118 protein-coding genes, 1 pseudogene, 2 riboswitches and 1 other annotated feature (1 of these 122 running past the window's edge) are annotated in these 115,343 nt (G+C 39.1%); of the genes and pseudogenes, 19 read left to right on the top strand and 100 right to left on the bottom strand.

What is annotated here, in order from left to right; all coding sequences use genetic code 11:
* The 8 genes from MMB68_RS20475 to MMB68_RS20440 form a co-directional block, all read right to left on the bottom strand.
* Positions 1-609: the 5' portion of a precorrin-8X methylmutase gene (locus MMB68_RS20475; RefSeq protein ID WP_013083415.1), read on the bottom strand. Its footprint begins 39 nt before the window's first position; 609 of the gene's 648 nt are visible here — the first part of the coding sequence; it begins with the start codon at positions 607-609; its stop codon lies beyond the left edge, outside the window.
* 5 nt (positions 610-614) lie between these two features.
* Positions 615-1,382: a precorrin-6A reductase gene (cobK, locus tag MMB68_RS20470; protein WP_269870790.1), complete on the bottom strand. Its 768-nt coding sequence runs from the start codon at positions 1,380-1,382 to the stop codon at positions 615-617.
* Complete coding sequence (locus tag MMB68_RS20465; protein ID WP_277549288.1) at positions 1,379-2,296, bottom strand: sirohydrochlorin chelatase; 918 nt, start codon at positions 2,294-2,296, stop codon at positions 1,379-1,381. The genes cobK and MMB68_RS20465 overlap by 4 nt, the downstream gene beginning before the upstream one ends.
* Before the next feature lie 17 nt (positions 2,297-2,313).
* A complete protein-coding gene (gene cobJ, locus MMB68_RS20460) occupies positions 2,314-3,936 on the bottom strand; it encodes a precorrin-3B C(17)-methyltransferase (protein ID WP_221785017.1) in 1,623 nt (540 codons plus the stop codon).
* Between the two features lie 13 nt (positions 3,937-3,949).
* Positions 3,950-4,330: a (2Fe-2S) ferredoxin domain-containing protein gene (locus MMB68_RS20455; RefSeq protein WP_264407612.1), complete on the bottom strand. Its 381-nt coding sequence runs from the start codon at positions 4,328-4,330 to the stop codon at positions 3,950-3,952.
* A gap of 102 nt (positions 4,331-4,432) precedes the next feature.
* A riboswitch (cobalamin riboswitch) is annotated at positions 4,433-4,612 on the bottom strand.
* Positions 4,613-4,730: 118 nt separating this feature from the next.
* Positions 4,731-4,909, bottom strand: a riboswitch (cobalamin riboswitch).
* Between the two features lie 145 nt (positions 4,910-5,054).
* The gene (locus MMB68_RS20450; RefSeq protein ID WP_013057318.1) at positions 5,055-5,213 is read right to left on the bottom strand and encodes a hypothetical protein; all 159 of its coding nucleotides are present in this window, start codon (positions 5,211-5,213) and stop codon (positions 5,055-5,057) included.
* Positions 5,214-5,564: 351 nt separating this feature from the next.
* The gene (locus MMB68_RS20445; RefSeq protein WP_264407613.1) at positions 5,565-6,602 is read right to left on the bottom strand and encodes a M42 family metallopeptidase; all 1,038 of its coding nucleotides are present in this window, start codon (positions 6,600-6,602) and stop codon (positions 5,565-5,567) included.
* Positions 6,603-6,709: 107 nt separating this feature from the next.
* A complete protein-coding gene (locus tag MMB68_RS20440) occupies positions 6,710-7,981 on the bottom strand; it encodes a cation:dicarboxylate symporter family transporter (RefSeq protein ID WP_014459829.1) in 1,272 nt (423 codons plus the stop codon).
* A gap of 386 nt (positions 7,982-8,367) precedes the next feature.
* On the opposite strand from MMB68_RS20440, the gene brnQ reads away from it, so the two are divergent.
* Positions 8,368-9,723, top strand: a complete 1,356-nt coding sequence (gene brnQ, locus MMB68_RS20435; protein ID WP_034651532.1) for a branched-chain amino acid transport system II carrier protein — start codon at positions 8,368-8,370, stop codon at positions 9,721-9,723.
* Between the two features lie 136 nt (positions 9,724-9,859).
* Here brnQ and MMB68_RS20430 read toward each other — a convergent pair whose 3' ends face one another.
* The 4 genes from MMB68_RS20430 to MMB68_RS20415 form a co-directional block, all read right to left on the bottom strand.
* Positions 9,860-10,138 (bottom strand): hypothetical protein, encoded by a 279-nt coding sequence (locus tag MMB68_RS20430; RefSeq protein ID WP_277549287.1) that lies wholly within the window; start codon positions 10,136-10,138, stop codon positions 9,860-9,862.
* Positions 10,139-10,435: 297 nt separating this feature from the next.
* Complete coding sequence (locus tag MMB68_RS20425) at positions 10,436-10,633, bottom strand: IDEAL domain-containing protein (protein ID WP_013057324.1); 198 nt, start codon at positions 10,631-10,633, stop codon at positions 10,436-10,438.
* Positions 10,634-10,767: 134 nt separating this feature from the next.
* The gene (locus tag MMB68_RS20420) at positions 10,768-12,051 is read right to left on the bottom strand and encodes an ammonium transporter (RefSeq protein ID WP_098999400.1); all 1,284 of its coding nucleotides are present in this window, start codon (positions 12,049-12,051) and stop codon (positions 10,768-10,770) included.
* Positions 12,048-12,464, bottom strand: coding sequence for a hypothetical protein (locus tag MMB68_RS20415; RefSeq protein WP_013057326.1), 417 nt, complete (start codon positions 12,462-12,464; stop codon positions 12,048-12,050). The genes MMB68_RS20420 and MMB68_RS20415 overlap by 4 nt, the downstream gene beginning before the upstream one ends.
* A 429-nt stretch (positions 12,465-12,893) precedes the next feature.
* Between MMB68_RS20415 and MMB68_RS20410 the strand changes: the two genes are divergently transcribed.
* Positions 12,894-13,346: a DUF1641 domain-containing protein gene (locus MMB68_RS20410; RefSeq protein WP_013057327.1), complete on the top strand. Its 453-nt coding sequence runs from the start codon at positions 12,894-12,896 to the stop codon at positions 13,344-13,346.
* A 33-nt stretch (positions 13,347-13,379) separates the two neighbouring features.
* Entirely contained in the window at positions 13,380-14,558 is a 1,179-nt protein-coding gene (locus tag MMB68_RS20405; RefSeq protein ID WP_013057328.1) for an NAD(P)/FAD-dependent oxidoreductase, read from the top strand.
* Between the two features lie 45 nt (positions 14,559-14,603).
* On the opposite strand, the gene MMB68_RS20400 is transcribed toward MMB68_RS20405, so the two are convergent.
* From MMB68_RS20400 to MMB68_RS20385, 4 genes are all read right to left on the bottom strand, one after another.
* Positions 14,604-15,560, bottom strand: a complete 957-nt coding sequence (locus MMB68_RS20400; protein ID WP_063247862.1) for an AEC family transporter — start codon at positions 15,558-15,560, stop codon at positions 14,604-14,606.
* 12 nt (positions 15,561-15,572) lie between these two features.
* On the bottom strand, positions 15,573-17,276 hold the full coding sequence (locus MMB68_RS20395) for an NAD-dependent malic enzyme (RefSeq protein WP_277447748.1): 1,704 nt from the start codon (positions 17,274-17,276) through the stop codon (positions 15,573-15,575).
* Positions 17,277-17,516: 240 nt separating this feature from the next.
* Positions 17,517-18,968 (bottom strand): M20 family metallopeptidase, encoded by a 1,452-nt coding sequence (locus MMB68_RS20390; protein WP_277549286.1) that lies wholly within the window; start codon positions 18,966-18,968, stop codon positions 17,517-17,519.
* Between the two features lie 22 nt (positions 18,969-18,990).
* Positions 18,991-20,214 carry an MFS transporter gene (locus MMB68_RS20385; RefSeq protein WP_221785012.1) on the bottom strand — a complete coding sequence of 408 codons (1,224 nt, stop codon included), beginning with the start codon at positions 20,212-20,214 and terminating at the stop codon, positions 18,991-18,993.
* 169 nt (positions 20,215-20,383) lie between these two features.
* Here MMB68_RS20385 and MMB68_RS20380 point away from each other — a divergent pair, with 169 nt between their 5' ends.
* The gene (locus MMB68_RS20380; protein WP_277549285.1) at positions 20,384-22,462 is read left to right on the top strand and encodes a helix-turn-helix domain-containing protein; all 2,079 of its coding nucleotides are present in this window, start codon (positions 20,384-20,386) and stop codon (positions 22,460-22,462) included.
* Between the two features lie 18 nt (positions 22,463-22,480).
* Here the strand turns inward: MMB68_RS20380 and MMB68_RS20375 are convergent, their stop codons facing one another.
* From MMB68_RS20375 to MMB68_RS20360, 4 genes are read right to left on the bottom strand one after another with little or no spacing between them, the layout of a single operon-like run.
* Positions 22,481-22,951, bottom strand: coding sequence for a hypothetical protein (locus tag MMB68_RS20375; protein WP_221785010.1), 471 nt, complete (start codon positions 22,949-22,951; stop codon positions 22,481-22,483).
* A 21-nt stretch (positions 22,952-22,972) separates the two neighbouring features.
* Positions 22,973-23,197, bottom strand: a complete 225-nt coding sequence (locus MMB68_RS20370; RefSeq protein ID WP_269870796.1) for a non-oxidative hydroxyarylic acid decarboxylases subunit D — start codon at positions 23,195-23,197, stop codon at positions 22,973-22,975.
* 16 nt (positions 23,198-23,213) lie between these two features.
* On the bottom strand, positions 23,214-24,635 hold the full coding sequence (locus MMB68_RS20365) for a non-oxidative hydroxyarylic acid decarboxylases subunit C (RefSeq protein ID WP_221785009.1): 1,422 nt from the start codon (positions 24,633-24,635) through the stop codon (positions 23,214-23,216).
* A 2-nt stretch (positions 24,636-24,637) separates the two neighbouring features.
* Positions 24,638-25,219, bottom strand: coding sequence for a non-oxidative hydroxyarylic acid decarboxylases subunit B (locus tag MMB68_RS20360; RefSeq protein WP_074896569.1), 582 nt, complete (start codon positions 25,217-25,219; stop codon positions 24,638-24,640).
* A 113-nt stretch (positions 25,220-25,332) separates the two neighbouring features.
* On the opposite strand from MMB68_RS20360, the gene MMB68_RS20355 reads away from it, so the two are divergent.
* Entirely contained in the window at positions 25,333-26,202 is an 870-nt protein-coding gene (locus MMB68_RS20355; protein ID WP_264407618.1) for a LysR family transcriptional regulator, read from the top strand.
* A gap of 69 nt (positions 26,203-26,271) precedes the next feature.
* On the opposite strand, the gene MMB68_RS20350 is transcribed toward MMB68_RS20355, so the two are convergent.
* From MMB68_RS20350 to MMB68_RS20335, 4 genes are all read right to left on the bottom strand, one after another.
* Entirely contained in the window at positions 26,272-27,228 is a 957-nt protein-coding gene (locus MMB68_RS20350; protein ID WP_257041942.1) for an AEC family transporter, read from the bottom strand.
* Positions 27,229-27,935: 707 nt separating this feature from the next.
* Positions 27,936-28,340, bottom strand: coding sequence for a YkvA family protein (locus MMB68_RS20345; protein ID WP_013057340.1), 405 nt, complete (start codon positions 28,338-28,340; stop codon positions 27,936-27,938).
* A gap of 99 nt (positions 28,341-28,439) precedes the next feature.
* Positions 28,440-28,721 (bottom strand): hypothetical protein, encoded by a 282-nt coding sequence (locus tag MMB68_RS20340; protein ID WP_013057341.1) that lies wholly within the window; start codon positions 28,719-28,721, stop codon positions 28,440-28,442.
* Between the two features lie 88 nt (positions 28,722-28,809).
* Complete coding sequence (locus tag MMB68_RS20335; protein ID WP_264407620.1) at positions 28,810-29,445, bottom strand: DUF1796 family putative cysteine peptidase; 636 nt, start codon at positions 29,443-29,445, stop codon at positions 28,810-28,812.
* Positions 29,446-29,679: 234 nt separating this feature from the next.
* Between MMB68_RS20335 and MMB68_RS20330 the strand changes: the two genes are divergently transcribed.
* Positions 29,680-30,684 carry an LLM class flavin-dependent oxidoreductase gene (locus MMB68_RS20330; protein WP_277549284.1) on the top strand — a complete coding sequence of 335 codons (1,005 nt, stop codon included), beginning with the start codon at positions 29,680-29,682 and terminating at the stop codon, positions 30,682-30,684.
* 27 nt (positions 30,685-30,711) lie between these two features.
* Here the strand turns inward: MMB68_RS20330 and MMB68_RS20325 are convergent, their stop codons facing one another.
* From MMB68_RS20325 to MMB68_RS20265, 13 genes are all read right to left on the bottom strand, one after another.
* Positions 30,712-32,031 carry a (Fe-S)-binding protein gene (locus MMB68_RS20325; protein WP_277549283.1) on the bottom strand — a complete coding sequence of 440 codons (1,320 nt, stop codon included), beginning with the start codon at positions 32,029-32,031 and terminating at the stop codon, positions 30,712-30,714.
* On the bottom strand, positions 32,028-33,440 hold the full coding sequence (gene glcD / locus MMB68_RS20320) for a glycolate oxidase subunit GlcD (RefSeq protein ID WP_277549282.1): 1,413 nt from the start codon (positions 33,438-33,440) through the stop codon (positions 32,028-32,030). Before glcD ends, MMB68_RS20325 begins: the two co-directional genes overlap by 4 nt.
* Positions 33,441-33,569: 129 nt before the next feature.
* On the bottom strand, positions 33,570-34,682 hold the full coding sequence (locus MMB68_RS20315) for a CdaR family transcriptional regulator (protein WP_277549281.1): 1,113 nt from the start codon (positions 34,680-34,682) through the stop codon (positions 33,570-33,572).
* Positions 34,683-34,753: 71 nt separating this feature from the next.
* Positions 34,754-35,326: a DJ-1/PfpI family protein gene (locus tag MMB68_RS20310; protein WP_013083443.1), complete on the bottom strand. Its 573-nt coding sequence runs from the start codon at positions 35,324-35,326 to the stop codon at positions 34,754-34,756.
* A gap of 122 nt (positions 35,327-35,448) precedes the next feature.
* Positions 35,449-35,781, bottom strand: a complete 333-nt coding sequence (locus tag MMB68_RS20305) for an IDEAL domain-containing protein (RefSeq protein WP_277549280.1) — start codon at positions 35,779-35,781, stop codon at positions 35,449-35,451.
* A gap of 220 nt (positions 35,782-36,001) precedes the next feature.
* Complete coding sequence (locus MMB68_RS20300; RefSeq protein WP_013083445.1) at positions 36,002-37,435, bottom strand: GntP family permease; 1,434 nt, start codon at positions 37,433-37,435, stop codon at positions 36,002-36,004.
* Positions 37,436-37,480: 45 nt separating this feature from the next.
* A complete protein-coding gene (locus tag MMB68_RS20295) occupies positions 37,481-38,671 on the bottom strand; it encodes an iron-containing alcohol dehydrogenase (protein ID WP_264407630.1) in 1,191 nt (396 codons plus the stop codon).
* Positions 38,672-38,916: 245 nt separating this feature from the next.
* Positions 38,917-40,065, bottom strand: coding sequence for an ABC transporter permease (locus MMB68_RS20290; protein WP_050690183.1), 1,149 nt, complete (start codon positions 40,063-40,065; stop codon positions 38,917-38,919).
* Position 40,066: 1 nt separating this feature from the next.
* Complete coding sequence (locus MMB68_RS20285) at positions 40,067-41,173, bottom strand: ABC transporter permease (protein WP_277549279.1); 1,107 nt, start codon at positions 41,171-41,173, stop codon at positions 40,067-40,069.
* A gap of 19 nt (positions 41,174-41,192) precedes the next feature.
* On the bottom strand, positions 41,193-42,131 hold the full coding sequence (locus tag MMB68_RS20280; RefSeq protein WP_221785128.1) for an ABC transporter ATP-binding protein: 939 nt from the start codon (positions 42,129-42,131) through the stop codon (positions 41,193-41,195).
* A gap of 101 nt (positions 42,132-42,232) precedes the next feature.
* The gene (locus MMB68_RS20275) at positions 42,233-43,354 is read right to left on the bottom strand and encodes a sensor histidine kinase (protein ID WP_269870806.1); all 1,122 of its coding nucleotides are present in this window, start codon (positions 43,352-43,354) and stop codon (positions 42,233-42,235) included.
* Between the two features lie 4 nt (positions 43,355-43,358).
* Positions 43,359-43,997, bottom strand: a complete 639-nt coding sequence (locus MMB68_RS20270; RefSeq protein WP_221815404.1) for a response regulator — start codon at positions 43,995-43,997, stop codon at positions 43,359-43,361.
* Between the two features lie 166 nt (positions 43,998-44,163).
* Entirely contained in the window at positions 44,164-45,399 is a 1,236-nt protein-coding gene (locus tag MMB68_RS20265) for a Zn-dependent hydrolase (RefSeq protein ID WP_277549278.1), read from the bottom strand.
* Between the two features lie 714 nt (positions 45,400-46,113).
* Between MMB68_RS20265 and MMB68_RS20260 the strand changes: the two genes are divergently transcribed.
* Both MMB68_RS20260 and MMB68_RS20255 read left to right on the top strand, forming a co-directional pair.
* Entirely contained in the window at positions 46,114-46,650 is a 537-nt protein-coding gene (locus MMB68_RS20260; RefSeq protein ID WP_014459798.1) for an IseA DL-endopeptidase inhibitor family protein, read from the top strand.
* A 152-nt stretch (positions 46,651-46,802) separates the two neighbouring features.
* Complete coding sequence (locus MMB68_RS20255; protein WP_277549277.1) at positions 46,803-48,389, top strand: glycosyltransferase family 39 protein; 1,587 nt, start codon at positions 46,803-46,805, stop codon at positions 48,387-48,389.
* A 40-nt stretch (positions 48,390-48,429) separates the two neighbouring features.
* Here the strand turns inward: MMB68_RS20255 and MMB68_RS20250 are convergent, their stop codons facing one another.
* Positions 48,430-48,849, bottom strand: coding sequence for a GNAT family N-acetyltransferase (locus MMB68_RS20250; protein ID WP_217916018.1), 420 nt, complete (start codon positions 48,847-48,849; stop codon positions 48,430-48,432).
* Positions 48,850-48,974: 125 nt separating this feature from the next.
* Entirely contained in the window at positions 48,975-49,172 is a 198-nt protein-coding gene (locus MMB68_RS20245; RefSeq protein ID WP_074680778.1) for a hypothetical protein, read from the bottom strand.
* Between the two features lie 44 nt (positions 49,173-49,216).
* On the opposite strand from MMB68_RS20245, the gene MMB68_RS20240 reads away from it, so the two are divergent.
* Positions 49,217-50,182: an aminoglycoside phosphotransferase family protein gene (locus MMB68_RS20240; protein ID WP_277447734.1), complete on the top strand. Its 966-nt coding sequence runs from the start codon at positions 49,217-49,219 to the stop codon at positions 50,180-50,182.
* A 17-nt stretch (positions 50,183-50,199) separates the two neighbouring features.
* Here the strand turns inward: MMB68_RS20240 and MMB68_RS20235 are convergent, their stop codons facing one another.
* The 4 genes from MMB68_RS20235 to MMB68_RS20220 form a co-directional block, all read right to left on the bottom strand.
* Positions 50,200-51,195, bottom strand: coding sequence for an LLM class flavin-dependent oxidoreductase (locus tag MMB68_RS20235; protein ID WP_264407639.1), 996 nt, complete (start codon positions 51,193-51,195; stop codon positions 50,200-50,202).
* Positions 51,196-51,209: 14 nt separating this feature from the next.
* On the bottom strand, positions 51,210-51,494 hold the full coding sequence (locus tag MMB68_RS20230; protein ID WP_063247850.1) for a DUF3219 family protein: 285 nt from the start codon (positions 51,492-51,494) through the stop codon (positions 51,210-51,212).
* A gap of 134 nt (positions 51,495-51,628) precedes the next feature.
* Entirely contained in the window at positions 51,629-52,222 is a 594-nt protein-coding gene (gene uptA / locus MMB68_RS20225; RefSeq protein ID WP_013057365.1) for an undecaprenyl phosphate transporter UptA, read from the bottom strand.
* A 94-nt stretch (positions 52,223-52,316) separates the two neighbouring features.
* The gene (locus MMB68_RS20220; protein ID WP_264407641.1) at positions 52,317-53,036 is read right to left on the bottom strand and encodes an endonuclease V; all 720 of its coding nucleotides are present in this window, start codon (positions 53,034-53,036) and stop codon (positions 52,317-52,319) included.
* 268 nt (positions 53,037-53,304) lie between these two features.
* On the opposite strand from MMB68_RS20220, the gene MMB68_RS20215 reads away from it, so the two are divergent.
* Complete coding sequence (locus tag MMB68_RS20215) at positions 53,305-54,147, top strand: glycerophosphodiester phosphodiesterase (protein ID WP_269870810.1); 843 nt, start codon at positions 53,305-53,307, stop codon at positions 54,145-54,147.
* Between the two features lie 67 nt (positions 54,148-54,214).
* Here MMB68_RS20215 and MMB68_RS20210 read toward each other — a convergent pair whose 3' ends face one another.
* The 25 genes and pseudogenes from MMB68_RS20210 to MMB68_RS20090 form a co-directional block, all read right to left on the bottom strand.
* Complete coding sequence (locus MMB68_RS20210) at positions 54,215-54,727, bottom strand: hypothetical protein (protein WP_277549276.1); 513 nt, start codon at positions 54,725-54,727, stop codon at positions 54,215-54,217.
* Between the two features lie 411 nt (positions 54,728-55,138).
* Complete coding sequence (locus MMB68_RS20200; protein WP_277549310.1) at positions 55,139-55,564, bottom strand: DUF600 domain-containing protein; 426 nt, start codon at positions 55,562-55,564, stop codon at positions 55,139-55,141.
* A 562-nt stretch (positions 55,565-56,126) separates the two neighbouring features.
* Positions 56,127-56,672 (bottom strand): T6SS immunity protein Tdi1 domain-containing protein, encoded by a 546-nt coding sequence (locus tag MMB68_RS20195; protein WP_277549275.1) that lies wholly within the window; start codon positions 56,670-56,672, stop codon positions 56,127-56,129.
* A gap of 13 nt (positions 56,673-56,685) precedes the next feature.
* Positions 56,686-56,805, bottom strand: a complete 120-nt coding sequence (locus MMB68_RS20190; protein ID WP_346780485.1) for a polymorphic toxin type 15 domain-containing protein — start codon at positions 56,803-56,805, stop codon at positions 56,686-56,688.
* Positions 56,806-57,018: 213 nt separating this feature from the next.
* A complete protein-coding gene (locus tag MMB68_RS20185) occupies positions 57,019-57,225 on the bottom strand; it encodes a polymorphic toxin type 15 domain-containing protein (RefSeq protein ID WP_277549274.1) in 207 nt (68 codons plus the stop codon).
* 144 nt (positions 57,226-57,369) lie between these two features.
* Positions 57,370-57,825, bottom strand: coding sequence for an immunity protein YezG family protein (locus tag MMB68_RS20180; protein WP_095380291.1), 456 nt, complete (start codon positions 57,823-57,825; stop codon positions 57,370-57,372).
* Positions 57,826-58,224: 399 nt separating this feature from the next.
* Positions 58,225-58,377 carry a hypothetical protein gene (locus MMB68_RS27560; RefSeq protein WP_481861943.1) on the bottom strand — a complete coding sequence of 51 codons (153 nt, stop codon included), beginning with the start codon at positions 58,375-58,377 and terminating at the stop codon, positions 58,225-58,227.
* A gap of 46 nt (positions 58,378-58,423) precedes the next feature.
* Positions 58,424-58,672, bottom strand: coding sequence for an SMI1/KNR4 family protein (locus MMB68_RS20175; RefSeq protein WP_277549273.1), 249 nt, complete (start codon positions 58,670-58,672; stop codon positions 58,424-58,426).
* A gap of 183 nt (positions 58,673-58,855) precedes the next feature.
* Complete coding sequence (locus tag MMB68_RS20170; RefSeq protein ID WP_277549272.1) at positions 58,856-59,569, bottom strand: pentapeptide repeat-containing protein; 714 nt, start codon at positions 59,567-59,569, stop codon at positions 58,856-58,858.
* Positions 59,570-59,588: 19 nt separating this feature from the next.
* Complete coding sequence (locus MMB68_RS20165) at positions 59,589-60,368, bottom strand: hypothetical protein (RefSeq protein WP_277549271.1); 780 nt, start codon at positions 60,366-60,368, stop codon at positions 59,589-59,591.
* A gap of 348 nt (positions 60,369-60,716) precedes the next feature.
* Positions 60,717-61,259, bottom strand: coding sequence for a T6SS immunity protein Tdi1 domain-containing protein (locus MMB68_RS20160; RefSeq protein ID WP_098589913.1), 543 nt, complete (start codon positions 61,257-61,259; stop codon positions 60,717-60,719).
* Between the two features lie 13 nt (positions 61,260-61,272).
* Positions 61,273-61,419, bottom strand: a pseudogene (locus MMB68_RS20155) (polymorphic toxin type 15 domain-containing protein); the annotation flags it as partial.
* A gap of 503 nt (positions 61,420-61,922) precedes the next feature.
* The gene (locus MMB68_RS20145; RefSeq protein ID WP_277549270.1) at positions 61,923-62,411 is read right to left on the bottom strand and encodes an SMI1/KNR4 family protein; all 489 of its coding nucleotides are present in this window, start codon (positions 62,409-62,411) and stop codon (positions 61,923-61,925) included.
* Positions 62,408-63,217: an HNH endonuclease gene (locus tag MMB68_RS20140; protein ID WP_277549269.1), complete on the bottom strand. Its 810-nt coding sequence runs from the start codon at positions 63,215-63,217 to the stop codon at positions 62,408-62,410. Before MMB68_RS20140 ends, MMB68_RS20145 begins: the two co-directional genes overlap by 4 nt.
* A gap of 27 nt (positions 63,218-63,244) precedes the next feature.
* Positions 63,245-63,586, bottom strand: coding sequence for a hypothetical protein (locus MMB68_RS27555; protein WP_481861942.1), 342 nt, complete (start codon positions 63,584-63,586; stop codon positions 63,245-63,247).
* Positions 63,587-63,892: 306 nt separating this feature from the next.
* On the bottom strand, positions 63,893-64,045 hold the full coding sequence (locus MMB68_RS27550; protein ID WP_137738957.1) for an immunity protein YezG family protein: 153 nt from the start codon (positions 64,043-64,045) through the stop codon (positions 63,893-63,895).
* A 70-nt stretch (positions 64,046-64,115) separates the two neighbouring features.
* Positions 64,116-64,829, bottom strand: coding sequence for an SMI1/KNR4 family protein (locus tag MMB68_RS20130; protein ID WP_277549268.1), 714 nt, complete (start codon positions 64,827-64,829; stop codon positions 64,116-64,118).
* A gap of 16 nt (positions 64,830-64,845) precedes the next feature.
* Positions 64,846-66,840, bottom strand: coding sequence for a ribonuclease YeeF family protein (locus MMB68_RS20125; protein WP_277549267.1), 1,995 nt, complete (start codon positions 66,838-66,840; stop codon positions 64,846-64,848).
* A gap of 18 nt (positions 66,841-66,858) precedes the next feature.
* A complete protein-coding gene (locus tag MMB68_RS20120) occupies positions 66,859-67,116 on the bottom strand; it encodes a YwqI/YxiC family protein (RefSeq protein ID WP_013083474.1) in 258 nt (85 codons plus the stop codon).
* Positions 67,113-67,544: a YwqH-like family protein gene (locus MMB68_RS20115; RefSeq protein WP_013057382.1), complete on the bottom strand. Its 432-nt coding sequence runs from the start codon at positions 67,542-67,544 to the stop codon at positions 67,113-67,115. The genes MMB68_RS20120 and MMB68_RS20115 overlap by 4 nt, the downstream gene beginning before the upstream one ends.
* Before the next feature lie 336 nt (positions 67,545-67,880).
* Complete coding sequence (locus MMB68_RS20110; protein WP_034651412.1) at positions 67,881-69,275, bottom strand: MATE family efflux transporter; 1,395 nt, start codon at positions 69,273-69,275, stop codon at positions 67,881-67,883.
* A 154-nt stretch (positions 69,276-69,429) separates the two neighbouring features.
* The gene (locus tag MMB68_RS20105) at positions 69,430-70,062 is read right to left on the bottom strand and encodes an HlyD family secretion protein (RefSeq protein WP_025751627.1); all 633 of its coding nucleotides are present in this window, start codon (positions 70,060-70,062) and stop codon (positions 69,430-69,432) included.
* 29 nt (positions 70,063-70,091) lie between these two features.
* Positions 70,092-71,747 (bottom strand): MFS transporter, encoded by a 1,656-nt coding sequence (locus tag MMB68_RS20100; RefSeq protein ID WP_277549266.1) that lies wholly within the window; start codon positions 71,745-71,747, stop codon positions 70,092-70,094.
* A 193-nt stretch (positions 71,748-71,940) separates the two neighbouring features.
* A complete protein-coding gene (locus MMB68_RS20095; protein WP_221784968.1) occupies positions 71,941-72,378 on the bottom strand; it encodes a MarR family winged helix-turn-helix transcriptional regulator in 438 nt (145 codons plus the stop codon).
* Between the two features lie 117 nt (positions 72,379-72,495).
* The gene (locus MMB68_RS20090; RefSeq protein ID WP_221784967.1) at positions 72,496-73,257 is read right to left on the bottom strand and encodes an exodeoxyribonuclease III; all 762 of its coding nucleotides are present in this window, start codon (positions 73,255-73,257) and stop codon (positions 72,496-72,498) included.
* Between the two features lie 171 nt (positions 73,258-73,428).
* On the opposite strand from MMB68_RS20090, the gene MMB68_RS20085 reads away from it, so the two are divergent.
* Both MMB68_RS20085 and MMB68_RS20080 read left to right on the top strand, forming a co-directional pair.
* Positions 73,429-73,587 carry a hypothetical protein gene (locus MMB68_RS20085; RefSeq protein ID WP_193345426.1) on the top strand — a complete coding sequence of 53 codons (159 nt, stop codon included), beginning with the start codon at positions 73,429-73,431 and terminating at the stop codon, positions 73,585-73,587.
* Positions 73,588-73,673: 86 nt separating this feature from the next.
* Positions 73,674-74,933, top strand: coding sequence for an erythromycin esterase family protein (locus MMB68_RS20080; RefSeq protein WP_277549265.1), 1,260 nt, complete (start codon positions 73,674-73,676; stop codon positions 74,931-74,933).
* Between the two features lie 36 nt (positions 74,934-74,969).
* Here the strand turns inward: MMB68_RS20080 and MMB68_RS20075 are convergent, their stop codons facing one another.
* The 14 genes from MMB68_RS20075 to MMB68_RS20010 all read right to left on the bottom strand — a co-directional run bounded on the left by MMB68_RS20075 (position 74,970) and on the right by MMB68_RS20010 (position 91,153).
* The gene (locus MMB68_RS20075) at positions 74,970-75,443 is read right to left on the bottom strand and encodes a heme-degrading domain-containing protein (protein WP_221784965.1); all 474 of its coding nucleotides are present in this window, start codon (positions 75,441-75,443) and stop codon (positions 74,970-74,972) included.
* 13 nt (positions 75,444-75,456) lie between these two features.
* On the bottom strand, positions 75,457-76,491 hold the full coding sequence (locus MMB68_RS20070; protein WP_277549264.1) for an oxidoreductase: 1,035 nt from the start codon (positions 76,489-76,491) through the stop codon (positions 75,457-75,459).
* Positions 76,488-77,258, bottom strand: a complete 771-nt coding sequence (locus tag MMB68_RS20065) for a DeoR/GlpR family DNA-binding transcription regulator (RefSeq protein ID WP_264407672.1) — start codon at positions 77,256-77,258, stop codon at positions 76,488-76,490. The genes MMB68_RS20070 and MMB68_RS20065 overlap by 4 nt, the downstream gene beginning before the upstream one ends.
* Before the next feature lie 275 nt (positions 77,259-77,533).
* Positions 77,534-78,625 carry a toxic anion resistance protein gene (locus tag MMB68_RS20060; RefSeq protein ID WP_221784962.1) on the bottom strand — a complete coding sequence of 364 codons (1,092 nt, stop codon included), beginning with the start codon at positions 78,623-78,625 and terminating at the stop codon, positions 77,534-77,536.
* Between the two features lie 18 nt (positions 78,626-78,643).
* Positions 78,644-80,260: a YceG family protein gene (locus tag MMB68_RS20055; RefSeq protein WP_221784961.1), complete on the bottom strand. Its 1,617-nt coding sequence runs from the start codon at positions 80,258-80,260 to the stop codon at positions 78,644-78,646.
* A 94-nt stretch (positions 80,261-80,354) separates the two neighbouring features.
* Positions 80,355-80,933, bottom strand: coding sequence for a TerD family protein (locus tag MMB68_RS20050; protein WP_221784960.1), 579 nt, complete (start codon positions 80,931-80,933; stop codon positions 80,355-80,357).
* Positions 80,934-80,968: 35 nt separating this feature from the next.
* A complete protein-coding gene (locus MMB68_RS20045) occupies positions 80,969-81,547 on the bottom strand; it encodes a TerD family protein (protein WP_013057396.1) in 579 nt (192 codons plus the stop codon).
* Positions 81,548-81,570: 23 nt separating this feature from the next.
* Positions 81,571-82,167: a TerD family protein gene (locus tag MMB68_RS20040; RefSeq protein WP_028408239.1), complete on the bottom strand. Its 597-nt coding sequence runs from the start codon at positions 82,165-82,167 to the stop codon at positions 81,571-81,573.
* A gap of 284 nt (positions 82,168-82,451) precedes the next feature.
* Complete coding sequence (locus tag MMB68_RS20035; RefSeq protein ID WP_221784959.1) at positions 82,452-86,090, bottom strand: multifunctional 2',3'-cyclic-nucleotide 2'-phosphodiesterase/3'-nucleotidase/5'-nucleotidase; 3,639 nt, start codon at positions 86,088-86,090, stop codon at positions 82,452-82,454.
* 624 nt (positions 86,091-86,714) lie between these two features.
* Entirely contained in the window at positions 86,715-87,161 is a 447-nt protein-coding gene (locus MMB68_RS20030) for a DUF6376 family protein (RefSeq protein ID WP_028408237.1), read from the bottom strand.
* A 397-nt stretch (positions 87,162-87,558) separates the two neighbouring features.
* Positions 87,559-88,539 carry an ABC transporter permease gene (locus MMB68_RS20025; protein ID WP_221784958.1) on the bottom strand — a complete coding sequence of 327 codons (981 nt, stop codon included), beginning with the start codon at positions 88,537-88,539 and terminating at the stop codon, positions 87,559-87,561.
* Positions 88,532-89,443 carry an ABC transporter ATP-binding protein gene (locus tag MMB68_RS20020; RefSeq protein WP_098333044.1) on the bottom strand — a complete coding sequence of 304 codons (912 nt, stop codon included), beginning with the start codon at positions 89,441-89,443 and terminating at the stop codon, positions 88,532-88,534. Before MMB68_RS20020 ends, MMB68_RS20025 begins: the two co-directional genes overlap by 8 nt.
* 13 nt (positions 89,444-89,456) lie before the next feature.
* Positions 89,457-90,251 carry an SGNH/GDSL hydrolase family protein gene (locus tag MMB68_RS20015; RefSeq protein ID WP_221784957.1) on the bottom strand — a complete coding sequence of 265 codons (795 nt, stop codon included), beginning with the start codon at positions 90,249-90,251 and terminating at the stop codon, positions 89,457-89,459.
* A gap of 23 nt (positions 90,252-90,274) precedes the next feature.
* Positions 90,275-91,153 carry an NAD(P)-dependent oxidoreductase gene (locus MMB68_RS20010; RefSeq protein WP_221784956.1) on the bottom strand — a complete coding sequence of 293 codons (879 nt, stop codon included), beginning with the start codon at positions 91,151-91,153 and terminating at the stop codon, positions 90,275-90,277.
* A 348-nt stretch (positions 91,154-91,501) separates the two neighbouring features.
* On the opposite strand from MMB68_RS20010, the gene MMB68_RS20005 reads away from it, so the two are divergent.
* Positions 91,502-91,702 (top strand): cold-shock protein, encoded by a 201-nt coding sequence (locus tag MMB68_RS20005; protein ID WP_013057405.1) that lies wholly within the window; start codon positions 91,502-91,504, stop codon positions 91,700-91,702.
* Positions 91,703-91,906: 204 nt separating this feature from the next.
* Here MMB68_RS20005 and pdxR read toward each other — a convergent pair whose 3' ends face one another.
* Both pdxR and MMB68_RS19995 read right to left on the bottom strand, forming a co-directional pair.
* Positions 91,907-93,340, bottom strand: a complete 1,434-nt coding sequence (pdxR, locus tag MMB68_RS20000; RefSeq protein ID WP_221784955.1) for a MocR-like pyridoxine biosynthesis transcription factor PdxR — start codon at positions 93,338-93,340, stop codon at positions 91,907-91,909.
* Between the two features lie 300 nt (positions 93,341-93,640).
* Entirely contained in the window at positions 93,641-95,341 is a 1,701-nt protein-coding gene (locus MMB68_RS19995) for a pyruvate oxidase (RefSeq protein WP_164795301.1), read from the bottom strand.
* Positions 95,342-95,623: 282 nt separating this feature from the next.
* Here MMB68_RS19995 and MMB68_RS19990 point away from each other — a divergent pair, with 282 nt between their 5' ends.
* A complete protein-coding gene (locus MMB68_RS19990; RefSeq protein ID WP_013057408.1) occupies positions 95,624-95,824 on the top strand; it encodes a cold-shock protein in 201 nt (66 codons plus the stop codon).
* A gap of 192 nt (positions 95,825-96,016) precedes the next feature.
* Here MMB68_RS19990 and yjcZ read toward each other — a convergent pair whose 3' ends face one another.
* Entirely contained in the window at positions 96,017-96,154 is a 138-nt protein-coding gene (yjcZ, locus tag MMB68_RS19985; RefSeq protein ID WP_013057409.1) for a sporulation protein YjcZ, read from the bottom strand.
* A gap of 266 nt (positions 96,155-96,420) precedes the next feature.
* On the opposite strand from yjcZ, the gene MMB68_RS19980 reads away from it, so the two are divergent.
* Positions 96,421-96,657, top strand: a complete 237-nt coding sequence (locus tag MMB68_RS19980; protein ID WP_014459745.1) for a hypothetical protein — start codon at positions 96,421-96,423, stop codon at positions 96,655-96,657.
* Positions 96,658-96,686: 29 nt separating this feature from the next.
* On the opposite strand, the gene MMB68_RS19975 is transcribed toward MMB68_RS19980, so the two are convergent.
* Complete coding sequence (locus tag MMB68_RS19975) at positions 96,687-96,959, bottom strand: hypothetical protein (protein WP_043983023.1); 273 nt, start codon at positions 96,957-96,959, stop codon at positions 96,687-96,689.
* A 142-nt stretch (positions 96,960-97,101) separates the two neighbouring features.
* Positions 97,102-97,299, bottom strand: coding sequence for a hypothetical protein (locus tag MMB68_RS19970; RefSeq protein ID WP_013057412.1), 198 nt, complete (start codon positions 97,297-97,299; stop codon positions 97,102-97,104).
* Positions 97,300-97,606: 307 nt separating this feature from the next.
* Here MMB68_RS19970 and MMB68_RS19965 point away from each other — a divergent pair, with 307 nt between their 5' ends.
* Complete coding sequence (locus MMB68_RS19965; RefSeq protein ID WP_025751605.1) at positions 97,607-98,389, top strand: SDR family oxidoreductase; 783 nt, start codon at positions 97,607-97,609, stop codon at positions 98,387-98,389.
* A gap of 22 nt (positions 98,390-98,411) precedes the next feature.
* On the opposite strand, the gene MMB68_RS19960 is transcribed toward MMB68_RS19965, so the two are convergent.
* The 4 genes from MMB68_RS19960 to MMB68_RS19945 form a co-directional block, all read right to left on the bottom strand.
* Positions 98,412-99,182 (bottom strand): SDR family oxidoreductase, encoded by a 771-nt coding sequence (locus MMB68_RS19960; protein WP_221784954.1) that lies wholly within the window; start codon positions 99,180-99,182, stop codon positions 98,412-98,414.
* 104 nt (positions 99,183-99,286) lie between these two features.
* The gene (locus MMB68_RS19955; RefSeq protein ID WP_264407695.1) at positions 99,287-100,249 is read right to left on the bottom strand and encodes a quinone oxidoreductase family protein; all 963 of its coding nucleotides are present in this window, start codon (positions 100,247-100,249) and stop codon (positions 99,287-99,289) included.
* A 119-nt stretch (positions 100,250-100,368) separates the two neighbouring features.
* Complete coding sequence (locus MMB68_RS19950) at positions 100,369-101,883, bottom strand: acetyl-CoA hydrolase/transferase family protein (RefSeq protein ID WP_277447722.1); 1,515 nt, start codon at positions 101,881-101,883, stop codon at positions 100,369-100,371.
* A 132-nt stretch (positions 101,884-102,015) separates the two neighbouring features.
* Entirely contained in the window at positions 102,016-102,660 is a 645-nt protein-coding gene (locus MMB68_RS19945) for a LytTR family DNA-binding domain-containing protein (protein WP_221784951.1), read from the bottom strand.
* Between the two features lie 158 nt (positions 102,661-102,818).
* On the opposite strand from MMB68_RS19945, the gene MMB68_RS19940 reads away from it, so the two are divergent.
* A complete protein-coding gene (locus MMB68_RS19940) occupies positions 102,819-103,499 on the top strand; it encodes a DUF421 domain-containing protein (protein WP_028408225.1) in 681 nt (226 codons plus the stop codon).
* A gap of 35 nt (positions 103,500-103,534) precedes the next feature.
* Here the strand turns inward: MMB68_RS19940 and MMB68_RS19935 are convergent, their stop codons facing one another.
* The 5 genes from MMB68_RS19935 to MMB68_RS19915 all read right to left on the bottom strand — a co-directional run bounded on the left by MMB68_RS19935 (position 103,535) and on the right by MMB68_RS19915 (position 108,357).
* Positions 103,535-105,022 (bottom strand): DHA2 family efflux MFS transporter permease subunit, encoded by a 1,488-nt coding sequence (locus tag MMB68_RS19935; RefSeq protein WP_221784950.1) that lies wholly within the window; start codon positions 105,020-105,022, stop codon positions 103,535-103,537.
* A gap of 279 nt (positions 105,023-105,301) precedes the next feature.
* A complete protein-coding gene (locus MMB68_RS19930; RefSeq protein WP_013057420.1) occupies positions 105,302-105,859 on the bottom strand; it encodes a 3D domain-containing protein in 558 nt (185 codons plus the stop codon).
* A gap of 340 nt (positions 105,860-106,199) precedes the next feature.
* Positions 106,200-106,334, bottom strand: coding sequence for a hypothetical protein (locus MMB68_RS19925; protein ID WP_260507837.1), 135 nt, complete (start codon positions 106,332-106,334; stop codon positions 106,200-106,202).
* A gap of 168 nt (positions 106,335-106,502) precedes the next feature.
* Positions 106,503-107,387 carry a superoxide dismutase gene (locus tag MMB68_RS19920; RefSeq protein ID WP_016764472.1) on the bottom strand — a complete coding sequence of 295 codons (885 nt, stop codon included), beginning with the start codon at positions 107,385-107,387 and terminating at the stop codon, positions 106,503-106,505.
* Positions 107,388-107,526: 139 nt separating this feature from the next.
* Positions 107,527-108,357 (bottom strand): glycosyl transferase family 2, encoded by an 831-nt coding sequence (locus MMB68_RS19915; protein WP_221813273.1) that lies wholly within the window; start codon positions 108,355-108,357, stop codon positions 107,527-107,529.
* A 230-nt stretch (positions 108,358-108,587) separates the two neighbouring features.
* On the opposite strand from MMB68_RS19915, the gene MMB68_RS19910 reads away from it, so the two are divergent.
* Complete coding sequence (locus MMB68_RS19910) at positions 108,588-109,253, top strand: cupin domain-containing protein (RefSeq protein ID WP_221813272.1); 666 nt, start codon at positions 108,588-108,590, stop codon at positions 109,251-109,253.
* 54 nt (positions 109,254-109,307) lie between these two features.
* Here MMB68_RS19910 and MMB68_RS19905 read toward each other — a convergent pair whose 3' ends face one another.
* The 3 genes from MMB68_RS19905 to MMB68_RS19895 form a co-directional block, all read right to left on the bottom strand.
* Entirely contained in the window at positions 109,308-109,544 is a 237-nt protein-coding gene (locus tag MMB68_RS19905) for a hypothetical protein (protein WP_264407703.1), read from the bottom strand.
* 55 nt (positions 109,545-109,599) lie between these two features.
* Positions 109,600-110,184: a hypothetical protein gene (locus MMB68_RS19900; RefSeq protein ID WP_221813270.1), complete on the bottom strand. Its 585-nt coding sequence runs from the start codon at positions 110,182-110,184 to the stop codon at positions 109,600-109,602.
* A gap of 84 nt (positions 110,185-110,268) precedes the next feature.
* Positions 110,269-110,976: a Type 1 glutamine amidotransferase-like domain-containing protein gene (locus MMB68_RS19895; RefSeq protein ID WP_221813268.1), complete on the bottom strand. Its 708-nt coding sequence runs from the start codon at positions 110,974-110,976 to the stop codon at positions 110,269-110,271.
* A 106-nt stretch (positions 110,977-111,082) separates the two neighbouring features.
* Between MMB68_RS19895 and MMB68_RS19890 the strand changes: the two genes are divergently transcribed.
* On the top strand, positions 111,083-111,586 hold the full coding sequence (locus MMB68_RS19890) for an immunoglobulin-like domain-containing protein (protein WP_221813266.1): 504 nt from the start codon (positions 111,083-111,085) through the stop codon (positions 111,584-111,586).
* 43 nt (positions 111,587-111,629) lie between these two features.
* Here the strand turns inward: MMB68_RS19890 and ileS are convergent, their stop codons facing one another.
* Complete coding sequence (ileS, locus tag MMB68_RS19885) at positions 111,630-114,728, bottom strand: isoleucine--tRNA ligase (RefSeq protein ID WP_221813264.1); 3,099 nt, start codon at positions 114,726-114,728, stop codon at positions 111,630-111,632.
* A 52-nt stretch (positions 114,729-114,780) separates the two neighbouring features.
* Positions 114,781-115,022: a binding site (T-box leader), on the bottom strand.
* Positions 115,023-115,343: the final 321 nt, after the last annotated feature.

Genomic DNA, 115,343 nt, shown 5'->3' with positions numbered 1-115,343 from the left:
AGCGACCGTTACCGTACTGCCGCCTTTTCGCCCGATGTTTGTAATAAACGGCACGTCAAGTTTTGCAAGTTCTTCTTTCGATTCAGCTGCTGAGACAAATCCTACCGGCAGACCAATAACAAGCCCAGGCTTCGCTTCTCCTTCTTTAATCAAACGAATTAATTCAAGTAAAGCTGTCGGTGCGTTCCCAATTGCAAAAATTCCGCCGTCTGCTTCTTTAATTGCTTTTCGCATTGAAATAATTGCACGCGTTGTATTTAAGCGCTTTGCCTCTTCCATTACGTCCGGATCTGAAATATAAACTTTGATTTCACCGCCGTGTTTTTCAATTCGCTGCTTGTTTGTTCCTACTTGCACCATTTGTACATCCGCAACCACTTGCTTGCCGCTGCGAATGGCTTTAATTCCTGCTTGAATCGCATCCGGATGAAACAGCATGCTGCGTCCAAGTTCAAAGTCTGCAGACGCATGAATCACGCGCTGAACAATTGGGTACTGTTCATCTGTAAACGGGTGAGGCCCAAGCTCTTCTGTAATCATTTCAAAACTTTTTCCTTCAATTTGCTGAGGCTGAACAGTTAACGGTTTAAATTCTGTACGAAAATCCATCTCAATCAACTCCTAGTTTGGTTTGCTAAAGCATGAACCACTTCTTCAAACGTGGAATACACGGTCCCATACTCGATTTTTGGTCGCCCAATCATAATAATATCTAAGCCTAACTCTTTGGCTGCTTCTACTTTTTCATCCACAGATCCAACTTTTCCGCTTTCTTTTGTGACCATAACCGTCACTCCGTATTGCTTATACAGCGCTCGATCAAACTCTTTTGTAAACGGCCCTTGAATAGCAATAATATTTTTTTGCGGAAATCCTAATTGCTGGCACTTTTCCATATTATCCAGCCTTGGAAGCATACGAGCAACAAGCCGTACATCTGAAAGAGGAAGCAGCTTTTCTGTAAAAACCTGCAGCGTCTTGCTGCCTGTTGTCAGCATAATAACTCCTTTTTTCTCAGCTGCTACTTCAGCTGCTTCTTCATACGTAGAAACCATCGTCATATTATCATAGGCAAAAGCCTGTGAAGCCCGCTCATAGCGTATGTAAGGGATCGCTGTTTCAGCAGCAGCGCCGATGGCATTTTTAGACGCTTCTTCGGCAAAGGGATGACTTGCATCAACAATAGCTTTTACACCATGTCCGTTTATAAAGGTCATCATATCTTCTTTTGTAAGACGTCCAATTTTCACGTTCACTTCTGCTCGCTGTAATTCGATTGCTGCGTTTTCGGTTACAACCGTTGCTGTAACCTCATGACCTGCTTTTTTTACTTGCACGGCTAATGCACGTGCATCGCTAGTTCCAGCTAACAATAAAATCATTTTAGCCCGCCGACCTTATCTTCATGGTGGTCATGGTCATGATGGTGATCGTGGTGATGGTGTCCGTGATCATGGTCATGATCATGATCATGATGATGATGGTGATCAATATGCTCCATAATGCCGAGGCGATATTGACACGTATCGCAGTTCATTTTCACTTCACCTTCTAATCCTTCTTCAGCACGTTCTTTTAAAATTGTCTGCAGTTTTGGGTGAAAGCCGAAATAGCCGGCTAGCTTAAACTCGATGTTTTCATGCTGCATTTTATACTGCTTCACCATTTCTTCCAAACGCTTAATTAGTACTCCTGTAAATAAAAAATACGGGAGAATAACCACTTTTTTAGCGCCCAGTTTTAAACATCGTTCCACTCCTTCATCAATCAATGGAGCGGTCACGCCCATAAAAGAAGTTTCGACGATTTTGTAGTTTGTTTTTTCCCAAAGAAGGCGCGTAATTTTATATAAATCACTGTTTGCATCAGGATCGCTTCCTCCTCGCCCTAAGACAATAACAGCCGTGCCTTCAGCTGGAGTTTCTAAATTTTCTCCTGATTCTTGTAATCTCGTTTTTAAAATTTCAAGGGCTTCTTCATGAACGCCAATGGGACGTCCGTACACGAAGTTTACGTGTGGATATTTTTCCTTAGCTTCATCTATAGCCGCCGGAATATGTATTTTTGAGTGGCCAGCTGGCAAGAGCATAATTGGAATTACAACTACATCTGTCGCTCCTTTTGCCACACATGTATCAATGCCTTGACTTACATTTGGGCGTTCAAATTCTAGAAAACACGTTTCTACTAAAATAGATGCGTCCCAATCATGCTTCATAGTCGAGATAAACTCGCGAATTTGATCGTTCCCTTCAGGATCCCTACTTCCATGACCGACAAATAAAACTGATTTCATATAATGCCCTCCCATTTTTAATCTCCACACGGAGCTGGTTCTACTTTTATTTTTGGTGTTATATCTTGATAGTCGAATCCATAAACATTCTTCACACGCTTAAAGAATTTATGAAACCGCTCATTTGGATGACCTTTTTCTTTATATTCATGGACAATGTTCTCCACTATTTCAACAATGTCATCGGGCGCTATGCCTTCCGCCACAATTTGACCTGAATGGGCGTTTCGTCCAACCGTTTTAGCCCCTAAAAATAAGTCAAACGCACCTTTTCTGTAGACAATGCCGATATCTTCTTGAACAGCACCATAACAGGCCATACCGCATCCATTAATACCAAGCTTCAATTCTTTTGGCATGTCCATTCCGCCGAGGCGCTTTTGTAATTCTTCCGTATGCGGGATGGCGTCGCTTTTTTCTCCATCACAAAAATCACACGCTTTAATTGCAAACACGTCTCCGACCGGAGATAGTAAAAAGGAAGCTGATTGGAGCTTTTTAATAATCACATCTGGCTGAGCCGTTGGAATTTGCAGTTTGATTTGATGGTCAGGCGTATACTCCATCGTACCTTTTTCACCAACAACTTCTGCTAGTGTTGTCATTTGAACGGGCGTAAACTTCTTATTTGCAAGCCCTGGACTAACTGCCACTTCGAAAATAGACTGTATTGGCTGATGTACGACCGCAGAAGTAGGTTCACCTAAAATTGCTTGAAGCGCTTCTTCTGCAAGGGCTCGTGAAGTTGCTGTTTCTTCTGGTTTGGTCTGAACTGCTTCAATAGCTGAAGCCGTTTGCTTTACAGTCTCTTCTTGATCAAGAGCCCATGGTTCCGCTTCTTTTCGAAGTCGCTGATGCGGTCTTAGCGGCTGCTCCGTTTGGTTGAGGGTATATTTTCGCTGATATCCGCGCGGTGTAATCATTAAATCGTCGTAAAAAAACGTAGATGAATTCCCGACAACAACGGTAGTCAGCATGCCAATTTCATGATTTAACATGTCTTTTAAGTTGGTCATTACGACTTCTTCACGGTCACGATAAGCGCTTTTCACAAGACCAACAGGCGTATCAGGAGAACGGTACTTTAATAGAATCCTTTGCGCTTCAACAATTTGTCTTGTTCGTCTTCCGCTTTTTGGGTTGTAAAAAGCCACTACGAAATCTGCTTGTGCAGCTGCTTCAATTCTTTTTTCGATTAGCTCCCAAGGCGTAAGGTGGTCACTTAAACTAATCGTACAAGCATCATGCATCACGGGCGCTCCAAGGAGAGATGCACATGAATTAATAGCCGAAATGCCAGGAATTACTTCCATCTCTACGCCCGTTTCTTTTTTCCAGCCTTTTTCAATCAACACTTCATACACAAGGCCTGCCATTCCATATACTCCTGCATCTCCGCTTGAAATGACAGCTACGGTTTTGCCCGCTTCAGCTTGCTTTACAGCTTCTTGTGCACGGCTTACTTCTTCGGTCATTCCCGTACTAATAATTTGCTGATTCGTTAACAGTCCTTGAATTAATTCCACATAGGTTTTGTAACCGATGATCATATCACTTTCTTGAATGGCTTCTCTTGCTCGCTGTGTAATATGTTCAAAGCTTCCCGGCCCAAATCCAATAACTAACAGTTTACCTTTCATGCTAGCTCCTCCTTTATGCGTTACTTTTTACTTTGTCAATTCCTTTTATGGAGTCACTCTTTTCCGGAGAAACAAAACCGTTTTGATCATATTCATAAATAAGCGATTCCTTTATACTGCAGCCTCCTGCTAAATGTTCTTCGACAATCCGGTGAGCCACGGTTTCAGTGACCTGCTTGTACCAATCTCCTGAAGGATACACAATAGCTACAGGAGCATCTTTGCATCGTCCGTTACAGCGTGTACGCGTTGTATGAACCGTTTCATCCAAATCCAGTTCCGTCACTTTATTTCGAATAGCTTGGGTGGCTTCTTCTCCACCTTTTCTCATACAGCTGCTTCCATTACAAATCAATACGTGATGTTTTGTTCCATTTAAGTTCCACGTCGTCACACTCATTCGCTCCTTTACTAAAAAAAGCGCCTCTATCAATGATAGAGGCGCAGAAAAATTCAAACTAAGTTTTTGCACTTCCACCTATATCCCGTAGGGTAAGCTTCGCATTAGAAAAAGGCTGGTTTCCTGACTTCGATTCATCACTTGATTGCGCCTTCCCGAATACAGTGGCATATGCAATCAGCTCATCTTCACAGTGGCGGGTACCGCGCTGGCTTCACACCAGACTTCCCATTTAACGCAATGTAAACATTGCGCACCTTTTTTGCACGATATGTAGTTTTGCGACATGAGAAAAACCCGCTTCGCTAATATGCGAGCGGGTAAAACGTCAGAATAAGAGTGTACACGAATGCCACTTTAAGCCAACGTTTCCCTTCCCGCTCCCCGGAGAAATAGAAACTTCACAATAAAGACAGGTCTCCTGACTTGTGTATCATTCTACTTGAGAACCTTCCCGTGATTTTTCCACAGTGGTTATACTCGTTCGTCCACACTTACAGTTGCGGGGACAGTACTGGTCTTTCACCAGTTTCCCTATTAAGCCTTCTTGGCATCTTTACTGTTGCTGTTTGATATATATGAACCTTTTAAACTATCAGAATAATAGAAGTAACTACCATATCATAGCGTACATTTTTTTTTATTTCAACTCTATTCTTTTCGGAAGATACAAGCATCTATAAAAAAACAAGAGCATAAGTCAGCTCTTGTTTTTTCATTATATAGCTACTAATGTTAAATGAGGATCATTATAATACACGACTTCTGAAAGAACTTTACAGCCATTTGTTTTGGCAAAAGCTTCTCTCGCCTGCTTTTCAGTTTCAAATTCAAACATTTTCATTTCTTTTCCAGCATATACCGTCAGTACCCACATGAAAAGATTCGCCTCCGATTATTGTAGTGATCGCTATATCCACATTATGCCGAAACCATTTCCTTTTGAAAACCCATTCTACAAAACTTGTCACAAGAAACTTTTAAAAATTTAAAAACATTTTAACTTTTGTAAATGAACAAAATGTACAAAAGGTTTAAGCAATATTATACCTCTTTAAAAAGGTGCTTTTTTAACCCACTGTTGCTTCACCAGTAAAAAAATATATAGTATTTATTAAAAAAAGAAGCCGGACAGCCGGCTTCTTTTTTAAGAAAGGAAAGTACAGACATCACAATCCCGTCCTGCTCTTTATTTCGCATAAAAATACACTAATTAAATATTCCTTTCTTAAAGCAGAACCATGTTCGACTGCACATAGTGATAAAGAAGCATATACGTATGGTTCAATGAATCTTGATGCGTTCTCTCAAACGCATGAGAAGAATCAATTCCTGGACCAATTAAGCCGTGTACGATGTCATGCCCGGCACGAATAGCAGCGGAAGCATCTGATCCGTAAAACGGATAAATATCTAATTTGTACTGAATATCATGCTGCTTACCTAGTTCCACCAAATGCTTTCTCAAACCGTAATGATATGGGCCGCTTGAATCTTTTACACAAATAGACACGGTGTATTCATCAGTAGATTGTCCATCTCCCATGGCACCCATATCAACCGCTAAGTATTCTACCGTTTGAGGCGTAATGTTCGAATTTCCTCCGTATCCAATTTCTTCATTATTTGAAATAAGAAAATGCGTAGTGTATGGCAGTTCGATCTGTTCTTCTTGAATTGTTTTCATGAGCTGAAGCAATAAAGCTACGCTTGCTTTATCATCGAGATGACGAGATTTAATAAAACCACTTTTTGTTATTTCTACACGAGGATCAAACGAAACAAAGTCGCCGACTTCAATTCCAAGGCTGCGAACATCTTCTGCGCTATGTACTTTTTCATCCAATCGAATTTCTATATTATCTTGATTTCGCTCAGCTTTCCCTGCATCTTTATACACATGAACAGATGTTTGATGCATAAGGATGGTTCCTGTAAATACTTCTCCTGCTGACGTTTCGATTTCACAATATTCTCCTTCAATGGAATTGTATCGGAACCCTCCAATCAGGTCGATTTTCAGACGTCCACTCGGTTTGATTTCTTTTACCATAGCACCTAATGTATCGACATGAGCCGTCAGCATGCGGTGATGATCCGTATCTTTACCAGGAATAGTAGCGACTAAGCCTCCTTTTCGATTGCGATACGTTTGAATATTTAGCTCTTTTACATAGTCTTCGACAAATGAAATCACCTTTTCTGTATTTCCAGAAGGACTGGGAATCGAAACAAGCTTTTTAATTAACTGAACAGTTTCCGTCATTATGACACTTCCTTTGTCTCTCATTTCTTTTATTTTACCATATGTTTCAAAAAAGATAACAGGCAGCTCCAAACAAAAAAGCCGGGCAGCTGCCCGGCTTTTTTGTTTTAAGCTATGTTTGATTTCTTTAATTCATTTGTATAATTTAATGATTTTTGCTTATCAAATTCGCCTTCAGACTTCGACATCACAATTGCAGCTAAAGCATTTCCTACTACGTTAACTGTGGTACGCATCATATCAAGGATGCGGTCAATTCCTGCAATAAATGCCATGCCTTCAAGAGGGAAGCCCATAGATTCAAGTGTAGCAAGTACAACTACAAACGATGCCCCTGGTACACCAGCCATTCCTTTTGAGGTTAACATTAGCACAAGAAGGAGCTGAATCTGATCCATAATGGAAAGGTCGATGCCGTACATTTGAGCAATAAACAGCGATGCCAGCGCCTGATAAATGGTTGAACCGTCTAAGTTAAACGTGTAGCCTGTTGGAATAACAAACGATGTAACCGATTTAGAACAACCGAAGTCTTCCATCTTTTTGATAAGAGATGGTAAAACGGCTTCTGAACTTGCCGTTGTAAAAGCAAGAAGCAGCTCGTCTTTTAACACTTTTATCAGCGTAAACATGCTTGTTCCAGCCATTTTAGCGATAATTCCAAGAACCACAAGCACAAAGAAAATCATGGTGAAGTAAACGGCGAACACTAATTTTCCTAATGGAATAAGTGATCCGACACCAAACTTTATAATATTAACACCAATAAGTGCAAATACACCTACTGGAGCAAATTTCATCACCAAATTAGTTACCCAAAACATTGCATCCAAGACGCCTTCAAAAAAGGCTAAAACAGGTTTTCCTCTCTCTCCAATCGAAGCTACGCCTACACCAAACAGTACGGAAAATAAAATGATTGGTAAAAGATCGCCTTCTGCTACCGATTGAAAGACGTTTGTCGGAACAATATGAAGAAGCTCTTGAGCAATCCCTGTACTTTCAGACGTTTTTGCCGTTGCCTCATATTGAGAAATATCGCTTTTTTCAATATGCCCCATATCAACCCCTGCACCAGGGTGGAATAAGTTCGCGGCAATAATCCCCACTACAATAGCAATGGTTGTAACAATTTCAAAATAAAGAATTGTTTTTCCGCCAAGCTTACCTAATTTTTTGATATCGCCTACTCCTGCGACCGCTACGATTAATGCTGAAATCACAATCGGTACGACAATCATCTTAATTAAATGAATAAATATGTCTCCAACCGGCTGTAAAATAGAAATGGCTGTATCGCTTCCATAAAAAATAGCACCTACAGCTACGCCTAAAATCAGTCCAATTAGAATCTGAGTTGCTAGACCTAACCTTTTCACTTTCTTGCTCCTTTCGCACAGTTGACTTTCATCCATCGAGCATATGCGGTTCCGCGAACCGTGTATAAATATACATCCTTACAGCACCTTATGTAAACAGTTCTTTACTAAAAGGATATAAGGCCGCACATGCGAATTTTTAAAAGCCACGGTTCTGTTTTATCATATCAAATAATTGTTGTATATTGAGATTTTTTTGCTAAGTATTTTTCTATTTTTGCTATTTCAGCGAATAAATTAAAAAAATAAAATTTTATATTGAAATATGCATTTTAGGTTAGTATAATACGATACATGTTTATTTTTATTATTCGAATATAAAATTCTGAAAATTTTAATTATTCAACACGATAATAAAAAGCATTTATAATTTTGGAGGTTTTAACGTGTCAAACAAAGTTCCTTTTTCATTTATAGTGGTTATTGGCTTTATGCTTTTTGCCCTATTCTTCGGCGCAGGTAATTTAATCTTCCCTGCAATGTTAGGTCAGTCTGCTGGAAGCAATATTTGGTCAGCAAACGCTGGATTTTTAGTAACGGGTGTAGGTCTGCCTCTTCTAGGCGTTCTCGCATTTGGTTTTTCCGGAAAAGAGGATCTGCAGTCTTTAGCTAGTCGCGTACACCCAGCTTTCGGTATTATCTTTACTACGATTTTATACTTGGCAATCGGACCGCTTTTTGCGATGCCAAGAACGGGAAGCGTTTCGTTCGAAATTGGCGTTAAGCCTTTTTTATCAGAAAATCCAGGACACCTTCCCCTTATCATTTTCACGGTAATTTTCTTTACTATTACCTGCTTTTTTTCGCTAAACCCTGCGAAAATTGTCGATTTAGTAGGAAAAGTTTTAACACCTATTAAATTAACGTTTATTGGAATATTAGTAGTTGTAGCCGTTGTGAACCCAATTGGAAAATTTGAAGCACCAAGCGAAGCTTATACAACACACTCATTTTTTAAAGGCTTCCAAGAAGGCTACTTAACAATGGATACACTAGCATCATTTGTTTTTGGAATTATTATTATTAATGCAATTAAAGAAAAAGGAGCAAAAACCAACCGACAAATCATCACAATTTGTGCAAAAGCTACGGCTATCGCTGCCGTTATTTTAGCTCTTATTTATAGTGCATTGTCCTATATGGGTGCTTCAAGCGTATCAGAGCTTGGACGTCTTGATAACGGAGGTACGGTTTTGGCTGAAGTATCAAATTACTACTTTGGCTCTTACGGAGGAATTCTTTTAGGTCTGATGATTACCGTTGCTTGTTTAACAACAAGTGTAGGCCTTGTAACGTCTTGTTCATCTTTCTTCCATAAGCTGTTTCCAAGGGTTTCTTATAAGTTGATTGCTGTCATTTTATCAGCATTCAGCGCCGTTGTAGCAAACTTTGGTTTAACGGAATTAATCGCTATTTCGGTTCCAGTCTTAACAGCTATTTATCCGTTAGCTATTGTGTTAATTGCTTTAACATTCTTACATCCTTTATTTAAAGGACGTTCTGAAGTTTACCAAGTAAGCCTTCTGTTCACGTTTATCGTTAGTTTATTTGATGGCTTAAATGCTGCTGGATTCAAAATTGCGGCAGTAAACGATCTGTTTACATCGATTCTACCTATGTATGGAGTGGGTCTCGGCTGGGTAGTTCCTGCTATTGTAGGAGGATTAATCGGTCTTGGCATTACCTTCCTTCGCACAAATGATAATACAAACAGAAACACTTCAAGAAAATTGATTAAATAAAAAGAGGATGCGAGTGCATCCTCTTTTTATTATGGAGTCTTATGAGTAAGGAGTTTTTTTCTCCATTAACTTCACTTCTTCTTTTAACACATGTTTTTCGTATAGATATTTATCCGTTCGTTGAAAATGATATTTATCAGCTTTTTCTTTCAGATGTGGTCAAAAGCACTCGACGATCAGAAGCATCTGACACACCAAACGTTTCATTTTGATAAGTAGCATACGGAGCTATAAAAAACACTTCTTCAACAGCATCACGAGGAACTTCTTTTGTAAAAGTCGTGTCATTGTATGGAATGAATCCATTTGCTACATCGCCTTCATCATAGCTAATTAGCTTTACACACCCGTTTTCCGTTTCATAACATTCGTAATCTCGTTCATTATATGCTGCATACAAACCTTTTCGAATCACAAAAAACCAGTCCTTTACATTGGGTTAGCAACCGCTGGTACAAATCGTTTTTCTTCTGCCACATAGGTAGCTACAAGTACTTCTTCCCCATTTACCACTTGATATAGTTCCGCTCCGTTTGATAGTGGATAATAGTTATCAAATTTGAACTCTGGAACGGTTTCCCCGTTTCGAGATCCCGTAAACCCATTAAGCGTACATGGAGGTCCGTAATTATTACTAATTAATCCCTTTTAGTAGGTCTCAAAAATAAAACACGCCATCCAAAATAGATGGCGTGTGAAGTATAGTAAGTAATTAAGAAATTTGTTTAAGTTCTGATGAGAGTTTTAAAAACTCTTCTTTATTTTTCATCAATAGCGTGCGGTCGATTTCTTCTTTTAGCTGTGCTTTACGAAATTCTGCAATCGCCTTATCTAAAATCATCTCAGCGAATAATGCATCAAGCACCTTTCCGTTGGATTTTTGCGGTGAATTAAGTAAATTCTTTTTCATAAGAAATCAACTCCTTGGCTTTTTTATAATATAACACAAATATTCTGACTTTTCAATCATTTAAACCAAGTATTTTACATCTATTTTTTTCCACATAAAAAGGCCGCCCTTTTGTTATAAAGCGCGGCCTTTTATTACGAATCTGCGGCTTTTTCTTTTACTTCCGCATAGTAGTTTTCATATTCAATAAATTCAGGAGCTTGATGAGCTGCCATGATACCGTGGTAGCTGATATCTAAGCCTACTTCTTCTTCTTCTTCCGTAGATCGAAGCGGAACCACCAAAGAAATAACCTTTAACCCTATCCACGTCGTAACAAATCCCCAAGCGCATAGAGCGATTAACCCAAGAAGTTGAACGCCAAGTAACGTCCAGCCTCCTCCTGTAAACACACCGCCGTCTGTAGAAAACAAGCCCACAGCCAACGTGCCCCATATTCCCGAAGCAGCGTGTACAGGAAAAGCTCCTACAGGATCGTCGATTTGACGTGCTTCGAGCCAGTTTGTAGCTGCCATCATTAATAAGCCAGATACAGCTCCAATAAAAATAGCAGATGGTGTGTTAACAAAAGCGCACCCCGCCGTAATGCCAACCAGTCCGGCAAGCGATCCATTTATTACAGAAGGTGCATCTGAACGGTTGTAGCGAAATAAAGTATAAAATAAAGTAGCTGCTCCGCCTGCTGCTGCTGATAACATTGTGACAATAGCAATGTGACCAATTCTAACGTCAGTGGCACTTAGCGTACTTCCTGCATTAAACCCGAACCATCCAAACCATAATAAAAAAGCACCCACTGATGCAAGCGGCAAATTGCTTGGAAGAGAAACAGAACTAATTCCATTTTTCGTGAACTTCCCTTTTCTCGGTCCAATCATGATTGCAGCTGCTAAAGCTGAAAAACCGCCAAGAGCATGGATCACTGCCGAACCGGCAAAATCAAGCATCCCTAGCTTACTAATCCATCCGCCTCCCCAAATCCAGTGTCCGGCTATAGGATAAATAAATGTAGTCATTAAAATCGCATATAAAAGATATGCGCGGAAATTAATTCGTTCTGCCACCGCTCCAGAAACGATAGAAATGACCGCAATAACAAACGCACATTGAAACAGCCAAAACGTTTCAAGCCCAATTGGAATGTCAAGGTGCGATAAATTACCTGAGAGCGCAAAACCGCTTTTACCGACGATTCCACCTAAATCATCGCCGTACATTAATCCAAACCCAATTAAATAGAAACAAAGCGTTCCTATTGTAATATCAGCGAATACTTTCATAATAATATTCACGCTATTCTTATAGCGGACAAAACCTGCCTCTAGCAAGGCAAAGCCGCCTTCCATTAACAAAATCATCGCTGCTGTTAATACAACCCACGTTGTATTTATACCTAAACTTAGTTCATTAACACTCATATCCCAACGCCTCCACTGCTTTTTAATCGTTTTATTTCTTGTACAATAGCAGGCGAAAGCGTAATTTCACTTGTTTCTTCATTTTCTGCTTTTATTAATTCAAGAACTTCATGAAGTTCTCGCATTTGTGCTTTAAGGTGATCAATTTTTTTAAAGCGTTCCTTTACGTATACCATATACTCGACCGCTTGATGCTGACTTAAAGGACGTCCGGTAAAAAATTTACGAAACGGTGATAGTGATTGATACCAAGCTTCTTCAGCACGTTTCTTCTCTTCGTATTTACTAATTTTCGTTTTTATATCTTCTATTTCTTGTGCTTTAGCTTCTTTTAACTTCATTATAAATTCAATTAATTTTAATTGAGGCAATGTAATGACCACATTATGATAAAGTTCATCCACTATAACCATGTTATATCTCCTTACATAAGATGTTATATTCTGATTATATGTAGAACAACATAGTAAGTCAATGTAATTTTTTGAAAACTCTTTAAATAGTAAATGCGCCCTATCTTTTTAATACTTATAGAATATTAAGTTCGTATGTGTTGAAATATGACGTTATTTGTTTTATCGTAGGAAGAGGAATCATGTTAGTTCCCTATTTTAATTTTATTTACCTAGGCAATTATTCGCTTTATTTTTTATAAACTTTTATTAAACAAAGGGTTACGAGGTTCTTCACTTATTTTTTCAACGAAATGAGTTGATTTTATCTCGTATTAAAATTAAAATAGAATTATGTGCAAGATTTCACAACTTCACAATGTAGTTTGAAAGTCTAGCAGATAACTAGGAACTACATATGCAACAGTATCCAGCAAAGGAGGACTTTTCATGTCTCAATCAACTATTCAAAAATCAGCTGCAGAGGAAAATGCTGCTGTACAAACAGAAGCGGCAGTTAACAAAGGTCAAGCGGATGTGTTAGATCAATTGTTAAAGCCTGAAGTACAAGAAGCTCTTACTGTTCTTGTAGATAATTTACCAAAATTATCTGAAATGGTAACGGTGCTTACAAAAACTTACGACGTTGCGCAATCATTATTAACTGACGACGTATTAAAAGAAGATCTACTTGGTGGAGTAAAAGAATTTATCGAGCCAGTAGAAGGAACAGTAAAAGGTCTTGCAGCTACTGCAATCGAAGCAAACGATCGTGCAGAAGCAAATGCTTCTAATTCAATCGGTTTATTCGGTTTATTACGCATGCTTAAAGATCCACAAGCTCAAAAACTATTCCGCTTTGCACAAGCGTATTTAGACATTACAAACGAAAAACAAAAATAATTTTCATTAAAAAGTGTGGACGGAGGATCGACTATGTCAAAACATATTTTAATTTTAGGCGGCGGTTACGGTGGTTTATTAACTGCAATGACAGCTCGCCAACACCTAAGTGCGGATGAAGCAAAAATTACAGTAGTGAACCGTTTTGCTACTCACCAAATCATTACAGAATTACACCGTCTAGCTGTAGGCGGCGTTTCTGAACAAGCGGTAGCTTTACCACTTGATAAATTACTTAAAAACTACAACGTTGATTTAAAAATTGCAACGGTAAAAGAAATCTCACCAGATCAACGTGAAGTATCTCTTGAAGATGGTACAAAATTAAGCTACGACTACCTTGTTACAGCTTTAGGTAGTGAAACTGCTTACTTCGGTATCCCTGGTTTAGAAGAGCACAGCTTCGTTCTTAAATCAGTAAATGATGCAAACCGTTTACGTGCGCACGTAGAAGCTTGTATCGCTGAATACAGCAAAACAAAAAATAAAGCTGACGGTACAATCGTAGTTGGCGGTGGCGGATTAACAGGTATCGAACTTGTTGGTGAATACGCTGACTTAATGCCAAGCCTATGTCTAAAACACGGTGTTGATCCAAAAGAAATTTCTCTATACTGTGTAGAAGCAGCTCCTACAGTTCTTCCAGGCTTCCCTGCTGAATTAGTAGAGCGCGCTCAATCAAGCTTAACAAAACGTGGCGTTACATTTGTTACTGGTACACCTGTAACAAAAATGGATGCTACAACTGTTGAACTTAAAGACGGCAGCAAAATTGAAACAAAAACAATGGTATGGACTGGCGGAGTTCAAGGTAACTCTGTAGTTGCTAACTCAGGTATCGAAGTAAACCGCGGTCGTGCACTTGTAAATGAATTCTTACAATCTACATCTCATAAAGATGTATTCCTTGCTGGTGACTCAGCGGTTGTAATGGGTCCAGAAGGTCGCCCTTACCCACCTACTGCTCAATTAGCTTGGCAAATGGGTGAAGTTGTAGGCGTGAACTTAGCAGTAGCTATTCGCGGCGGAGCAATGGAATCATTCGTTCCTGTCTTCTCTGGTACACTAGGAAGTCTTGGACGCAAAGATGCAATTGGTACAATCGGCGGAAACAAAACGCAATTAAAAGGTTTACCAGCATCACTTATGAAAGAAGCAAGTAACGTTCGTTACTTATCTCATATTAAAGGATTATTTGCATTAGCTTATTAATCCGTCTTAAAACGAAAGAGGAATTCTCCTCTTTCGTTTTTTTATTTACATAAGCCAAGAAATAAGAAGCGGCAGCGTAATCAACGACAAAATAGCACTAATGACAAAAGCAGATGCGGTTTCGTTTTCCAAACTTTCAAACCGCAAAGCAATCATCGCAGCTACAGCAGACCCAGGAAAAGCTACCAGTAAAATAGCTTTTGTCACTTCATCTGAAGACAATCCTATCCATACTGCAATTCCGAGCATAACGATGGGTTGAACCGCTACTTTTAAGACAGCGATCCCAAGCGCGCCTTTACTGAAGTTAATTTTTCCAATTCCAATCGTTACTCCTACCGCAAACAAAGCTGCTCCCGATGTGATACTTCCGATTTGATCAAGCATATCCTGTAAAAGTTTAGGTGACTGAAAGCCGCAAAGCGTTAAAATCACTCCAATTAACGGTACACATGCCAAAGGCTCAGATAGACCATGCAAAATAGAATGAACTGTTACTTTGAATAAACTTGTTTTCTCTTCCCCTTCTTTTCGCCCCCGTTGTCCAACGGTTCCTAAAATCGTTGCCAGCGGATCTAAAATCGCGTTTACCACTATTCCTGTTATAGCAATTGGAATCGCTACGGCGCCTGCACCAAACAATCCTCCGAGTACTGGAATGCCCATAAAAGCAAACGTTGGCTGAGCTGAGTTTAGGGCAAACATAGAAGAAGAAGTTAACGTATGCTTCCCTGCATACTTCACGACGAGCAATATAATGAGGTAAAACCCGACGATTCCTAAAATCAGCGCTACTAAAAACGGCCATTCGTCTATGAGTGTTTTTCTTGGCGTTGTCGTTACACCTACAAATAGGTGTGCAGGAAGCGCAAACTTCGTTACTAATGTGTTGAGCCCCTTAGACGTTTGCTTATCAAATTTTTTAAAGTGCCCTGCTAAATAACCAAGCAAAATGACAAAAAAGATAGGCGCGAGAATGAGAAAAATTTGACCTATGCTCATTTATCATTCACCTCATTCATTTTTTGCCTTAACCGGTCTATAAACAGGCTGCCATACCGCTGCTTCTACAAGTTTAGTTACATTTTGTTCGATAACAGTTGCTACGTTATCTTTTACAGCAGCATCGGCAACTGCTACAGCAACCGCCTTTGATACTTTTTGAAGATCTTTAATGTTGGGAAGAAGCGTATCTCCTTTTGTATCTGTTTCTGCTATACGCGCTACTGCATTGGCTGCTTCTGCAAACATAGATTCAGTAAACTTTTGAGCGCAAACCACAATTGTACCTAAACCAAGACCCGGAAACACAAACGCATTATTAGCCTGTCCAATTTCATAAGTGTGCCCGTTATATTCAACGGGTTCAAATGGACTCCCCGTTGCAATAAGGGCTTTTCCTTCCGTCCATTTTATAATATTTTCCGGAACAGCTTCAGCAAGTTTAGTTGGGTTTGAAAGAGGCATAATCACCGGGCGCTCTACATGTTTTGCCATTTCTTTAATAATTTCTTCGGTAAAAGCATCCGTGACGCCTGACGTTCCAATTAAAATCGTTGGCTTCACTTGCTTGACAAGCTCTAACAGTGAAATTTTATTTTCATCGTCTTTTTCCCATTCTTTAATCTCTTCATTTTGGCGAACATACGGCTGTTGAAAAGGAGCTAAATCTTCCATATCTTCGGTTAACAGACCTCTGTAATCATATGCCCAAAAACGATCATACGCTTCTTCTTCAGATAGCCCTTCAAGCATCATCGCACTATGAATACGATCAGCATTCCCAATTCCAGCAGATCCCGGTCCAAATACAACAACCCTCTGATCTTTTAGGGGCGTTCCTGTAATACGCACCGCTGTTAAAACGGCTGCAAGAGTAATTACTCCCGTTCCTTGAATATCATCATTAAACGTTAAAATTTTATCGCCGTATTCTTTCATAATGTGACGCGCGTTAATATTCCCAAGATCCTCCCAATGAAGAAGCGCTTTAGGAAACTTGGCCGTTATTTCTTTTACAAATTGAGCGATAAAACGATTATAGTCTTCTCCTTTTACTCGTTCATGACGATTTCCTAAATACAAAGGATCTTCAAGAAGCTTTTTGTTATTGGTCCCCATGTCAAGAACAACAGGCAGTACGCGGCTTGGGTCAATTCCTGCTGCAGCTGTGTAGACCGCTAACTTTCCAACTGCAATATTTATCCCTCCTACACCCCAGTCCCCGATGCCGAGAATACTTTCTGAATCCGTTACAACAAGCAAATCAATATCTTCGCCGTCGAGTCCTAAGTTTTCAATCGCATCACTTAATCGATCCGCTTCATTTACGGATAAATATAGTCCGTCAGGTCGATGGTATTCATGGCTGTATTCTTGGATGGATTGACCTACAGTAGGCGTGTAAATAATGGGAAGCATTTCACTTAAATGATCGGTTAATAAACGATAAAATAAGACAACGTTCCGGTTATGCAGATCATTCAACGAATTATTTTTTTGAAGATCATTCGGTGCTTTTTTGAACTGCTCATATGCTCTTTTTGCCTGTTCTTCTAACGTTAAAACCGTTGGAGGAAGAAGTCCCTGCAGATGAAGGTTTTCTCTTTCTTCTTCAGTAAAAGCGGAACCTTTATTTAAATAAGAAGTGGATAAAACTGATTTTCCTTTTAATGAAGTTGAAATTGACCCATCTTTTTCTACTTTATATGCTCTCATGTTTTTTTACCTCTTTTCCTAAACAATTAGATAGGGTTAGGTTCAGCAAAGAGATATATTTTTAACCATTTATTTTTAATGAAAACAAAAAAGAGATTGAGCCATAACTACATCAATCCAGTCTAAAGACGAACAAGCCGGATAAATGAAACCTGTGTTCAACCTAACAATAAAAAAATCCGAACGATTCATCGTTCGGATCTTCCTTACACGAAAATACGTTTTTCCCCGCCTCGTTTTTTATACCATGCTATAGTCTTCCTGCTCACTTTCTGAGTAATTAGGTGGCTGTATATGTGAAGGCACAAGACATTCATAGCTTTCCCCTTCTAGCCTATCCTCCAGCTCTTGTTTGGCTTGATTAATCAGCTCTTGATTTTCTATCATTTCAATCGCCGTAGCCGCGATGGCTTTTCCAGCCAATAACATCGCATCGTGGGCATACTCCGTTTTCCCTTGAGCAACAGCTTGCCATGTATGAAACGGCGTAGCATAAGCCCACGTTGCGGTCACGCACTGTGCAGTTGGAACATTCCAGCTAACGTCTGCGACATCAGTTGATCCTGTCATGAAGGAAACATTTTTAGACATAGGAGCAATTTGGTTGAAGACTGGATGATCCGCTAAAGCTCTGTCTAGCAGTGAACCCACTTGTTTTTTTGCTGCTTCTTTATCTTCAGCGGATGTAGACTCGTAAATAGCTTTGGCAAAAGCTATTTCTTCATGTTTCACTTCAGCCAAATTTATCTGCATCATTTGCTTATGCATCAGTTGCTCCATTGTTTGATTTGGAATTAGATTAGCGCAGGCTCCTTGAATTTCCTGTTCCATTTGTGTTTCAGTCATTAAAGCCGCTCCCTTTGCAATTTTCACAACCCGTTCATAAAGTTCTTTTACTTGAGATGGCTTCGGAGCACGAATTAAGTACATCACTTCCGATTCTGCTTGAACAACATTAGGAGAGATGCCTCCGCTGTTTGTAATGGCATAGTGTACGCGTGCTTCATCTATCATATGTTCACGCATATAATTTACACCAATATTCATCAACTCTACAGCGTCTAAAGCGCTTCTGCCAAGATGAGGACTAGCAGCTGCATGACTGCTTCTTCCTTTAAATTTAAAAGTTGCTTGCATAACCGCATTCGATGACGTATGCATGACACCATTAACGGTAGCGGGATGCCATGAAAACGCGAAGTCTACATCTTGAAAAAATCCTTCTCGTACCATATATGTCTTTCCGTAACCACTTTCTTCGGCTGGACATCCATAGTATCGAACGGTCCCCGGGACATTTTTTTCTTTTAAATATTCTTTGACAGCAAGCGCAGCTGCTAGTGAGCCTGCGCCAAGTAAATTATGTCCACATCCATGGCCATTTCCATTTTTTTTGACTGGATCTGCTACTGCGCACTTATCTTTTTGACTCAGCCCGGTAAGCGCATCGTATTCACCGAGAATAGCGATGATCGGATAACCGTTCCCGTAACTTCCAATAAAACCTGTTTCAAGGTTAGCAATATGTGTACGAAGCGTAAACTCTTCTTTTTCTAACATGTCGCAAATCAGCTGTGCCGACTTATACTCTTCAAACCTCGTTTCTGCATATTCCCATATTTGATCACTGATTTGAGTTAGCTCGTTTCGCTTTTTTTCAATAAGTTGTTCGACTTCTTTAATAATATCCATGAGACACTCTCCTTTTTCTTCATTATTTAACAGCATTTTGTGCGTCCACTACCACTTTTGCAGGTCGAATCGAAAACAACGAAATAGCACAGACAAGAGCGCAAATAATTAATAAAGCAAATGCTGCATTATACGAACCGCCAAACGATTGTACTAAAAAGCCAATGAGCATCGGTGTTAATACGCCGGCTGCTTGAGCTCCTGTATTGATAAAACCATTTGCTGAACCGACCACTGATTCAGGCAGCATTTTTAAAGGAGCTGAAGCGATTAAAATCACATTAAACGAAAACAGCAAGGTGACTGCACTTTGAAAAACGATAAACATGCCTACGCTAGGTGAAATGGCCATGAAGCAAAGAAAAATACCCATCAGTAAACCAAACACCGCCGCTATCGTCTTGTCTTTTCCATCTGGAAGCTTGTCTAAAACAAAGCCGCTAACAAACATTCCTATAATGCCTACAAATGCTGGGATAGCGGAAAGAAAACCGATGTTCGTTAAATTCAAATGTCTTACTTCGGCTAAATATGTAGGCATCCACGACATGAGCCCCCAGTTAATGGCGTAGATACTGAAGTATGCAATAAATAAATTCCAAATCATCGGAGTTTTGATAATTTCTTTTAATGTCATCTGCTTAGCAGGAATAGCAGAAGCCTCTCTTTCTTCCCCCTGCTGCTTTTCTTTTAGTAAAAAAACAAACAGAACCGTAATAGCAAGCCCTATGGCCCCTATGATATAAAAAATGCTTCTCCAGCTTATCGTTTGCATCAGCTGAGTCGCTAGAATCGGGGTAATCACGCCCATGATGGTACCTGACGATAACAAAAAGGACATGGCTCTACTGCGTTCTTGCTGAGGAAACCACCCTGCGATTCCTTTTGATGCAGATGGAAAATAACTCCCTTCCCCTAAACCAAATAAAAAGCGAATGATAATAATAGAAGCAAAAGACCAGGCCATTCCGGTAAAAACCGTAAACAAAGACCATAAAAGCACGGCGATTGTAATGACTTTTTTAAATCCAAAGCGGTCTGCTAGCCACCCCCCAGGTATTTGCATCAGTGCGTATCCTGCAAAAAAGCTGCTTAAGATGATGCCTGTAGAAGAAGCATTCAGATGTAGATCTTTCGAAATATCTAAAATAGCGTAATTAATAATAAAACGATCTAAGTTTCCAAGCGACCAGCCTAAAAATAATAAAAATAAAATGACGTATTTCCAGTTCGACCTTGCTAGCATAAATGCACTCATCTCCTTTTTATTCCATTTAATGTAATGTTTTGTAACAAATCAATTTGTTATATAAATATTAAAAAATTCTGACTATTTTTTCAATGTGTATTTCTATATAATAAGAACTATAACTATGTATTTTTTTACATTAAGTAGTCTATAAGGGGTTGTTAACATGAGTGATTTATTAGCTAATATGAAAGGTTATCTTACATCTATTATCAAAAATAGTCCTTATCAGATTTGGACAAGTATTGATTCTGCAAATTTTAACGTGATTTTTTCCAGTTCTTCATGTTCATCCCTGACTTACACTCCTCCCACTAGCCTACATAACGGCAGTGATTCCTTTCAAAAGCATATGGCATATGAAGAGTTCGAGGAAATTTACTTATCCTTTCCAAATCGCTATGCGTTTGTTGTTCGCATATTTGCTAAGCATGACTGGACACCCCCACAAATAAAACAGCTATCAGCTAACTTTTCTCCTTATGTGCTGCAAAAAAAGCTAGAGCGGCATGAGCACATTTTAAACGTGCTTATGAAAAGCATTAAGGAAATCTCACTTTTACAAGACTCAGATTATCTATTAACAAGAATTCTGGAAAATGCTCTTTCTGTTATTTCTGTTGCGGATATGGGCGTGCTGTGGATGTTTGATTCTTCCACTCAATTTCTTTTGCCTCGCGCCTGGTCAGGGGGTCCAAACAGTGAAATTCAAAACATGAAAATGAAAGTTGGGGAAGGAATTATCGGAAAGACATTTAAGCATAATAAAAGCTATATGTATACGAACTTAGAGGATATATTACGCGATTCTTCTACTATGACTGACGATAATATTCATTATCTTAATCAGTCCTATACGTTTACAAACATTCAATCTATCATTTCTGTCCCAATTTGTATGGAAGAACAAACGGTATGCGTACTCATTATTTATCAAAACGGCACAACCCCTCTTTTAAATGAAGAGGATAAAGAATTGTTAGAAAGCTTTTCCGATCAAGTATCGATTGCTCTCTTAAACTCAGCGCTTTTTGAAGATGTAAAAAAACAAAATGAACTTTTAATACGCCGCGATCAAATTCATCGCACCTTCATGAATGTTTCACTTCAAAGTAAAGGAATTGAACCAATACTTACCGAATTGCGCCGAATGGTTACATCTCCTGTCACCATTGTAGATTTTGTTGATAATAAGACCTATGGCTTCTTGAAATTCTTTGATATAGACACAAAAACAGCTGAATTTCACACACATTTTCTTTCACATACAAAGCCTTGTTTTTATACTATTGAGGCAAACAATGAGGCAAACAGTGTTTATATTCACCCCATACACGGCATTGACACGCTCTTAGGGTTACTTATTATGCAGGCAAATCAAGGAGATCTTTCCTCTCTAGATCAAGTGGCACTCGAACAAAGCAGCTCTGTTATTGCATTAGAAATGCTGAAAAAACAAACGTTAGTTGATTTATTTTACAAGCGAACACATGAATTATTTAGTGAATACTTATCGTGTTATGACACCACTTTGCTGTATCAAAAAGCAGCTGAGCTAAACATTGATACAAAAAAGCATATTCTAGTCGCTCTCATTACCATTCGTTCACAAGCGGACCTGCAGCTCTTAAACTTACACCTTCATCGCCTTGTATCTGACATCAAATCGGTTTTCAGCTCAAAAGCACCGGTCGTATACGGATTCGACACCAAAGTAACCATTGTATTTACGCTTGACCCTTATGAAAAACATCATGCTATTATCAAACAATTAGAAGATTTACTCTCAAAATGGCGTTACTACAATGAATGTCATGTAAAAACAGGGATTGGAAGTCGGTATTCTCATTTTACTCAAATAGGAAAAAGTTATAGTGAAGCTGAAAAAGCTATCTCTTACCTTCTGTCTCAGCAGCAAGATGGATGCATGTTGTATGAGGAAATAGGAATTAACCGGCTATTTATTAATCAATCGAAAGAAGAAGTAAAAACCTTTATTGATGAAGTATTTCTCCCTCTTAAGAACAATCATTTAAACGACGAACCTTTAGAGCAAACGCTAGAAGCGTATTTCGATAATAACCGCTCTGCTTCACTTACAGCTAAGCAGCTTCATATTCATGTTAATACACTCTATCAGCGCTTAAAGAAAATAGAAGACAAAATGAACATATCATTTACAAATAGTGAGCACCTATTAAAAGTTCAGCTAGCGTGCTATTTGAAAAAATTTCACTACAGCTAAAAAAACCGATTCTTATTTTTAAGAATCGGTTTTTTCAGTAGAAAGAACAGCTTCAATTGATTGCTTCCAGCGGCTTAGTACCTGTTTGGAATCATGAAGCTGAAATTGAATTCCTGATGTTAGAACGGCATATTTTGCGTAATCTTCTTTAACAGCGGCTACTTCTCCCGTAAATAGCTCATAGCCTGATGACACAGGAGCTTCTTTTTTCAGCGAAAATTTAATGTAATAAGCTTTTCCTTCAACAACTAATGTAACGGTTGCCTTATGATTCTGTATCATGTTTGTTGAAGATGTTGTATCTTTCCATACTAACAGCTTGACGCGTGAAGAGCTAATAGCTACCAGCTCTCCTGCGCTAATCATTGCTACATGAGGAAAGCCCTCGGATGTCACTGTAGATAGCAACATCGCATCATGCTGCTTCCTTTCTAGATCTTTTCCATTTAAAAATACGCGCACGGCTTTTGGCAGCTCTGCTTTATTCATTTTACTTACCACCTTTGCTGATTAAGATCGCGGTGGCACAGGAGGCACGTGCGTTGCCAGCGGTACGTCTTTTGGATTGACTTTAAATGGTCGAGGGTATTTTTCAGGATTGGTGATGGTCTCAGGTTCAGAAGAACGCCAGGTAAACAAACACACGTTGCATAAATAAATTTCCCAGGCTCCTTCAACTGGTGATTTAGATACTACGTTTGCTTGTTTGGTTTCACATCTTGGACAAGTATGCATGTCGATTCCTCCTTGTTTATTTTTGCATCATATTCGTTAAGATTTTTTCCCATTTTTCAGTTTCAAGTGGTGTATCTAAAGGCTGAGAATAGTGGCCTCTTGTTTCCGGTGCAACTGGTGTTGTAGCATCCAAAATCATTTTATCTGTAATACCAGCCGGCTCAGATCCTGGATCAAGTGGCAGAACTGAAAGATTAGGCACTGTTATGACATCATGTTTTGGGTGCATTTTTGTCGATAGCGCCCACATGACTTGCGGTAAATTAAACGGATCCACATCTTCGTCTACTAAAATAACTAGCTTGCAATATCCTAATCCATGCGGCGTAGTCAATGCCCTCATACCAACCGCCTTAGCAAATCCTCCGTATCGGCTTTTCGTTGAAATGATAGCAACGAGACCATGAGTATACATCGCATTCACCGCTTCAATCTCTTCAGGATATGCTTCTTTTAGCTGCTGATATAAAGGAACGCTTGTATTGATTCCAATTAAATAATCTGTTTCTGTCCAAGGCATACCGATATATAGACTTTCAAAAATAGGATCTTTGCGATGGTATACGCGATTGATTTTGATAACAGGCATGCTTCTGCCACCGGAGTAATGACCTGTAAATTCACCAAAAGGACCCTCATACTCACGTTCACCAGCTAAGATTTCTCCCTCTAAAATTACTTCTGCTCCCCAAGGTACATCTAAATCAGAAAGCTGAGACTTCACAATTCTGTATGGCTCACCTTGAATAGCTCCTGCCATTTCATACTCTGATTGATCGTAATGAAGCGGCGTAGCGGCTGCTGTGACAATCGCAGGTTCACATCCTAAAGCAATTGATACAGGGAGGTTTTCACCTTTTTCTTCGGCTTGTTTTAAGTGAATGGCAATATCATGCTGTGGCACAGGTTGAATGCCTAGACGGTCTTTCCCTTTAACCTGCATACGATATATACCTACGTTTTGCTTGCCAAAGTTCTCCTTATCATGCTGATCACGAGAAATGACGCACGCTTTATCTAGATAATAGCCGCCGTCTCCTTGATTTAAGCGAAACAATGGCAAAAGGTCGAATAAGTTGATATCATCTTTAATTTCACACTCATGAAATGGCGCTGTTTCTTCTCTTTTTACTTTGACAGGAAATTTTTCATATCTCCGAGCAAATTCAAAGAACTGTTCTTTTACAGGAGTTGATTTAGGCAGTCCCATCATTAACGCGTGATTTGACCAGGAACCCATTACGTTTAGGGCTACCTTTGCATTGTTGTACCCATAAATATTGGTAAATAATAATCCCGGCGTTTGGTCTCCTAAATTACTGATAGCTTGACCTGCTGAACCTAAATCTGGATCAGGCTGCACTTCATCTGTAATCGTCAGTAGCTGCCCTTCTTTATGTAGCGTATTAAGGAAATCTCTAAAGTCTTTATAAGCCATGTTTATTTTCCTCCTTGTGATAAATGTTTAATTCCATTCCATCTTTTTGCCTCAGGAAGCTCAATTCCTAATTGATCTAACGTTCGAACAGCAATATGAGTGACAATATCATCAATTGTCTCAGGTTTGTTATAAAATGCCGGCATAGGAGGCACAAGGATAGCGCCCATTTTTGAAAGATCCAGCATGTTTTCTAAATGAATCGTATTCAAAGGCGTTTCTCGAGGAAGTAGCACCAGTGGCTTTCTTTCTTTTAACATCACATCTGCTGTTCTCGCTATTAAGTTATCTGCTAGTCCCATTCGAATAGATGCTAATGTTTTCATGCTGCAAGGACTTACAATCATTCCGTCTATACGGAATGAACCGCTCGAAATTTTTGCTGCTTGGTCTTGATATGAATAACAATAATCTGCTAGCGCTTCTACTTGCTGAACGCTATAAGGTGTTTCCAGCTTAATTGTGGCATGAGCCCAAGGCGACATGACTAAATGCGTTTCAACAGAAGCCTTCTTCAAAAGCTCTAAAATTCGAATACCTAAAATAGCTCCCGTGGCTCCTGTGATTCCTACAGCTATTTTCATTTCTCTTCCTCCTCTCTGCTTTGGTTACACATTTAACTTTACACTCATTTTCTATACAATTAAAATATTGATAAAGTATATAATAATACCTTTAAAGTATGGAGTTGAATACAGTGGAATTAAGACAGCTTCATTATTTTATTGTCATAGCTGAAGAATTAAATGTAACTAAAGCAGCAAAGCGCCTGCATATGGCTCAGCCTCCTTTAAGCAGACAGCTAAAACAGCTCGAAAATGAGCTCGGCCTTTTGCTTTTTGAACGAAACAATAATAAGCGCTTATTGTTAACGGCAGAAGGAGAGCTTTTTTTAAACCGAGCGAAAGAAATTGTGCAAAGGGTCGAAAAATCAGTATTGGAAGTACAGGAATGTAAAAGTATAACAAATGAAAAGCTTGAAGTCGGCTGTACGATCTACTGTGCATCAACGGTTCTCGATAAGCTAACTCTTATCCAAAAACAGTATCCAAACAGTACTTTTAATATCTATGAAAACGAACCAGCTCATTTAAACGAGTTGTTGACGGATGGAAAGATTGATGTAGCAGTCACTACTACTGACTTACCTTATAAACATGTCAAAACAAAAACACTTGCACCAGATGTTTTTGTTGTAGCCGTTCCCAAAGAAAGTGGTTATGCAAAAGAAAAGATTTCAGTCGCTGAAATTGCTTCTCTCCCTCTTATTCTTCTTCGCTCAAACCGGGAAATAAGCATATACAATCGCATTATAAAGGAATTTGAAAAGATGGGTATAACACCTAACATTTTATGCGAATGCCATGATTCAGCGATGCTTCTTAATTTAGTATGTCGTGGCCTCGGTGCTGCTATTGTTCCTTATTCGATGCTATCTTCTTTTTCACTAGAACATATTAAAATTTTAAACATAGAAGATAATCCATTTGTAATAGAACCTTTAGTTACGTGGCGTACCGACAGTTATCTTCCTAAAATCGCCCAAGAATTTTTAAAGCTTTTTTAAATATAAATGCACAAAAAAAGACTTTGCTAAAATAGCAAAGCCTTTTTTGTTCTATATCCATATATGTGATTACATTAACCAAGAAATTAACAGCGGTAATGTAACAAGTGACATAATGGCACTAAGTACGAATGCTGAAGCTGTTTCACCAGCTAAGCTGTCAAAGCGAACTGAAATCATCGCTGCTACAGCTGAACCTGGGAACGCTACTAATAATACTAATTTTACGATGTCAGCTGATGATAGACCCATTGCTGTTGCAATTCCTAACATTACAAGCGGCTGAATAGCCACTTTTAAAATCGCAATACCAAATGCCGCTGGGCTAAATTGAATTTTACGGATACCAATTGTTACCCCAACTGCGAATAGTGCCGCACCAGACGTAATTGAACCGATTTGGTCTAAGCTGCTTGAAAGTAAATCTGGAGCTTGGAATCCAAATAATACTAATACTACTGCGATTAACGGAACACAGGCTAACGGCTCAGAAAGACCATGTAAAATTGATTTAATCGTTACTTTAAATAAGCTTTCTCCTGCATCATTTTCGCTTTTTTCACGTTGTCCAACCGTACCAATAATAGTTGCTAAAGGATCAAGCATCGCGTTTACTACAATACCCGTAATGGCGATTGGAATCGCTACTACATCCGCACCAAACAAGCTACCTAATACGGGAATACCCATAAACGCAAACGTTGGCTGCGTAGAGTTTAAAGAGAACATAGACGCGCCTGTTAGTGAGTATTTGAATACATATTTTGCAACAAGTAAGAAAAGAACATAAAATCCAATAATACCAAGAACTAATGCTAATAAAAACGGCCATTTTTCAATAAGCGTTTGTTTTGATGTTGTTGTAATACCAACGAATAGATGTGCAGGTAACGCAAATTTTGTTACAAGCGTATTTAACCCTTTAGATGTTGTTGCATCAAACTTTTTAAAATACCCTGCTAAATAACCTAGCAAAATAACAAAAAAGATTGGGGTTAAAATAATAAAGATTTGACTAATTTCCATTTTTGAACACTCCATTGTTTAGATTAGAATCAATCATATAAATTTGCTTTTTTAGAAAGATAATTATTTTCTAAGGCTTGTCTATGGATATTGTTTACGTCAGGCCATTCATCTCCCCTTTTGCTAAACATCTCTACAAATATGAAGTAACGTATAATGGTTCATGAAAACGCATGGACTTTGTTTTTCTGCAATCATTTATTTACTTCGAAGCTGTTCATTTATTTAACATCAAATCACACAAAACTTGTCATACAATACAGTAACTATACAACCTTAGTAAAAACTTGTCATACAATCATGTTGTTGGCTTACTTAGGCTGAAAAAAAACACCTTCAAATGAAAGATGCTTAATCTTGTGATGAAAGAAAGCTACTTCTGATTGATGAGGAAGAATCTCTAAGAGTTTGAAACTCTCAGTTAAAAAGTTCCATAATTTCACAAAGTTTTTACAAACCGTCTTACTTATTTGTATACTGCTTTCTGTGACGAATTTATGAACATGTTTTAACTTAACATTTGTAGGGCAATTATTCAATTACATTGCTTAAAATTTTAATGAAAAAAATATTTTAATCCTGCTTTTTTTACATAAAAAGGATTAATATAGTCACAAAGACCTACATATTGACGGTTAAAAAGAAGATGATTCATCTATCACCTTCTTTTGCTCACTTAATTTAATAATTACATTTCGATCATAACGTTACTTTATTTTAGCATCAATAATGGAAAAATTGTGTTCTTCTGAAAACCACGTTTTAATTTTTTCTTTTGCTTTCAGTTTAACACCTTCATCAATGTACATGGCAACTTGAATCAATGCAAGCCCTAGAGCTCCTAAATCATCTGTAAATCCAACTCCTGCTGCGAAGTCTGGAATTAAATCTAGAGGAAGAATAAAGTAACCTAACGCTCCTATAATAACTGCTTTTGCTTTTGGCGGAATATCAGGCTTTTGCAGCGTATAGTATAAAAGCAATACGGCATAAACAACGTTTGCTCCCGCTTTTTTACCAAACTTTTTAAGCTTGTCCCAAAATTTTTCTTCCGAGTAATATTTGGCTGTTTCCTCTGTACGAACGGGTACAATTTCTTGTTTCTCTTCCATATCGATCACCCTTTCATCACCATATGTACTTATTATAAACGATTATCTCTACCGAATTCCATTGAGAGCTTAAACTCCATAAACCTGCACAAAGCAGGCTTATGAACTTTTTAATGAGTAATGCTTCATAACGATGGTAACTAAGTCATTCAGCGCTGTTTCACTTTTAGAATGATTTTCAAACTGCTGAATGAGATCCATATGTTCAAGCAGCACTTCGTAATTACCCGTCATCTTTCTCAGAACTTCATATGCGGAACTATTCAAATCCACTTGTATTTTCAAATCCTCCAGCTGTACTAGATACTCATTCCAGCGCTGGTCTTGTTCTAGCAGCAGCCATACAATTTCTTTTATCGCCTTCCGCACATTGGACTCCATCTTTTCATCTCCTTTGATACACAGATATAACAAAGTCTATGAAAAAAACGAGCTTTTTCATTCCCGTATTAAACAAAAAGAGTTTCTTTTATTTTATAACAACCCCGCTTAAGAGCTCTTCCCATACTTTATCATCGCGCAGCACGTCCATTGAAAAAATAGGTGCATGTAAGACACATGTATAAGGCAAGTCCCAGTTAGCTTCGGACAACAGTTCTTTTTCACTGTTTGTCAGCAGCAGTATATAGAAATCGTTTTTGACCATTCCCTTTAAAATATGCTCTAATTCTTTCGCTTCTTCATACGTTCCGCCCATACGAATAAACAATATACAAGAACTGGTCTCCATCGACGTTAAAAATCGCTCCGTTCTCCGTTCATATTTTTCTTTGACTTCATTATATGAAAGCCAGTTAGTCTCTGTATTAATAGACGACGGAAAATCATGAGCAGAATCAATTTGATACACCTTATCACGCAGTCTAAGCGTGGAACCATCTCCGAAAGAACTGATATAGGTTAAGTGTTCATATACAAATAAGTCTTTACAGCGATTTTTCAACAGCTGATTGACATGAGAAAGAGAAATGCTAATACACCAATCAATCACGCCGGCTTGTTTTCGCAAAGAATATTTTTTCATGTATATCCCTGGAAAACAGTTATAGCCTAAACTGTATATCATATCGTACTGCTTGCTTTTTAGTTCATTTAAAGTAACCATGTTCATCCTCCTTTCTACTATAAAATATGACAGCTTTTTATAGAAAGAGGCGGCTTCTGCCTTATACCGTACAAGCTTTTTGCTTCTTAAAAACTTGTGTAAATAAAGAGCAATAACTGAAAGGAAAATAACCGAAGCAAAATATTTTGGAACTCGAAAGATTATTGTTAAAATACTTGTATTCCATTGAAATAACAAGGCCTATGAAGTCTTTAAAGAAAGAAGATGAAATTGATGAGTAAAGCATTAAAAGATATTCCGATTTCCGTATTGGATCTTTCCCCTGTAGTTGAAGGAGGAACTGTATCTGACTCACTTAGAAATACATTAGATTTAGCTCAGCACGCTGAAAAATGGGGGTATAACCGCTACTGGCTAGCTGAACATCATAATATGACAGGTATCGCAAGCTCCGCTACATCTGTTGTAATTGGTCATGTAGCTGCAGGCACGTCACGTATTCGCGTAGGCTCTGGCGGTATTATGCTTCCTAACCATTCTCCGCTTGTTATTGCTGAGCATTTTGGCACGCTTGAATCACTATTTCCAGGACGTATTGATTTAGGCTTAGGGAGAGCGCCAGGGACAGATCAGCTGACAGCACAGGCGCTGCGACGCGACCGCAGAAGCGACGGCAGTGACTTCCCAGAACAGCTAGCTGAACTGCAGGAATACTTTAAACCGGCTTCAGAAAGTCAGATGCGCGTTAAAGCTGTTCCAGGTCAAGGTTTAAATATTCCGATTTGGCTGCTTGGCTCAAGCGGTTTTAGCGCACAGCTTTCTGCACAGCTAGGTTTGCCATTTTCATTTGCAAGTCACTTCTCACCTAATAATACAATGACAGCTCTTAACATGTATCGCCGTTATTTTAAGCCGTCCCACGTGTTAGAGAAACCATATGCAATGTTAGGTGTAAACGTAATCGCTGCTGATACAGATAGAGAAGCTGAACGCTTGGCTACTTCTATGCAGCAGCAGTTTCTAAATTTAATTCGAAACACACCGGGTAAACTAAAAGCTCCTGTGGATAATATGGATGAACTATGGACTGACTTTGAAAAAGCTTCTCTTCAACAGCAGCTGGGCTCTTCTATTGTCGGAAGCCCTGAGACGATTAAAGTCAAGCTTGAACAGTTTATTGAAGAAACAGAAGCAGATGAACTGATGATTAACGCTCAAATTTACGATCACAAAGCTCGCCTTCGTTCGTACGAAATTGTTTCTCAGCTGTTCAAATAATAAAAAGGCCGGACGTGTCCGGCCTTTTTATTTGCTTTCTACGGCTTCAAGAAGTAAATCTGCAAGATGAACGGCCCTTACACTTTCTTCTACTCCTTCTCTGACTACGCCTAGCTTCATTTGAATGAGACAGCCCGGGTTTGCTGTTACAATCGTATGTGCATGGGCTTCTTTTACTTTTTCCATTTTATAATCTAAAATTTGCATAGACATCTCTTGTTCCGTTAAGTTATAAATACCCGCTGAGCCGCAGCAATGATCCGCATTTTCCATTTCATTAAACACCGTTCCGTTAATCGCTTGGATCAGTTTTCTCGGTGCGCTGGACGTTTTCATCACGTTTCTTAAATGACACGAGTCTTGATACGTAATAATTTGACTTGGCAGCGATAACTTTTGTTTTTCCACAAACTGCTGCTGCACTAGAATCTCTGAAAAATCTTTCACTTTTGCAGAAAAGGCCTCTGCTCTTTCTTTCCATTCCGGCTCCTCTTTTAATAAATGATCGTATTCTACCAACAGCGCACCGCAGCCTCCTGCATTAAGAACAATATCATCCGCTTGAATGGATTCAAACGCCATAATATTTTGCTTCGCTAACTTCTTTGCCTGATCTTTCTCTCCTCCATGCGCATGCAGTGCGCCGCAGCAAGTCTGCACTTCTGGTATGACGACCTTACACCCCGCTGTTTGTAAAAGTGCAATCGTCGCGTTGTTTGTTTCCATAAACATCGTATCCATTAGACACCCTGTAAAAAAAGCAACCGTACGCTCTCTTGTTCCTTCTGCTTCAAATAAAAAAGGACGTTTCTTCATTTCTTTTTTGGTTGGCACAGGCGGAAGCGTTTTTTCCATTTGTGCTAAATTACCAGGCAGAACGTTTAGTATGTTTGTTTTTTGAACAGCTTTTTGCAAGCCGCTTCTTTGATAGAAAGCAAGCAGAGAATGTACATTTTTTAATCGTTCTTTATGCGGAAAAAGCTGTTCAAACACCATATGCCTGAGCGCTTTCACCGGCCATTTATGTCGTTTTTTCTGCTGAATAATATCACGCGCTTCTTCTAATAAGTGTCCGTACTTCACACCAGAAGGACAAACAGGCTCACACGCTCGGCAGCCAAGGCAAAGATTTAATTGCTTTTCAACAGATTCATCCGGTTCAATAAGTCCGTCTACCACTCCTTTCATCAAAGCAATTCTTCCGCGCGGTGACGCTGCTTCATATTGATTCGTTTGGCCATACGTCGGACAGCTTGGCAAACAAAAACCGCATCTCATACAATTCATTAACTCGTCATAATCTAACCGTTCTTTGAACGCTTGCTGAATGTCTTTTGTTGCCGTCATGAACGAACCACCACTCTTTTTCTCGTGTCTTTAGCAAAAATTTTCCCTGGATTCATAATTCCTTGCGGGTCCAAAGCATACTTGATTGCTTTCATCGCTGCTACTCCTTCTCCGCCCATCTTCAATGCTAAATACGGTGCTTTCATTTCTCCGACTCCGTGTTCACCTGTAATCGTTCCTCCAAGCTCAATGGCTTTATGAAAAATCGCTTCAAAAGCTTGTTCGACGCGGTGAAGCTCTTCTTTGTCACGCGCATCTGTTAAACAAGTCGGATGCAGATTTCCGTCTCCTGCATGACCAAACGTACAGATCTTAACGTTATATGTTACGGCAATTTCATTAATCGCTTTGACCATTTCACTAATTTTAGACCGGGGGACGGTTGCATCTTCTAAAATCGTCGTTGGCTTCATTCGCGCTAAAGCAGAAAGGGCTGATCTTCTTGCTGTACTTAACGCTTCTGCTTCTGCTTGCGAAGCCGCTACTTTTACCGATACAGCGTTTCCTTCGCTGCAGATGCGTGAAATCATTTCAATATCGCGCTTCACCACTTCTGGCGGTCCGTCTTGTTCAATCAATAAGACAGCGTTTACATCTGTTGGCAGCCCAACTTGCGCAAAATCTTCTACTACCTCGCACGTCGGCTGATCTAAAAATTCAAGCGTGGCTGGAATAATTTTATGTGCAATAATAGCTGAAACCGTTTTAGCGGCTGCGTCCATGTCTTCAAACAGCGCGAGCAGAGTTTGTTTTGTTTCAGGTATGGGAATGAGCTTTAAAATGGCTTCTGTCACGACGCCCAGCGTTCCTTCAGAACCAACAAACAAGTTCGTTAAATCGTAGCCAGCTACATCTTTAGCTAACTTGCCGCCCGTCTTAATACAGTCGCCGTTTGCAAGAACTACTTCAAGACCAAGAACGTAATCTTTTGTCACGCCATATTTTAAGCCTCGTAATCCTCCTGAACATTCATTGATGTTTCCTCCAATAGTTGATATTTTCATGGAGCTTGGATCAGGGGGATAAAATAAACCTTTTGCCTCTACAGCGTTAATTAAATCTAACGTAATAACACCCGGCTGAACGGTAACCGTTAAATTTTCTTCATCAACTTCTAAAATTTTATTCATCCGGTTAAAGGTAAGAACAATTCCGCCTTGCGTGGGACACGTTCCTGCGCTTAAATTTGTACCTGAACCTCTTGGAACAATGGGCACGTGATCTTCGTTGCATATCGTTAAAATTCTTTTCACTTGTTCTTTGTTTTCAGGCATAATAACCGCATCAGGAAGCGACTGAAAGTTAGGTGTTGCGTCATAGGAATACACGAGTCTTGCTTCACTGCTATCTTGAAAGTTGGCTGATCCTACAACTTCAATGAGCTTTGCTTTTGTTCGTTCATTAAGCATAACGTTCCTCCTTATATATCTCTTACTCTTATTATAGTTTCAGAAGCCACGAGGGACTATAGATAAAGAACTAAAAAAAAGCGCTTTAAAAACTCTTTTTTTGTATGTTTATCTAACGAAGGGCGCACTTTACTCTAATAGAGACAGCGCAAGGTAAAAAAGCGTGATACCCTTTACACTTTTTGGATCAATGTCTGTTAGTTCTTTCATTTGCTTCAAGCGGTAATGAAGCGTATTGATATGAATATGTAAATCAACTGCCGTTTTTTTTAACGATTGATCGTTGGCTAAATAGCACTTCAGCGTTTCAAGCAGCTCTTTTTCTTTTAAGAGAGTGGAAAGCACTCGACTCAAGAATTCCTTTTTTACAGGTTTAGAAACGTCTTCTAAAATCATGTCCATCAGCAGCTCCTCATAAAAAACAACGGTTTGACGTTTTGAAGCCACTTTAAGCGCTTTTTTCGCTTCTTCATATGAAGCATGCAAATTAAATTGCTCCGCCGGCTTTCCTACACCAATAGTGATCATAACTTGGTTGTTTGCTTGAATGTACTGCTGACATTTTTTTAATTCTTCTTTAAATCCATGCCTTGCCTTTTCACCTACCGCTTCTTTCAGTAAAAGCAAACGATCATATCCCCAGTTTGCGATATAATCTCCGTCAGCTTTATGACTTTCAAACCAGTAGCGAATTGTTTCTTGTACCTGCTGCTGCTTATTTTTCGAAAGAGATGAATCAATTTGAAACAGCGTGCAGCAATAAGCACTGTCTGCTTGTACTCCTAAAATATGGCCTCGTTCAATAAATTCTTCATCTACCTGCTGGCTGTAAATCCATTCACGAAAAAAAGCTTCCACTCCTTTATTTTCCCATTCCTTTGTTTCTATATAATATGCTTCGCGAATAATTAGCTCTGTTAATCTTCGAATAATGTCTGCAAAAGGCTCAACAGCTTCTGGAATACCTGTAATGCCAATAACGCCAATAATGTCTCCTTGATAACTGATAGGCAAATTAATTCCTGGCTTAACTCCTTTTAAATCTGCTGCTTCTTTTTTGGAGATATATAGTTTTTGCTTTTTTTGCATCACGTTCCACGCGCCTTCGTGAAAAAAACCAACCCGCTTTTCTTCTGTAGACGCAATAATAATTCCGCGTGGATCCGTTACAATTACATGTTCTTTCATCACAAGCTGTACTTCTTTTATAATTTTCTTCGACAGTTCAGACACTAGCTGCACGCTGTTTACACCTCACCTATCATCAATTAAAAGAGCTGAAAGAATTCTTTTCTCTCAGCCCGCTTTTTTTATTATGCGTTCACTTTTTCAGCTTTTTTTAGCACGTTAAAAAACTCTTTCATAAATTTAGGTAAATCCGGCCAAGCTTGTCCGGTTACTAGGTTTCTGTCTACATGAAGCGTCTGTTCCACAAATACAGCACCCGCCGCTTCTACTTCCGGTCGGCAAGCAGGATACGCTGTCACTTCTCTGTCCTGCAGATACTCTCTAACCGTCGTTAACACGAGCTGACCATGACAAATAACGCCTAAAGGTTTATTTTCTTTTAAAAAATGCGCAGCAATTTCCTGAACTTTTGTGTTCATTCGAATGTATTCAGGCGCCCGTCCTCCAGGAATAATAAGACCATCATAATCGGCAGGATCCACTTCATCGACAGAAGCGTGAGAATCAATTTTATATCCCGTTTTCTCTGTGAATGTTTCCATTTCTGGAAGAAAATCATGAACAACCGTTTGGAGCTTCTTTTTCACGGGAGAAGCAATGGTACACTGAATATCTTCTTCTAAACAGCGATAATACGGATAAAAAACTTCTAATGCCTCCACGGCATCTCCTGTTAAAATCAAGACACGTTTACTCATCTTTTATCACCTTTTCTTTCTTAATGTCGTCATTTACTTCTTCTCGCAAGCTGCTTTCCATTCCTGCTTTTCTCTCTACGAATAATAAAAAAAGCAGGGCCTTCATTCCTTTACTAGGAATGTCAGCCTTGCTTTTTATCTTGTACTCTTTTTAATTCAGCTGTTAATTCGATAAACCAAGATTCGTCTTTTGTTAGCAGCGCAAGATCAATCAATGAAAGAATCTGCTCTTCGTGCGCCGTTTTTTGAAGGGGCAGCTTCTCTATTTTTTCATCCATCATGCCAATGGTTGTACCGACCATTTTTTCATCATCACTTTTTACAACGTTGATTAGTGCTGCTTTTTTAGATGGATTAATCGTTTTAATATATCCGTATATAAGTTCACCGTCGCGAGACTTTCCTTTGACCCAGTCGCCTACTTTTAAATTTCCTTCAAATAGCTTCACAGTCATTCTCCTTTCTTCATAAACATGCTAAGAATTAATGTAACGGCATATAGTACTGCAGAAAGTAGTGTAATCATAATACTTACAGTTTAGAAAGTCAAAGAATCTGTTTTAGAGCAAAAATCTTGATATACAACTAAATCACTGCAACAATAAAAAGATCCGAACAATTCATCGTTCGGATCTTTCTTCAACGAAACTACTTTTTTCTCAACCTCTTTACTGGTTATACGAGTCCAGTTAAGCTGTAGATTCCAATAATTAAGAAACATGCGAGCGTTTTTATAACAGTGATGGCAAAAATATCTCGGTAAGACTGTTTGTGTGTCAACCCTGTAATGGCAAGCAGTGTAATAACGGCTCCGTTATGAGGAAGCGTATCCATACCGCCTGATGCCATCGCTACAACTCTGTGCATAACTTCAGGAGGAATGTTGTACTGATTAATAGCTTCTACATACTTATCTCCCATCGCACTAAGCGCAATTCCCATACCTCCAGAAGCAGAGCCTGTAATACCGGCTAAAATGTTTGTCGTAACGGCTCCATTGACAAGCGGATTTGTAAAGGTATGTGAAATACCATCGCGAACGGTTGCAAAGCCAGGAAGAGATGAAATAACGCCTCCAAATCCATACTCAGCTCCCGTGTTCATCGCAGCGAGAAGCGCTCCGCCAATACTTGCGTTAAGACCCGCTTGGAAACCGGTGGTCACTCTCTTCCAGTCATACGCAATCGTTGTAATAATTCCAATAACAAGTGCCAATTCCACTGACCAAATCCCAACAACTGCGGTTAAATCTACTTTTCCGAACGCTTCAAGGCCAATTTTGGCAAAATCAAAACCGTCTGGGTACCATTTTGGAATAGACACAGTAAAAAATTTGTTTGCCACCCCTACAAGCACAAGCGGAACAAATGCAAGAATCTGTCTTGCTACGCTAGGTTCATATTTAGGTTCTGTAGAAGGTACAGACTCTTTTTCTAGCTCTGCAGCAGCAGCTAGTTCATTATTGAACCCGTAGTAGCCTTCTCCAGCTTTTCTTGCTTTTTTGCTTCGGCTTTCTAAATACCAAAGACCTAAGCTAAAGACAATAACCGATCCGATAATCCCCAGTGTCGGAGCAGCATAGATGTCTGTTTTAAAAAAAGTCGTTGGGATAACATTTTGAATTTGCGGTGTACCCGGAAGTGCATCCATGGTAAACGAAATAGCTCCTAATGCAATCGTTCCCGGTACTAATCGTTTTGGAATATTCGCTTCGCGGAATAAGTTAGCCGCAAACGGATAAACTGCAAACGCAACAACAAATAAACTTACGCCGCTGTAGGTTAAGATTGCTCCCATTAAAACAATAGCCAAGATGGCTCGTTTAGCTCCTACTACTTTAACAATTGTTTTCGCAATCGATTCAGCGACTCCAGACATTTCTACCATCTTCCCGAAGACTGCTCCTAATAGAAAGACCGGGAAGTAGTTTTTTATAAACCCAACCATTTTCTCCATAAAAACGTTTGAGAAAAACGGGAGTGCATAGCTTGGTTCCGTTAAAATAACGGCTAACAGCGCACAAAGTGGAGCAAACAAAATAACTGAAAATCCGCGGTAAGCAACCAGCATTAAAAGCCCCAGAGACAGCAAAATAATCAGCAAATCCATAACGTTTCCCCTTTCATCCCTCATTCAATTTGTTTTGAATTTATCTTATTTTTTATAAAGTGCAGACTTAAACTCATATTCATAGCACGTGTAATACAGCTGGATAATTTCTTCTGCCGTCGGTACAACAGGATGGTTAGCAGGACTTCCGCTTTGAATCGCATCCGCTGCCATTTTCTCAACAGCCGCGTAAAATAGCTGGCGATCAATGCCCCACGATTGAAGATTAGGAATCTCTAAGTCGATACAAAGCTGCTTGATGGCTTCAATTAACACATCTGCTCCTTCTTTTTTTGTATATGATACGTTCGGAAAAAGAGCTTGTCCTATTTCACCTAAACGATCGATTGAAGCCTCTTTTGTATAGTCCAAAACCGCAGGCAGGAGCATCGCGTTAGAAATACCGTGCGGCACATGGAATAACGCGCCAATAGGTCTTGACATACCGTGCACTAGAGCAACGGATGAATTTGAAAACGCCATCCCCGCAAGCATAGAAGCATAGGCCATTTCGTTTCTTGCTTGAAGATTTTCTCCATTTCTGTACACTAGACGAATATTTTTCATAATTAACTCAATTGCTTGAAGCGCAAGTGAATCCGTAAAAGGATGTGCTTTTTTAGACAAATACGCTTCGACCGCATGACTGAGTGCATCAATTCCTGTAGCTGCCGTTACGTGTTTTGGACATGATAGAGTTAATAACGGATCAACAATGGCTGTATCAGGCAATAATTGCGGCCTTGCGAGCATCATTTTTACATCGTACGCCGTGTCTGTAATAACCGTCGCTTTCGTCACTTCTGAGCCTGTTCCAGCAGTCGTAGGCACGGCAACCAAAGGAAGAGGACTACCTTGAAAATCTTGTTGATTTTGAAAATACGTTCGTAGATGCCCTTCATTTGTCATCATAACGGCAACCGCTTTTCCAGTATCGATACAGCTGCCTCCCCCTAAGGCAATAACCACATCGCACTGCTCCGTTTTACATATGGCAAGCGCTTCATCTAGATGAATATCTGTCGGCTCTGAATTTACGCCTGTATACACGGCACAGTCCATGCCAGCCTCTGCTAAGTAACGACGACAAGTTTCTACATTGCCTGCTTTCGCCATAACGTCATCACTTATAAGCAATGCCTTTGTCCCAAGCAGTGCAGCTTGTTCTCCAATTTTAGAAAATGATCCTTCTCCATATAAAACCGTGCGTGGTACAAGTAGTTCATAAATTCCCACTGTTTTTCCCCCTTTGTTATCTCGCTGACAATCTCTCCTTCCGTCTTTTCATGCTGACTTATGTAAGCGATTTCATTTATTTGTGCAAAAAACCAACATGAACTTCGTTTTTCTCCCCTATTTATTCTCTTTTTGTATACCCCTTTCCTCTTTCATTCTAAAATTTCATCTTATATTTTTCAATCTTTTTTTGTAACTTTTTAAAAATTACAAAAAAAGCCAGAGGTATTCTCTGACTTTACCATTTAAATAAACTTTTGAACAGTATTATTTCGATTTAATTTATAAATAGACAGCAGGAAAAAAACAAGTGCAAAAGCTAGTAAAATGCTGATATTTAACCATAGGCTGCTTAAATCAGCTCCTTGTTGAACACTTTTTAACGTACTTAATACCCACGTTTGAGGAAGAAAGTCGGCTATTTTCTGCATCACATCCGGCATAAACTCAGGCGGGAAAAAGCAGCCGGACAGTAAACAAGTTGGCGTGATGATAAGCGTCTGAAGACCATTCGCTGCTTTTGAACTTTCTGTAAAAGCGATAATTACAAGAGACAAGCCGATGGCTACTAGACCAAACAAAACTAAAATGAAAAACAGCTGCCACACGGGAATGTTCATATCTACGTGAAAAAAAGTCGTAATACACACAAGTGTAATCATTACTTGCAGAGTTAATAAAATCATATTTGTAATAACATTGGATATCACATATTGCCTTGCACTAACTGGCGAAGCTAACAGTCTAAAATACGTTCGCTGCTCTTTTTCTTTTGTGATAAGAGCCGATAAATTTACCGCAGAAAAAAGCATAAACATAATTAAATACCCAATTGTCTGCTTGACAATATTTTGATCGGTTCCTTTGTCTTCAAGGGCGTGCGTAGAGACGTGGAATGGCGCTTTTTGATAATTCTCATACATTTGTTTAAACGCAGCATCGTCGCCTTCAGCAGCTTGATTCAGCGCAGAAATATTATCAATATATTGATACAGATAAGACTTAATAAAGCTCGTTACTTCTGCTCCTTTTATTGAAGTGATTGTAATATGATCTGGTTTGTTCGCTTTGACGCTGTCAGAAAACCCTTTTTCAAAGGTAATAACCGCATCAACTTTCTTTGACGTAATCTCATGATCCACTTCTTTGTCCGTAAGCATTTTAACATTTGTTTTGTGCAGTCCTTTTAAAAACTGAACGGTATCTTTTGTAATATCCGTTGAATCGTGATTGACAACTCCGATATTCACCGAAGTCCCTCCTGCATTTCCATAAATAAGAACGGACATTAAAACCCCTGCAATAGGCAAACCAATAACAAGCACAAGCGTCCTTTTGTTTCTAAGCAGCATATTTCTTAGCATATTTGTGACAAGCCACATGATATTTTTCATGTTATAACCCCTCTCTTTTTCTCAAAAGCACAATTGCTATGCCCAGGAATAAAATAGAGAAGCCTACATTCAACCCGATCACTGAAAGAGAAGCGCCGATATCATTTGTATAGATCAATTTAATAAGTCCATTATTCATCCAGGTTAAAGGTGATACATTGACGAAGCCCTCTCCAGATCCATTTTGAAAATAGGTTCCTCCCACAATACACGACACTTGAATAACGACCATAATAATTGCTCTTGACGCCGCTTCCGTCTTCGTAAGGTAGCTAACTCCTAATCCAAAGCTAATGGCAAAAAGAATCTGAGATACTAACATTACGAGTACTAAGAGTAAATGATCTCCCCAGTTGGCATCAAAAAAATATTTAGTCGACATAATGACCACTAATACACAAATGGTGTGAACCAAAACAGTGCCCAAAATTTTTCCTACAAAAATTTCAGCGGTTTTAATCGGTGCGGCTACTAATCGATTGGCCGTATTTCGCATACGCTCTCCTCTAATTAAATAACTCGCTGAGATAGATCCGTACAAAACAATCATAGTTGTCATTGAAATGGCGTAGTAGTCTATTGAATTTGGCTGTTTTTGAGAATGAAGAGATGTTTCTTGAATATAGTCATGCTTAGACGCACGGAGCAGATTATCCACTTGCTGAGGGTTTACTTTGGCCACTTCCATCGCCACATTGTACTTATCCACAAAAGTGCTTAACATACCTTGGACCATGTTGAATTCAATGCTGTTTTCTTCATTTCCGTAGAGATGAATGTCTCCGTCTTTCACTTCTACATAAGCTGTATAGCGCTGCTCTTTTACTTCTTTTTTTCCATCCTGATCTTTTTTCAGCGCTTTAAAGTGAATGCCCGATTTTTCTGCATAGGCAGCAAACTGCTTAAAAGCAGCAGATTCTTCATTACTTGTGTCGATTTTATAGAGAACATAGCTGTCGTCTATCTTCATATCGTTATTAAAGGCTTGAGACAAAGCTGTACCTAAAATAAGGACAAGAGCTAGCGGAAAAAGAATCATAAAGATAAATGCACGCTTATCTCGCAGATCACTTTTCATTTCTTTCAAAGCAATTGCAATAATATTCATTCGTTATTCCTCCTTTCTTTTATAAATCTCTTAGACTGCGTCCTGTGAGCGTCAGAAAGACCGTCTCTAAATTTGGTGCTTGCTCCTTGACTGCTTTAATTTCGATATGATGCGTCATTAAATAATGAATGACTTTGTTCAAGTTATTCACTTCGGCGCTTGAATTAATTTTAATGATTCCATCTTCGTACGTAACGGCTGTTACTCCCGGAATGTCTTTTAGACCGCTGCAATCTATATCGTCCGCTTCTTTTACTTCAATCCAAATATCTTTTGTATCGGTGATAATCGATTTCAGCTGCTCTTTTGTTCCTTCTGCAATAATTTTGCCATGATCAATAATTGCAATCTTTGTACATACCTCTTCTACTTCTTCCATATAGTGACTCGTATAAATGATTGTGCTTCCCATTTCATTTAGCTTTTTTACAGACGTTAAAATATAATTTCGCGACTGAGGATCAATGCCAACCGTCGGTTCATCCATAATGATCAGCTTAGGACGATGAGCAATTGCGCATGCGATATTTAACCTTCTTTTCATTCCTCCTGAAAAACTTTTCGGATAAGCCTTTTGTTTATCTAAAAGCCCTACAAACGCTAAAGCTTCTTCCACTCGTTCGTTAAGAAGTGATCCTCTTAATCCGTAGAGACCTGCAAAAAACTTCACATTTTCATAGGCTGTCAAATCTTCATAAATCGCCAAGTCCTGCGGAACAATTCCAATGTTCATCTTTGCGAAATTTCGGTGTTTCTTTATATTTTTCCCAAGCACTTCAATATCGCCGCTGTTGCTTTGAAGCAGACTAGCCACCATATGAATCGTTGTGCTTTTTCCTGCTCCGTTTGTTCCTAAAAAGCCGAATATATCTCCTTCTTCTACTTGCAAAGACAAATTATCTACCGCAATAAAATCTCCAAATTTCTTTGTTAATTTTTGAATGGATAATACGTTCATCATTTCACCTCTAGTGTGTTGGTATATCCTTATTTTATGAAAAAAAGGCAAACTTACGTCAGTGCATAAGTTCACCTTTTCCCCATGAGAAATCTCATTATTTATGTATGAAGTTTCTCACCTATCGGCAGCAGTGTGGTAACAGAAAATCCGTTTGCTCCGTCAACAATCACCGTTCCGTTAATGGAAGCGGCTCGCTCTTCCATCCCTGCTATGCCAAGTCCTTTTTGAAACAAGTGAGCGCCTTTTCCATTGTCTTTGACTTCTACTTTAACCATTTTATTTAGTACGTGAAGCTCAATGGCAATCATCGTTGCTTCTGCATATTTTAAAGCGTTTGTAATAGCTTCCGTTATATTTTCATGGATAATTTTCCACTGAAGAGGCGTGATAAGATCTAAATTCCCTTTGTATACAAGAGGCATTGCGATACTATGCTTAGCCTCAAACTCACCAATAAATAATTTAAGCCGGCTGATTCCTATTTGCTCAGCCGGAGGCTTTATACTTTTTAGCGTTAACCTAATTTCTTCAATACCTTCTTTCGAAATAGTAATCGCATTTTGAAGAAGAGACAGCGCTTTTTCCTCGTCTTGCTTCATCACATGCTTTGCTGCCTCCATTTGAATAAGCGCTCCTGTCATTGAATGACCAATCTTATCATGAATTTCCTGTGATAATCGATTTCGCTCTTCTAACTTTGAAGCGTATTGAGACTGTCTCACATACTCTTTATTTTCATTCACGTGCTTTTGCAGCTTTTGCATACTTACTCTCATTTCATCAAGCTTTTGTTCGTAATTGATTGTCCGCTTTTGATAGAGAGCTGCTCCTGTATAAATAAAAAAAGTAAACGCAGCGACTAACACATACAGAGCGCTACTATCAGAGGGAACAAGCAGCACTGGAAGCAAAACAAGCAGCAGCACCATCCATTTTTTCACGACTGATTCTCCAATAAGCTCACAAAGGTTTAGCGGCAAAAGAAGAAAAAACAAAGGATGAAGTTTATACGCACAATATAGAATAAGGACAATTGAAATAACAATAAACATACGCTTGAACACTCTCTTTTTCACAATGGACGCTGCAATGTTAACACAGCTGTAAAGAAGCAGTGCTAACACAATAGCTGAAATCGAGTGTACATAATTAAACTGAATGTACGTAATAGCCAAAAACAGTATAAGGATGAGCTTAGTCATCATTAATCCGACTTCCATAGCCCTACTTCCCTTTACCGGTTAAATAGTAAATAGCAATTTGAGTACGGTGCTCCAGTCCCGTTTTACTTAAAATCGAACTAATATAGTTTGCTACGGTACCTTCTGAAATAAAAAGCGTTTTAGAAATTTCTTTATTTGAAAGCCCTTTGGCAATCAGCGTCATAATGCTCGTTTCACGCTCGGTAAACTGTGTCATATCCGCTTTGGACTGGCGCTCAGTTGCAGCGTTTAAACTTGATTTGATCTTATCAAGCACAACATCTTGCAGAACCGTATGCCCATTGAAGACACTTTTGATTGCGTCTCGAATGCGCTCTGGCTCTGTATTTTTTAACAAGTAGCCTTTAGCTCCGTTTTTTACAGCATCAATAATATATTCATCGTCATCAAACGTAGTTAGAATGAGCGGCTTTGCTTTTGTTGACTCTGAAATAAGCTTTGTAGCCTCTACACCGTCCATGACAGGCATTCTTACATCTAACAGTGCAATATCGACGGAATGATTCTTGCAATATTGAACGGCTTCCTGACCATCTTTTAAAGTAGCGACAACGTCGAATTCCTCGTATGTATTTAATATAATTTTCATTCCTTCTCGAATAAACGAATTATCATCTGCAATAATAATAGTAATTTTCATTTCTTTAAGTGAGAACATCTCACTTTTTTTCACATCCTTTTTTCACACCCATCCGGATGCTTCTCATTTATTGTATCCATAATAAACCAAAAGTTCAATGTGATAGTTCGCAGTCTTTCTAAGCACTAAAAAAGAGCAAACCTCTAAGGTTTACTCTTTGGTCCTGTTACTTCTGAGCTAACTTAATCACCGTCTCTAACAGTACATTTACACCTTTTTCGCATTCTTCCCAAGGAGTGAACTCTTCTTCACAGTGACTTTTTCCGTTTACGCTCGGAATAAAAATCATAGCCGTCGGAATATAGCTAGCTAAAAACTGTGCGTCATGTCCAGCTCCGCTGACCATTCGCTTGTAGGAATACCCAAGCGAACGAACAGATTCTTCCACTTCATCGCAAACGGTTTTATCAAACCACACGGTATCGCGTCCCCAAAGCTTGGTCACCCGCACTTCGCAGCCTTCTAACAGCTCCGCTTGATCAGGCAGTGACTGAATCATCTTTTCCACGGATGCAATGACGTCTTCATCGGTATGTCTCGCTTCAAGTGAAAAAATAACTTTATTTGGAATAACAGTATGAATATTAGGCAGTACGTTCATACGCCCCATTGTATAGACTAAATTTGAATCTAATCTGCCGAGCTCGTGACGAGCTTCGGCAATTAAATTATTAGTTGCAAAAAGCGCGTCTTTTCGCATATCCATCGGCGTCGTGCCGGCATGATCTGACTCACCGGTAACTTCAATTTCATAGCATACCATTCCTAGCACGCACTCGACTACACCGATTGATTTGGCTTCTCGTTCTAGAATAGGCCCTTGCTCAATATGTAATTCCACAAATGCAGAAGCGTCCGTCAGACGGTTCCTCGTATCACCTTCATATCCGCATGCTTGGAGCGCTTGCTCAAACGTCACGCCGTCAACATCCGTCTTCTTCATCATAACGTCTTTTTGAAATTTCCCCGATAAAATACCTGAAGCCATCATAGAAGGCTCAAAACGTGCTCCTTCTTCATTGGTGAAGTTAACAATCGTAATCGGTACCTTCGGTTTAATATTATGTTCAACTAGCGTTCTTACTAATTCTAACCCTGCAACTACACCGAGGATTCCATCAAACCTTCCGCCTTTTTTTACACTGTCCATGTGTGAGCCAATCACAACAGGCGGCTTATCTTCTAGTCCTTCAAGCGTAGCGTAAATACATCCAAGATCGTCGATTTTAATATCCATTCCAAGGTCACGGCAACATGAACAAAAATAGTCTCGTGCTAAGCGGTCTTCTTCTGACAGCGCTAAGCGGGTTACACCGTTATTAGGTGTTCGTCCATAATCGGCAAATCGTTCAAGCGTATTTTTTAACCTTTCTCCATTCACTGCTACTTTTTGTCGTTGCAACTCAACCACTCTCCTCATTATTTGGTTATAAAGTGCGTCTAAGATGCTGTGTTAATGAATATCATTCATTATGACATAAAATAGGCGATATCACTTGAAGTCTGTTAGAACCCCTTCCATTGTTTTTGTAATGAAAGTGCGCAGCTTGCCTTATGTATCTATTAGCTTCAAAACGTAAATTTCCTGCTTTTTTCTATGAATAATGCACGCGTTATTTATGCATTTTTATTATAAAAATAATAATAGGTTTTTTTCAAAAAAAAGAGAATTAGTTATTATACTAACTCTCCTCTACACACTTACTTTTTATTTGCTTTCTTCGCAATTGCAATCATTGTAGCCAAAACACCAACTGTAATAATTACAATAGCAATTACGGCAGTGGTAATAATAATTCCTGATGTCACTTCTGAAACACCCATTAGTTTACGTTCTCCTTTTGTGCCTGACCTATTTATCTAAATCAGCATATTGATCGATTTATTCCTATTATATACGAACTTGTAAAGCGACGAAATATGTGACACATAATTGACATACTGTTTATATGTTTTCTTTTAATTCTACGTTTTATTTAAGAAAATACGGGAATAATTCAAACATATATAAGAAATACTCTTTATTTCTTTAAAGAAGTATTGTAATATAAATGTAACAATTGTAATATTAACAGCATGAATGTTACATATATTTCAATGAATGAGTAGGAGGGAAATGGAAATGAAAAAATTTGGAATAATCTTAGCATCACTTGCTCTTTTCTTTTCACTAAGCACAGGAGTTACAGCTCAAGCAGCATCACAAAATCTATCAACGACTAATGCGGTAAAAATTGCAGCAAACGCAAGCAACCATTTCTGGAATGCACTTCATGGATCTAAAGGTAATTTATGTACTCAAAAAACATTTAATTATAAAGGCACTCAGTACTCATATCTTTGTCAGGATTTTAATACAAAAAGCAAACTAGTAAGCTACTTATCTGAAACGTTTACAAACAGTGCTATTCAAAAAGGATTAACAAATTATCGCTACATCACATATAACGGAAAGCTTGCTCGTCCTGTCGGTGACGGATTCAGCATGCTAGAGTGGAACAAAGCAAAAGCAAAACTAACTTATCAACGTGCCGATGTTCGCTCTTATCAATTTACGGTTCCAACAGTTGACGGAGGAAGTGTAAAACGCACCGTTACATTTTATAAATCTGGTTCACAGTGGAAAGTAAATAAGTTTGATGCTGTACTATAAGCAGTACCAAAAGCGAGGTCTACCAAGACCTTGCTTTTTTATGTGCTCATTAGCTCTTTATTAACGAAGTTTCACTTTATTTTCACTAACTCCCCTTATAGTATGGATACACACTACTACTTATTCGATACATTGTCATCGGAGGATTTTATATGAACATACTACAAAAAAGAACGGCTTTTATCGTAACGGCTGCTTTTCTTTTAGCATTGGTTTTCAGTATCGTTTCACTATCACACTACAAAGGAGAAGAACATTTATTTTCGATTCAAGAAAGTCATCAGTTAAAAAAGATTACGAATGGTATATCTGCTTCTGATAATAATTCGTGGGATCATCGTCTTCCTTCAGGAAACGGTCCCGCTTCACCCAGCAATTCCGGAGAACACGTAACGCCTTTTCATAATCTATCTATGGATAACGGTGCCGGAAGTCAAGGAGCTAATAAAGACTATGAAGCGCCGCTCGCTCTTTATACGGTGGGCTTTTTTATAGCAGCAGCTTTCGTTTACGGGTTATCAAAGAAAAAGAAATGGCATCATTCGATAGGGCATTCTCGCGTTATTTTATGGTCATTACTTGGCACTGGACTATTTATCCGGATTGCACTGATTCCGTGGGTAGGCTCTCATATGGATGCATCTCTTTTCAAAAACTGGGCATCGGTTGCGGCTAATCATTTTTCAAATTTCTATGCTAAAAGCGGAAGCGATTATCCGCCGTTTTATATTTATATCTTGTTTATCGTTGGGAAAGTTGGCAGTTTACCGGATTTTCAGCAGTATTTTTCGCTGTTGATTAAAATCCCGCCTATTTTAGCAGATGTCGTCACATCTTATTTACTCTATCGTTTAGCTCGTAAATACTTGGCACCTTCTTTTGCATATCTGTTAGCAATTGGGTATTTATTTAATCCGGCCATTTTAGTTAATTCAACGTTTTGGGGACAAGTCGATTCATTTTTCACTTTGCTTATTGTCCTAGCGATTGTAATGATTACGGAAAAAAGAATTTACGCGTCGGCCGTTATTTTTACAGCAACGGTCTTAATGAAGCCGCAGGCGATTATTATCCTGCCCATTTTGTTTTTCGAACTCATTCGCCTAAAGCAAGTGAAACATTTCTTCGGCATTGCTTTAACGGCGGCTTTCACTGCTGCGGTGATTTTACTGCCTTTTTCAGTTGGAAAAAATCCAACGTGGATTATCGATTTATTTTCATCCACCATTGGAGAGTACCCGTATGCCTCTGTTAACGCCTATAACTTTTTTAGTTTAATAGGCGCAAACTATAAAGACAGCTCTGCAACGCTGCTGTTTTTCAGCTATCATACGTGGGGACTTATTTTTATCGTCGCGACGACTATTTTTTCTTGGCTTATTTATATAAAAGGACGGAGCTTTAAATACGCCGCTCTTGCAGCGCTTATTCAAATTTCCGGAGTATTTACGTTTTCTTCAAGCATGCATGAACGCTACTTATTTCCAGCAGCAGCGCTTGCTTTGCTCGCTTATATTTATTTAAAAGACAAAAACTTGCTTTACTTATCTCTTGGATTTAGCATCAGTATTTTTATGAACACTTTTTTTGTTTTATACGGTGACAGCAGCATGCAAAACAGTACGTCCTATCCGTTTTCTATGTTTGCTACGTCGATGCTAAACGTTTTGCTTGTTGTTTATTTAGTAAAAGTTGCTTGGAATTTAGTCCAAAAAAGTACGGTTTTAAAAACGGCATAATACAAAAAGCTCAGTGAGTATGATTGATCACTGAGCTTTTTTACATAACAAGCGACATGCCTGGCGCGTCTTCTTCTCTTTCTTGAAACCCTAATTTTTTATAAAAATGATGCTTTCCTTTTGCTGCAAATAGCTGAATCGATTCAATTCCGCTTTCTTGGCATTTCGTCAACAGCTCTTGAATAATTTGCTTTCCAAGCCCTTTGTTTTGATATGTGGGATCAACCATCACGTCGCAAATAAGCGCTTGATAAATTCCATCTGAAATCATACGGCCAAATGCAATTAATCGTTCATTGTCATAAATACCGACTCTAAACCAGCTGTTGGCTGCGGCTTCAAACAGCTGCTCTTTTGTATAATTTCCTTTTTTACTTTTATGTAATCCGCTCGCTTCATGCAGATCAGCAAACTGCTCAAATGGCGGAACCTCTTTTTTTATTACGTAGGACACGTTCATTCTCCTCTCAATACCGTTGCTTTCTATATTATATTTATACATCAAAAAGAATAATAATTCAACATTTTTATCTAGTTATCTTGTTACCCTTTCTCCAAATAAAAAAACTGCCAAACGGCAGTTTTTTAGGCTTGTACTGATTTTTTTCGTTTTTTAAGATCAATTCCTGCAATGATAAGCAAAATGACTCCAAGAACAATCATGATTTTACTCACTGTTTCTAGCCACTCCGGTGCGCTTCCAGCAAGTAAAAGTGAAAACCCAATGATATAAAGCGGAAACCCCGCGAGAGCCCAAGGGGATTTCACCTTCTTTTTCTTCATATATAGGATCTCCTCCTTCTTTACAGATTCTATGTAGGCTGTATATGATGAGTTTATCAGAAAAAATTGGAAACAACAAAGGAGACAAACGCATGTATACGCTGCCTCAAACGTTTTGTGATACGATTACTCACCTTCACTCTCATAAAGGCCAAAAGTGGTTAGCTGACTTTCCTCAGCTGATTCGCTACTGTGAAGAGCGCTGGCGTATCAACATTTACAGTCACTTTCCCCTTTCTTACCACTTTGTTGCTCCTGCGCATAAAGCAGATGGAAGCGAACTAGTTGTAAAACTCTTTGTAGAGCCTTCAGAGCTGCTTCATGAGCAAGAAGCACTGACAGCACTAGCCGGTGAGAACACGGTAAAAATAGTGGACAGCGATGCTGAAAAAGGCATTTTACTGCTCGAAAAGCTGTCTCCCGGATGCCCGCTTTCCTTTTTATCAACTAAAGCCGGAGCTACGTTAATCGCTGCTAGGCTTATGAAATCTCTATGGCGCATGCCTCACTCGGACTCCACTATCGAAACAGCCATTAAAAGAGAGAAACAGCTTCGAGAGTATACACAAATGTATCCAAGCGGTATTGATTTTCTTTCTTCTGAAACGCTTCAACACGCACTATCCGTTTTCTCTGAATTAAACCGGACTTCTCAGCAGCTTTTTTTGCTTCACGGCGATTTGCATCATGATAACATCTTACAGTCTGGTGAAGCGTGGAAAATAATTGATCCAAAAGGGTTGATTGGAGAAAAAGAGTACGAAATTATCCCTTTTCTTTTAAATCATCTGCCTAAGACAAACGTGGCAGAGACAATTGACCATCGAATCAATATATTTGTCGAAGAATTAAACCTAAGTAAAAAACGAATCTTACTGTGGGGATACGCTCATTCTGTACTAGCCACGTGCTGGTTAATAGAGGACCACCACCAAGACGCCGCTTCTTTTTCACGTGCTATAGAAGCATTTCAGCACTTATTTGAGTACTATTACGGGCATAAAAAATAAGAGCCGACATTTGGCTCTTATTTTTTGCATTTCTCTGCGACAAGCTCATATGATTTTAATCGGTCAGCCGGATCGTGTGTAATAGTGACAAGCATGAGTTCATCCACTCCGTAGCGTGCTTGAACTTCTTGAAGACGGACGTGTACTTCTTCCGGGTTTCCGATAATCATGGCTTCTTTCATCTTCTTCATTTTTTTCTCTTCTTCTTCTGTCAGTGGATAGCTGGCCGCTTCTTTAATAGAAGGCACACCTTTTGCTTCCATTTTATCCTGCTGAATTTTCCATACGAGTGAGCTCGTTGCGATGCGATGGGCTTGCTCCGTTGTTTCAGCGCAAATGACCGATACAGTGACAATCGCATAGGGCTGATCACCGGTCCGTCTTGGCTGAAATGCCTGTTTGTATTGATCAATAATAGCTGAACCATCTTGTTCACTCATAAACTGTCCAAACGTATAGGCTATTCCGTTTCTAGCGGCGAGCTCGGCACTTTTTTTACTTGTGCCAAGCAGCCAAGGTTCCGGAGAGACAGGCGGCAGCGGCGAAGCTGAAAGCTTTGCGTATTCATGTTCAGCCGGAAATTTATCGTCTAAAAACTGCAGAAGCTCTTTAACAAGTTCAGGCATTTTAAATACTTGCTGTAAAAAATTATTCGACAGCGCATTTGTTGCTTCAGCCGATCCACCCGGTGCGCGCCCAATCCCTAAATCAACGCGCCCTGGAAACAGCGTTGCGAGCATGTTATACGTTTCAGCTACTTTATACGGCTTGTAGTGAGGCAGCAGCACCGCTCCCGATCCAATTCGAATTCTATTAGTTTGTGCGCCGATATAGCCAAGCATCACTTCAGGAGCCGAACAGGCAAGTCCAGACAAATCATGGTGCTCTGCAATCCAGTAGCGCTCATAGCCAAGCTTGTCACCCGCTTTGGCCAGCTGCATCGATGCTTCTAACGCTTCCGCTGGGGTCTGATGGGATGAAACGGGCGATTGGTCGAGTATACTTACTTTCATCACGCATCTGCTCCTTATTCGTTCACTTCAATTAAACTTAATGAAAAATCCCCTACCTGGCCTTTTTCATATAAATTTGTAAAAGACGTAGAGTACTGATGAATCGTTCCTTGAAAATCGAGATCTTCTTCCGGGACATTTACATGAAAAGTACCTTTATATAAAAGTGTAGTAATATCATGATATTCCTCACTTGTTACTTTAAAATCAACTGAAACTTTTGTTTTGCCTTTTACAATCTCTTGTTCATAGCTGTAAATTTGAATAGGCATATCATTTAATACAATTTCTTGTACCACGTTAAATCGTCTCCTTTTTTAGTGCGTATGAAAAATAATAGCACTTGAAGAAGTCATGAGCAAATAAAAGAGCTTCTGATTACGCATGCAAAAAAAGCATGGCTTTTTGCCATGCTTTTAGTCCAAAAACGATCTTATACGCGCTTTGTACGCGTGCGTTTGAATACGAAATAAAGAACAATAATCACAAATGCCGCAACCACAAACGGAAGCGTATATTTGCTTGCTACGTCTTCAATGTTCGCCCAGTTCTCGCCTAGCTTTCCGCCTAAGTAAATAAATAAAATCGACCAAGGAATCATCGCTAACACGGTTAAAGACGTAAACTTCCAAAACGGCATTTTAGCAATACCTGCAGGGATCGAAATCGCATGTCGAACAACCGGGACAAAACGAGCGGAGAAAACCACACCCGCGCCGTATTTATTAAACCAGTTTTCCGCAAGATCAATATGCTTATCATGAATGAATAAGTACTTGCCGTATTTTTGAAGAAACGGACGTCCTCCGTAGGCTCCAATCCAATATAAAAACCACTGTGCAATCGTTCCGCCAATAATTCCGGCAATGACTGCTCCTGGAAAACTAATCATGCCTTGAGAAATCATATACCCCCCATAGGCTAGTACAATTTCACTTGGAATGATTTCAATCATTAAGCCGAGCGCAATACCTAAATAGCCAAGGCTCGTTAAAAAATCCAATATACTCGCAACAAATGAACTCACCTTTAATCACCTTACTCATTCTTTAATAATTTTACACTACTACTATATTCCAACCATCAGTATAAAAGGAAACTATGAACTCATTATGAACAGCTTACTTCCCTGTTGACTGGCGGTACCTTTTCCTCAGCTCATGCGTATGCAGATCTGCTAGGCGGACTGGAATCGGAAGCTTACTTTCTTTTGAAATAAAATGCATCATGAGCTGATACGACATGTCCAAATCAATATAGTTTCCGCACGACAGAAAAATAGGCTTTACCCCTTTGGCTGTCCTTACTACTCTACCATAAACTTCGCCATCAATCACAATATCTTCATAAGCGCCCTCTGTATCTTCAGGCATAACGTAATCATGTCCTTTGATCTTTAAATAGCTTTTCCCAATTCCAACGGTAGGTTTATTGAGAAAAAACGAAGCATGTGTGGCTACTCCCATGTGCTCATAGTGCAAATATCCGTTGCCATCAAATAAAAACACATCGGGCTCTATTTGAAGTTTTTTAACCGCTTCAAGAATTAAAGGAAGCTCTCGAAAAGCTAGAAACCCAGGAAGATAAGGAACCGTTACTTCTCCTACACTGTGCACTTTTTCCACAATGCTTTTCGTCTGATAATCAACCACTACAATGCTGCAAGCTCCGTAAGATATGCCGTTTTCTTCCCAATACGCAACATCAACACCAGCACAGTTATGTATATGCGTCATTTTGACGCCTGATGTTAAATCAATTTGTGCTTTTAGCTTTTGCTGAAGCGTCCGGCACTCCTCTTTTGTTTGCATCGTAAACGTATGTATGTACTGAATATCCATGTTCCATTCCTTTCATTGACTGACTCACCTATTATACAACTATTTTCTAAGAAATTCCTATTCTTTTTTTCACACCTTTTATTATAGCGCTGTTTCCTTAACGTTTGATTAAAATTCCTATTCGTTTACGCATTTTTTGTAAACATCGCCATGAAAAAATCCCTATTTTTCTTTACGAAATGTCAACGCTTTCTACACACTTTCTCTATATCAGCATCACATTTTTTCGTTACGCTATTTCTATACCAACGCATAGGAGAGAAATGTGATGAAAAAATATTTAGCTGGTCTAAGCGCAGTCGCCTTGTTATGCTGTTCAATTGCCTCTTCTGCTTTTGCACGCACGGAAGAAAAACTTACGAACATCGCGCACCGAGGAGCCTCCGCTTACGCACCTGAAAATACAATGGCTGCTTTTCACCAAGCGCTAGAAATGAATGCGGATTACATTGAACTTGACGTGCAGCAAAGCAAAGACGGTGTACTCGTTATTATGCATGACCGTACCGTAGACCGAACAACAAACGGAAGCGGACACATTCGAGAGTTAACGTACGCGGAGCTTCAGCGCTTGGACGCAGGAAGCTGGAAAGGGGATTCTTTTGCGAATGAAAAAGTCCCGACTCTTTCGCAAGTGTTAGATGAATTTCAAGGAAAAATCGGTATATTAATAGAGTTAAAAGCCCCAGAACTTTATCCCGGAATTGAAAAAAAAGTAGCTTTTGAAATCAACAAGCGACAGGTCAATCACGTTATCATTCAGTCTTTTAACGTTTCATCCATGAAAAAAATGCATGAGCTTCTCCCAAATGTTCCTATAGGCATACTAACTTCTTCACAGCGAGATACAAACCCAAACTCAATTCAGCAATTCGCCGCTTTTGCCACTTACTTTAACCCGTCCTATGACATCCTAACGCCTGCTCTTATCCACCAAGTCCATTCTGCCGGAATGAAAATATCGCCGTGGTCTGGAACCAAGCGGCTTCCCGCTTCATTTTTGTGGAAAACAAAAAGTGACGGAGTGATTACAAATTATCCCGATGAAGTGAATTGGGTGCAAACATCAAGTACTATCGGACAACAGCTCGAAAAAGGAAGCGCACGCTGAGGAATTACACTTGCCGTCACAATGTGGCCATAGTCCCTGTAGTCTTTTACTAGTAACCTCGTCTTCCTTACTGCCTTTTTAACGCTTCAATACGTTTAATTTCACTGAAATACTGAAAGTTTCCTTTAAAACATCTCTCCATCGTTTTAAAAAACTGCTCCGCTCCTCCTAACACCATCATAAAAAAGTCTTGTTTCGGAAGCACTGCTTTTATGGGAGGAGATGTATGCAAGGTATACAGTACAAACTGTTCAGAAGCCGATTTTAAGGTTAATACTAACGGTTGATCTGGAAAATTCACCTTTCCATATCCGGTCTCTTTTAAACTCTCCATTGCATCCAACAAATAAAGCCACATCCCATCTATAACATCCCATGCAGATGCATCAAGAAGCGGCTCACCGTAGTATTCGAGCTTAATAGCTCCTTCAAGGCAAGTAAAATCAAGCTGATTACCGTAACGAATGAGTTCCTCTTCGTTCGATATATCGATAAAATAGTGCGATTCCTTTTCATATAGAGATGATAAATCGGTAATCAAAATACCTGGACGCTTAATGAATGTTTGAACACGAAACAACGTTATCCCTCCATGCCCATTTTGTTTTCACAGCTCAAATAGATTTTCTCCGTCCCTATTTAACCAATACTTTTCTATTTTTGGAACCAAACCTGTAAAGTCTTCATACGTTCCTTTCCAATCGCTTGGAACATATTCTTCAAATGAAGCCGGTTCAGGAAACAGTGAGTAGAACGTTTTTTGATCAAAGTCCACTAAAAACGAAGGGCTAAAATCTAATACGTCTTCTTCATCTTCGCTTTCTATTTTATTTTCAAACAGGTTTAAAAGAGTAGCTGCATCTCCTTATATGACGTTAAACAAACAATTCTCTCAGCAAAGAAACTGCCTTTTGTAAAACGAAACCCTTGACCAAGTAACTGACACTCAATCAAGGGTTTTTAATAATTAAAAAGTTATTTTATTATTAAATTAAATATGTTCCCTCTTAACTTGCTCAAACCATAACCTTGCAATGGAACTTGCAGTTTCATTAGAATCAACTGTATGCACAAGCTCATACTTATAATCTGCCGTTAATTTATTTGCTTTAACATCGTAAACCATTTTAATCTCTGTTGGCATTTCACGATTGTATTCTTTGCATAATTTAATCATTTCTTTAATATCTTCATTGATTATTTTAACAACTGCTTTTTGACGGACTACAGAAGTATCATAAGAAAAATCGTCTTTATTCTCTACATTAATCAATGCATCATTAAGTTTATGTCTCTCCACAATTTCACCATTGATATTATAAAAAAAATCATTCGAAATAAGACCTTCTTCATAAGAACAGTATACATATATTTTATTTGCTCTATCGAAAACATACTCTAAACATATCGAAACCATATCCGCCTGCAATTCACTAAAGTAATCCTCAAATACTTTCCCCAATATGTTCACTCCTAGTTTAGTATATTTATTCACCCATATCTTCCGTTTATCTCACATTCAACGATAAATTCTGATGGCCTTTTATTATTTCCATCGTATTTAATTTCAACATTAACTTTTACTTCTTTAGGTGTACCTGCATGATCCGTTTCATAGAAGTAATCATACTCTCCTAGTTTATATCTTATATCAGGCTTTAATTTATATTTTTTATGGAAACAGTATAACAGCTTTTATGCCCTTTATAAGTAATTCCTTATGTACATTCTACGTCTTTGTACTTGTCATACATTGAACTACCCCCACTTACTCTCTGAGCTACGCTCGTTTCAATCCTTGAGGTGGGGGTCTTCTCGGCTAAAATGATAAAATGTCATCTCACCTAGACTCGCAATTCTTTTTCTAATCATTTCACTCGTACTTTGTTTTTTTATTTATATATTCGTTATTGTGTTTCCTATACGATCTGCTTGTAAAATATAAAATAAGTAGTAAGTCTACTTCATTAGAACGAACCTTATACCTCTACTGGCCCCATAAAACCAGTAATAATAAGAATATGTTCCTTCAATTTGACCTTTTTTAAGTTCTCTACTTTTTCTGCTCCACCTAACCCTAATAGAGGTGTATAACCAAAACACTCATCATACTCTAACTCATTGTATTGTTTAAGCGCTTCGGGATAAGGCTGCCAAGATAAATCTTCATCCCTGAATTCTAAATCAGCAATATTTTGAAAGAAAAATTCAAATGTAAACATAATAATCTTTACTATGCCATACCTGTAATTAAGTAATCCAACATATCCATCCGCCCAAATAATCAAGTCTCCCATACTCGTAGCAAACAATACGATTGAATCCTTAAATCTTGGACAACTCTCCTCCAAGATTTCTATAAATCCCTCTGGATTTACGCTTTTAAAATACCCTTGCATAAATGTACCAAATCCATAATTACTCCAAAAATTTATCACTTCATTTGGTACTAATTCTTTATACTTTTCAATGATTTCACTCGGAAATTTACTATGCAACTTAAAATCTTTTAAATATTGCTCCATTCAAACTCCTCCCCTAAAGCATTAACTTTACATTCAAATACGTATTTTTTAATTGTTCTGGTGTCATGTTTTTCGCTACTTCCTCTATTTGTTTATCAATACTCTTGATTCTAGACCTCCATTGACTACCTATAGAGAAATTAATCCTCTTATCTCCTATTATTTCAGCTTTTCCACCTGCTATCTAGTCAGGGTGCTTGGGTAACTAACCATGACTGAGCTTTTTTCTTTGCTTGTGATAACGGTAATCCCTCACTTTGAAGTTCATTTACCTTTTGTACATAAGCTTTTTGTCTAGCTATTTTTGAACTGCATTTCCTTCTTTCGCTCTACCTTTATCAATAAATCACTCTCGATTTTCCTGGTATTCATATACGGTTAATTCATTCATCCCTTTTTCTTGATCTTTTAACTGTCTTGTAAATTCTTCTGAATCGAATTTAGTTTTGTAGGTAAATTTCACTTTAACTTCTTTTGTTCTAGGTATATCATCTAAATGCTTGGCTTTATCCGTATCCTTATTTAAAACCAAAAGCGATAATTGGGTTACCAATTATCGCTTACTAAGTCAAACCATTTGATGTACTATAAAGTAACAATTATTTTATTATCTGTGATAGTTCTAAAATTGGTGTAATTTCTCATCATGTTATTACCATATGCACTAACTGCTTCATTACCACACACCAATACTAAATTAAAGCTTGTTATTTTTTACTTCTTCAAACCACTCATCAGCAATATGACTGGCTGTTTTAATATCGTCATGCGTATAAACTAAGTCATACTTGTATTCAGCTTTAAAATTGCCACTCTTAACATCATAGATTAACTTCATCTCCGTTGGCATATCTCTTTCATATTCTTTGCATAATTCTTCAATCTTTTCGATATCTTCACATATTATTCGCAACACCATAAGCATTCTTTTTTGAGACACATCATATCTTTCGTCTCCATTCTCCAATGCATCATTCACTTTATGACATTCTACATACTTATTATTGATACAATAAAAGAAACTGCCTGAAACAATTCCTCCTTCACGTGAAGCATAAACATATACTTTATCAGCTCTATCTTCAACGTACTCCATACATATAGATATCATATCAGCTTGTAATTCACTAAACTTATCTTCATATTCTTTCATTTTGCTGTTTTCACTCCTTAGATTAACTCTCAAGAATTCCAGTTAACCTTACCTAAAAAATCTTTTCGTTCCTTTGGTCACCATAGAGTGACCCACCTTATTTATTTAGATACTTGCAATGACTAGCGATTGGAATAAGCTATTTTGACGCTATTCTATTTTATAAGCCTTAACTTTTATAAAATAGAAAACAAATGATGAAATGCGCAAATGCGTTTAATAAAAGCACCGATTGCCTAGAAAATACAATCGGTGCTCCCACTTACTCTTGCAAATTTTTTATTGCCAAATTAATCTCATTAATTCAGGAATAAAAGAATTTATACCTATTTACGAACGTATGTTTTATAAGTTTCCCAATAAAATTAACAAACAAATAAGTTTAGCAGCCCTCTAGGGTTATTTGTCTTTGAGGCTTTTTATAAAATCTTCAAAGCTATAAGAAATAAGGCTAAAGTGCGTGTTAGAAGGTTCATATTCTTCTTCGTAGATGTCTTCCATGTCTAAGCTCCAATAATAAACCGCTCCAGCATTTTCTCCTGATAATGACAAGCAAATTTTGTTATCAATTGGATCTTCGCCAATAATTAGAAGATTATCAGGGAAAAGCTAAAAATACATTCTGTACATTTTTATGCACTTCTTTAGTAAATGGAAGTATGGATGTTAAAGACGACGTGATTTTTTTGTCTAAGGTTTGAAACCTTCGTATAGTAGGGTTGCCGCCATTGGTTTTAAGTAAAAACTCTTTATAATCATCGGGCAATTCAATATTCCACTCTTCTTCAAATGATTGAATCTCTTGCAAATTTGCAGGCTTACTATTATTTTTAATCTCTATATTCATAAATAAATATTAACCTCCCTCTATAAATTATCTCGGTCTATAACTTTGCAACCCATATCATCCCTAGAGATTCTTTCTTTTAGTTTCAAGTTTTATAGTGAGAGTGTGACACCCTTTACATGCTGTAACAAATCATACATTAAAACGTGTGTGCCAAGTTTACATACAATTTCAAATCAACTTCTATATCATTTTCAACACTTGTTCTTTCACATTTTCGTCAAACTTAGCTCCTTCTACATTTGCTCCTGTCCAAACTACATTGTCGAGTTTAGCACCGGTAAAATCCGCTTCTGTGAAATCCCCATTTAAAAGGATTGCTCCGGTAAAATCCGCTTCTGTGAAATTAGCATTTCTAGCATCTACCTCTGATAAATTTACATTTTCCAAATGCGCTTTTTCAAATTTACCATTTGTCAGATTGGCACCGCTGAAATCCGTTCCCGTACAGTCGGCCTGTTCCGCATCAATTCCTGACAAATTTGCATGGCGAAATGTAGCATGATTTAAAATTGTTCCAACTAATTCTCCATGTGAAAAATCAACCTCATCAAAACGAGTTTCAAAGCAACTACTTATATTTAGTTTTGCATATTTCATATATGCTTTAGAAAAATCCGCTTCGCCAAACCTACAATCTGCCATGTTAATTTCCTCTAAATTACAACTTCTGAAATCAGCTAACTCAAAATCGCAGTCATGAAACGCTGCTCTCATTAGTGAAGAGGCTCTCAACACAACACGTTTTGCCATAATACGCCTTGCCATTACTTCTGACAGGTCTGAAAAACTAAGGTCTAAATCACTCATATCTACCTGATCTATAACCTCATCATTATATTGAGATCTATTTACTATTTCCATGACCCTTATTCGATCGTTACTTTCCTCATCCATGATTACAAATTCCTTTCCTTTAATTTTCTAGATACTTCTTCCAAGCAACATTAGGCGAATACGTGACAACCATTCGACTTTCATGAAAGCTTGGCACAGCTATTACTTGAGCTGGTTCTAAGTATTTCATTACATGTAACCACCGATCTAGCAATGTATCCCTATCAGCTTCTAATGGATTTTGTAAAAGATCCATACAAACCCCACCCCATTCCAATTCTGATACGACAGCGGGACTATTTAGTAGGAATTCCTTATCAAACATTTCTAAAATATGACCACTAAAATATGTTCTAGCTCCTACCCCCAAGGGACCGTTAGGAAGAAACCTGACCGGTATAGGTAGTGAAGACATATTCATCCACATATGTAAGCGTTCATATTCAGTATTCCATGGATAAGATGCTTTCCAAAAAATTTGCGACACTCCATAACGCGGCTTTACAATTTCTGCGATTTGATCAGATAACTCAAAAAAAGCAGACCATAATTTTTTAGGTATTGATTTATGGAACTCAAACTCCAAATATGAACTATGACTCCAGTTAACTTTAAAACTCCCTTTATAGTGCACCGCTTTATCACGATACAGGTGAACTTCAGATACTCTACGCTCTGAAATCACTTTTTCTAGAATTTCCCGACGATTATATTCTACCTTTACTGTTTCAGAGTTACCCCAATGGGTAGGAGCAAATTTTTCATTTGACTCAAACACATCCAAAAGACGACCTAATAGCTCCTCTTCGTTAAAAGCTACTGTGGGGTACATTGAAATTGAAAAATAATTAGGTTTCATCTATATCCCCCTTACATACTAGATATCATATCAGCCTGCAATTCACTGAATAAATCTTTAAATTCTTTCATACTACTTTTACTTCTTTAACACTAATAAAATGCTGTAAGGCCATGCTTGCCATCAATAATGTATTTAACTATAAATCTCTGTGTGTGCATATGACTCTCAGTATAAATGTTTTTAACGTCAAAACCTATTTTTTGAAATACTTCTTTCAAAATTCAACCTCATTTCCCTTTGACTTCCTGATATTTTTTCACATTCACATCAGGCATCTAAAAAATCAAAAAACGGCTCACAAAAAAACACTTGTTGCCTAAAAGGCAGTCAAGTGTTTATAGTTCATCAATGAACTGGTCCCATGAATTCAGTAATAATAAGAATATGTTCCTTCAATTTGACTTTTTTTAGATTCTCTACTTTTTCTGCTCCACCAAGCCCTAATAGAGGGGTGTATCCAAAACATTCGTCATAAGATATTTCGCCCCATATTTCTACTGCTTTTGGATATGGCTTCCACTTTAAATATTCGTCCCGAAATTTCTCCGAATCTAAACTTTTAAAAAAGTATAGAAAGTTTGGCATAAGTGTTTTAAGTAACCCGTACCTAAAATTAAGCAACCTTACATAACCATCAGCCCATATTACTAAATCCCCCATACTTGTTGCAAATAATACTAAAGAATCAGTGTATCTTTGGCTACTCTCTTGTAAGATATCAATGTACTCCTCTGGATTGACACTTTTAAAATAACCTGCCATAAATGTTCCAAATCCATAATCCTGCCATAAATCTATTATTTCTTTAGGGACCATATTTTTATACTTTTCAATCAGTTCACTGGGAACTTTATTATGCAACTTAAAATCTTTTAAATATTGTTCCATTCAAACTCCTCCTTTAATGTGTTAACTTTACATTCAAATAAGTATTTTTCAGTTGTTCTGGTGTCATATTTTTTGATATTTCCTCTATTTGTTTATCAACAATTTTAATTCTAGACCTCCATTGACTACCTATAGAGAAATTAACCCTCTTATCTCCTATTAATTCTCTATACATCTTTTAAAACAATCCATAAAATGGTCTACCAATGTCTCATCAACTAAAGCGATTGGTTCTGGATAATATGTAACTCCTTCTGTCCGGTCACGTATTCTCCTAGACCGTTTGCCGCCACAAGACCGTAGAGGCCTTTTTCGGTTTGCTCCAGGACTTTGAAGGATTTGGCAGATTTATAGGCGTCTAAGGCGTGATCCGCTGCGCTTAGGCCTTTAGCTATTTAATTGAAACAAATAAAAATGAAGACTCTTTGAAATTATATATCCTCAGATAAAAGAAAGCACTTGCTGGCTGTTATAGACCATCAAGTGCTTTATAGTTAGCTATATAGAATAAGTTGTAAGTTTCTTGTGTGCTCCATGTGACGAATAATTTCGAAATTTAAAATTCCATCCGGCCTAGTAAGTGTATCTGTTTTTCCCACAAAATATTGTTACACAATTCCACAGCCATACAACCTCCATGAGCTAAGTGTTTACTCTTAACCCTTAGTCATGTAACTTATCAAGAAATTCAGTAAATGTTGCTGCAACGTAAAATACATTCTCTCTTGCACGCTCTTCCCCCTGCTCTTCCGTTAAACCCTCTTCCTCGATTAACATTTCTTTTTCCCAAGCATTTTCATGTTCCCAAAAAACCACAATCGGATTATCTTCATGATCTTTATAATCAAAGCATATTAAGTTTCCAGACGGATCGAAAGCAAAAGGGATTAACTTTTTCGGAAGTGTATCCTGATAATCATTAAAGACTTCTAGAATATGCTCATCATCTTCAACGTCATATGTTAATAATGTTCCAAATACCTTTTCTTTTCCTTCAACTTGAAATAATTCAGGACTAACATGGGCACCATTATAATCCATAGCAACCTCTATATAATCTAAGGGAAATTTCACTCCTAATTTTTCTCCAACATTCTCCACTTCATTCTTAGTGACTGGTTCATCCCATGATCTCCAATTTATATTACTCATCTAATACCATCTCCCCATAATTTGTTTCCACCTAAATGATTTACTTTATGCGTTTTAGATACCACAAGTTGCATCTTACCAGGTACCTGATGATGGTGCCATGTTAATCCTTTAATTCTGGCTTCACCATTTTCGATATCTCGAAGTTGTTTTGATGTAAATATGTCTTTAGATATTTCCTCGTGTCCAATCGCTTCTTTTAACAGCTCTGTACATTCTTTAAATTGTCTATCATCAGTTGCTTTGAACAGACTCTCTTTTAGTTTCATTGAAAATTTAACATCGCCTCCCCTAAATATTGGAAAACCTAAAACATCATAATCTACGCCTTTCACATGTTTTCCTCCCGCTAATCCTTTATTAACTATATTATTCTTTGGTGAAGCATTCAAATAATCATCCACATGCCCCACTACTGCTTTAAATTCTTCAATACTATCATAACCATGTTCTTTAATAGTTGTATCATCTACAACTTTCAAAAAGTCTTCAACACTTTCGTAACCTTTAGGAACAATAGACCTATTAATGAAGTTTCCATTTATATCATAATCATTTTTAATTACTTCATCAATTTCAGAGCGGTAGATATCACCCGTGCCCCTGATATCCTTTTGAATTGGACGTTCACTCACACGCTCTACTTTTACAGGCTCGTCAACCTTCCAAACCGTCTCAACCTCAACCTCGTCACCCAGCTTTTTAACATCGCTCTCGGACATAAACCTGCCGCCAGGTCCACGGTAGCTGTTGCGATCCGGATAATATTTAACTTTCGCTACCATCTGCATCGTCTGTTTCTTCACATTCTGCAAGGTCTCCCTCACCGTCTGCTAGGCAAGTGCTGGACCTGCTGGTGCTAGTTCTGGCACGAGTCTTGGCATGCTGCTGTCTAGGATGTTGTTATATGTTTTATGTAGCGACTGTGTCCAAGAGGCCGGTGCGTTTTTGACGCTTTGGTAGGCTTGCTTTGTGACGTTGGCAACGGCGCTTGTGCGAAGCGTGTTGCGCATGTTGTTGAGCTTTTCGGTTCCTTTGGTCGCAAGGCTTTGTCCCATTTTCCCCGCTACCTTCGTAGAAAGCGCCCCAGCTCCAGCAATTCCTAATGCTTGCAGAAGGCTTGCTTTACGCTGCTCTTCACTGATTTTATTCCCGAACATGTCGCGTCCGGTCACGTATTCTCCTAGGCCGTTTGCAGCTCTTCCTTATTCCTTATCAAGGCGGCTGCTACAGTCAGGTGAGATTTGAAGAGTTTTACACCAGTGAGAAAGGCTTAAATTAAAGTCTTAGTTGCTGTATAATATAAAAACACACTGATTTTCACAAAATACAGTGTGTTTACTTATAACTTTAATAATTATTTAAATAGGATTACTGGGATACTCTTTTAAATATTGTTCTATTAAGCTCTTAGTTTTTTCATCTATTGGTACTTCATCTAAATATCTATACTCTCTCATCTTTTCATGCGCTATGAAGCCCTAATTTGCATTAGACCAATCCGTGCAATCAAATTGTATAAAGAATTTTCTAGTTTGGTTAAACATTAGCGTAAAAGAATACTCTAGTTCTTGGTTATTTTCTTTAGGAATTTCTCTAAGCTGTTCATTAGAATCAAAAAGCTTATCTTTTATCTAATCGGTTTTTAATAATGTTTTAGAAATAAAACGTAGATTATACTTTCTTTATCTACGTTCTATTAATTTATTCAAATCCTATAACCATCCATTCATCCACTACATCCCAAAAATTTAAGTTATATTCTGGTTCTTCTTTTGAAGACCACAAAGTAGCATTGTCATTCAGACTGTTTTTATAGTCAACTACTACATAAGTCCCCATTCCATTGCTGAAAAATCCATAAGAAGATGTGAAATCAATTCTCAAATTATGTTCTCCAATTTCATCAACAATCTCCCATTCATAATCATCTAGATACGTAACATCTTCTAGTGATTCTAACCCCATTGACTTACTTGGATAATAGTAAAATCCATTATGAACATTTTCATAAAAGCTTCTAATTTTATCCGGGATGTTACTCCAATCTTCTTGAAGCTGCTCGTTGTTAAAGTATTCTTTAGGGTTTCGACCTTCATAATATAAAATTTTCCCTCTTGAATTTTTCACCGAATACAACATAGAGTATCGATTACCAATAGCCATTAATTCAACATCAATTAAAAATTCATTCAGGAAAGATATGGTATTGCTCATTTCACTACTTACATATCTTTTCCATACATTTAATATTTCACTTATCCTAATAGATTTATCTTTCTCTTTAAAAATTCCTCTCCATTCATCAGGAATTAAATCCTTTTGGATATTATCAATGTCATTAGGTCCTATTAAGCTCACAGATAGTTTCTTACTTAGTGTATATTTATTTAAGAAATCTAATTTATCTTGAAGCATTATCCCTGTCAACTCCCTATTCTTTTAAAAATCCATCTATTAAACCCTGTATTTTCACTTGCAATTCTTTTTCAATTCCCATCATTTTCTTTCTAAACGTTGGATCAACCTCAATATTTCTTTTTTTATATATTACCCATTCCTCATAAGTTTTTGACCCTTTAGAAGTATTAGCAATTTTACTTAATCCTATAAAGTTATCCCTATAATTTAACAAAGCTACTTGCTGTTCATAAGTTAACTTGTCAAAACCTTCCATACGCGCAATGTTCTTCATAGGTACTATGTGATCAGCTTCTAATCTCTTGGTAATCTCTAGACCAGGTAGCGCAGGGTCAGGCATAGGCAAGTCAATCCCTTCATTCACCATATCTCTAAGCTCATCAGTAGGCGTTTCTTTTCTTAATCTACTATAGAGTTTATCAGATATTTTTTGATCACCGTACCGTGCTCCCGATTCACTTTCAACTCTCCGAGCCGTTTCACCAGTTTCACCACTTCGTACAGAAAACATCCGCCCAACATCTTTTCCAGTAATCCACTCATCTACCACTGGCATACGCGTTCCAGTCAGCGGTTCTTCTACTACTCGGACCTTCTTAGGAGCCAGCTTAATATCTCCGGCTTGACTAATTTTCTTTTTGACGTAATTCGAAGAAGAATGATAAGCTTTCTGAACGCTTTGCAGCGGCGGCATAATACGTTGAGTCGCTTGTTTGCTAAGTACATTCCGCATATCACTAAGTTTCTTCGCTCCGTTTGCCACGGCATTAGCCCCTGCTTTCGCTGTTTTCCCCGCTACCTTCGTAGAAAGCGCCCCAGCTCCAGCAATTCCTAATGCTTGCAGAAGACTTGCTTTACGCTGCTCTTCACTGATTTTATTCCCGAACATGTCGCGTCCGGTCATGTATTCTCCTAAGCCGTTTGCAGCCACAAGACCGTAGAGGCCTTTTTCCGTTTGCTCCAGGACTTTGAAGGATTTGGCGGATTTGTAGGCGTCTAAGGCGTGATCCGCTGCGCTTAGGCCTTTAGCCGTTTTGTAGATGGCTTTTCCGCCTTTTGCGGCTCGTCCTACCCAGCCGACAACCGGAATGAAGCCGGCTGCTGCCATGGCTCCTGCTGCGACGCGCTGTGAGGTGGAAAGTTTTTCACCCGTAACAGGGTCCACGCCTTCTGCTGCTCGTTTATAATCATAATATCCGCTGACCTCTCCTGTAAAGGTAGAAACCGCGTCCCACGTTTTTTCATACCACGGTTTGTTTGCTTCTTCTTCTTGCTTTTTTTCCAGCTCGTATACTTCTTCTTGCTGCTTGTTGTAATCAACATATGAAGTGGCATAGTCGTTTAGCTTTGTTTGAACTCTATACAGCTCGCTGTCGTGATAGGCTTTTTCGTCAAAGGCAAGCTGATAGACACTTCCTCCTTGACTCGTAGCAAGCTCTAAGCCGCTTACTAGCGTATCCACTACCGCATAGAAGTCGTCCATTTCGCTGTATTCTTTTGACCATTCAGCGTCAAGCTGGTTCACTGCTTCAATTGTATCGGTGCGTTTTTTCTCTGCTTCTTCTATTTTATCGTTAAACTCACTCGTTGAAAACGCTGAAATAGAGACGATATCATCGATGCCGTTTAAAATACTCTGCAGATCGTCGTGCTGCTGCGCAACCATTTCTTTAGCATTGCTATTGGCGTTTTTTAGCTCTGTTTCTAAAAATGATTCAGTTACAATCGTGCTTCCTGATAGCTTTGCTTTTTCAGCTTTAACGTGAAGCGTTGAAAAATAGCTTTGCTGCATTTTAATTAAGTTTTCCCACTGTCCGGCCGTATCGGCGTGCTGCTTATAAAAAGATTTTATATTGTCAGCGCCTTTTCCTTCTAAGCTGCCATCTAAGTCCGCTACGCCCTGCAGCGCTTTTTTCAGTTCACCCAGCTGGCTGAGTAACTCATCGTAGGCTTTTTCCCTGTCTTTTGCTACATCAAACAGCGCTTTTGCATCGTATACCTTTCCCACAGTCATCCCCCTTTGCTGCTACGAATGGATAATAGATTCGTCTTGTTCTTTTAGTAAGTCTACATTAGATTTTGTATCTTTTACGTTTTTGTTTAGTGCTTTTATATAAGTAGAAATAAGCGTTTGAATTTCTTCTTCGCGCGCTTCCCATTTCTCTGTAGTATCAAGGCTGTTTTTTCCAAGGTCAGGCATTTTGCTAATGGATAAATTTCCAATCGCTGTGCTGACTGCTTCAAGCTTTTTGATAACGTCAGCGTGATCAAGCTTAATTGTCATGAAAACAGCCCCCTTCTAATTTCACTAATCTTGTTTTCTACTGCGTCATAGGCTTCTTCACCTTTAGCTAATAAAGAATCCGCTTCTCCAATAACGGCGTTCAAGCCACTCAAAGCTCCTTTTTCAGCTTCTAGCGCCCATATCTTTGTTTCAATTTCACGAATGTATCCATCGTAATCACCGTCTAAAATGCCTTTTATGTTGTCGTAGGCTGCCGTACGTTTTTCGTCAAAATCATCCGATAACGTACCCGTCCATTTGTCTCCCAGCTCAGGCTTTTTGATGTGTTCAATTTCTTTTAATGAAACAGCTTGTTCATGCTCAATTTTACTTTTAGCCGTTCTTAGCTTAGAAATTTTCCCTTCTACATCTGAGACTCTTCCAGATACTTCACCCAGCAGTCCGTCTAATACGCTTCCTAACCCCATATCGTTCCTCCTGTTCCGCACATTTCGAGTTTAATCCAATAATTATAAGTATAAAATTTGTCTCATTATAGCTAAATAGGAAAAAACTCTCTTTTTTATGCTTCTAGTTTCATGAATTGAGATAAAAATGAAAAATAAGAGAAAAAAGACTCATGTCTAAATACGTTATCCAACCATATACCGTTATCTAAAACAAAGAATAAGTAGAATAAAACCATTCCTTTGTACCCATACCCGTTTTTTCCCACAAATTAAAGCTTTTTGCGTAAAAAGACCAACTTCACTTCATTTTTTTACACAGCAAAAAACCTCTGCACATCCTGCAGAGGTTTTGTTTTATACTTGAACCGGCGTTGGTTCTTCAGCTGTTTGTTCGTGCTGCACAAGTCCGTAGTTTTCCCACGCCCGGCTTTTCCAACGGAAAAACATAATAACTGCGCGCGTCCATTCATCGGCTGCGATGGCAAGCCAAATGCCAGCGAGCCCCATGTCTAAATGGAAAACGAAGAAATAACCGAGCGGCAAGCTCATCATGACCATCGACATCGCACCAATTAACACCGGATATTTGGCATCTCCCGCTGCCCGCAGCGAGTTAATCAGCACAATGTTCATCGTTCTTCCCGTTTCAAGCACAATGCTCAGAAGCAGCACCGTTGCCCCAAGCTCAATGATATGCGGATTGTCTGTAAACACGCTGATCAGCTGTGTTCTGAATGTCATCACAAGAACAACCATCATCATCGTTACGGCACTGGCCCATTTGACGCTTTTCCATACGCGATGGTACGCTTCATCTTTTTCGTTTCCGCCTACTAAACGGCCGACAATAATCGCTGTACCCATTCCAATCGCAATGGCAAATAAGTAAATGAACATTGAAATATTCATCGCGTACTGTCTCGCAGCAAGTGATTCTGCTCCTAGGTAGGTTGCATAGTATAAAAAGACAATTTGACAGCCTTGATACATCACTTGTTCAAAAGCCGACGGAATACCGATTTTTAAAATTTTACCGATATATTCTTTTGAAAGCGTAATGTAGTATTGAAATTTCACTCTATATTCCATCACTTGATACAGCAGCCAAAAGAACACAATAAGGGCAACAAATCGGCTGAACGCAGATGAAATCGCTGCTCCTTGCACGCCCATTTCCGGAAAGCCGAACTTTCCGAAGATTAAAGCATAGTTTCCTGCAATATGAAAAATGTTCATTCCAAGTGAAACAAACATTGCCTGTTTCGTAAAACCATGTACGCGAATAATCGCTGCAAGAGAGTTAATAATCGCTTGAAGAAAAATAGCTCCTCCGACGATGGATAAATAGCTTTGTGCATACATCAGCACGTCACCTTGTAAGTTCATCGCTTCCATCATATGTCTTGAAAACAAAAGAAAACCCGCGCTAATGACTAGCCCGACTCCTAAATTTAACGTAACGGCCAAAGCAGAAATCTTTGACGCTTCCATATACCGTTTTGATCCTAAATACTGAGACACGACAATTGCCGCTCCGTTACCAATGACCTCTAACACCAAAATCGCAATGTGAAGGTATTGATTGGCTGCTCCGACTCCTGATACGGCATCATCCGACAGCGCACTTAGCATAAAGGTATCAGCAATCCCCATTAACATAAAAAGAAACACTTCTAAAAAGATCGGCCACGTTAAGAAAAACAAATTCAGCTTTTCTTTTGGCCCTTTTTTTGTTTCGACCGCGGTCATCCCATCACCTTCTTTACCGATATCCAATTTCAAACAAGAAGTATCTTACCACACATTTCCTTTGTATACATCCCCTTTTTAGCACATTTTTTATTTTATTTGTTTAGGCATAAAAAAAGCCGCTCCCTTAGAGGAAGCAGCTTTTTTTCCGTTATTAAATTGAAATTTTCACTTCTGCGTTCATACCTGGAAGAACTTTATCTGATGCATCATCAATTGAAATTTTCACCGGTACTTTTTGCGTTACTTTTGTATAGTTTCCTGTATTTTGAGCAGGAAGCATAGAAGACACTGAGTTTGTTGCGCGGCCGATTGCTTCAACATGACCTTTGAAAACTTTACCTGAGTCTCCGTCCACTGTAATATCGACGCTGTCTCCTTCTTCTAAGTCACCTAGGTCTGTTTCTTTAATGTTTGCATTGATATAGATTTTAGATAAATCAGCTGTTTGTGCTAACACATCGCCAGCTTTTACTAATTGATTTTGAGATGCGTTGTTTTTAATAATTGTTCCGTCAATCATAGACGTTACGTCTGTTGATTTTTCGCCTTCTTTTAAGCTTCCAACAGAATCACCTTGAGAAACGCTATCTCCTTCTTTTACATTCCATTCGCTTAACTGACCGTTAGCTGAAGCGATGACTTGTGAAAGCGGTGCTTCTACCTGCGCTTCATCTGTTTTAACGTAATTTGCTTTTTCGTAGAAATAATATCCACCAAAGCCTACTAGTAATAAAATCACAATGATTCCAACAATGTTAGTAACCAATAAACGACTTTTACTCATCGGAATTCCTTCTTTCTATAGTTAGTATATTATACAGAGGTTTCTTCTGTTTGAGGTGCCGGCAGCATTTTTCTTTCTTCTTGCGGCTCAGCTTCTTCTTGAACCTCTTCTTTTTGAACAAGAATTCTATTTTCACCGCTCCACGCTTTACTTAGTGAAGCAATGAGCATAATTACGCCTAAAATACCAAGCATGAAAAATAAGTTGTGATACGCATGTAAAATCGATGCTTTTTTAGCGCCTGCTACAACAGCCGTCACAGCCGATGTTTTTGCGTCTGCTTGACTCATTCCCATACCCATATAGCGTTTGATCATTTCAGACAGCTGCATCTTCACCTGAGGATCTACTGAGCTAATTTGACCTCGAAAATCTTCATAATAAATCGCATTTTGTCGAACAACAAACCACCCAATCACAGGTGCTACGATGGCTCCTAATAAATTTCGAATGGAGTGCAGTGAAATGGAACGCATCGAAGCTTGATGTAAATCTCCGGCTAGTGCCGCTCCTAGTGCACCGGATACCAGTGCCATACTAACACCCATACCAAAGAGCATAATGTGAACATATAAACTTACTAGTGATGTATCAGCTGATACGTTCACCCAGCTAAATCCTACAATGACAATAAGAAGTGATCCAATTGCTCCAAGGTAACCTGGACCAAATTTGTCATATAAGAATGTCGTTGTAAATGCTGAAATCAGTACCCCAACAAAAAAGTATAAATAAAAATAAGAAAGCGTGGTGTACGATGCATTTTGCACATTTTGCATGACGCCATTAATACCTGCAATGGCTAGAATATACGCCATATGACCGCCAATGGCCATAATTGTACCCGCAACTGGTTTTACGGCTAGCAGTGATTTTAATGGTACTAACGGATTTTCAGCCGCTAAATCAACTAAGACAAAAATGACAACTAATCCTGCTGCAGCTAGTAAGAACGGCCACACTTGGATAGAAGCAAATCCTTCGTATCTTAGTTCATACAGTGGATAAACTAATAAAATCATAATAAGGCTAAGAATAAAGATACTTTTCTTATCCACTGGACGGTCTTCTTGCTGAGTTGGATCATGAGCAGGTAATACCTTATACCCAATAAACAGACAGACAAGAGAAGCTATTATTCCTAAAACAAAAACCCAGCGCCAATTATCCATGCTAAGAGATACAGCACCTAAAAAGGCTCCAATCGCCGTTGAACCGAACAGTCCGCCGATCGCTAAGACTAAAAAGAAGTTTCGGATTTTATTCGGAAACGAAATCAGCGCAGCTGGAATAATGGTTAAAAACAGCATTCCTGAGCTTAAGCCTTGAATCAGACGACCAAGGGATAAAAACGCAACGTTTTCGGAAAAAACGTTGATAATCGAACCTGCTAAAAAGACTAAAACGAACGTTAAGTATGCTTTACGCACGCCATATTTTTTCGTCAGCATCGGACCAATAGGTACTCCAAGTCCAAATGCCAAGTTAGAAATAATAGATGGCAATAGTAAGCTTTGTGTACTCGCATCAAATCGATTTTGAATTAATACTTGATTGACCGTGTAGGATAAATTCAAAAAATACTGAGGGCCAATTGAAAATAGCGTTAAAATCGCCATAATTAAGTATTTAGGTACGCTTAAACCTTGTTTGTCGGAGGCTACTGCTGGATTATTCTGACTCATATTTATTCCTCCTTTTATTAAATTCTTTTCATAAGACTAACAATTCCTTACATATTTTATTGTACAAGTTGTATCATGCAAGTTATAGCAGCACTACATATTATACATCTTTTAAAGAAGAAATCAACTTCTTTGTTTCAACTTAAAAAGACTATTTTTCAATAGCCTTTTTGTTCATCTATATGTATTCGCTTTAACATCCATTACTGCGCCATCTTTTAAAATCGAGATTCAAGCGTGATAAACTTTTTTCCAGTACTAAAACCTCTTCTTCCGACCAATCTTCTAATACTTCAGCATAGGCTTGTTTACGCTTGCTTTGTACATGCTGTAAAATATCTTTCCCTGCATCAGTCATTTCAATTAAACTAATCCGCCCATTTTCTGGACTCGGAAAGCGGCGAACAAACTGTTTGGTCTCAAGCGCAGATACTTGCCGGCTAGCTGTCGATAAGCTCAGTTTTAAATTTTCAGCTAATGCATTAATCCCCAGCGGACTGCGCTGATCTAGCTCGCTTAACAGTAAATATTCAGACCGGTCCAAGCTTCCAAGCTTGGGACTGTGCGTCGTTGTTAGACGAACAAGCAGCGCAATTTCGTGCTCAATGGTTTGCAGCGAGTCTCGCTTCACCTCTGTCTCCCCCTTTATCTCATGAAACATTCTGTACTTTTTAATATGTTTACTATACCGCAACCGTTCGCGTGAACCAACCTTTTTTCCGTTTTTCTTCTATTATATAGAAAGATATCATAGATGGGGTACATTTAATTCTAGCATCACAGGACAGTGGTCGCTTCCCATTACATGCGGATGAATAGCAGCTTCTTGAATAACGTCTTTCATTCTCTCCGATACGATAAAATAATCAATGCGCCACCCGATATTTCGTTCTCGCACTTTGTTCATATATGACCACCAGGTATAGGATCCTTCTTGATTCGGATATAAATAGCGAAATGTATCAAGAAATCCACTAGCAAGAAGCGTCGTCATTTTCCCTCGCTCTTCTATAGTAAAACCAGAATTCCCTCGGTTTGGCTTCGGATTACGCAAGTCAATTTCTTCGTGTGCTACATTTAAGTCTCCGCACAAAATCACCGCTTTACGGCTATTTAATTTGTTTAAGTACACGAGCAGATCGTCTTCCCATTGAAGCCTTTCTTCAAGCCTTGCTAAGTCTCTTTTAGAATTTGGCGTATACACATTTACTACATAGCATTGTTCAAACTCAAGCGTGATAATACGTCCTTCGTCTTCCGATTCTTTATCGACACCGTATGAAACGGATAAAGGCTTTTGCTTGGTAAAAACAGCCGTTCCAGAATAGCCTTTTTTCACGGCGTAATTCCAGTACTGATAATATCCTTCTAGCTGCAAATCAATTTGTCCTTCCTGCAGCTTCGTCTCTTGAATACAAAATACATCCGCATTCACTTCTTGAAAATAATCTAAAAATCCTTTTCGCACACACGCGCGAATGCCATTTACGTTCCAGGAAATCAACTTCATAAACTCTTCACGTTCTCCTCACTCGATTTATGTATCAGTGTTTAGTGTAGACAATTTCTTGCATGAGTTCAAATAATTTAAAGCGTATACTTTTCTTTTCAATGTATTCCTGATATTTCTTCTTATTTTATTTTCTGTACCTCAAACACTAGATACAAGAGGTGAAACATAATGTCAACAAACCACACGTATGAAAATAACGAAGAAGTTTCTACTGTTTCTAAAAAAGAAGAGCACCCTACTAAAGAATGCGAAACACAGAATCAAACGGCGCTTACTAAAGAAGATTTTTCTTTAAATGATTCTGCTATTAAGCACTTTAGCAGGTAATTCATAAAAATAAAAACCCGTTAACTGGTAGCAAGACTTGCTGTCTCAAGCTCTTGCTATCCATTTCTTAAACATAAGGTGGTCGTATGCTAAAAACCATTCAAATGATAGAAGCCATTAAAAAACATTCTATGCCTTTTGCTGATGTCGATGACTTACTGCCGCTTATTAACACAGCAAGCCGCGCTCAATACGTACTTCTCGGAGAAGCATCTCACGGCACATCTGAATTTTACGAAATTCGAGCAGCTATTACGAAAGAATTAATTCAGCATCATGATTTTTCCTTTATAGCAGTGGAAGGAGACTGGCCTTCGTGTTTTGAAGTTAATCGCTATATTAAAGGATATACAACTCAATACGCGAATGCCGAAGATGTCTTAAAATCTTTTAGCCGCTGGCCTTCATGGATGTGGGCCAATCAAGAAATAAAAGAATTGATTGAATGGCTTCGTGATTATAACAACAACTTGCCAGCACATCAGCCAAAAGTAGGTTTTTACGGCTTAGATGTATACAGCCTGTGGGAATCGATGGAAGCTATTATTGAGTACTTAGAAAACAACCACGCTCCTGATGCAAAGAAAGCGAAAAAAGCCTTTGAATGCTTTGAACCTTTTCATCGCGAAGCACAGATGTACGGAATTTCTTCTGCCCTTTACGGAAAAAACTGCATGTTAGAAATCTTAGAGCTTTTACAAACCATTCAGCAAAAAAAAGATACCTATACTCATGAGCCTGAGGCTGCGCTTAGTATGCAGGTAAATGCGCTGGTAGCAAGCAATGCTGAAACTTACTATCATACGATGATTACTAACGACAATGAATCGTGGAATATTCGCGATCGTCATATGGTAGAAGCTTTAAAATATATTCAAGCTTACTATAAAGATAGCGCTAAAGGAATTGTATGGGAGCATAACACTCACATCGGAGATGCAAGAGCAACGGACATGAAAAGCAGCGGCATGGTGAATGTAGGTCAGCTTACCCGTGAAGAATACGGACAGAAGCATGTTTACGCCGTCGGATTCGGAACTCATCACGGCACGGTCATTGCTTCTGATAGCTGGGGTAATCCTCATCAGGAATTAACCGTTCCTCCAGCTATAGAAGGAAGCTGGGAAGATGCCATTCACCGAGCAGGTGCTTTTGATCAATATCTCATGTTCACAGAGGAAAACCGAACATTTTTTCATTCAACGATAGGCCACCGCGCCATTGGTGTTGTATACGACCCAGAGATTGAACAATACGGAAATTATGTTCCTTCTCGCTTGTCAAAACGATATGATGCTTTTATGTATGTAGAAAAAACACACGCCTTATCGCCACTCATCTTTTAATGAAATAAGCGGGCTTCCAACGAAGTCCGCTTATTTTTATTGCAAAAAGCTACGAATCGTATCTGCCACAAGTGCATGATCTTCTTCTTGCGACATACCTGATACGGTAATGGTTCCAATTACGCCGACGTTTTTAACCGAAATTGGAAATGACCCTCCTACTGCTTCGAATTCCTGAGGATTCGCTGCGTAAAACTGCGCGTAAGAACGATCTTTTAACTCGCAGTACAGCTTCATATAATACGAGCTGTGATGGTGACGAAGAACGGTGTTTGATTTTCGTTTAATCCATTCTTCATGATCGGGAATAGCCCCTTCCATCGCATGTTGAAAGAGAGTTTGACCATTTCGTTTAATACTTACGGTTACTGCCTTACCTTTGCTTTTCGCTTCATTAATAATGGCCGTTCCGATCTGTAAAGCCTGGTCATTTGTAAATTGATGAAAGATCAGTTCTTTTTCCTGTTGAACTACTTTTTCAAGCAGCGTCTCTGCCGAATGATTACTCACTGTTTCTCGCTCCTTAGTTAAAATAAACCGCTCGTTTTTCTTTGCTGCTTTCAAATGCCGCTTCAATAACTTTAACCACGTCACGAGCTCCTTCTGCTGAAACCGGAAGTTCTTCTCCTCGAAGCAGGCTGTGGGCAATTTTTTGATAATACGTCACATAAGAACCGTGCAGCGTTTGAATTTCTTTCGTTTCGCCTTCGCCAGTTGTCAGCTTACCGTAGTGTTCAGGATGATCTGCTCCCCACGTATCGTCCACAGGCTTCTTGCCGGCTCTTAGCATATCTTCCTGGCCGTCAATCCCGTATTTGATATAGCTTGCTTTTGTTCCATGAACTTGAAAGCGAGGCCCGTTGCTTGGCACAATGGCGCTTGAATGTAAAATAACGCGAAGAGAACCGTATCCAAGCACTACGTGGAAGTAATCATCCGTACGTGCATGATCTCGCTGCCCAAACACATCAGCTTGAACAAATTCAGGCATTCCAAAAAGGTGTAAGGCTTGGTCGATTAAATGAGATCCTAAATCGTAAAGCGCTCCTGACCCAGGTCCTTCATTTTCTCTCCAGCGGTCTCGAACAGCTGGACGATAGCGATCAAAATGAGCTTCATACATTTTAACGTCGCCTAATTTCCCTTCTTCAATCAGCTGTTTCACCGTCAAATAATCATTATCCCATCTACGGTTATGATAGACGCTTAGTTGAACACCTTGTTCTTTTGCTAATTGAATTAATTCATTTGCTTCTTTTTCTGATACGACCATCGGCTTTTCAACAATTACGTGCTTACCTGCGCGTAGTGCGTCTTTTACCATTTCATAGTGCATGCCGCTAGGCGTTGTAATAATAACTAAATCAATGCTGTCATCTTCTAGAAGTTCAGATAGAGTGCTCACTACTTCAACATCCTCTAAGTCACTCTTTACTTTTTTAGGATTTGAACTCATTACCTTTGAAATATGAAATTCGTCTAACACGCTTAAAAGCGGCGTGTGAAAGACCGTTGCTGAAAATCCGTATCCCACTAATCCTACTTTTATTTTCTTCATTGTGTTTCCTCTCCTTTATCAAAATCTGTTACGATAAGCTGCACTTGATTTTGTTCTATTTTTTCTTTTACATCCGCTTCTGGCGCTTTATTTGTAATTAGGATATCAATGTCGCTCATATCACATACTCGATGTAAAAATTCACGTTCAAACTTTGTATGATCCGCCAGCATAATCACTTGTCTTGCGCATTGAATCATCTGTCTTTTTAAAAACGCTTCTTCTTCACTTGGAGATGTAATACCATCTGCACCAACGCCGCACGTACCTAAAAACAGCTGATCTACTTTGTATTCCTGCAACGTAGAAATCGTTCTTGGCCCGGTGACGTTACGGTTTTTCCCGTTAAACTTGCCCGGCAGCAAAAACGTATCACACGCTGTATATTGATCGAGCAAATCCACATTATCGATGGAATTCGTAATAACGGTTACATGCTTTACATCCATATACTTCGCCATCAGTGCGATAGTAGAAGACGTATCTAAAAGCACGTCATACCCCTCCGACATTAACGAAGCTGCTTCTTTAGCAATTTGTTCTTTCGCTTTGGTAGGCGTCCGTTCACTGTAATCAATGATATGACTTGACGATAGCGTCGCTCCGCCTTTAACTCTCATAACCTCGCCGTTTTCTTCAAGCTTGACTAAATCACGCCTCGCCGTATCTTTTGAAACGGTAAACATATCGCAAATTTCGTCTAACGTAATCGTACGGTGTGTATGAAGGTATTCAACAATCGCACTCATGCGCTGTTCTTGATACAATGAAATACCCTCCTTTTTTACTTTAATATGAGCTAATTGTAGCGCAAAGAAAAGTTAAAAACCAGCAAAAAAACTTAAAATAATTAAGTTTTTTACGCTTTTAACTTAAATTATAAAAGTACACAAACGCCTCCTGGAAATAACTATCTTATTTTGGATAATACTTCTTTTATATCTGATACCCTTTCACGCTTTTCACTAATCGCTTATGGTTCAGACTTCTAGCAAACGTATATGCAAAAAAAGCGGGAATCGTAAAGATTCCCGCTTTTTCGTTATATCTTATGTTCAAGCGCCTTGAAGTTTTCTTGAAATTGCTCCAAGCGAACAAGTCCTTCTTCACGAAGGCGTTTATTTTCCTCTTCAATTGCTTTTGTTTCCTGCATTCCTTTCATAATAATATTCCACGTTTGCTCCATCGTTTCTACTTTTACGCTAGGGGCACCGGACATTTTAGCGATTTTAACGCTTTGCTGTGAAATATTTTCTGCATTTCGAATGAGCAGTTCATTTGTACGTTTGTCTAATTCGTTCATCGACTCGGCTACTAAATTTTGACGCTTTGCTGCAATGGCGTTAATGAGTCCATTTTTAAAAATGGGAATCGTTGTAATAAACGCAGAATTGATTTTTCCGATCAGCTTTGTATTTCCTCGCTGCAGCATGCGAATTTGAGGAGCAGATTGATAAGATACTTGTTTTGCCATTTCTAAATCATATAATCGCTGCTCCATCAGCTCAACCGCATTTTTTAAGGTTTGAAGCTCCATTGCCGCCAGCTGATTTCCACTCGACGCTCTTTCTTCAAGCACCTTTAGCTCTTGTTTTAACTCTTCTACTTTCACTTCGCCCGCTACAATGTATTTTTCAAGCTCCATATAATACTGATAGTTTTGCTCGTAAAGCTGTTCAAGTGTTGTGGTTGAGTGCTTCATTTCGGTTTCATATTTTGTGATTTCAACATATACTTTATCAATTTCAGAGCCCATCGTCTCATATTTTTGAAACAGCTTGTCTACTATTTTTTGACCGCGTTTAAAAAGCTTAGAGAAAAACCCTTTATCTTCAACAAAATCCTTTGCATCAAATTTATCCATAATCTTTCCAAGCTGCTTTAATAATTGACTTGATTCTTCCATGCTAGACGATTTAATTGTACTAAGCACTTTTCCGGAAAAAGAGGAAATTTCATTAGCTGTTTCTTTCCCATACTCAAGTAAAGCCAGCTGATTTTTATAATCAATTTGTTCTGCCAAGCGACGTACTTCTGGCTCTTCTCGCAGTTTTGCTTTTACTTCGTTAGGCTTTGTTTCTAAAACTTCTTCGGCTTCATTTAAATCTAAAGGCTGTAATTCATTTGTTGCCATTTAAAAACCCTTCTTTCTTTAAAAGATTCGTTTTAACCATTTTTGAATGAGCGACGGCTCTTTGAATTCTTCATTAAAGCTAATATCTTCTAGCCAGTGCATATCGAAATACTTTTCTTCGACGAACGCTTCTATATCCAGTTGACCGGTTGGATTAAAGAGAACAATATCAACGCCGAATTCATTTAATAGAAGCAGTAAAGCTGCATCTTCACGCGTAAACGCTTCTCGTTCATTTCCATGATAAATAATGAGACGGGGTACATGCTGCGTATAATCAAACTTTTGAAGCATGCGAAGCACGTTGTTTGGAAGCTTCAAAGACTGATTAAACAAATACATTTGATGCTGATACGCATCTTCATGATCTAACCGAAGAAGCTTTGGATGTGCACAGTATCTAGAAATGGCTGCAGCGAGCCCTTGCTGAAGCCCGATAGGCAGTTCTTTATAGCGCCACCAGTTGCTTTCAATCATTTTATCAGGACTGAGCGTGCCATCACTTCCGAGAGCTCCTTGATAGTGAAAGTGATTATTTCCTTCTATTTTTTTGGCAAAAGGAACAGAATCAATCGTCAGAGCTAACTCATTTTCCGTTTGCATGAGCTCATGCACTTTACTCCAGTACTCTTTTCGGTTTTTAGAAATACCAAGTACTTTTGAAAACAAGATCGGCACGTGTACATATGGCTTTGACACTTCAAAATTAGGACGAATAAACGCCCGTTCTCTCATTAATAAAAAGATTTCATCATACGTCGTTTTGAGAGTAACTGAAGTTGGAAAATACGAACGAAATTGCCAAGGTTTATACAGCATGGACTCCTCTGAATGAAGCACTTGCTCAATTTCTTGAGAAGCTCGAAATGCTACCGTACCTTTTCGAACCGGTTTATCCGTTGGAAAAGGTACAAGCGAGCTAGTAGAAGGAAACGTATAAACCGTTGTTAAATGCTGATTCTTATCTACTTCTTTTAAATTATCCTTTCCTTCTGGATGAAAGGTAAGGACGTCAAAACCTAGTAAAATTAAATAATAGAGAAAATACTGCTCGCTTTTATTTGCATCTCCGTACCACATGATGCGAGGCGCGTGCTCAGGAAATGTTTTATCGACCAGCCAAGGTGTTAGATGATTCCACTGCCACTTTATTAAATCGATTAATACGCGTTGAAAATGCCCGTCCATAAAACCCTCTGCGTGCTGTTCTTTAAAGCACGTTAACGTTTCAATAAATTTTTCGCGTATTCTTCTATGTATAGCGGGATTTTCTGACTTCACGATCAGCTTTTTTCCTTCTAAAAAAGCAAACAGTCGATTGACAGAAAGGCCGCGCTCTTCTTGATTAATTTTAAGGATCGTTTGTACTTCTTTTAATCTATCATTAGAAATGGACTTATCAAGCTTATCTTGCAAGACAATAATTGATGGTGATGAATGCGCAAGTTCATAAAGAAAAGCTGCGTACTCGTCCGCATCAAGATGGGTGCCTACATATCTTCCTGCCACTTGTTTATAGGAAGTTTGCTGCTCATTTTGTATAAAGTCACCTCGCAGAGAAACATCTTTAGAAAAAAGAGAAGTTCCATCCTGCTCGTTAAGATTAATCATATGAGGATCAATTAATTTACTCACACCTTACAGCTCCTTTCTTTTCAGACATATACATGCTAAAAAGAAAGGGTACTCGTTAAAGCACCCTTTCTTTTTCATTTATCCCATGCCTTTTTTATACGGATAATCCGTAGTTGCGGCAAAGGTCGGCCAAGCCGCCAGAAAAACCGCTGCCAATGGCATTAAATTTCCAGTCGTTTCCGTGCTTGTATAGCTCACACACCACAACAGCTGTTTCGATTGAAAAATCTTCGCCTAAATCATAACGAAGCACTTCTTCATTTGTTTCGGCGTCAATAAGACGAACAAACGCATTGGATACTTGTCCAAAGTTTTGTCCGCGAGTATCTGCATCGTGAATGGTGACGCTAATTCCGATTTTTTCAACGTGGTCAGGAAGAAGAGAAAAATCAACGGCGATTTGCTCATCGTCTCCATCTCCTGCACCTGTACGGTTGTCACCGGTATGCTCCACAGCTCCGTTTGGACTTTTTAAATTGTTGTAAAAAACAAACTCTTCGTCATTTACAACTTGGCTTGATTTATTGGCTAAAAATGCACATGCATCTAAATCGAAGTCCTGAGACCCAGCATATTTATTTGTATCCCACCCAAGACCTACTATTACTTTTGTTAAGCCTGGGTTCGTTTTGGTTAGGTCAATGCGCTGACCTTTTGATAAAGAAATTGACATAAAAACATCCTCCGTACATTTTCTTACTTTAATGATTAGGCGTTTAAACCAAAGTCGTTTACAAGTGCCGCTAAGCCGCCTTGATAGCCGCTGCCAATAGCATTAAACTTCCATTCTCCACCGTGTCGGTACAGCTCGCCTACCACGACCGCTGTTTCGATCGAGAAGTCTTCACCTAAATCATAACGAATTAACTCTTCGTCATTTGTTGCATTTAAAATACGAACGTAGGCGTTGCTTACTTGACCAAAGTTTTGACCGCGTGCTTCTGCTTCATGAATCGTAATGGTAAACGCAATGCGTTCAATAGATTGAGGCACATTCTTCAAATCTACTTGAACCTGCTCATCGTCTCCTTCACCTACGCCTGTACGGTTATCTCCGGTATGTTCAACCGCTCCGTTTGCACCCGTCGTATTATTGTAAAAAATAAAATCAGATTCTGAAGCGCATTTTCCTGCTCCGTTTAATAAAAAGACAGATGAATCTAAATCAAAATCGTTTCCACCGTCATACTTATTTACATCCCACCCAAGACCTACTACTACGTTTGTTAATCCTGGATTTGTTTTTGTTAAATCTACTTTTTGTCCTTTTGAAAGATTAATAGCCATTTTATTCCCTCTTTTCTAGTTGTTTATTTTGTATATTTGTTTGCAATTTCAGCCAATCCAGTATCTCTCGTTGCATCTCCAGTTGCTGAAAACTTCCACTCTTTTCCGTCTCGATAAATTTCACCTGCAAATAAAGCTGTTGCTCCTGAATGATCTTCAGATAGATTAAAGTGTACAAGCTCTTCGTTTTTAGCGCTGTCCACAACACGAATAAAAGCATTTTTAATCATACCGAAATCTTGGTTTCGCTCAACACACTGATAGATGTTGACTACAAACACAAGTTTATGTACGTTTCCAGGAACATTTTTCAAATTAACAAAAATTTGTTCATCGTCCCCTTCACCTGCTCCGGTAAGATTATCACCTGAATGCTTGACGCTTCCACAGTTACTATGACGATTCCCAAAATACACAACGGCTGAGTTACTTACAAGCTTATCGTTCGAATTGAGCATAAGAACAGACGCATCGCAGTCAATCTCTGGTCCGCTTCCTCCAAAACCAAAAAAGCTGCGTTTTTTTACAGGATCCCATCCTAATCCAACCGTAATAGAAGATAACCCTTCTCTTCCTTTTGTTAAATCAATTTTCTGCCCTTTTTGTAGATTAATAGCCACTTTTATTTACTCCTTTACTATAGCGAACACGTTCTTTTACAGGTTCTATATAACTTTACATAATAGCGTAGATTAATGAAAAAATAGTGAAATCTTTGATACTATTTTTAACGTTTACGTCAGTCTTCTTATGGAGAGAATACCACAATTTGGTGATTGTTTCAAAAATTAAGCTGTCTTTTATAACGTAAATTCATTGACTGAGAGTTTAAAATTTAAGTTAAACTATTAAAAAAGGCTGTCTCTAAATCGGAAATCCGAGTTATGAGACAGCCTTTTTTGGCTTATTGAGCTATTTTCAAAGTAGGTTCTTGCTGTTCAGCTGTTTTAGCATCTGCCACGTTTCGAATACGGCCTTCAGCTTTGTATTCAAACGGGCTCTCAAGTGTTTTAATATAGTTTACCGTTGCTTGTAAATCTTCTGGTCCCACTTCCATATCTGAAGAAAGTGCGCCAATACCATATTTTTCATTTCCGTACATATAGTTATTCACTACTACCGTGTATTCTTTTTCTTTGTCAATTTTACTTCCATCTGGAAGCGTGATATCGACTACTTTATTAGTACTACTGTCCCACGTATAGTTAAAGCCTGCAACATGAAAGTCGAGTCCGGATGAGGTAATTTGGTTATTCAGCACCGTTTCTAAATCCGCTCCGCTTAGCTTTACTTTATTTAAGACGTTGCCAAACGGCTGAATCGCAAATAAATCACCATATGTCACGTCACCAGCATCAAGCTGTGAACGAACGCCTCCGCCATTCATTAAAGCAAAATCAGCGTTCATTTCTGCTTTCATACCGTCAGCAATTAAATTTCCAAGCGCGATATCGCCTGTTGGTCCGCTAGACGGATAGCCTTTTGCTAAATCTGTAGACGAATTCCCAACCACTTCTGCTTTAATAGGCGCTGCTAAGTCTTCGTACTTTTTCATAATGCTTGAAACTTCAGGATCTGGCGTATAGTCTTTTTGATATACGGTCACAATTTTTGCATCTTTTTTTACGATGTCACCCGTATTATCGATTTCAACGTCTACGTCAGAAAACGCTGAGCCGTATGAATAAGCTTGAACAATTAGTTTGTTATCTACTACTTTGTTGTTGTATACGTGATTGTGAGCTGAAAAGATCACGTCAACTTCATCATCAACTTTTTTAGCGATATCTGCTGCATCAAACTCGGTAGACGTTCCATTTTGATTAGATGGATTATGAGCAAGTACCACAATGGCTTTAATGCCTTGCTTTTTCAACTCTGCCGTATATTTATCAATCGCTTCTGCTTCGTCCGTAATTTTTAAGTTTTCATTTCCTTTACGAACAATCATGCTTGGCGTTTCTTGTGTTACAACGCCGATGAATCCAATTTTTTTACCGCCTACTTCTTTTATCGCGTAAGGTTCTGTAATTAATTTATTCGTTGAAGTATCATAAGCATTTGCCGCTATAACCGGGAAATTCATGCCGTCGTATCCTTTTGTTCCTTTTGGATGGTCTCCCCCTTCAATCATACGGTGAAGCTCAGCAATGCCTTCATCGAACTCATGATTTCCAAGCGTGCCTACATCAAATCCAAGTGATTCCATCACTTCAACCGTTGGCTCATCTTGAAACAGCGCTGAAACTAACGGGCTTCCGCCAATCATATCTCCAGCATGAACTAAAAGCGTATTCGGATTTTCAGCTTCTTGTTTACGAATAGCTGCTGCTGTATACTTCATATTTCCAGCTAACAACGATTGGCCATTTGACGTAATTTTTGTATCTGTATCGAGCTGACCGTGCAGGTCGTTCATGCCTAAAAGCTGTACCTTTGTATTATCTTTGGATTCACCGTTTAGGTTGATTTTGTAAATGCCAAATCCTTTGTCATCCGTTTTATTTGTATACGTAATGTTGCTTCCTTCAGTTAAATAGCTTTCTCCGCGCGGTGAGCTTGTGAACGTCACGTTAGCCGTTCCGTTAATTGGTGCAATGGACCAGTTATCGTCAGCTGTCGGCGTAATTTCTTTTTGTTCGGTGATGTAGTCCATTAGAATTTGACGGTTTTCATCCGCTGAATCCACCACAAGCTCGCTTCCTTTTAGGCCAGGGAAGTTTCCGCCTCCGCCAGCTCGGTAGTTATTTGTCACAACGATAAACTCTTGATTCGGGTCAACTGGTTTACCGTTATACGTTAAGTTAACAACTCGGCTTGAATCTGCGTGAATCACGTTTCCATTCACATCGTATTTTGCTGGTTTTGTCACGTCGATTTGGTATTGAACGCCGTCAATGACGTCAAAATTATAAACAGGGAAGCTTGGGTTTAATAATTCCTGCTCTTCTGTTTTGTTCGGTGTAATTTGATTAAACTTACCGGCAGACATATCAATCCAGTCTTTTACAACAGAACCTTTTACTTTGACCGCTTTCAACGTGTTGTCATATAGATACAAATCGCCTGCGCTTCGAATCGTTAAGTCACCTTTTTTAATTTCCGTATATTCATCTACGCCGTTTCTTCCTGCTTTAAAAGGTGCTCCGACTGATAAAATTGGAAGGTCTTTATATTCCGGCTTGTTTTGAGAAACATATTTTTCTACGTAGTCTTTTTGTGCATTTGTTACCACTTGAATAGATGGATCATCTTTTACAAGAGAAAAATAGCTGTGAATATCATCCGTCGTTTTACCAATTGGTGTGTTCACATATTTAACCGTTGCATCGTGATCTTTTTGAACTGCTTTAACAACACCTTTATCCGGTTCTACCGTACTTTGCGTAACCGTTTTCCCTGACGCATCTTTTACGTCTTTATACGTTTCACGCGTAGACGATTGAGAGCTTACTACTTTCCATTTTCCTTTTTCTTCTTTTAACGTTAAGTCAATTAAGCCAAGTGATCCTCCGCCGTAACCTGCTTGAACAGCCGGAACGCCGTTGATTGTTCCTTTTGCATTATCGACGCCAGGAAGAGGCTTTTTATCTGCTCCGAGGAACAAACCATCTAGCGCAGCTTCCGTTTTAGCAGGGAAGACTTTATGCGTGTGTGAAAACGTAATAGCGTCAATGCCTTTTACTTCACTTAATGAGTAAATGACATCTTCCGTGTTTTGCTTGTTGCTACTAAACCCAGAGTGAGCCATCGCGACAACTACGTCCGCACCTTTTTTCTTCATTTCTGGAATGTACTTGTTGGCTGTTTCTACAATACCTTTTGTAATGACTTTTCCGTCAAGGTTTGCTTTGTCCCAATCGTTAATTTGAGGCGGCACAAAGCCAATGAAACCGACTTTAATCGTTCGTTTTTTACCGTTTTCATCAACGACTTTTTTATTCATAATTTTATAAGGCGTAAATTTATTTTTGTCATTTTTCGGGTTGCTGTCATGATCGTCAACATAGACATTGGCATTTATGTAAGGGAAGTTCGCATCGTTATACGCTTCTTTTAGAAAGTCTAATCCGTAGTTGAACTCATGATTTCCAAGTGTTGCAATATCGTAATCCAGCTGATTCATGGCTTTAAATACAGGATGAACTTCACCTTTTTTCAGCGGGCTAATCTTGGCTTTATACGTGCCTAGAGGAGTTCCTTGAATGAGGTCTCCGTTATCTACTAATAAGCTGTTTTTTACTTCTTTTCGAGCATTTTTGATTAAGGTAGCGGTTTTAGCTAAACCTACTTTTTCATAAGGGGCGTCTTTGAAATAATCATAGTTTAATAGATTCGTATGAACGTCGGTTGTTTCCATCAGGCGTATGTTCACAAGCGCATCTTTTTTATTGTGGCCTTGATGCTTGCTTTGCTGTGAGCTTTGTCCAGGGTGACGTTCTTCCGCTCCTGCCTGTGTAGTTAAAAGAGGCATTGATAATAGAGAAAGTGCCAGTGATGTGGATAGGATTTTTTTCGTTTTACTACTTTTGTTCTTTTTCATCTACCATTCACCTTTCAAGTAAGTTATCATCGCTATAAATCTAGCAACTGTTCAAAAATAGTATAGCAGAAAAGATTTATAAAGGATGTAAATTTTTTGATTTTTTAGTAAACGATTTGTATGCGTTTTATTAACTTTTTGTAAACCGAAAAAATTTTTTTACTTTCTCTCTTTAAAACAAAGGACTATAGTTTTTATTAATTGGATGAACCCTCCTTTTTAAATGAGTCTTATTACCTAATACATCAACGTTCCCACGCCCTCTTTTAATTCAAAAAAAATTTATTTCAAGCGGTGTGTATATATGTACTATACATAGGATATGAAAAGCAGACATTAAGTTTGTCACAGCTTCTAACAAAATTTCGTAGATATAAAAAAGAAAGAGAAGGTTTTTGCCTTCTAATAGATAGATATATTTATATAATTTTACATTTATAACGAAAAAAATGAGGTTGAGTCATAAGACATAACTACATCAATCCAAGCTAAAGCATCTATACACATGAAACCTACGTTCACCTACAAATAAAAAATCCGAACGAAGTTGATTCTCCATCAAGAATCTTGATTCATCGTTCGGATGTTCTTTAGTTAACATACTTTTTTCTCAGCCGCGTTTTCTTACTGACCTAATTCTTTAATTTGTTTCATAATACTTGATACATCTTGAATTGATTGAAACAATTCACTGTTTTTTAGCGCTTCTGGATTGAAGCTGCCATCCTTTATATTGGCTTCATACGCTTCAATTCCACTAATGATTTTTTCGTTTTGTTGAACAAGCTGATCGTGCACATCAGAAGCGATGTCAGGAGCTTTTGTTTGATTAAATTCTTCAGCTTTTCCTTTCATTTCCTGCAGCTTTTGCTCTAGCTTTTTTATTGCCTCATCGTCATTAACAGCCTTTTCCGCTAGAGGCGGTATTTCTTCAGCAAACTTTTGTGCTTCACTCACGTAATCTTTTGCATCGTTTGCGTAGTTCAGCGTACTGCTTGTATCTTCAAGAAAAGAACAGCCGCCGACCATAAAAAGAACAGCAGTTGATATGACTAGCATCCACTTTTTCACTTAGCACTCAACCTTTCTTATTTTCTTTTCTGCTATCTTCTTTTCGATTTTCGTTTCTTTAACTCTTTCATAATAATGGGTACAGCTTTTTTTATTCCTTTTTTTACAGCGGGGCTTTTTAACAGTCTCGATAGTTTTGACATTTTTAAGCTCCTCTCTCATTTTGAACTAACAAAAAACACCTTTACCACATGTGGTAAAGGTGTTTTTATCCAGACCTTTACCAATGGCAACATTGGCAAAGGTCTCGCTAACAATTTGCATTGTCAATAAAGCCGGAGATAATAATCTCGAAATGACGACTTTACTGCAAGAGCTACTCCCCTTTGAGCAAAACAGCATTTTTTGTTAACACAATCATAACGCACGTTCCTGATTATCGTCAACTTATACGGAATTAGTACACGTCTTTTTTGGTAAATACCAGAAAAGACACGAGCAGCCCGGCAAGTCCCCAAATGGTTAAAACACCCAAGGAAAACCCTAATGTCATTCCTTCAGTTGGAGGAGCTGTGCCTTGCAGGTAAGAAGTTAAATTTAAATTGACCATAAACAAGTACTTAGCTGAATTCCACGAAGAAACCATGCTGCTTAAAATCGTACCTGCAATCAAACAAGCAAGCATCACACCCATACCCGCAGCTGTACTTTTAATTAAAACGGACAGCATAAAAGCAAGCGTTCCAACCACCAGGGATACAAACCAAGCAAGGCCAAACTCCATTAAAATATATCTCCACTGCGAAATTAAATGAACGTCCGCTGTATTCAAATCATTGCCCTGCACGCTAAATCCCGTAAGAATAGGCGCTGTCCAGCCTTTAAATCCAAATACAACGCCAGAAATGAGATACGACAAAATGCCAAACATTAAAATTAAAAACGAGACGGACATGACGAGCGTGATGTATTTACTAAGCAGAATTTTCCACCGTTTCACAGGCCTCGTCAACAGTACCTTGATGGATCCCAAGCTGTATTCTGAAGACACTAAATCCGCTGCAATAATCATAATCATTAGCGGCAGCAAAAGCTGAATGGCGTTTTCAATGAACCCTCGCACAAACGTTGGTGCCCCTGGTTCCGAAGGATTGATATCATTATCTAAATAATACTGCTGCTGCGCCACGCGAATTTCAAGCTGCTTGCGCCAATCATCTGAAATTTGGCTTCCGCTCAGCCGGTTTTGCGTATCGATAATTTCTTGCTGCAGCGTACTGCGCCAATCGGTCGTTCCTAGCTTTTCTTGAAGGCGCTGTGTTTCGCGAAGCTGAGCATAGGTAAACATGGAAATCAAAACTCCCATGATAAGCGTAACGATTAACAGGCGCTTTTTTCGAACGAGCTTGATCATTTCATTTTGAACCAAACTAATCAATCGATTCGCCTCCTGTCATTTCGATAAATAAATCTTCAAGAGTTGGAAGCTTTCGATTCATTTCTTTTACCGTTACTCCTGCTGCAATGAGCTGTTTGTTCCACTCTCCCACTTCAGCTTCTTCATAAAACGTCGTGACGTACTCCCCCTGCACTTGCACAAAGTCCGTCACTTGTTTTAAAACGTCTATTCCTGCAGGCTGCGGATCTAGCTTCCACAGTAAACGCTCTTGCTGAGTTAACAGGGTCTTCACCGATTCTGTGTGAATAACTTCTCCTTTTGCGATAATCGCTACTCGATCACACATTAGCTGAATCTCGCTCAGTAAATGACTCGATACTAAGACGCTTAGACCTTCACTTTCAGCTAAAAAGCGAATAAATTTACGCATATCCCGAATCCCAGAAGGGTCTAGTCCGTTTGTTGGCTCATCTAAAATAAGCACTTTTGGTTTTCCGAGAAGCGCTTGCGCAATTCCTAAACGCTGCCTCATACCTAACGAATACGTGCGAACTAAATCGTGGATACGCTCTTGCAAGCCAACTAATTCCACCACTTCATGAATGCGTTCTTCTGTCATAGAAGGAATCATGCGTGAAAAGTGCTGCAGATTTTCCCAGCCGCTTAAGTATGGATACAGCTCAGGATTTTCAACAATACAGCCGATATGCTCCATCGCTTTTGTAAACTGCTTCGATACGCTGTATCCACAAATATAAATGGAACCAGCGGTCGGGCGAATTAAGCCGACAAGCATTCGAATCGTTGTCGTTTTACCGGCTCCATTGGGTCCTAAAAAGCCGAACACTTCGCCTCTTTTTAGTTCAAAATCAATATTTTTGATAATTTCTCGTTTTCCTATTACTTTTTTCAGTCCTTTTACTGAAAGCGTTACTTCACTCATATCATTCCCTCCCTTACCACGTAATAAGCGATGCTACACGCTCTGCAATCAGCTTGTAGCCTTTTGCATTAGGATGAAACTTATCAGTATATAAGTAGTCATCTACCTTTAGCTGAAACAAATCAAAGGTCGGAACAAAAACAGTTTGCTTATAATTAGCACTTAATTCACTGCTTTTGTAATTCCATTCTCGTACAATAGCCGTTGTCGTTTTTGCATCTTGCAGGTTGCTAAACGGATTGTATAAACCAATTAAAAAAATTGTTGCGTCTTTATTTGCCGACCGGATGCTTTTTAAGATGCTGTCTACGTTTTTTAAATAGTCATTTTCTAGCTTTTGAATATTGTTTTTATTTAAGTTCTGCAGCGTTTGTCCGCCTTGAAATAAGTCATTTCCTCCAATAGTAATCAACACGGTATCTGCAGACTTAATCTGCCGCTGAATTTCCTGCTGCTTTACTTGGCTTGCCAGCTGCGAAGACGTTTGACCTTTTATTCCAAAGTTACTTAAGAGAATTTTCTTCTTCGTTTTTTCTTCAAGATTATCTTTTAAATATCCAACGTATCCTTTTCCCGCTGCATCTCCTGTTCCTCTTGTCAGTGAATCTCCTAAAGCGACAATCGTATAATTCTTTGTACTTTTGTTACTGCTGCTTGTTTCTTGCTTTGGCTTTGGCATTTCTTTTACAGTAGCTTTTGAGGCGCTAACATAATCATAAATAGACATTCCAAGCCCTGCTGCAAACAGCAGACACGAAATAATCGAAATCAAGGATACAATCCATACCCACTTTCCTTTCGCTTTCACTGGCTGCACTCCTTTTCGTCTTTTTAGTTACCTTTTTTTAGAGCTTCAACTGTTTTTAGTAAAGCGGACCAGTCTAAATGACCCCAGCCATTTTCAATTCCTTGTTCATAATGACCTTTCACAAGCTCTCCTAACGGAAGCGGAGCGGACACTTTTTTGGCTGCATCAATAGCCAAGTTTACATCTTTTAGTCCAAGCTCCAGCTTAAATCCAGCTGGATCAAAGGCTCTTTTAGCAATTAAATTGCCGTAATTTTTATACACAGGAGATGCAAATAAGCTATTAACCACTTCAAGAAACTCTTCCGCTTGCATGCCATACTGTTCTACCATGACTACTGCTTCAGAAACAGCTTCTAACATCGATACTAATAAAAAATTATTGCCAAGCTTAGCTACATTTGATAAGTAAGGCTCGTCTCCTACAGTGAAAATAGTTTGACCAATCGCTTCAAACAGCGGCCAAACGTGCTCTCTTGCTTCTTTATTACCTGCAACTATTACTTTGAGAGCTGCAGCTGCTGCTGCGTCGGGGCGACCTAAAACAGTCGCTGCAACAAAATGCTGTCCTGATGCAGCATGTGCGCTTGTTAATTTTTCGGATAAATCTACGCTAATAGTACTCACAGAGACGTGAATACCACCTTCTTGAAGGCCTGCAAGTACACCGGCTTCTGAAAGCGTTACTTCTTCTAAAGCCTCATCATTTGAAAGAATCGTAAAGACAAGATTCGCTTCTTGTGCTGCTTGAGCAGGTGTCTCCACAACCTTTGCTCCTTTTTTCACAAGACTTTCCGCCTTCGAAGCAGTGCGGTTATAAATAACAAGCTCATGACCCGCCTCTATCATATTTTCCGCCATCGGTAATCCCATATTCCCTAAACCAATTAAACCCACCTTCATCTTTACCACTCCATTTCAGCACTCAGTATGTACGTTTCTTATGCTTGTCGTCTATCTTTAGAAAAAGCATATTTTCATTATTATATAACTACAGTAAAAGCGAATACAAAGAATAGCCTTTCTATAATGTTCAAAATGTGACATTTTTTAGACATGATTTATAAAAAACTTGTCTAAAAAATACGAATGGTTTTTAAATAAAGCGCTTGCAAACATAGGAAATTTCTGCTAAGATGTAAGAGAATTATTTTTGTTCGGTGGGGATGTATGAGTATTGTCACTTTTCGTCTTTAGATTTGAGCAAGAATAGTACCACAATGTGCGAGTCCGCACGAGGAGGCAACAATTATGGAACAAGGTAAAGTAAAATGGTTTAACGCAGAAAAAGGTTTTGGATTCATCGAGCGCGAAGGTGGAGACGATGTATTCGTACACTTCTCAGCAATCCAAAGCGAAGGCTTCAAATCTTTAGACGAAGGTCAAGCTGTAACATTTGACGTAGAACAAGGTCAACGCGGACCTCAAGCTGCTAACGTTCAAAAAGCATAAGAAACACAACATATTAGAAACAGATCCTTTAAAGGATCTGTTTTTTTGTGTACAAACATAAAAAAGCCCTGTTTTTCAACAGGGCCAGTCGGTACAAATACAGAAGTAAAGTTAATGGTACTCTTAGTATAGCACAAGATCATAACAATCTATACGAAATAATAAAATAAAACTTTTATCCGGCACGTTTACCTATGTTTATAGCTATTCCAGACTCTCTAGGGCGCTCACAAACCGTTTAATTCCTTCTCGAATGACCTCTTCTTCCCCTCTGCCAAACGTAAAGCGAATAGCTCCGCTTTGAGAACTCAGCACGCTTCCTGGGACAAAAGCCACTCCTCTTTTAAGCGATTCTTCCAATAGACGATAGTCATCGACCGGCTGATTCACTTTGCACCATAAGTGAATCCCGCCTTGAGGCGAATCGAAAGATACTTTCGATCCAAGCAATTCGTTCAGACTCGACGACAGGGCATACTCTTGCTTTTTGAGCTCTTGTCTAAGCTTTTCAATATGAGAAGAAAACGTAGGAGAATCTAAGAATTGATAAGCAATCCACTGCGGAAAGATGCTGTGGCCAAAGTCAATTTGCTGCTTAGCATCTGCCAGGCGCTGAATCACTTGCTCTGGCCCCACTATCCAGCCAATTCGAAGGCCCGATGCCACGATTTTAGAAAGCGAGCTGATATAGAGGACATTTCCGTTCTCGTCCATCGATTTCAGCGTTTGATGTACATTTCCGTCAAATGCCGTGAGTGAATAAGGATCATCTTCAATAAGCGGAATGCCGTATTCTGAAGAAAGCTCTAAAAACCGCTTTCGACGCGCTTCTGATAACACAATACCGGTCGGGTTTTGATAATACGGATTTAAAAAAACCATACGAATGCGATGCTTTTTATGTAATTCTACTAAGTCGTCCGGATTGGCTCCATTTTTATCTACAGGCAGCAAAAACGTTCGTAAACCTGCTGATTGAAAAAGCGGCAGTGAATAGCTATAGGACGGATCTTCAATCGCTACTGCATCTCCTGGTTTTAACAAACACTGCACAATCAAATGAAGTGCTTGCTGTGCACCTGATGTAATTAAAATGGAATTAGCATCGGTGGAGATTTTCCGGTACTCATGAACATGAGCAGCAATAGCGTCACGCAGACGTTCATTGCCGTGAGGATGATCATAGCCTAAATGCTCATTAAACGGCATGCCCGCTAATATTCGCTGAAAATCTTCACTTGGAAATAAGCTAGGAGCTAATTCTCCGCTGGCTAAGTTTACAAAATCTGTTCGCAAAGCTTCGCTTCTTATTCGCTGTACGAGCGGTAAATTAGGCAAAAATGAACCGTCTTCTACATATCTCCCCCAGTTTGGAATACGTTTACGGGAAATTCCCCAGATGCTCGAACTAACTCGCGTGCCGCTTCCTTTTTTACGTTCTACGATTCCAAGTGCCTGCAGTTCTTCATAAGCAGCTACTACCGTGCTTCTGTTCACGTTTAGCTCAGCAGCAAGCGTTCGTTCTGATGGCAGCATAGAATCCGGCGGAAACGCTCCCGATGAAATACAGCTTTCAATATATTCTGCAATTTGTTTATAAATCGCTTTTTTGCTAGCGCGATCTGGTTTCCAGTTCATGCGGCGTCAGTCCTTACATTTAAACTTTCTTATTAGTAGTTTATCCTTTATCTCTCTTATCTTAAAGAAGTTTTATAAAAAAAGACCATCCAATTCGGTATTTTTTTGCTCATCCACTTTACAAAAAATATGATATCACTACTTTTCATTTGCTGGTATTTAAGTTTACATAATAATTTTATAGTTAATTAAAGTACATTCACCCTCACCACAAAAAAATCCAAACGAAGTTGATTCTCTATTAAGAGTCTCGATTCATCGTTCGGATCTTTACTAAAATACTTTTGTCACGGCCTCTTTTTATAGAGGAGGTAAATCTAGCTTGCCTTCTTGAAACAATTCTTTCACCATGTGCTTGGCATACCCTGTTGCTTGCCCTAGCGTAATCTTTGCTGGCATAGGAGCTTCATTTGCATCGACGATTACATCGATAATGCACGGTTTATTCTGTCTAACTGCACTTTCAAAAGCCGGCAGCAGCTCTTCTTCTTTTTCTACTCGGTAGCCAACACCTCCGCAGATATCTGCATACCTAGCAAAATTCGGGTTTGTTAAATCTGTGCCAAATTCAGCATTTCCCATTACTTCTTGTTCAAATTTAATCATACCGATTTTATGGTTATTAAATAGCACCACAACTAGCGGAAGATTGTATTTAACAGCTGTAATAAAATCTGCCATCGTCATCGCAAAGCCGCCGTCTCCACAGACCGCAAACACCTGCTTCTCGGGATAAGCAATTTTTCCAGCAAGTGCGCCCGGCAGCCCGCATCCGAGAGTCGCTAGCCAGCTTGAAATCACAAACTGCTGATTTGTCATACGAAAATGACGCGCCATCCATACTGTGACGTTTCCTACATCTACGGACAAGACCGCGTTATCAGCCGCTACGTGCTGAAGCGCTCGAATCACTCGCTGAGGCTTGATAGGTAGACTTTCTTTTGCTTCTTGAGTATCAAGCTGACTCCACCACTTTTTCATACGTTCTTGACTTTGCTCTAAAAACTGGCGATGCTCTGAGCGGCCAACGTTTTCTAAAAACCACTGAATGGTTGTTTTTGCTTCTCCTGCAAGCCCTGCATCTACAGGATATCTTTTGCCAATTTGTGCAGGATCAATATCAATATGAATCGTTTTCGCATGTTCTGGCAAAAAGCCTGTAAACGGATAGGACGTTCCAATCATGATGAGCGTATCCGCTTCTTGCATCGCTTCATACGCTGGCTTAGTACCGATTAATCCAAGTCCTCCGAGACAATATGGATGTTCATCCGGTATTGCGCCTTTTCCAGGAAGCGTAAGAACAATAGGTGCTGCGATTTTTTCTGCAAATGCAAGCAGTTCTTCTCTCATTTCATGTGTGCCTCGACCGGCTAAAATAACCGGACTTTCTGCTTTACCAATCAAATCTTTTGCTTTTTCAAGGTCTTCTCTGTGAGGAAAGACGTCTTGTTTAACGATTATGCTTGATGTTTCTCGTGCTTCTGATCCGACTTCAAAACGAGGGATATCATCGGGAATGGTTAACACAGCCACACCTTTTTTAGCATAAGCTGTTCGAATCGCTTGATTGACAACAGTGGGAAGCTGTTCAGCGGACATGATTCGCTGGTTATATACAGCCACATCATCGAACATTCGCTCTAAATTAATTTCTTGAAACGCATCGCTTCCAATAAGATCAGACTCCACTTGCCCCGTAAGTGCTAAAACGGGAGCTTTGTCTAACTTTGCATCATACAAACCATTTAGTAAATGAATCGCTCCCGGTCCGGCAATAGCAGTGCATACACCGATTTTACCCGTTAGCTTTGCATATGCAGCCGCTGCGAGAGCTCCCGCTTCTTCATGCCTCACTTGAATAAATTTAATTTTGTCCTGAGCTTTGCGAAGCGGTTCAATAATTGAATTAATGGAGTCTCCTGGCATGCCGTAAATATGATCAACGCCCCATTCAATTAACAGTTCAATCAGTTTTTCCCCTGCTTTTTGTTTAAACATATGACTGACCCCTTTCTTCTTATATATAGAGATAGTGTGACCTGACACGCTCTTTCTTACTTATTTTCACTCGTATAATTTTCGTTTTCTTTCATTAAATGAATGACCGTCTTCGTTAAATTTTCTTCATTCCTTGCAATTATCATTAACTTTTGCTATTCTATAAGAAGAATTATTTTTGTTCGGCAACAATCGATAGGTGAATACTTTCGTCTTAAAGATTTTGATCATGAGCAAGGATAGTAATACAATGTGTGCATAGCACACGAGGAGGCAACATTCATGGAAAAAGGTACAGTAAAATGGTTTAACGCAGAAAAAGGTTTCGGATTTATCGAGCGCGAAAACGGCGACGATGTATTCGTACATTTCTCAGCAATCCAAAGCGAAGGATTCAAATCTTTAGACGAAGGTCAAGCTGTAACATTCGACGTTGAAGAAGGTCAACGCGGACCTCAAGCTGCTAACGTTCAAAAAGCATAAGTAGAAAAAGACTCTGATTTCAGAGTCTTTTTTTTATGTAGAACCACGCATAAAACCTTTTTAACGTGCAGTTTGTACACGTTATTATAAATAATAAACTAAAAAAGTCTCTTCATCCCGAAGAGACCTTTTGTGGAAGAAATAGTTGAAGAAATAAAGTGTGGATGTTGCGTCGTCCTCATTTTTTAATAATTAGCACCAGCCGCCGCCGAAGCAAGAAGCGCCGATGATGATTAATAAGATGAAAAGTACAATGATTAAAGCGAAACCGCCGCCGCAGCCACCGCCGCCATAACCACAACCGTATCCGTAACCTCCGTAGTATCCCATGTGTTTCACCTCCATTTGCTATACTTTAAGATATGTGGATTTGGTTAAATTGCTCCTAATAATTCCATAGAACTTTTGAAAATGTTTGTCATACACTAAAATACTGAGCTTCTCAAACAAGTTCCACAAAGTGATAAAATATCTGATTTTATAGGCATTTACTCCTCTTTTCTTTATCTTTTAAAAATGTAATCGCTCCCTTTTTCATGAATGTACACCGTGCTGAATACCTTTAGTTATGTACACTCACACGGGAGGGATTTAATATGTTAACACTCGAAATTTCAAAGCAAATCGTTAAAAACGTCTATCCTATTGTCTTATCGAATCGCAGTAAAATCTTTCAAGAGGAAGTGAGCGTCGCCGCTTTGCAAGACTACTTTGGTCTTGATCATGCCTTTAGCGTGTATGCAGCTGCCACCATTATTTATCAGCTAGAAGCTGACGGGTATGTATCCAAACCTCTGAAGCGCAGCGAATACAAGCGAATTTTGCTCAAATAAAAACAAGCATCCCCGCAAGGATGCTTGTCTTATTTATAGCTATACCTGTCGAATAACTGCTCGACTCTTTTGTGGTAATCGGCAAGGTAGTCAGAAAGCTCAGTTTTACTCAATTTATTTGCTTGTTCCTCAAATAGTGACAGCAGCGAAATTTTAATCATTGCCATTTCCGTTTCCGAGCGATTTTCATTTCGCAAATCTTTTCTTAAATTCCACAGGCTTTGCTCCATTTCATGCTTTAATTGTTCTAGTGAGTGTGGTTCTTCAAATCCGGCACGAATGTCTTTTTTAAATCCACTCATCTTATCACTCCTCGCATTTGCACCTGCTAGATAGTATCTAATGTATACTATACCATAAATAACTATACGAGGCTTAAGCATACCTTTTAAGCAATTGGTCACAAAATAAAAAACATCTCTTTGGATGTCTTTACGTTACCTTTTATCTTACTTCGTCTTCTTCACCTTTTACATATTTAAAAAATGAATCAATCATTTCGTTTAAAAAATCATTGCGATCTTCAAAATTCATAATTTCTAAAAATTCCACAATATCCTTATCTAAGCTAATAGAAGCGGGAACATAAGCAGCCGCTTCCCTTCTTTGCGGGAATGGAATCACATTATTTTTCTTCTTCATAAAACACCGTCCTTTTTCTGTGCTTTACTAGTGTAAGCTTTCAAGGAACGATTTGCAAGTCCCTCTGATGTAAAATTTTATATAAACATTCTTCTGAAAAGACAGGGTATATCTTTAGCTACTCAAGTAAGCCCATTTGACATTAGCTTTTTCATGTTCTGGCGTCATATTAATAATTCGCCGCTGTTTTCTCTTTTCCTTTTGGCATCTTTTAGCAAATTTAAATACAAATATTTTAAAAGAGGTTTTTATTTCCTCCGTATAGGTTAAAGAAAGGAAACAACATTTTTATATGGAGGGGTTCCAAATGATTGCATTAACTGGAAAAGTTGCGCTCGTGACGGGAGCGGCGTCTGGAATTGGACGCGCTTCAGCCATTACATTAGCTGAACAAGGAGCGCGCGTGGCTCTTTTAGATTTAGACGAAGAAAAATTACAAGAAGTAAAAGAGACCATCATGTCGAGCGGCGGAGAGTGTATAGCCATTAAAACAGACGTCTCTGACTCTGAAAGTATAAAAGAGAGTATCGAAACGATTAGCAGCTTATGGAGTCAATTACATATTGTTTCTATTAACGCAGGCATCAACGGTACGTTCTCTTCTATTGAAGAACTATCACCAGAAGATTGGACAAAAACGATTGATACAAATTTAACAAGTACTTTTTTAACTGTGAAGCATTCTATTCCTTATTTGAAAGCTCAGGGAGGAAGCATTATTATTACTAGCTCGATTAACGGCAACCGTACATTTTCAAATATCGGCATGAGCGCATACAGTTCCTCAAAGGCTGGCCAAATGGCTTTCGGCAAAATGGCAGCTCTTGAACTTTCTACATACGGAATACGGGTAAACGTCATTTGTCCGGGAGCAGTTGATACAAATATTGAAAGCAATACATTCCGTCAAGAAGACAAATTAAAAGAAGTGGCGATTCCAATTGAATATCCAAATGGCAATCAGCCGCTTGCTAAACGCTCGGCTAAGCCCGAAGAAGTAGCAGACTTAATTTTCTTTTTAGCTTCTGACGCGTCCAAACATATTACCGGAAGTGAAATGTTTATTGACGGCGGAGAATCGCTGCTGTAACGTACAAGCCCCTGCACCAACGTCAGGGGCTTGTTTTTTTACTTTTATGAACAACATCTACTCCACCCGAAGCGGATATAATGCTGCCTGTAATCATATCTGAGTTTTCATCGCAAAGAAACTCAATAATACGCGCAATGTCTTCTCCCGTACCTGATCGGCCCACAGGCGTTTCCTTGTCTTCTAGTAATCTTGCTTTTATAATATCACTTTCTTTCATGTCCCCTACAATATCTCCGGGACAGACCATATTGGCCGTAATCCCGTATTCGGCTACTTCTAGAGCAAGCGATTTGGTCAGAGAAGCTAGCCCTGACTTAGCGGCACTAAAAGCCGCGCGGTACATCCATCCAGGGGTGTGCTCTACATCTTGAAAACCGTATGTAATAATCCGTCCAAACTGCTGCTTTTTCATAATAGGAACAACCGCTTTTACAAAGTGAAAAACGGAGCTTAAATTCCCTTCCAGCATTTCATACCATTCACTGTCTGTGTACTCTATTAATTTTTTTCTTTCAAATACATACGGACCTGCATTATTAATTAAAACATCAATACGTCCAAATCGCTCCATAGCCTGCGCAACGACGTGTTCAATATCTGCTTTGTTTGTTATATCTCCTTCTAAAAACTGTACGTTATCACTATATTGATGCCATTCTTCCTGCAGTTCTCGCACTTTATTTTTATCACTGCGAAAATGGACGGTAACGGAATACTGCTTTTTTAAAAACTGTTCTGTTACCTTCTTGCCAATACCTTTATGACCCGCTGTAATCAATGCATGTTTCATCTACCTTCACCTCTTTCACTCTACTTATCTACTATATATATTAGACAGCTCCTTAGTTTCTCCTTTACTAACAGAAAAAAGCCCTTCACTAAAGGGCCTTTCTTTTACGGTCTTAACAAAATTTTCCCTGTACTTTTCCGGCTTTCAAGCAGCTCATGTGCTTTTGCTCCGTCTTTTAAATCAAACACCACGGGATCGGTTAGCACAAGCTGACCTTTACTGATCCACTCAAACAGCTGCTGTGAACGTACTTTACGTTCTTCATATGACACAAGCACGTTCCATAAGTCTCCGCCTGTAAGCGTTTTAGAGGTGTCCATCAGCATACGCGGGTCGACCGGGGCCGGATCGCCTCCTGCCATTCCGTAAAATACCACGGTTCCCCCTGTTTTTACGGCTTCAAAGCTTTTTTCTAGCGTAACTCCTACAGATTCGTAGGCAACATCTGCGCCTCGCTTCGTTACTTCTTTCACTTGTTCCACCCAGTTATCTTCGTATAAAAAGACATAGTCAGCGCCTGCTTGAGCCGCTGCTTTTGCTTTTTCAGAAGATGACGTTAAGCCAATGACTTGTCCGCCTAATAGCTTGGCAATTTGAACTAAAAGCTGACCTACGCCTCCAGCAGCTGCGTGAACAAGTACATAATCGCCGGGCTGAATGCTGTAGCTGTCTTGTGTTAAATAGTGAGCCGTTAACCCTTGCAAAAGCACAGAAGCAGCTGCATCAAACGAAATATCGTCAGGTACAGCAATTATTTTATCTTGTAGCACGGCAACAAGCTCTGCATTTGCAAAAGGAACGTCAGCAAAAGCAATGCGGTCTCCTACGTTAACGTGACTTACTTCTGCTCCTACTTCTTCTACCACACCTGCTCCTTCATATCCTAAAATATACGGAGGTGTACCCGTTAAGTGATAGTTCCCTTTTCTTCGGTACACATCGGCAAAATTAAGTCCAATTGCTTTTGTTCTTACTAGTACATCTGTTGGTCCAATAGAGGGGTTCGGTATATCTTGATAGTGAAGAACGTCAGGTCCTCCAAATCTTTCAAATACTAATGCTTTCATAGATAAGTTACCTCGTTTTCTTTATGTATTCCCTTTCATCGTAATTCAACGAGATAACAAACACAAGTTTCTTACTCAGTGGAAAAACGCCTTGTCTCCTCATGAGACAAAGCGTTTTTTTAATTTGTTTGTGCTACGGTTTCTCTCATCGTTCCATTTTTTTGATAAGACGTATGAAAAGAAAAGGCTTTTTCAAGAACGTGCGGTGTTTGGCCGCCTCGCGTGAGCGCTTCTTCGTAATACGCCATAAGCTGGTCGCGGTACATTGGATGTGCACAATTTTCAATAATGCGCTTTGCCCGTTCTCTTGGAGCAAGTCCGCGTAAGTCTGCATATCCTTGCTCTGTTACAATTACATCCACATCGTGTTCCGTATGATCAACGTGTGAAACAAACGGCACTACGCTTGAAATATCACCGTTTTTAGCGATGGATTTTGTTACAAAAATACCAAGGCGCGCGTTTCGGGCAAAATCCCCTGAACCTCCGATTCCGTTCATCATTTTTGTTCCCATCACATGCGTTGAATTAACGTTTCCGTAAATATCTAGTTCTAGCGCGGTATTAATTGAAATCAGCCCTAAACGACGAATGATTTCGGGATGGTTTGAAATTTCCTGCGGACGAAGAATGAGTTTATCTCGATAGGTTTCAAAATTAGAGAAAACTTGTTCCATTTTATCCGCTGAAAGCGTAATCGAGCAGCAGGAAGCAAACGTAACTTTTCCTGCGTCAAATAAATCAAACACGGCGTCCTGCAATACTTCGGAATATACTTCTAAATCATGAAACTCCGAATCTAACAAACCGTGGAAAACGGCATTTGCCACAGATCCAATTCCAGATTGTAAAGGAGCAAGCGATTCAGTTAATCGTCCTTCTTTAATTTCTTGGCGTAAAAATGAAATCAAATTTTGAGCCATTACAACCGTTTCTTCGTCAGGTGCTACAATCGTAGACGGTGAATCTAGCTGATTTGTAAACACAATACCTTTTACTTTATCTAAATCAATTGGTATGCCTAACGAACCAATCCGGTCATCAGATTTTTTCAAAGGAATTGCATCCCGCTGTCCTTGAGCGCCTGGATCATACAAATCGTGAATGCCTTCTAACAGCTCTGGCTGCGCTGTGTTAATTTCAATAATAATCGATTTTGCATGCTCGGCAAACACCATCGAATTGCCAATGGACGTTGTTGGAATCATCATTCCGTCATCCGTGATAGAAACCGCTTCCAAAATAGCGAAATCTATTGAATCTAACACGCCTGAACGCACCCATTCAGAAGTATGCGATAAATGCTGGTCAATAAACTGAAATTCACCTTCATTAATTTTTTTACGCATCGTCGGGTCCGCTTGAAACGGCAGGCGTTTATTTAACATGCCTTTTTCTGCAAATAGCTTATCCACATCTGACCCAAGTGAAGCACCGGTATACACGCTTACTTTTATCGGTTCTGTTTCCGCTCGTTTCGCTAGCGCAAACGGTACAGCTTTGACATCCCCCGCGCGTGTAAAACCGCTTAGACCAAGAGTCATTCCATCTTGAATCCAAGACGCTGCTTCTTCAGCAGAGACAACGCGATTCTGTAGTGCTTCATGTTTAATTCGACTGCAAACGTTCTCCATTCTGTTCACTCCTTGTTTTTGCTCTTTTTTACCATTTTACTGTAAAGCAAGCGTCTACAAGAGTTTTTGGAATGAAATGGACAAAAATAGCGATAAAACAGCATATTTGATGATAATTAAGCAAAATGACGGTTAAAACCCAAGGAGTTTTCGAAAATAGCTGGCGTACGACTGACTGACCGGAATTTTTTCTCCGCTGCTCATTACTAGTAAAAAAGTTGAATGTGTATCAGGATAAATTTCTTGAATTTGCGTCACATTGACGATAAAGGAACGATGACAGCGCACAAACTCTTCTTTTGGAAGCACATAGTCAAATTCATTTAACGTGTATTTATGCGTACCCGTATACTTCTGTGCGTACACATAGGTTTTTCGGTCACGCGCTTCTACGTAGATAATTTTTGAGAAAGGAACCGGTATCCATCCCTCGTTCACCTTTAACGTCACAACTGATTTTCCGCTCGTTAACGCGGGAAAAATCGCCGTCACGCATCCTTGAACCTCTCCTTCGTCTAAGAAAGGCACGGCCATGCCGTAGTAAGGCGTGCCAAACACGTCTCGGTGAATAAATTCCGATACTTTTTGCTTTCGCTCTAATGCTTTATATGTAATCGTTCCTTTTTTAATGTGATCTCCAGGGCTGATTTTTAAATTGATTCGTTTACTTGCGCGGTAATACACGTACATTTCTAGATCTGACACGGCAATCGACGCTTCATCAGAGAACAATTCGCTGATAACGTCTAATAATGCTGAAGCTTTAAATGGTTTCATCTTTTCACCTTCTTTTGTCTAGTCAAACACGCTGCTTCTTTATTGTAGCGCAAAAGCAAAAGCGAGTGGGAAAGAAGCATGGAATTTATCTTTTCAACTGCATAAAATTTCTATTTTTTCACAACATAAAACAAGGAAATGAAGGAAGGGTGAAATGTATGGGCTATGCTGAATCGACGTTTCGAATCGCCTGTTCATTTTTTGTGCTGCTTCTTTTAACGCGGCTCATGGGAAAAACAGAAATCAGCCAGTTAAATGTGTTTACGTTTATTACGGCGATTACGATTGGTAATATTGCTTCTTCCCTCTCCACTGATAAGCGAGTAGAGATTGATAAAGGAGTTTATTCACTGCTAGGATGGACATTTTTAACGATCGCTATGGGCTATCTTGGAATGAAATCGAAAAAAGCACGGCATCTTATTACCGGTGAGCCTAAAATTGTGATTAAGCAAGGGAAAGTAATGGAAAAGGCATTAAAACAAGTCCGGCTAGATATTGAATCTCTTTTAGGCATGCTGAGGCAGCAAAACGTATTTTCCATAAAAGATGTCGAGTACGCTATATTAGAAATCAACGGAAACCTTTCCGTTATGCAAAAACAAGATAAAAAGCCGAACTCGTGGTCAAAAACGCTTTTATTTCCCACTTCAACAGGCGTTATTTACGACGGAAAAGCGAATGAAGATGCGTTGAAGGACCTACACGTAGATAACAACTGGCTGCATAAGCAGCTAGAAAAAGCGGGAGTCAACTCAATTGATGACGTCTTTTACGCTGAGGTTCAGTCGGACGGATCGCTTTATATTGACTATAAAAAAGATAAATTTAACTCATAAAAAAAATCCGTACCATATAAGGCACGGATTTTTTATTAGCTTGCTTTTTTTACACGATTTGTAATGGTATCTTCTTTTGGTGATGTTTTACGAATAAAGAAGGCTAAAACAAACGCAATCACACTTAAAATCGTTGCGATCATAAACGCATCGTTAATACCCATTGCTGTACCTTGATTCACGGCTTCAGCCATACTGCCTTTATCTGTCGGCAAAATTTGCTGATTCGTTACGATGTTTTTCACGTGTTTTTCACCTTGATTCATCATAATGGACACAAAGAACGCCATTCCTACAGCTCCGGCAACCATTCGAAGCGTATTAACCATCGCCGTACCGTATTTATTTAGACTAAGCGCAAGCTCATTTAATCCAGCTGTAAAGATTGGCATCATAAGCAGTGACATACCAAACATACGCACAGTATAGACAATCATCACATACATAAATGTTGTTGTCGTTTCAAGTTTTGTTAATTCATATGTTGTCACAACGGTAATCGCTAAACCAATAACAGCAAGCCATCTTGCGCCGAACTTATCAAACAGCCGTCCTGTAATCGGAGACATAATCCCCATTACAATTCCCCCTGGCAGTAACAGCAGACCTGAAAGAAACGGTGAAAAACCCCGTACGTTTTGCATATAAATCGGCATTAAAATCATACCTGAAAACATTGCCATTGTCACAATCACGTTAATGATTGTTGTTAAAGTGAACATACGGTAACGGAAAATACGGAATTCAAGAAGTGGCTGATCGATTTTTAACTGACGGAAAATAAAGAACAGAATTGAAATACCGCCTACAATGAACATGGCTAATACTTCAGTGCTGGTCCAGCCCTTTGTACCGCCCGTAGCGAACGCATAAAGCAAGCCGCCAAATCCAATTGTTGACAAAATAACGCCAAGCACGTCTAGCTTAGGTCGGCTTGTTTCTGTCACGTTTTTCACTAAAATAATAGCCGCAATTACGTTAATAAGTGCAATTGGAAACATCATAAAGAATAAAACGCGCCATGAGTAGTGCTCAACTATTAAACCAGAAAGCGTCGGCCCTACTGCCGGTGCGAAGTTCATCGCTACACCAAAAATCCCCATCGCAAAGCCGCGTCGGTCAGGCGGGAATAATGTAAAAATAACGTTGGTAATTAACGGAAATAAAATCCCTGCTCCTGCTGCTTGCACGACGCGTCCCACTAAAATAATGGAAAATGTCGGTGCAATACCGCAAAGCAGTGTTCCTACTGTAAACAGCCCCATTGCTGTAATATACAGCTGCCTTGTAGTAAATCGATTCATTAAAAATGCTGTAATTGGAATAACAATTCCGTTTACTAACATAAAGATGGTTGTTAACCAGTTGCCCGTAGCCGCCGTTACATGAAAATGATCCATCATTTGCGGAAGCGCAATGTTAATCAGCGTTTGATTTAAAAAAGCGACGAGCGCTCCCATTATCATTACGCCAAAAATAGACCGAGTTCGGGCTTGATCGGACTGTTGTGTTTGTGTATTCATTTTAACAAGACCTTTCCCTTTAAAATTATCTGTATGTAAATCTTCAGATGACAAACAGGTTAAGAATATATTTTATGTGTTCATTCTATTAATTTATGTCACGAATATTTAATGAACTTAATTATATACCGAATAAATATATCCGTTTCCGAAATATTTGTCAACAAATATGATCATTTTCGTAAAACTTTTCCATCAGTATATATAAAGTAGCATACCCTTTAATGAAGAAAAAAATGAGAGCCCTTCAACGAAGGCTCTCATTTCCTTAAGAAATACTTATTTTAAGATTTGAACTTTTACTGTTTTTCTTCCCCATTTTAACGCTTCTTTTTGAGAAGGAAGCAGAACATCAATTTTATTTCCTTTAATCGCACCGCCTGTATCAGCTGCGATTGCCGTGCCGTAACCTTCTACGTATACTTTTGAACCAAGTTTTATCACTTTTGGATCGACAGAAATCACTTTTTGATTTGGATTCTTTTTCAAGTCAATTCCAATCGCCGTTTTTCCGCTGCAGCCTTTGCAGTTCGCTGTGTACGCTGTTGCTGTTACTTTAAATTCTTTCACAACGTTTGAAGACTTCGCAGGCGCTGCTTTAGCAGGCGTGCTTGATTTTGCTTGAGATACTTTTAATACTTGTTTCGGATGAATACTGTCTGACTTTAAGTTATTCCACTGTTTCAGCTGACTAACCGATACTTTATATGTCTTTGCAATTTTGTATAGCGAATCTCCGCTTTTTACTGTATATGTATTTGTTGCAGCTGATGCACCACTTGCCACTCCGAACAGTGACATTAGAACTAAACTGAACGTAATCATTGTCTTTTTCATGTAATTGATTTCCCCTTTATCTACCAATACATAAAAAATAACACATGAATATTACAGTTATATTTCAGTAACATGTCAATAGTTTGATAGTTTAGTTACAGTGAAAATAAATATTCTTCCTTTTAAACTAGTAAATTAATCACCTTAACATTTCAAAAACATACATATTTAGGCATATAACGGTGCTTTTACACACATTTATACTGGATTATTTCATTTGTAACATTTAACTGGTTCTAGAGGCTTATACTTTATTTTTTATTGGTTAATTAGAACATAGTTTATTTAAAAATAAATAAATGCGTTAAAGTAGCTAAAATAGCTTAATATAAATCACTTTTTACACCGCTGTTGATTTCCGTGCAAGACTTCGCTTTCCGCGGGCGGGCGCTGAGCCTCCTCGTCGCTTACGCTCCTGCGGGGTCTCATCTGTTCCGCTATTCCCGCAGGAGTCTTCGTCTTGCCCTCCAATCAACTGCTAGAAGTACCTACATACGTAAAACCTACGTTTTCCCTACAAATAAAAAATCCGAACGAGTTAGATTCTCCATCAAGAATCTCAATTCATCGTTCGGATCTTTCTTCAACTAATATAATTTTTTCATATCCTCTTTATTTGAAATTAAGATACCTGCAATACTTGTTAATACGGCTGCCACTGAAGCATTCTGGCTGCTTCAAATCTTTTTTCTACATTCGGCCAGTAAACGATTTTCCACCAATTATCCACGTACGGATCACGTTCATTTTTGTACTGTAAATAATACGCGTGTTCCCATACGTCTAATACGAGCAGCGGAATCGTATCCCACTGCGTGAGAAGCTGATGGCGCTCAGCCTGCAAGACTTCAAGCTTGCGCGAACGGGGCGACCATACTAAGATTGCCCAGCCAACACCTTCTACTTTTTTAGCGGCTTGAGAAAAGTGCATCATAAACTTCTCATAGCTGCCAAAGTCTTTTTGAAGCTGCTGCAGCAGCTGTCGTCTCGGCCTCCCTCCTCCTTCTGGACTCATAATTTCCCAAAAGATTGTGTGTAAGTAATGACCGGAGCCATGAAAAGAAGCTTCCCGTTCCCAATGTTTTATGAGGTCAAAATTGTTTGTGTTACGGGCTTGCTGCAGCATGAGCTCTGCTTTATTTAATCCATCGACATAGCTTTGGTGATGCTTGCTGTGATGAAGACGCATAATTTCCCGGTTAATATACGGTTCAAGAGCTGAATAGCTATAGCCAAGCGGCGGCAGCTCGTGCTGTCCTGGCGCTATCGATTCTCGCTCCCTGCCATCGTCTCCAAGCCGCTCTTTTAAGACTTTATCAATATGCCGCACTGCATTATTGATTTCTTCTAACGTATATTCGTTGACATCTTCTTCACTTAAATATTCAAGAACGTCTTCTTGCGTGCGCGTTATATATGACGTTATATCTACTTCTGTAATGGCTTCTTCAAATACAGGATCACATACTTGTTCAAGCCAGGTCTGAACTTCCATCAAGTATCTTTTTCTCTCATCTTGATCGGCCATACTTTCCCTCCTTACACCTCATCTTCACTATCATATTCAAAAGAAAAAGCAACATAACTTCCTACTTGTATCTATTGAGTTAGAAAATTCGACATAAAAAAGCAAGAGCTCCTTAAAGGATAAACTCTTGCCTTTTTTCTTATATCTTCTTTGCCATATTCACATAATCAATCGTTTCTTGCTTACTAACAGCTGCGTGCTTCAGCTTTGGATTATAATAGAGCTCGACTTTTATATTATTGATTTCACAGTCATCTGGCATATCCTGCAAATCCGTTAAAAACGGCAGCAAGTGATTGTTCATATCGTATTCAAACGCCCCGTTTTGCAAGTAATACACCTTCGGCACATAGTTAATATGGCGAAAAAACTTCACTACGTTGATTCGCTCACCGTATGAGGCAATCACTTCCTCTTCTGTGAGGTTAGGATAAGATAAATTAAACACCTGTTGAACCGGTGTTTTTAGCCACTTGGTCAAGCAAGTCTGCGGATTGTTGACAAGCGCTTTTGCTCCTTTTACGTACCCCGCTAAAAACATCGACATAAAGCCGCCGCCCGATGATCCGTAAAATAGCACATTAGACGAACTCACCTGTACTTTTTTCATAAATTTTTCAATTAAAACCGCAATGTCTTTTAAATAAAACCGATCGCTTGTCCCTTGTCCCCACGCAAGCGACACCTTTCCTAAATAAAGCGTAGGATCGTTATAGTAAATAATTGAATCTTGGAATTCATTCATCCACGAATGGCGCTGAAAATATGGAGGGCCTGCAGGCATTTCCTGACTTGCCCCTCCTCCTGAGCCAAACACAAGCAAATGAGAAGACTCTTTTTTTAACCTGACTAAAAACTCAAACAGCACTCCGTTCCACTCGATTCCTACTAAAACGGGCTTATCCAACGGCAGCTGAAGTTCATCCAGCTTTTCATACGTACTATTTATCTTTTCATATTGATCAAGCAACAGCTCTGCAACTCACTTTCCTTAAAATGATCTGTCGTATGCGTCTGACATTGATCATGGCTCTGTAAAAAAGAACCTGTTACAGTGTATGAAAATCAGTGGACAAATGTTTGTACACGTTATCAAAAATAGGCCTTACCTACATATCCTCCTAGGCTTCTGTCACGAAATAAAACTCTTCACATACGATACAGCATCATAAAAAATTCAAGGATAGGAGCTGGAGACCCTTGTCAACGCCCTATATGGATTATAATAATCCAAACGTACAATACTTTTCCGATGTGAACAAAAACAGACTTAATACGCGCAATGATGAAAACTATATTAACCGGCTAGGAAGAGATGTGCTAAATACTCTTGGAAACGTATCGTTACTCGATATTTACTTAAGCAAAAGCCGCGTGGTTGAACCCCACTATCATCAAAATGCCGCTGAGCTTGTTTACTGTATTTCAGGCTCTGCCGTCGTTTCATTAATCAATCCGTTTAACAACGAAGTGACAAATATTCCGATTGCCCCGGGTCAAGTAGCTAATATCCCTCAAGGCTGGTGGCACTGGGAGGTTGCGTCTGAAGACAATACGCATTTACTTGCCATTTTTGACGCCCCTTACCCGGAATACATTTTTGGATCGGACATTTTAAATAATACGCCTATTGAAGTCCTTGCTCACACGTACTGCTTAGATCCGGAGCAGCTAAAAAAAACGCTGGCTCCGTTAAAAAATCAAACCATCGTGATTGGACCAACGGACGAATGCGGAGAAAAAGAACAATATAAAAAGGAAAAACAAGCTGGCCCAGCCTACCATCACACGTCTCCTTATACGTATCCTCCGCCTCAGAATCCCTACTACCACCCTCAAAGCCCCTATCACTATCGGTACTGGTAGAAACAAAAAAACCGCTGCCAACGCAACGGTTTTTTTGTTGAATACATAGCATTATTAGTCTGTATATGTACTATGAAAGGCGGCTTCAATATATGCAACTTGGAAATGATAATGTCCAATTAAATACTTCACAATGTCCACTTGATCAATTTTGCCAGGCTTATCGATCATCGCTTCTTTCACCATTTTTTCAAATGTACCTTGATCAAACTGTTCTTCATGAACAACAATTGTCTCAGAGTACGTTTCATCTTGTCCTTCTGAAATGCGGTAGTAATACAACTTTTTCACCTCAATTTATCTTAAATGTATGTATACCCCTAACTACTCATTTTAAAACATTTTTTCAGCGTTCATTTTCCATTTTACGATAGGCTGCGGCTTTTGCTTTTACAAGCATCCTTGTAACCCAGTACGCCACTAGCGTTATCCCTATATCGATCAGAAAAATATAAAATAAGCTCATTCCTTTTCCTGAATCAATAAATTTAAAATGGTGTTCAAGGGGCGCCAGTCCAAATGAAAAAACAGCGCTCAGCAGAATCGTATACAGATAAAAATTCTTTTGGTGATTCGTACAATATTGATAAAGCAGCAGAAAGCCTACCGGCAAAATAGAAGCGGTAATATTCGTTGCGTTCGGAAGCAGCGGCGTTAAGAAAAACGTGTGCGTTAAATGACCGCTTCTCCCGAGTGCAATATCAATATATGCCCAGAGCATATGCACTGTGTAACCGAAGAAAAACACCTCAAAGATCCTCGTCCGGTCTACCGTAAAATACAACAACACAAGAGGAAGAACGAGCGAAGCGACCACCACCCAAAACTGCCAGTTTCCAAAATCTGAATACTGATGCCAATACGACGATAATAACTCCTGCAGCTTATCGCTTTGTTCATGTATATTTCCCCAGTATCGTTCATAACTCACTGAAGTAACCTCCTATATAGAGTCTCTGCTTATGTATGTACGAATAAGCTCGATTTTATGCAGAGAAACATGGGAAGCGGCCATTTATTGCTTGTCATCACCCAAATAGGTCACCGGGAGTTCATGCTCAATGACTTTACTTGCTTTTCGATTAACAACGTACGCTTTTGCTGTTGCCCTTGAGCTAACTAACGCGGATAGCTTCTCATCTTTAAAATGCAGCGCGACTCCATCATCTACAGCATAGCCTGCTTTGATTTCCCCGCTTGCCATTAACTCATGATACGAAGGTCTTCGATTGCTTTCTCCGTCGTAGTGAGGACAGTTGCTTCCCGTTAAAAATCCTAAACAGTCGATTTTAGACAGTTTGTTGTTCATTGAATCGGTGACGCCTTCTTCAAACCAGCAAATCGAACCTGCGCTTATTCCTGCCAAAATAATTCCTTTTTTATAAGCCCCTTTTAAAATCGTATCCAGTCCCCATTCTTGCCATAAAGAAAGCATATTCCTTGTATTACCGCCGCCTACATACAAAATATCTTGCTGCAGCACATATGCTTTTAAATCTATAAAGTTTTGAGAAAACAGCGATAAATGAGACGGTTCGCATACCAACTTCTCAAACGCTTCATAAAACCTTTCTATATAGTTATCCGCATCTCTGCTGGCTGTGGGGATAAAGCAGATTTTTGGCACATCTGTATGAGCTTGTGAAAGTATGTATTGATCCAGCAGCAGGTTATCCGGCTCCATTGAAAAGCCTCCGCCGCCCATGGCTATAATTTGTCTCATTTCAATCATTCCTTTCAAAAAAGTGATACAGAAAATGTAAATTTACACTATTTCAAACAAGAGTTTTTCCGTATAATGGAAGAGTGAAAAAGGTGGTGCAAAGCTTTTGAAAATAGTACGAACACTTTTACTAATACTAGGCATTTTTATTATCTTGTTTTGTATCTTTGGCTATATCGATTATAACGGTCAAAAAATGGAACTAGGAGCCAAACAAGAAAAAAACATTCCTTCTTCCATTAACACTGACGGAGGTGCCATTACGCTATCTGCTGTAAGCGAAAAGTACGATAAAACGCAGTTTGGCTTTTTTGTTATCCAAAACAATTCGACGCATACCTTAACAATTCCTTATGAAAATACGGCGGATCACTTAAAAGGTGGAAAGTGGTACGAAGTTGTGCTAAAAGGATTAGAGTTTCCTGATAAAACTGTCACGCTGAAGCCAGGGAAATCTCTCAAACTAGATATCGCAACTCCTAACTACAAAGTAGGAAAATACCGTTTTGTTCAGCACTTTAAAGATGAAAGCGGAAAAGAGCATGTGTTAGCTGCTCCTTTTGAAATCGTTTGGCCGAGCCTTAAGAATGTTCTCGGGCAGTTTGATTAAAAGCTAGAAAAGCACTTACCCATCATGAGGTAAGTGCTTTTTATCAGCTCTGATTTAAAACCCAAAGCGTAACTTGCTTTGTTCCGACTTTTACCGTCTCTCCGTTTTTGATAGTTTCTTTCACACTGAGACTGTGCAGCAGAAGATTTTCTTGAAGCAATGTTTCAAACTTCGTGACAGCTTTCCGTACTTCTTCGTCTCCGCTAAGCTCCAAATCAATACGTAAATTCACAGGTAAATCCAGCTTTTTACGATAGTCTTGAACCGCTCGAATTACTTCACGAGCGACTCCTTCCTGCACGAGTTCTTCGGTTAACGCCGTATCCAACACCGCAGTATACGTGCCGTTGGATGCAACTGCAAAACCTTCTTTTGGCACTTTTTCAACGAGTACGTCTGCCGTTTCAAGCGTTAAGTTTTCTCCTGAAGCAAGTGTAACACCTATCTTGCCTTTTTCAACAAACTCTTTTCCTTGCTCTTCTGAAAGGTTCTTTAATGCTTGATTGACCTCATTTACTTGTTTTCCAAACTTCGGTCCCGCCTGTTTAAAATCAAGTTTTAATACATAAGAAACAAGTTTGTCGTCGTCTTGCTCCACGTTAAAGTTCTTCACATTAAGCTCATCTTTGATGACATCATGGTACGCTTCCCACTCTACATCTTCTTCCGTTACCACAAGCGAAAGACTTTGCAGAGGCTGCTTTACTTTTAACGAATGCGTATTTCGGATGCTTCGGCCTAGTTCAACTACTTGCAGTACCGCTGCCATTTCTTTTTCCAGCTTTTCATTCACTTTGGTTTGATCATACACAGGATAGTCTACTAAATGGACGCTTTTCCCTGTCAGATTTTCATGAACGTCATCCGCAACAAACGGCGTAAACGGCGCTAACAGCTGACTAAGCGTGACTAACACTTCATGAAGCGTATCGTAAGCCGCTGCTTTTTCTCCGTCCATCCCTTCTGACCAAAAGCGATCGCGGGAACGTCGTACATACCAGTTGCTTAGCTCTTCAATAAATGCCGCGATTTCACGAGCGGCGCTTGTAAACCCGTAATCTTCAAGATGTGCTGTTGCTCGCTTAACCGTACTATGCAAACGTGAAAGAATCCACTCATCCAATTTTGTTTTTTTCGATTCATACGTTTGCTTCGGGTCATAGCCGTCAAGCTTAGCGTACAGCACGTAAAAGCCGTACACGTTCACAAGTGTATCAATGACTTTTGACTTCGCTTCTTGCACGACGCGCTCTGAAAATTTCTTCGGATTCCACGGGGCACTGTCTGCTAAAAGCGCCCATCTAAGCGCATCGGCACCAAATGTATGAATAAGATCAACAGGGTCCAGCGCATTTCCTTTACTTTTAGACATCTTTTGACCGTTTTCATCTAAGACGTGACCAAGAGACAAAACGCGCTTATACGGTGCTTTTCCTGTAAACAGCGTTGAAACTGCCATCAGGCTGTAAAACCAGCCGCGCGTTTGATCAATTCCTTCTGCGATAACGTCTGCTGGAAACTGCTTTTGAAACAGCTCGTTGTTTTCAAACGGATAGTGATACTGCGCAAACGGCATCGAGCCGCTGTCAAACCAAACGTCAATCACTTCCGGCGTTCGCTTCATTTCTCCGCTGCAGACCGGACACGTTAGCTTTACATCATCTACATAGGGCTTATGAAGTTCAATGCTGTCATTCACAGAATGTGACGCATGTTTCTGAAGCTCCTTGATGCTTTTTGGCGCTACTTGATGCTGACATGCTCCGCATTCCCATACGTTCAGCGGCGTTCCCCAGTAGCGCTTTCTGCTGATGTTCCAGTCCACCATATTTTCTAAAAAGTTACCAAAGCGACCGTGCTTGATATGATCCGGGTACCACGTCACGCTTTCATTGTTTTTCAAAAACTGTTCCTTCAACGCCGTCGTTTGGATAAACCAGCTTTCATTTGCGTAATAAAGAAGCGGCGAGTCGCATCGCCAGCAAAACGGATAGCTGTGCTCATGCTTTTCTTTATGATACAGCACGCCTTCATTTGCTAAATAACGAACGATATCAACGTCGCAGTCTTTCACGAAACGTCCTTGAAAAGGCGGCACTTCAGCCGTATACTGCCCTTTTTCATCCACCACGTTCACAAATGAAAAGCCGTTTTCTTTTACTACTCTGTAATCATCTTCGCCGTAAGCAGGTGCTAAATGAACAACTCCTGTTCCGCTTTGATCCGTTACATAATCAGCTGTTACGACTTCGTGCCCTTTTTCCACTTTCACAAAATCAAACGGCGGCTCATATGACATCCCTTTTAACTCATTTCCTTTATGATGAGATAAAACCGTATACTCTCCTTTTAACACCTTGTCTGCGAGTGCTTCTGCCACTATATAGACGCTGTCGCCTTGCTCAGCGCGAACGTAGTTCATCTCTTCATGCACGGCAAGCGCCACGTTTGACGGAAGCGTCCAAGGCGTTGTCGTCCAGCCTAGAAAATACTCATTATCGCGGTTTTTCACTTTAAATTTCACCGTTACCGTTAAATCTTTTACATCTTTATATCCTTGCGCTACTTCATGCGAACTCAGCGACGTTTGACAGCTCGGGCAGTAAGGTGAAACGCGGTGGCCTTTATAAAGAAGTCCTTTTTCATGAATCGTGCCAAGCACGTTCCATACGCTTTCAATGTATGAATTCTCCAAGGTGATGTAAGGATCTTCCATATCAACCCAATAGCCAAGCTGCTCCGTGAACGTGCGCCACTGCTTTTCATACACAAACACACTTTCCTTACACTTGTTGATAAAAGCTTCTACGCCGTATTTTTCAATATCATGCTTCCCCGATATCCCGAGCTGCTTTTCAACACCGAGCTCAACCGGCAGTCCGTGCGTATCCCAGCCTGCTTTTCGAATCACTTGATGCCCCGTCATCGTTTTATAACGAGCCACCACGTCTTTAATCGTCCGGCCTAGCGCGTGCCCCACGTGAGGCAAACCGTTTGCTGTCGGAGGCCCTTCATAAAATACAAACGAAGGATGCCCTTCTCGGTTTTGAACCGACTGCTGAAACACATTTCCCTTTTGCCACTGCTGCTGGATACGCTGTTCGCGCTCTTGCGAAGACTCCCTTACATTCACTTCTTTCATGTGATACCACTCCTTTTAAAGTTAAAAGCACACAAAGAAACCCGTCCCTATGACTAGGGACGGGTTTTAACCGCGGTACCACCCTGGCTTCTATTGATCCGTTCATCAATAGCACTCAGCAACGTACAATCATACGCGTTCTTTTTAACGGTAGACTACCGTTCAAACTTACTTATCGTTCAGTTTGACTTCTCAGAGAGGATATTCCCCTGCAGCTTGAACGCCGGCTTTCAGCTATCACCAGCTCTCTGTGGAACAAACTTGCAGCGTACTGATTCTCTTCAACGAATTTGTGTGCTTTTATTAGTAGCTATTGTATGCGGTTTGGGAGGGAATGTCAATGTTTATGATATTTATGTATGTTTCTCCTTATACTATAGTCGTCCAATGATAAAATAACCGCTTACTGCTGTTTGCTACAATATTTTCTGCCTTTTTCACGCTCTCAGGAAAAGAAAAGGAAATATACACAAAAAACCACCTCATTTTGAACTGCACCCCAATTGTTAGACAAAAACTAATAATTGGAGGTGCAGTTTTTCATGTCAAAACACACACTTGAAACAAAGTTAAAAGCTGTAGATTTCTACATCAATAAGCAATATTCATATAAAG

Origin of the sequence: Priestia sp. Y58, assembly GCF_029522095.1 — a bacterium.
GTDB lineage: Bacteria > Bacillota > Bacilli > Bacillales > Bacillaceae_H > Priestia > Priestia megaterium_E.
The sequence above is the reverse complement of the archived record's forward strand: the minus strand, read 5'-3'. Positions and strand labels throughout refer to the sequence as shown.

Bases quoted from the DNA above. Each gene is read 5' to 3' on its own strand.
- MMB68_RS20270 (WP_221815404.1), bottom strand. From the start codon at position 43,997: ATGAAAATTACTATTATTATTGCAGATGATAATTCGTTTATTCGAGAA.
- MMB68_RS20145 (WP_277549270.1), bottom strand. From the start codon at position 62,411: ATGAGTAATATAAATTGGAGATCATGGGATGAACCAGTCACTAAGAAT.
- MMB68_RS20350 (WP_257041942.1), bottom strand. From the start codon at position 27,228: ATGGAAATTAGTCAAATCTTTATTATTTTAACCCCAATCTTTTTTGTT.
- MMB68_RS20085 (WP_193345426.1), top strand. From the start codon at position 73,429: ATGTCAACAAACCACACGTATGAAAATAACGAAGAAGTTTCTACTGTT.
- MMB68_RS20130 (WP_277549268.1), bottom strand. From the start codon at position 64,829: ATGCTTCAAGATAAATTAGATTTCTTAAATAAATATACACTAAGTAAG.
- MMB68_RS20410 (WP_013057327.1), top strand. From the start codon at position 12,894: ATGTCTCAATCAACTATTCAAAAATCAGCTGCAGAGGAAAATGCTGCT.
- MMB68_RS19895 (WP_221813268.1), bottom strand. From the start codon at position 110,976: ATGAGACAAATTATAGCCATGGGCGGCGGAGGCTTTTCAATGGAGCCG.
- MMB68_RS20420 (WP_098999400.1), bottom strand. From the start codon at position 12,051: ATGAGTGTTAATGAACTAAGTTTAGGTATAAATACAACGTGGGTTGTA.
- MMB68_RS20240 (WP_277447734.1), top strand. From the start codon at position 49,217: ATGATGAGTTTATCAGAAAAAATTGGAAACAACAAAGGAGACAAACGC.
- MMB68_RS20280 (WP_221785128.1), bottom strand. From the start codon at position 42,131: ATGAACGTATTATCCATTCAAAAATTAACAAAGAAATTTGGAGATTTT.
- MMB68_RS20395 (WP_277447748.1), bottom strand. From the start codon at position 17,276: ATGAGAGCATATAAAGTAGAAAAAGATGGGTCAATTTCAACTTCATTA.
- MMB68_RS20465 (WP_277549288.1), bottom strand. From the start codon at position 2,296: ATGAAATCAGTTTTATTTGTCGGTCATGGAAGTAGGGATCCTGAAGGG.
- yjcZ (WP_013057409.1), bottom strand. From the start codon at position 96,154: ATGGGATACTACGGAGGTTACGGATACGGTTGTGGTTATGGCGGCGGT.
- MMB68_RS20330 (WP_277549284.1), top strand. From the start codon at position 29,680: ATGAGTAAAGCATTAAAAGATATTCCGATTTCCGTATTGGATCTTTCC.
- MMB68_RS19965 (WP_025751605.1), top strand. From the start codon at position 97,607: ATGATTGCATTAACTGGAAAAGTTGCGCTCGTGACGGGAGCGGCGTCT.
- MMB68_RS20170 (WP_277549272.1), bottom strand. From the start codon at position 59,569: ATGGATGAGGAAAGTAACGATCGAATAAGGGTCATGGAAATAGTAAAT.
- MMB68_RS20385 (WP_221785012.1), bottom strand. From the start codon at position 20,214: ATGCTAGCAAGGTCGAACTGGAAATACGTCATTTTATTTTTATTATTT.
- MMB68_RS20345 (WP_013057340.1), bottom strand. From the start codon at position 28,340: ATGGAAGAGAAACAAGAAATTGTACCCGTTCGTACAGAGGAAACAGCC.
- MMB68_RS20080 (WP_277549265.1), top strand. From the start codon at position 73,674: ATGCTAAAAACCATTCAAATGATAGAAGCCATTAAAAAACATTCTATG.
- MMB68_RS20215 (WP_269870810.1), top strand. From the start codon at position 53,305: ATGAAAAAATATTTAGCTGGTCTAAGCGCAGTCGCCTTGTTATGCTGT.
- cobJ (WP_221785017.1), bottom strand. From the start codon at position 3,936: ATGAAAGGTAAACTGTTAGTTATTGGATTTGGGCCGGGAAGCTTTGAA.
- MMB68_RS20245 (WP_074680778.1), bottom strand. From the start codon at position 49,172: ATGAAGAAAAAGAAGGTGAAATCCCCTTGGGCTCTCGCGGGGTTTCCG.
- MMB68_RS20365 (WP_221785009.1), bottom strand. From the start codon at position 24,635: ATGGCTTATAAAGACTTTAGAGATTTCCTTAATACGCTACATAAAGAA.
- MMB68_RS19955 (WP_264407695.1), bottom strand. From the start codon at position 100,249: ATGAAAGCATTAGTATTTGAAAGATTTGGAGGACCTGACGTTCTTCAC.
- MMB68_RS20445 (WP_264407613.1), bottom strand. From the start codon at position 6,602: ATGACGGAAACTGTTCAGTTAATTAAAAAGCTTGTTTCGATTCCCAGT.
- MMB68_RS20035 (WP_221784959.1), bottom strand. From the start codon at position 86,090: ATGAAAAAGAACAAAAGTAGTAAAACGAAAAAAATCCTATCCACATCA.
- MMB68_RS19960 (WP_221784954.1), bottom strand. From the start codon at position 99,182: ATGAAACATGCATTGATTACAGCGGGTCATAAAGGTATTGGCAAGAAG.
- MMB68_RS20450 (WP_013057318.1), bottom strand. From the start codon at position 5,213: ATGTGGGTACTGACGGTATATGCTGGAAAAGAAATGAAAATGTTTGAA.
- MMB68_RS20380 (WP_277549285.1), top strand. From the start codon at position 20,384: ATGAGTGATTTATTAGCTAATATGAAAGGTTATCTTACATCTATTATC.
- MMB68_RS20165 (WP_277549271.1), bottom strand. From the start codon at position 60,368: ATGAAACCTAATTATTTTTCAATTTCAATGTACCCCACAGTAGCTTTT.
- MMB68_RS19930 (WP_013057420.1), bottom strand. From the start codon at position 105,859: ATGAAAAAGACAATGATTACGTTCAGTTTAGTTCTAATGTCACTGTTC.
- cobK (WP_269870790.1), bottom strand. From the start codon at position 1,382: ATGATTTTATTGTTAGCTGGAACTAGCGATGCACGTGCATTAGCCGTG.
- MMB68_RS20425 (WP_013057324.1), bottom strand. From the start codon at position 10,633: ATGAAAAAGAATTTACTTAATTCACCGCAAAAATCCAACGGAAAGGTG.
- MMB68_RS20390 (WP_277549286.1), bottom strand. From the start codon at position 18,968: ATGGATATTATTAAAGAAGTCGAACAACTTATTGAAAAAAAGCGAAAC.
- MMB68_RS20045 (WP_013057396.1), bottom strand. From the start codon at position 81,547: ATGGCTATTAATCTTTCAAAAGGACAAAAAGTAGATTTAACAAAAACA.
- MMB68_RS20050 (WP_221784960.1), bottom strand. From the start codon at position 80,933: ATGTCAATTTCTTTATCAAAAGGTCAGCGCATTGACCTAACCAAAACG.
- MMB68_RS19940 (WP_028408225.1), top strand. From the start codon at position 102,819: ATGGGCTATGCTGAATCGACGTTTCGAATCGCCTGTTCATTTTTTGTG.
- MMB68_RS19970 (WP_013057412.1), bottom strand. From the start codon at position 97,299: ATGAAGAAGAAAAATAATGTGATTCCATTCCCGCAAAGAAGGGAAGCG.
- MMB68_RS20370 (WP_269870796.1), bottom strand. From the start codon at position 23,197: ATGCATACTTGTCCAAGATGTGAAACCAAACAAGCAAACGTAGTATCT.
- MMB68_RS20100 (WP_277549266.1), bottom strand. From the start codon at position 71,747: ATGAGTCAGAATAATCCAGCAGTAGCCTCCGACAAACAAGGTTTAAGC.
- MMB68_RS20290 (WP_050690183.1), bottom strand. From the start codon at position 40,065: ATGAAAAATATCATGTGGCTTGTCACAAATATGCTAAGAAATATGCTG.
- MMB68_RS20160 (WP_098589913.1), bottom strand. From the start codon at position 61,259: ATGGAACAATATTTAAAAGATTTTAAGTTGCATAATAAAGTTCCCAGT.
- MMB68_RS20255 (WP_277549277.1), top strand. From the start codon at position 46,803: ATGAACATACTACAAAAAAGAACGGCTTTTATCGTAACGGCTGCTTTT.
- MMB68_RS19975 (WP_043983023.1), bottom strand. From the start codon at position 96,959: ATGAGTGGATTTAAAAAAGACATTCGTGCCGGATTTGAAGAACCACAC.
- MMB68_RS19920 (WP_016764472.1), bottom strand. From the start codon at position 107,387: ATGGCCGATCAAGATGAGAGAAAAAGATACTTGATGGAAGTTCAGACC.
- MMB68_RS20195 (WP_277549275.1), bottom strand. From the start codon at position 56,672: ATGGAGCAATATTTAAAAGATTTTAAGTTGCATAGTAAATTTCCGAGT.
- MMB68_RS20305 (WP_277549280.1), bottom strand. From the start codon at position 35,781: ATGACTGTGAAGCTATTTGAAGGAAATTTAAAAGTAGGCGACTGGGTC.
- MMB68_RS19935 (WP_221784950.1), bottom strand. From the start codon at position 105,022: ATGAATACACAAACACAACAGTCCGATCAAGCCCGAACTCGGTCTATT.
- MMB68_RS20180 (WP_095380291.1), bottom strand. From the start codon at position 57,825: ATGAAAGAATATGAAGATAAGTTTAGTGAATTACAAGCTGATATGATA.
- MMB68_RS20310 (WP_013083443.1), bottom strand. From the start codon at position 35,326: ATGAGTAAACGTGTCTTGATTTTAACAGGAGATGCCGTGGAGGCATTA.
- ileS (WP_221813264.1), bottom strand. From the start codon at position 114,728: ATGAAAGAAGTGAATGTAAGGGAGTCTTCGCAAGAGCGCGAACAGCGT.
- MMB68_RS20175 (WP_277549273.1), bottom strand. From the start codon at position 58,672: ATGAATATAGAGATTAAAAATAATAGTAAGCCTGCAAATTTGCAAGAG.
- MMB68_RS20415 (WP_013057326.1), bottom strand. From the start codon at position 12,464: ATGGTTATAGTGGATGAACTTTATCATAATGTGGTCATTACATTGCCT.
- glcD (WP_277549282.1), bottom strand. From the start codon at position 33,440: ATGCTTAATGAACGAACAAAAGCAAAGCTCATTGAAGTTGTAGGATCA.
- MMB68_RS19980 (WP_014459745.1), top strand. From the start codon at position 96,421: ATGTTAACACTCGAAATTTCAAAGCAAATCGTTAAAAACGTCTATCCT.
- MMB68_RS20260 (WP_014459798.1), top strand. From the start codon at position 46,114: ATGGAAATGAAAAAATTTGGAATAATCTTAGCATCACTTGCTCTTTTC.
- MMB68_RS19990 (WP_013057408.1), top strand. From the start codon at position 95,624: ATGGAAAAAGGTACAGTAAAATGGTTTAACGCAGAAAAAGGTTTCGGA.
- MMB68_RS20325 (WP_277549283.1), bottom strand. From the start codon at position 32,031: ATGACGGCAACAAAAGACATTCAGCAAGCGTTCAAAGAACGGTTAGAT.
- MMB68_RS20090 (WP_221784967.1), bottom strand. From the start codon at position 73,257: ATGAAGTTGATTTCCTGGAACGTAAATGGCATTCGCGCGTGTGTGCGA.
- MMB68_RS20105 (WP_025751627.1), bottom strand. From the start codon at position 70,062: ATGAGTAAAAGTCGTTTATTGGTTACTAACATTGTTGGAATCATTGTG.
- MMB68_RS19945 (WP_221784951.1), bottom strand. From the start codon at position 102,660: ATGAAACCATTTAAAGCTTCAGCATTATTAGACGTTATCAGCGAATTG.
- MMB68_RS19995 (WP_164795301.1), bottom strand. From the start codon at position 95,341: ATGTTTAAACAAAAAGCAGGGGAAAAACTGATTGAACTGTTAATTGAA.
- MMB68_RS20220 (WP_264407641.1), bottom strand. From the start codon at position 53,036: ATGGATATTCAGTACATACATACGTTTACGATGCAAACAAAAGAGGAG.
- MMB68_RS20235 (WP_264407639.1), bottom strand. From the start codon at position 51,195: ATGAAAGTAAGTATACTCGACCAATCGCCCGTTTCATCCCATCAGACC.
- MMB68_RS20360 (WP_074896569.1), bottom strand. From the start codon at position 25,219: ATGAAAATAGCTGTAGGAATCACAGGAGCCACGGGAGCTATTTTAGGT.
- MMB68_RS20120 (WP_013083474.1), bottom strand. From the start codon at position 67,116: ATGACAATTAAGCTTGATCACGCTGACGTTATCAAAAAGCTTGAAGCA.
- MMB68_RS20110 (WP_034651412.1), bottom strand. From the start codon at position 69,275: ATGACCGCGGTCGAAACAAAAAAAGGGCCAAAAGAAAAGCTGAATTTG.
- MMB68_RS20375 (WP_221785010.1), bottom strand. From the start codon at position 22,951: ATGAATAAAGCAGAGCTGCCAAAAGCCGTGCGCGTATTTTTAAATGGA.
- MMB68_RS20285 (WP_277549279.1), bottom strand. From the start codon at position 41,173: ATGAATATTATTGCAATTGCTTTGAAAGAAATGAAAAGTGATCTGCGA.
- MMB68_RS20200 (WP_277549310.1), bottom strand. From the start codon at position 55,564: ATGGTTTCGATATGTTTAGAGTATGTTTTCGATAGAGCAAATAAAATA.
- pdxR (WP_221784955.1), bottom strand. From the start codon at position 93,340: ATGAACTGGAAACCAGATCGCGCTAGCAAAAAAGCGATTTATAAACAA.
- MMB68_RS20115 (WP_013057382.1), bottom strand. From the start codon at position 67,544: ATGGGGTTAGGAAGCGTATTAGACGGACTGCTGGGTGAAGTATCTGGA.
- MMB68_RS20070 (WP_277549264.1), bottom strand. From the start codon at position 76,491: ATGAAGAAAATAAAAGTAGGATTAGTGGGATACGGATTTTCAGCAACG.
- MMB68_RS20300 (WP_013083445.1), bottom strand. From the start codon at position 37,435: ATGGATTTGCTGATTATTTTGCTGTCTCTGGGGCTTTTAATGCTGGTT.
- MMB68_RS20010 (WP_221784956.1), bottom strand. From the start codon at position 91,153: ATGAAGGTGGGTTTAATTGGTTTAGGGAATATGGGATTACCGATGGCG.
- MMB68_RS20250 (WP_217916018.1), bottom strand. From the start codon at position 48,849: ATGAACGTGTCCTACGTAATAAAAAAAGAGGTTCCGCCATTTGAGCAG.
- MMB68_RS20400 (WP_063247862.1), bottom strand. From the start codon at position 15,560: ATGAGCATAGGTCAAATTTTTCTCATTCTCGCGCCTATCTTTTTTGTC.
- MMB68_RS20340 (WP_013057341.1), bottom strand. From the start codon at position 28,721: ATGGAGTCCAATGTGCGGAAGGCGATAAAAGAAATTGTATGGCTGCTG.
- MMB68_RS20335 (WP_264407620.1), bottom strand. From the start codon at position 29,445: ATGGTTACTTTAAATGAACTAAAAAGCAAGCAGTACGATATGATATAC.
- MMB68_RS19950 (WP_277447722.1), bottom strand. From the start codon at position 101,883: ATGGAGAACGTTTGCAGTCGAATTAAACATGAAGCACTACAGAATCGC.
- MMB68_RS20405 (WP_013057328.1), top strand. From the start codon at position 13,380: ATGTCAAAACATATTTTAATTTTAGGCGGCGGTTACGGTGGTTTATTA.
- MMB68_RS20060 (WP_221784962.1), bottom strand. From the start codon at position 78,625: ATGGCAACAAATGAATTACAGCCTTTAGATTTAAATGAAGCCGAAGAA.
- MMB68_RS20005 (WP_013057405.1), top strand. From the start codon at position 91,502: ATGGAACAAGGTAAAGTAAAATGGTTTAACGCAGAAAAAGGTTTTGGA.
- MMB68_RS20275 (WP_269870806.1), bottom strand. From the start codon at position 43,354: ATGGAAGTCGGATTAATGATGACTAAGCTCATCCTTATACTGTTTTTG.
- MMB68_RS20020 (WP_098333044.1), bottom strand. From the start codon at position 89,443: ATGAGTGAAGTAACGCTTTCAGTAAAAGGACTGAAAAAAGTAATAGGA.